The 86,845-nt window shown below is 70.3% G+C and carries 75 protein-coding genes, 2 tRNA genes and 1 pseudogene; 29 read left to right on the top strand and 49 right to left on the bottom strand.

Annotation, left to right across the window (positions count from 1 at the left end; genetic code table 11):
• The 3 genes from NJ376_RS02865 to NJ376_RS02855 form a co-directional block, all read right to left on the bottom strand.
• Nucleotides 1-568 (bottom strand): Bug family tripartite tricarboxylate transporter substrate binding protein (locus NJ376_RS02865; RefSeq protein WP_252951726.1); only part of this gene is annotated, 568 nt, incomplete at its 3' end.
• Nucleotides 569-758: 190 nt separating this feature from the next.
• Nucleotides 759-1,886 (bottom strand): MFS transporter, encoded by a 1,128-nt coding sequence (locus NJ376_RS02860; protein ID WP_252951725.1) that lies wholly within the window; start codon nt 1,884-1,886, stop codon nt 759-761.
• A gap of 82 nt (nt 1,887-1,968) precedes the next feature.
• Nucleotides 1,969-2,781 (bottom strand): aspartate dehydrogenase, encoded by an 813-nt coding sequence (locus NJ376_RS02855; protein ID WP_252951724.1) that lies wholly within the window; start codon nt 2,779-2,781, stop codon nt 1,969-1,971.
• Nucleotides 2,782-2,935: 154 nt separating this feature from the next.
• Here NJ376_RS02855 and NJ376_RS02850 point away from each other — a divergent pair, with 154 nt between their 5' ends.
• A complete protein-coding gene (locus NJ376_RS02850) occupies nt 2,936-3,292 on the top strand; it encodes a hypothetical protein (RefSeq protein WP_252951723.1) in 357 nt (118 codons plus the stop codon).
• Between the two features lie 146 nt (nt 3,293-3,438).
• On the opposite strand, the gene NJ376_RS02845 is transcribed toward NJ376_RS02850, so the two are convergent.
• From NJ376_RS02845 to NJ376_RS02835, 3 genes are all read right to left on the bottom strand, one after another.
• Entirely contained in the window at nt 3,439-4,224 is a 786-nt protein-coding gene (locus NJ376_RS02845; protein ID WP_252951722.1) for an SDR family NAD(P)-dependent oxidoreductase, read from the bottom strand.
• Between the two features lie 167 nt (nt 4,225-4,391).
• Nucleotides 4,392-4,467, bottom strand: a tRNA-His gene (locus NJ376_RS02840).
• 23 nt (nt 4,468-4,490) lie between these two features.
• Nucleotides 4,491-5,696 (bottom strand): aminotransferase, encoded by a 1,206-nt coding sequence (locus NJ376_RS02835; protein ID WP_252951721.1) that lies wholly within the window; start codon nt 5,694-5,696, stop codon nt 4,491-4,493.
• 383 nt (nt 5,697-6,079) lie between these two features.
• Here NJ376_RS02835 and NJ376_RS02830 point away from each other — a divergent pair, with 383 nt between their 5' ends.
• From NJ376_RS02830 to NJ376_RS02820, 3 genes are all read left to right on the top strand, one after another.
• On the top strand, nt 6,080-6,418 hold the full coding sequence (locus NJ376_RS02830; RefSeq protein ID WP_149541290.1) for a P-II family nitrogen regulator: 339 nt from the start codon (nt 6,080-6,082) through the stop codon (nt 6,416-6,418).
• Nucleotides 6,419-6,641: 223 nt separating this feature from the next.
• On the top strand, nt 6,642-8,063 hold the full coding sequence (gene glnA, locus NJ376_RS02825) for a type I glutamate--ammonia ligase (protein ID WP_252951720.1): 1,422 nt from the start codon (nt 6,642-6,644) through the stop codon (nt 8,061-8,063).
• Between the two features lie 209 nt (nt 8,064-8,272).
• The gene (locus NJ376_RS02820; RefSeq protein ID WP_252951719.1) at nt 8,273-8,593 is read left to right on the top strand and encodes a hypothetical protein; all 321 of its coding nucleotides are present in this window, start codon (nt 8,273-8,275) and stop codon (nt 8,591-8,593) included.
• Between the two features lie 115 nt (nt 8,594-8,708).
• On the opposite strand, the gene NJ376_RS02815 is transcribed toward NJ376_RS02820, so the two are convergent.
• Nucleotides 8,709-10,031, bottom strand: coding sequence for an LLM class flavin-dependent oxidoreductase (locus NJ376_RS02815; RefSeq protein WP_252951718.1), 1,323 nt, complete (start codon nt 10,029-10,031; stop codon nt 8,709-8,711).
• Nucleotides 10,032-10,164: 133 nt separating this feature from the next.
• Between NJ376_RS02815 and NJ376_RS02810 the strand changes: the two genes are divergently transcribed.
• The 4 genes from NJ376_RS02810 to NJ376_RS02795 all read left to right on the top strand — a co-directional run bounded on the left by NJ376_RS02810 (nt 10,165) and on the right by NJ376_RS02795 (nt 14,805).
• A complete protein-coding gene (locus tag NJ376_RS02810; protein WP_252951717.1) occupies nt 10,165-11,571 on the top strand; it encodes an amidase in 1,407 nt (468 codons plus the stop codon).
• Between the two features lie 57 nt (nt 11,572-11,628).
• A tRNA-Leu gene (locus NJ376_RS02805) sits at nt 11,629-11,714 on the top strand.
• A gap of 1,046 nt (nt 11,715-12,760) precedes the next feature.
• On the top strand, nt 12,761-14,095 hold the full coding sequence (locus NJ376_RS02800) for an MFS transporter (RefSeq protein ID WP_252951716.1): 1,335 nt from the start codon (nt 12,761-12,763) through the stop codon (nt 14,093-14,095).
• Nucleotides 14,096-14,229: 134 nt separating this feature from the next.
• Nucleotides 14,230-14,805, top strand: coding sequence for a tyrosine phosphatase family protein (locus NJ376_RS02795; protein ID WP_252951715.1), 576 nt, complete (start codon nt 14,230-14,232; stop codon nt 14,803-14,805).
• Nucleotides 14,806-14,978: 173 nt separating this feature from the next.
• Here the strand turns inward: NJ376_RS02795 and NJ376_RS02790 are convergent, their stop codons facing one another.
• The 3 genes from NJ376_RS02790 to NJ376_RS02780 all read right to left on the bottom strand — a co-directional run bounded on the left by NJ376_RS02790 (nt 14,979) and on the right by NJ376_RS02780 (nt 18,818).
• The gene (locus tag NJ376_RS02790) at nt 14,979-15,866 is read right to left on the bottom strand and encodes a Bug family tripartite tricarboxylate transporter substrate binding protein (RefSeq protein ID WP_252951714.1); all 888 of its coding nucleotides are present in this window, start codon (nt 15,864-15,866) and stop codon (nt 14,979-14,981) included.
• 528 nt (nt 15,867-16,394) lie between these two features.
• Nucleotides 16,395-17,774, bottom strand: coding sequence for an MmgE/PrpD family protein (locus tag NJ376_RS02785; protein ID WP_252951713.1), 1,380 nt, complete (start codon nt 17,772-17,774; stop codon nt 16,395-16,397).
• Between the two features lie 123 nt (nt 17,775-17,897).
• Nucleotides 17,898-18,818 (bottom strand): tripartite tricarboxylate transporter substrate binding protein, encoded by a 921-nt coding sequence (locus NJ376_RS02780; protein ID WP_252951712.1) that lies wholly within the window; start codon nt 18,816-18,818, stop codon nt 17,898-17,900.
• A 230-nt stretch (nt 18,819-19,048) separates the two neighbouring features.
• Here NJ376_RS02780 and NJ376_RS02775 point away from each other — a divergent pair, with 230 nt between their 5' ends.
• Together NJ376_RS02775 and NJ376_RS02770 are read left to right on the top strand one after the other, a co-directional pair.
• Nucleotides 19,049-20,206 (top strand): thiolase C-terminal domain-containing protein, encoded by a 1,158-nt coding sequence (locus NJ376_RS02775; protein ID WP_252951711.1) that lies wholly within the window; start codon nt 19,049-19,051, stop codon nt 20,204-20,206.
• A gap of 5 nt (nt 20,207-20,211) precedes the next feature.
• Nucleotides 20,212-20,631 carry a Zn-ribbon domain-containing OB-fold protein gene (locus tag NJ376_RS02770; RefSeq protein ID WP_252951710.1) on the top strand — a complete coding sequence of 140 codons (420 nt, stop codon included), beginning with the start codon at nt 20,212-20,214 and terminating at the stop codon, nt 20,629-20,631.
• Nucleotides 20,632-20,751: 120 nt separating this feature from the next.
• On the opposite strand, the gene NJ376_RS02765 is transcribed toward NJ376_RS02770, so the two are convergent.
• The 4 genes from NJ376_RS02765 to NJ376_RS02750 are packed head-to-tail and all read right to left on the bottom strand — an operon-like array spanning nt 20,752 to nt 25,422.
• Nucleotides 20,752-22,002 (bottom strand): adenylate/guanylate cyclase domain-containing protein, encoded by a 1,251-nt coding sequence (locus NJ376_RS02765; RefSeq protein ID WP_252951709.1) that lies wholly within the window; start codon nt 22,000-22,002, stop codon nt 20,752-20,754.
• On the bottom strand, nt 21,999-22,397 hold the full coding sequence (locus NJ376_RS02760) for a response regulator (RefSeq protein WP_252951708.1): 399 nt from the start codon (nt 22,395-22,397) through the stop codon (nt 21,999-22,001). Before NJ376_RS02760 ends, NJ376_RS02765 begins: the two co-directional genes overlap by 4 nt.
• Nucleotides 22,394-24,445 (bottom strand): sensor histidine kinase, encoded by a 2,052-nt coding sequence (locus NJ376_RS02755; RefSeq protein WP_252951707.1) that lies wholly within the window; start codon nt 24,443-24,445, stop codon nt 22,394-22,396. The genes NJ376_RS02760 and NJ376_RS02755 overlap by 4 nt, the downstream gene beginning before the upstream one ends.
• Nucleotides 24,442-25,422, bottom strand: coding sequence for an ABC transporter substrate-binding protein (locus tag NJ376_RS02750; RefSeq protein ID WP_252951706.1), 981 nt, complete (start codon nt 25,420-25,422; stop codon nt 24,442-24,444). The genes NJ376_RS02755 and NJ376_RS02750 overlap by 4 nt, the downstream gene beginning before the upstream one ends.
• A 672-nt stretch (nt 25,423-26,094) precedes the next feature.
• Here NJ376_RS02750 and NJ376_RS02745 point away from each other — a divergent pair.
• Both NJ376_RS02745 and NJ376_RS02740 read left to right on the top strand, forming a co-directional pair.
• A complete protein-coding gene (locus NJ376_RS02745) occupies nt 26,095-27,708 on the top strand; it encodes a catalase (RefSeq protein ID WP_252951705.1) in 1,614 nt (537 codons plus the stop codon).
• 20 nt (nt 27,709-27,728) lie between these two features.
• Entirely contained in the window at nt 27,729-28,271 is a 543-nt protein-coding gene (locus tag NJ376_RS02740; RefSeq protein ID WP_252951704.1) for an ankyrin repeat domain-containing protein, read from the top strand.
• A 193-nt stretch (nt 28,272-28,464) separates the two neighbouring features.
• Here the strand turns inward: NJ376_RS02740 and NJ376_RS02735 are convergent, their stop codons facing one another.
• The 7 genes from NJ376_RS02735 to NJ376_RS02705 all read right to left on the bottom strand — a co-directional run bounded on the left by NJ376_RS02735 (nt 28,465) and on the right by NJ376_RS02705 (nt 36,036).
• Nucleotides 28,465-29,565 carry an amidohydrolase family protein gene (locus tag NJ376_RS02735; protein WP_252951703.1) on the bottom strand — a complete coding sequence of 367 codons (1,101 nt, stop codon included), beginning with the start codon at nt 29,563-29,565 and terminating at the stop codon, nt 28,465-28,467.
• Nucleotides 29,562-30,665 carry an amidohydrolase family protein gene (locus NJ376_RS02730; RefSeq protein ID WP_252951702.1) on the bottom strand — a complete coding sequence of 368 codons (1,104 nt, stop codon included), beginning with the start codon at nt 30,663-30,665 and terminating at the stop codon, nt 29,562-29,564. Before NJ376_RS02730 ends, NJ376_RS02735 begins: the two co-directional genes overlap by 4 nt.
• A gap of 10 nt (nt 30,666-30,675) precedes the next feature.
• Nucleotides 30,676-31,977 carry an extracellular solute-binding protein gene (locus NJ376_RS02725; protein ID WP_252951701.1) on the bottom strand — a complete coding sequence of 434 codons (1,302 nt, stop codon included), beginning with the start codon at nt 31,975-31,977 and terminating at the stop codon, nt 30,676-30,678.
• 41 nt (nt 31,978-32,018) lie between these two features.
• Entirely contained in the window at nt 32,019-32,867 is an 849-nt protein-coding gene (locus tag NJ376_RS02720; protein WP_252951700.1) for a carbohydrate ABC transporter permease, read from the bottom strand.
• Complete coding sequence (locus NJ376_RS02715; RefSeq protein ID WP_252951699.1) at nt 32,867-33,805, bottom strand: carbohydrate ABC transporter permease; 939 nt, start codon at nt 33,803-33,805, stop codon at nt 32,867-32,869. Before NJ376_RS02715 ends, NJ376_RS02720 begins: the two co-directional genes overlap by 1 nt.
• 50 nt (nt 33,806-33,855) lie before the next feature.
• Entirely contained in the window at nt 33,856-34,269 is a 414-nt protein-coding gene (locus tag NJ376_RS02710) for a Rieske (2Fe-2S) protein (protein WP_252951698.1), read from the bottom strand.
• An 81-nt stretch (nt 34,270-34,350) separates the two neighbouring features.
• Entirely contained in the window at nt 34,351-36,036 is a 1,686-nt protein-coding gene (locus NJ376_RS02705; RefSeq protein ID WP_252951697.1) for an ABC transporter substrate-binding protein, read from the bottom strand.
• 146 nt (nt 36,037-36,182) lie between these two features.
• Here NJ376_RS02705 and NJ376_RS02700 point away from each other — a divergent pair, with 146 nt between their 5' ends.
• Complete coding sequence (locus tag NJ376_RS02700; protein ID WP_252951727.1) at nt 36,183-37,238, top strand: ABC transporter ATP-binding protein; 1,056 nt, start codon at nt 36,183-36,185, stop codon at nt 37,236-37,238.
• Nucleotides 37,235-38,245, top strand: a complete 1,011-nt coding sequence (locus NJ376_RS02695) for an ABC transporter ATP-binding protein (protein ID WP_252951696.1) — start codon at nt 37,235-37,237, stop codon at nt 38,243-38,245. The genes NJ376_RS02700 and NJ376_RS02695 overlap by 4 nt, the downstream gene beginning before the upstream one ends.
• Here the strand turns inward: NJ376_RS02695 and NJ376_RS02690 are convergent.
• Both NJ376_RS02690 and NJ376_RS02685 read right to left on the bottom strand, forming a co-directional pair.
• Nucleotides 38,242-39,147, bottom strand: coding sequence for an ABC transporter permease (locus NJ376_RS02690; RefSeq protein ID WP_252951695.1), 906 nt, complete (start codon nt 39,145-39,147; stop codon nt 38,242-38,244). The two genes, NJ376_RS02695 and NJ376_RS02690, sit on opposite strands and share 4 nt — an antisense overlap.
• On the bottom strand, nt 39,144-40,100 hold the full coding sequence (locus NJ376_RS02685; RefSeq protein WP_252951694.1) for an ABC transporter permease: 957 nt from the start codon (nt 40,098-40,100) through the stop codon (nt 39,144-39,146). Before NJ376_RS02685 ends, NJ376_RS02690 begins: the two co-directional genes overlap by 4 nt.
• 367 nt (nt 40,101-40,467) lie before the next feature.
• Here NJ376_RS02685 and NJ376_RS02680 point away from each other — a divergent pair, with 367 nt between their 5' ends.
• Together NJ376_RS02680 and NJ376_RS02675 are read left to right on the top strand one after the other, a co-directional pair.
• Nucleotides 40,468-41,043 carry a hypothetical protein gene (locus tag NJ376_RS02680; protein ID WP_252951693.1) on the top strand — a complete coding sequence of 192 codons (576 nt, stop codon included), beginning with the start codon at nt 40,468-40,470 and terminating at the stop codon, nt 41,041-41,043.
• A 76-nt stretch (nt 41,044-41,119) separates the two neighbouring features.
• Nucleotides 41,120-41,326 (top strand): hypothetical protein, encoded by a 207-nt coding sequence (locus NJ376_RS02675; RefSeq protein ID WP_252951692.1) that lies wholly within the window; start codon nt 41,120-41,122, stop codon nt 41,324-41,326.
• A gap of 212 nt (nt 41,327-41,538) precedes the next feature.
• On the opposite strand, the gene NJ376_RS02670 is transcribed toward NJ376_RS02675, so the two are convergent.
• From NJ376_RS02670 to NJ376_RS02660, 3 genes are all read right to left on the bottom strand, one after another.
• A complete protein-coding gene (locus NJ376_RS02670; RefSeq protein ID WP_252951691.1) occupies nt 41,539-42,501 on the bottom strand; it encodes an amidohydrolase family protein in 963 nt (320 codons plus the stop codon).
• Entirely contained in the window at nt 42,498-43,466 is a 969-nt protein-coding gene (locus NJ376_RS02665; RefSeq protein WP_252951690.1) for a Bug family tripartite tricarboxylate transporter substrate binding protein, read from the bottom strand. The genes NJ376_RS02670 and NJ376_RS02665 overlap by 4 nt, the downstream gene beginning before the upstream one ends.
• A 231-nt stretch (nt 43,467-43,697) precedes the next feature.
• Nucleotides 43,698-44,912, bottom strand: a complete 1,215-nt coding sequence (locus NJ376_RS02660; RefSeq protein ID WP_252951689.1) for a YbfB/YjiJ family MFS transporter — start codon at nt 44,910-44,912, stop codon at nt 43,698-43,700.
• 56 nt (nt 44,913-44,968) lie between these two features.
• On the opposite strand from NJ376_RS02660, the gene NJ376_RS02655 reads away from it, so the two are divergent.
• Complete coding sequence (locus NJ376_RS02655) at nt 44,969-45,856, top strand: LysR family transcriptional regulator (protein WP_252951688.1); 888 nt, start codon at nt 44,969-44,971, stop codon at nt 45,854-45,856.
• Between the two features lie 223 nt (nt 45,857-46,079).
• Here NJ376_RS02655 and NJ376_RS02650 read toward each other — a convergent pair whose 3' ends face one another.
• Nucleotides 46,080-47,063, bottom strand: coding sequence for a LacI family DNA-binding transcriptional regulator (locus NJ376_RS02650; RefSeq protein ID WP_256476101.1), 984 nt, complete (start codon nt 47,061-47,063; stop codon nt 46,080-46,082).
• Nucleotides 47,064-47,269: 206 nt separating this feature from the next.
• Nucleotides 47,270-48,079 (bottom strand): SDR family NAD(P)-dependent oxidoreductase, encoded by an 810-nt coding sequence (locus NJ376_RS02645; protein WP_252951686.1) that lies wholly within the window; start codon nt 48,077-48,079, stop codon nt 47,270-47,272.
• Nucleotides 48,080-48,319: 240 nt separating this feature from the next.
• On the opposite strand from NJ376_RS02645, the gene NJ376_RS02640 reads away from it, so the two are divergent.
• From NJ376_RS02640 to NJ376_RS02625, 4 genes are read left to right on the top strand one after another with little or no spacing between them, the layout of a single operon-like run.
• Nucleotides 48,320-49,285 (top strand): Bug family tripartite tricarboxylate transporter substrate binding protein, encoded by a 966-nt coding sequence (locus NJ376_RS02640; RefSeq protein ID WP_252951685.1) that lies wholly within the window; start codon nt 48,320-48,322, stop codon nt 49,283-49,285.
• A 33-nt stretch (nt 49,286-49,318) separates the two neighbouring features.
• Complete coding sequence (locus NJ376_RS02635) at nt 49,319-50,224, top strand: TauD/TfdA dioxygenase family protein (RefSeq protein ID WP_252951684.1); 906 nt, start codon at nt 49,319-49,321, stop codon at nt 50,222-50,224.
• Between the two features lie 4 nt (nt 50,225-50,228).
• On the top strand, nt 50,229-51,212 hold the full coding sequence (locus NJ376_RS02630; RefSeq protein ID WP_252951683.1) for a Bug family tripartite tricarboxylate transporter substrate binding protein: 984 nt from the start codon (nt 50,229-50,231) through the stop codon (nt 51,210-51,212).
• Complete coding sequence (locus NJ376_RS02625) at nt 51,209-52,819, top strand: thiamine pyrophosphate-binding protein (RefSeq protein ID WP_252951682.1); 1,611 nt, start codon at nt 51,209-51,211, stop codon at nt 52,817-52,819. The genes NJ376_RS02630 and NJ376_RS02625 overlap by 4 nt, the downstream gene beginning before the upstream one ends.
• A gap of 98 nt (nt 52,820-52,917) precedes the next feature.
• Here the strand turns inward: NJ376_RS02625 and NJ376_RS02620 are convergent, their stop codons facing one another.
• From NJ376_RS02620 to fdhD, 4 genes are all read right to left on the bottom strand, one after another.
• Complete coding sequence (locus NJ376_RS02620; protein WP_252951681.1) at nt 52,918-53,664, bottom strand: oxygen-binding di-iron domain-containing protein; 747 nt, start codon at nt 53,662-53,664, stop codon at nt 52,918-52,920.
• A gap of 51 nt (nt 53,665-53,715) precedes the next feature.
• On the bottom strand, nt 53,716-54,696 hold the full coding sequence (locus tag NJ376_RS02615) for a Bug family tripartite tricarboxylate transporter substrate binding protein (RefSeq protein WP_252951680.1): 981 nt from the start codon (nt 54,694-54,696) through the stop codon (nt 53,716-53,718).
• A gap of 28 nt (nt 54,697-54,724) precedes the next feature.
• A complete protein-coding gene (locus NJ376_RS02610) occupies nt 54,725-55,579 on the bottom strand; it encodes an amidohydrolase family protein (RefSeq protein WP_252951679.1) in 855 nt (284 codons plus the stop codon).
• A 171-nt stretch (nt 55,580-55,750) separates the two neighbouring features.
• Nucleotides 55,751-56,554, bottom strand: a complete 804-nt coding sequence (fdhD, locus tag NJ376_RS02605) for a formate dehydrogenase accessory sulfurtransferase FdhD (protein ID WP_252951678.1) — start codon at nt 56,552-56,554, stop codon at nt 55,751-55,753.
• 122 nt (nt 56,555-56,676) lie between these two features.
• Here fdhD and NJ376_RS02600 point away from each other — a divergent pair, with 122 nt between their 5' ends.
• Both NJ376_RS02600 and NJ376_RS02595 read left to right on the top strand, forming a co-directional pair.
• Entirely contained in the window at nt 56,677-58,962 is a 2,286-nt protein-coding gene (locus tag NJ376_RS02600; RefSeq protein ID WP_252951677.1) for an FdhF/YdeP family oxidoreductase, read from the top strand.
• On the top strand, nt 58,963-59,880 hold the full coding sequence (locus NJ376_RS02595; RefSeq protein WP_252951676.1) for a c-type cytochrome: 918 nt from the start codon (nt 58,963-58,965) through the stop codon (nt 59,878-59,880).
• Here the strand turns inward: NJ376_RS02595 and NJ376_RS02590 are convergent, their stop codons facing one another.
• The 16 genes from NJ376_RS02590 to NJ376_RS02515 form a co-directional block, all read right to left on the bottom strand.
• Nucleotides 59,881-60,279 (bottom strand): c-type cytochrome, encoded by a 399-nt coding sequence (locus tag NJ376_RS02590; protein WP_252951675.1) that lies wholly within the window; start codon nt 60,277-60,279, stop codon nt 59,881-59,883.
• Nucleotides 60,266-61,108 (bottom strand): cytochrome c oxidase assembly protein, encoded by an 843-nt coding sequence (locus NJ376_RS02585; protein ID WP_252951674.1) that lies wholly within the window; start codon nt 61,106-61,108, stop codon nt 60,266-60,268. The genes NJ376_RS02590 and NJ376_RS02585 overlap by 14 nt, the downstream gene beginning before the upstream one ends.
• Entirely contained in the window at nt 61,096-61,407 is a 312-nt protein-coding gene (locus tag NJ376_RS02580) for a hypothetical protein (RefSeq protein WP_252951673.1), read from the bottom strand. Before NJ376_RS02580 ends, NJ376_RS02585 begins: the two co-directional genes overlap by 13 nt.
• Nucleotides 61,404-62,003, bottom strand: coding sequence for a cytochrome c oxidase subunit 3 (locus NJ376_RS02575; protein WP_252951672.1), 600 nt, complete (start codon nt 62,001-62,003; stop codon nt 61,404-61,406). The genes NJ376_RS02580 and NJ376_RS02575 overlap by 4 nt, the downstream gene beginning before the upstream one ends.
• Nucleotides 62,000-63,898, bottom strand: a complete 1,899-nt coding sequence (gene ctaD / locus NJ376_RS02570; protein ID WP_252951671.1) for a cytochrome c oxidase subunit I — start codon at nt 63,896-63,898, stop codon at nt 62,000-62,002. The genes NJ376_RS02575 and ctaD overlap by 4 nt, the downstream gene beginning before the upstream one ends.
• Nucleotides 63,895-64,812, bottom strand: coding sequence for a cytochrome c oxidase subunit II (coxB, locus tag NJ376_RS02565; RefSeq protein WP_252951670.1), 918 nt, complete (start codon nt 64,810-64,812; stop codon nt 63,895-63,897). Before coxB ends, ctaD begins: the two co-directional genes overlap by 4 nt.
• Nucleotides 64,809-65,330 carry a c-type cytochrome gene (locus NJ376_RS02560; protein ID WP_252951669.1) on the bottom strand — a complete coding sequence of 174 codons (522 nt, stop codon included), beginning with the start codon at nt 65,328-65,330 and terminating at the stop codon, nt 64,809-64,811. Before NJ376_RS02560 ends, coxB begins: the two co-directional genes overlap by 4 nt.
• 354 nt (nt 65,331-65,684) lie before the next feature.
• The gene (gene soxA, locus NJ376_RS02555) at nt 65,685-66,434 is read right to left on the bottom strand and encodes a sulfur oxidation c-type cytochrome SoxA (RefSeq protein ID WP_252951668.1); all 750 of its coding nucleotides are present in this window, start codon (nt 66,432-66,434) and stop codon (nt 65,685-65,687) included.
• A gap of 5 nt (nt 66,435-66,439) precedes the next feature.
• Entirely contained in the window at nt 66,440-66,763 is a 324-nt protein-coding gene (gene soxZ, locus NJ376_RS02550) for a thiosulfate oxidation carrier complex protein SoxZ (RefSeq protein ID WP_252951667.1), read from the bottom strand.
• Between the two features lie 3 nt (nt 66,764-66,766).
• Entirely contained in the window at nt 66,767-67,204 is a 438-nt protein-coding gene (locus NJ376_RS02545; protein WP_252951666.1) for a SoxY-related AACIE arm protein, read from the bottom strand.
• Nucleotides 67,204-67,632, bottom strand: coding sequence for a sulfur oxidation c-type cytochrome SoxX (gene soxX / locus NJ376_RS02540; protein ID WP_252951665.1), 429 nt, complete (start codon nt 67,630-67,632; stop codon nt 67,204-67,206). The genes NJ376_RS02545 and soxX overlap by 1 nt, the downstream gene beginning before the upstream one ends.
• 83 nt (nt 67,633-67,715) lie before the next feature.
• Nucleotides 67,716-68,966 carry an NAD(P)/FAD-dependent oxidoreductase gene (locus NJ376_RS02535; RefSeq protein ID WP_252951664.1) on the bottom strand — a complete coding sequence of 417 codons (1,251 nt, stop codon included), beginning with the start codon at nt 68,964-68,966 and terminating at the stop codon, nt 67,716-67,718.
• Complete coding sequence (locus NJ376_RS02530) at nt 68,963-69,235, bottom strand: c-type cytochrome (protein WP_252951663.1); 273 nt, start codon at nt 69,233-69,235, stop codon at nt 68,963-68,965. The genes NJ376_RS02535 and NJ376_RS02530 overlap by 4 nt, the downstream gene beginning before the upstream one ends.
• Nucleotides 69,236-69,240: 5 nt before the next feature.
• Nucleotides 69,241-71,433 (bottom strand): xanthine dehydrogenase family protein molybdopterin-binding subunit, encoded by a 2,193-nt coding sequence (locus tag NJ376_RS02525; RefSeq protein ID WP_252951662.1) that lies wholly within the window; start codon nt 71,431-71,433, stop codon nt 69,241-69,243.
• A gap of 11 nt (nt 71,434-71,444) precedes the next feature.
• Nucleotides 71,445-71,906, bottom strand: a complete 462-nt coding sequence (locus tag NJ376_RS02520) for a (2Fe-2S)-binding protein (RefSeq protein ID WP_252951661.1) — start codon at nt 71,904-71,906, stop codon at nt 71,445-71,447.
• A gap of 299 nt (nt 71,907-72,205) precedes the next feature.
• Nucleotides 72,206-73,321: a THUMP domain-containing class I SAM-dependent RNA methyltransferase gene (locus tag NJ376_RS02515; protein ID WP_252951660.1), complete on the bottom strand. Its 1,116-nt coding sequence runs from the start codon at nt 73,319-73,321 to the stop codon at nt 72,206-72,208.
• 365 nt (nt 73,322-73,686) lie between these two features.
• Between NJ376_RS02515 and treZ the strand changes: the two genes are divergently transcribed.
• The 3 genes from treZ to treY are packed head-to-tail and all read left to right on the top strand — an operon-like array spanning nt 73,687 to nt 80,430.
• Nucleotides 73,687-75,507, top strand: coding sequence for a malto-oligosyltrehalose trehalohydrolase (gene treZ, locus NJ376_RS02510; RefSeq protein WP_252951659.1), 1,821 nt, complete (start codon nt 73,687-73,689; stop codon nt 75,505-75,507).
• A complete protein-coding gene (malQ, locus tag NJ376_RS02505) occupies nt 75,504-77,657 on the top strand; it encodes a 4-alpha-glucanotransferase (RefSeq protein WP_252951658.1) in 2,154 nt (717 codons plus the stop codon). Before treZ ends, malQ begins: the two co-directional genes overlap by 4 nt.
• Complete coding sequence (gene treY, locus NJ376_RS02500; RefSeq protein ID WP_252951657.1) at nt 77,650-80,430, top strand: malto-oligosyltrehalose synthase; 2,781 nt, start codon at nt 77,650-77,652, stop codon at nt 80,428-80,430. Before malQ ends, treY begins: the two co-directional genes overlap by 8 nt.
• A 612-nt stretch (nt 80,431-81,042) precedes the next feature.
• Here treY and NJ376_RS29105 read toward each other — a convergent pair.
• Nucleotides 81,043-81,300 (bottom strand): chemotaxis protein CheB, encoded by a 258-nt coding sequence (locus NJ376_RS29105; protein ID WP_370287792.1) that lies wholly within the window; start codon nt 81,298-81,300, stop codon nt 81,043-81,045.
• Nucleotides 81,301-81,900: 600 nt separating this feature from the next.
• On the opposite strand from NJ376_RS29105, the gene NJ376_RS02495 reads away from it, so the two are divergent.
• From NJ376_RS02495 to NJ376_RS02485, 3 genes and pseudogenes are all read left to right on the top strand, one after another.
• Nucleotides 81,901-83,478 (top strand): PAS domain-containing hybrid sensor histidine kinase/response regulator, encoded by a 1,578-nt coding sequence (locus NJ376_RS02495; RefSeq protein WP_252951656.1) that lies wholly within the window; start codon nt 81,901-81,903, stop codon nt 83,476-83,478.
• A 213-nt stretch (nt 83,479-83,691) separates the two neighbouring features.
• Nucleotides 83,692-86,553: a bifunctional diguanylate cyclase/phosphodiesterase gene (locus NJ376_RS02490; RefSeq protein WP_252951655.1), complete on the top strand. Its 2,862-nt coding sequence runs from the start codon at nt 83,692-83,694 to the stop codon at nt 86,551-86,553.
• Between the two features lie 180 nt (nt 86,554-86,733).
• A pseudogene (locus tag NJ376_RS02485) lies at nt 86,734-86,845 on the top strand (IS481 family transposase); the annotation flags it as partial.

The raw sequence follows: 86,845 nt of genomic DNA, 5'->3' as shown, positions 1-86,845 counted from the left end.
ACTGGCTGCTGCCGCGATAGGGCACATGCGTCAGGCGGATGCCGGCGGCGGCCATGAGTTGCTCGATGAGGAAATGCGTGGCGCTGCCCTGGCCGGAGGAGCCGATGGTGAGGTCCCCCGGCTTCGCCTTCGCCGCCGCCACCAGCTCGCCCAGGCTGCGGAAGGGGCTGTCCGCCTTCACCGCCACGGTCAGTGGGCTGCGGCTGACCAGGGCGATCGGCGCCAGCTCCTTCTCCACGTCATAGGGCAGGCGCGGCTGCAGCACCGGGTTGACGGTCAGCGGGCCGTTGGAGCCGAGCAACAGGGTATGGCCGTCCGGCCGCGCCTTGGCCACCAGCTCCGCCCCCACCGTGCCGCCGCCCCCGGCGCGGTTCTCCACCACCATGGGCTGGCCCAGCGTCTTCTCCATAAAGGAGGCGATGAGGCGGCCCTGGATGTCCGAGGAGGTGCCGGCCGCGAAGGGCACGATCATGCGCAGCGGCTTGTCCGGGAAGGGTTGGGCGCGGGCGGGGCGCGGCAGCGCGGGCAGGGCAAGCGCTGCGGCCAGCAGCGCGCGTCTCTGGGGCATGGGCGGTTCCTCCGCGCCTGATCCTGCGCGGAAGCGGCCCCGGCGCCAAGGGTGCGCAACGAAATGGGCGGGGCAAGGAAGTGGCTTGTCGCCTGCCAACCATCCCGTGCATGGCCCTTCAGGCATCGGGCGGGGGTGTTGGCATGCCTCCAACCTGCGACTGCCCGCCGGCCTCAGCAGGGCGGGCGCCTCATCCGACCTGGCCGCTGCCCAGGATGCGCCGCAGGGCGAAGGCCAGCGCCGCCGCCAGCCCCAGCAGCAGCCAGGGCACCGTCGCCAGCGGCGCCAGGCCGAGCAGTGCCGGCAGCACCCCGGCGCCGAAGGTGGCCGCCGCCACCTGGAACCCGACCGCATGCGCCGCCGCCGCGGCGCCGAGCCGCGCCGGGGTGCGCGCCATGAGCGTGGGGTAAAGCGGCGCCAGCGCCACCGCCAGCAGCGCCAGGGCAGGCCCCGCCAGCCCCAGCGCGAAGCCGGCCGAGCCCAGCAGCACCGGCAGCAGCATGGCGCGGAGCAGCCGATCCGCCCCCAGCCGGTCCACCACGAAGCCCAGGGCGACGCGCCCGAGCGCCAGGGAGGCCCAGAACAGCGCCGTCGCCGCGCCGCCCGCCTCGGGCGTCGCGTCCCAGCGCTCCACCAGCACCGTCGCGGCCCATTGGCCGGTACCGGCCTCCAGCCCGCAATAGAGGACGAAGGCGGCGATCTGCCATCGCGCCAGGGGCAGGCGCAGCACGGAGAGAGCGCTGAGCCGCGGACGGGTGGCGGCCATCGCCTCCCTCTCCCTTGCCTGCCAGCGCCCGCGCGTCGCCAGGAAGCCGAGGGCGAGCGCCGCCAGCACCAACCCCACCGCCCCCCAGGCGGCGCGCCAGGGAAAGCCGGCGGCCAGCAGCGCGGTGGCGATGGCCGGGCCGAGCGTGGCCCCCAGCCCCCAGCAGGCATGCATCCAGTTCAAATGGCGCGGCGCGAAGCGGGTGGCGGCGAAGGCGTTCAGCGCGGCATCCACCGCGCCGCCGCCGCAACCGCCGAAGAGCGCCAGCAGGACCAGCACCGGGAAGGGCGGCGCCAGGGCAAAGCCCAGCGCGGCCGCCGCCGTCACCGCCACGCTGCCTGCCAGCACCCCGCCGATGCCGAGCGCGGCGATCAGCTGCCCGGCCAGCAGGCTGGCCGTGAAGGTGCCGGTGGCGGTCGCCGCCAGCAGCAGGCCCAGCGCCGCCTGCGGCGCGCCGTAATCGGCCCGCAGCACCGGCCAGAGCGTGCCCGGCAGAGTATCCGGCAGGCCGAGGCCGATGAAAGCGAGATAGGCGAGGAGGAGGAGCGGCACGCGCCGCCCTTAGAGCAGGTGGCCGGTGCTGTCGCCCCATATTGCCCCTGCGTGAAGGTGCCGCCCCTGTGTGCGGGAGGGTTCAGCTCCCCACCTTCAGCGTGCTGGTCAGGCCGCGCAGGCAGGCGAGGATGGAAAGGGGGGTGATCTTCCCGGTGCGGGGATTTTCTTCACTCGGTACGTTCTCGATGGTCATGGTCAGCCGCGCCGCCGCCGCCTCCACCTTGATGGTGTGGGTGTTGCGGGTCACGCCCGGGTCGCCCCAGATCTCCACCATGGTCCGCTCCGGCCCGATGCCGGCCAGCGCGAGCGCCGCGGCGACGTTCACATTGGCCGGGAAGCCGCGCGCCGCGTCGAAGGCATTGCCCTTGAAGACCAGGGTGGGCGTGGCGATGCTCAGCACGTCGATCCCGTTCTCGACGAGGTAGGGCGCGCCCTCCAGCCCGCGCGGCGGCTTGCGCGTCTGGATGGTCACGCTCGCCACCTCACCCTCCGCCGCGGCGCGGACGGCATCCAGTCCAAGCAGCGCGCCGGTCGGCACCACGATGCGCGCGCCGCTTTCCCTCGCCCGCACCACCAGATGCATCCGCGGTAGCAGGGCGCCGACCGAGGAGGGGACGAAGATGCGGCCCCGGGCGATGGCGGCCTCGGCGATCTGCTCGAACACCGCGGCAGGGGCGGCTTCCACCACGATATCGGCGCGTTCCGCGAGTTCCGGCAGGCTGACCAGCGCCGGCATGGCGCGGAAGCCGGCGAGGGTGCGCTTCGCCTTCTCCTGGTCCCCGGCGGCAACGGCGACGAGACGCAGCCCCTCCACGCCCTGATCGAGGGCCCGCGCGAGATGCGCGCCGATCGCCCCGAGGCCGCCGATCGCCACCGTCAGCTCGCCCGCCATCGCACCCTCTTCGCCGCTGCCAGAGGGCCTGCCCGTAGCAGATCCGGCAGGCGCGGCGGAAGGGCCCGGGTGCAGGGCGGAACCTTCGGCGGGCTGCCGCTTTCACCACCCATCCCGCCGCAAGGTGGGACCGCAATGATGGAGGAGTGAAATCATGCCCGTTCCTGCCTTGATGCGCGGCCTGGCCGCCGCGGCGCTGCTGACGACCGGCCTCGCCGCCTGCGACAGCACCCGCGACGGCAGCTCGGGCAATCCGCCGAGCACTGCCATGCAGCGCGCCTATGACCGCGCCACCGGCAGCCCGCGCACCTCGCCCGATGGCACCGGCAACAACCCCACCGGCACGGCGGCGGAGCGTGCCCTGGACCGCGCCGCGGGCAGCAATGTCTCCGGCGCCTATCCCGGCCAGTCGGATGGCCGGCCGGGCAACCCGCCGGGGACGGCAGCGGAGCGGGCCTATGACCGCGCCACCGGCTCCAACAGCAGCGGCGCCTACCCGCAGAACCGCTGAGCCGCGGATTGGATGACATCGGGCGGCGCGTTGCCATCCGCGCCGCCCGTTGCCCGCCGCGGCTTTGCCGTGGCCCGCTGTGCGACAACCTCGGACCCTTAGGCGCCCCTGGGGGGCCACGGCGCCGCGCAGCGGTGTCGTGGGGATCACACAACGGGGCTTCGGGCGCCGTCCACGTTGATGGCGGTGCCGGAGATGTAACCGCCCGCCTCCGAGCAGAGGAACAGGGCGAGGGAGGCGAATTCCTCCGGCTTACCGTAGCGGCCGAGCGGCAGCGAGGCGCCGAGCTTGCCCAGCCACTCCTCGTAGGACTCGTTGCTGCCGCTCTTCTGCCAGCGGCGATAATGCTGGTCGCTGTCGATCAGCCCGACCAGCATGGCATTTACCAGGATGTTGTGCTTTGCGCCCTCATGCGACTGCACCTTGGTCAGCGCCATGCCCGCGGCGCGGGAGACGGCGGTGGGCGCCCCCTCGGCCGGCGGCGCCTTGGCGCCGGTGTTCAGCACATTAATGATCCGGCCCCATTTCCGCGCCGCCATGCCCGGCCAGACCAGCCGGCCGAGCCGGATGGCAGCGAAGAGCTTCAGATCCAGGTCGTTCTGCCACAGCGCGTCGCTCACCTCGAGAAAGGGGGCGCGCTGGCTGGTGCCGGCATTGTTGATGAGGATGTCCACTTGGCCGAAGGCCTTCTCCGCGGCGGCGAAGGCGGCGTTGCAGCCCTCCGCCGTGGCGATGTCGGCGCCGATGGCGGCGACCTTGGCCGAGGGGGCCAGGGTCTTGATCTCGGCCTCGGCGGCGGCAAGCGACTCGGCGCCGCGGGCGACGATGGCCACCTTCCCGCCGGCGGCGGCGAAGGCCTTGGCCATGGCCAGACCCAGCCCTTTGGAGCCGCCGGTAATGAGCACCGAACGGCCTTCGATCCTGATATCCATGATGGGGTTTCCTCACCCTGAGCTTGAGCCCGGCGCTCCGATGGCGCCATGGGAGCCATTCTGCCAGGGTGGGCGAGGGGCGCAATCTGGGGGGCCGCCCCGGCTGGCGCCGCCGTCGGCCGTCATGCCGGTGCGGCAGACTCAAGGCCCATAGGGGGAAGGAGGGGTGGGGCGACCAACGGGACTCGAACCCGTGACATCCAGGACCACAACCTGGCGCTCTACCAACTGAGCTATGGCCGCCACACAGGGCGGGGGGAATAGGGCTAGCCGGCGGCTGCCGTCAACTGCTCCCCGCGCCGCCGCGCCAACCAGGCCCGCATCCGGGCCAGCGCCTCGTCCAGCACCGCATCCCCCTTGCAGAAGGCGAAACGGGCGTAATGGCTCGGCGCGCCCTCGCTGGCGTAGAAGGCGGTGACCGGAATCGCCGTCACCTTCGCCTCCTCGGTCAGGGCGCGGCAGAAGGCCACGTCGTCGCCATTGAAGCCCAGCGGGCGGATATCCGTGGTGATGAAGTAGCTGCCCTGGGCCGGCAGCACGCCGAAGCCGAGCTCCGCCAGCCCCTTGGCCAGCCGGTCCCGCTTCGCCTGCAGGCTGGCGGAGAGGCCGGCGAAATAGGCATCCTCCTTCATCAGCCCCACCGCGACGCCGCGCTGCAGGTTGGGCGCGGTGGTGAAGGTGAGGTTCTGATGCGCCTTCGCCACGTTCGGCGCCAGCGACCGGTCGCAGGTGATGTAGCCCACCTTCCAGCCGGTCAGGCTGAAGGTCTTGCCGGCGCTGCCGACGCGCATGCAGCGCTCCCGCATCCCCGGCAGGGTCATCAGCGGGATGTGCTTCCAGCCATCGAAGGTCAGATGCTCATAGACCTCGTCGCAGATGGCGTAGGCGCCGTGCCGCTGCAGCAGCTCGGCGATGAAGGCCAGTTCGGCCGCGGTGAAGACCTTGCCGGTCGGGTTCATCGGCGTGTTGAACAGGATGGCCTTGGTCTTCGGCCCGAAGGCCGCCGCCAGCTCCGCCCGCGGCAGCGCCCAGTCCGGCGGGGAGAGCCGCACCAGCTTCGGCACGGCACCGAGCAGCTTCACCACCGGCAGGTAGGTGTCATAGAGCGGCTCTATCAGCACGCATTCGTCGCCGGGGTTCAGCACGGCCATGAGGCAGGCGGTGATCGCCTCGGTGGCGCCGGAGGTGACGACGACCTCCGCATTCGGATCGACCTCGAGCCCGTAGAACCGCCTGTTGTGGGTGGCGACGGCCTGGCGCAGCTCCGGCACCCCGGTCAGCGGCGGGTACTGGTTGCGGCCGTCCTTCAGCGCCGCCGCCGCGGCCTCGATGACATCCTCCGGCCCGTCGTAATCCGGGAAGCCCTGGCCGAGGTTGATCGCCCCATGCTGCATCGCAAGCGCGGACATCACCGTAAAGATGGTGGTCCCGATGCCCGAGAGCAGCGCGTTCTGGTCCTTCAGGGGCTGCATCCGCCCGACCCTTCCTGTGGAAAAGGGCGCGCGCGCCGCTGCCGCGGGTCTGCCGGCCCGCCGGGCCGCGCGGGCGCCAGGTTGCTGCGGGCATAATGGGGGCCGGGCCGCCCGGCCGCAACCCGGCTCTCAGACAGGATATGCCGAAAATTTAAGCAGAATGCCGCCGAGATTTGCGAATCACCCCGCGAAACCCGCCAATTCCGGCCCGTGGGCCGATTGAACGGGTGGCACGGGGCGTGCAAAAAGCGCGGGGGTCGGCGCTTCGGCACGGGGCGCCGGCCCGGACCCGGGTTGCCGAGGCGAGCCCGGAGCCAGTCACCACGCGACGCGCCGGAATTTCCGCCGGCGGGCCAACCACGCCGGAACGCAAAGCGGAGCCGATGAAGAAGATCGAGGCCATCATCAAGCCCTTCAAGCTGGACGAGGTGAAGGACGCCCTGCACGAGATCGGCCTGCAGGGCCTCACCGTGGTCGAGGCGAAGGGCTTCGGGCGCCAGAAGGGCCACACGGAACTCTACCGCGGGGCCGAATACGTGGTGGACTTCCTGCCGAAGGTGAAGATCGAGGTGGTCTGCTCGGACGACCTGGTGGAGCGGGCGGTGGAGGCGATCAGCCAGGCCGCGCGCACCGGGCGGATCGGCGACGGCAAGATCTTCATCTCCGAGATCCAGGAGGTGATCCGCATCCGCACCGGTGAACGGGGCGAGGACGCGGTGTAGGAACCAGGCCGGCGCCGCGGGCGCCGCCGGAACAGGAACCAGGGTTTCGCCGCCGCCGGGACAAGCCCACGGCAGGCGGCGCAAGGCCCTTGTGCAGCCCGCCTTTGGCGGCGGCGCGGCATGGGGGATGCGGTGCGTGCCAGGGGTGCGCTTCGCGCCAGCGGGCGAGGGGGGACCCCCGAAAGGGGGCCCGGTTGAGGCTCAAGGGACCAGGATAACCGACATGGCAGATAAGGCAGCCGCCGTCTCCAAGGTCATGGAAATGATCAAGGAGCACAGCGTCGAGTACGTCGACTTCCGCTTCACCGACCCGCGCGGCAAGTGGCAGCATACCGCCCAGCACGTCTCCACCGTTGAGGAGGATACCTTCAACGAAGGCATCATGTTCGACGGCTCCTCCATCGCCGGCTGGAAGGCGATCAACGAGTCCGACATGATCCTGATGCCGGATCCCGAGAATGCCTGCATGGATCCGTTCTCTGCCAAGCCGCAGTTGATCCTGTTCTGCGACATCATCGAGCCGTCCACCGGCCAGATGTATTCCCGCGACCCGCGCAGCACCGCGAAGCGTGCCGAGGCCTATCTGAGGTCCTCCGGCATCGGCGATACCGCCTATTTCGGCCCCGAGGCCGAGTTCTTCGTGTTCGACAGCGCCAAGTTCGGCACCGGCGGCAATTTCGCGCACTACTCCCTGGAGTCCATCGAGGGCCCGGGCGCGAACATGAAGGACTACCCGGAAGGCAATATGGGCCATCGCCCGGGCGTGAAGGGTGGCTACTTCCCGGTCCCGCCGGTGGATAGCGAGCAGGATCTGCGCGCCGAGATGCTCTCGACCATGATCGAGATGGGCGTCCCCGGCGAGAAGCATCACCACGAGGTGGCGCAGTCGCAGCACGAGCTGGGTACCAAGTTCGGCCCGCTGGTGCAGCAGGCCGACTTCATGCAGATCTACAAGTACTGCATCCACAACGTCGCCCATAGCTACGGCAAGACGGCGACCTTCATGCCGAAGCCGATCTATGGCGACAACGGCTCCGGCATGCATGTGCACCAGTCGATCTGGCGGGACGGCAAGCCGCTCTTCGCCGGCAACGGCTATGCCGACCTCTCGATGGAGGCGCTCTACTACATCGGCGGCATCATCAAGCACGCCAAGGCGCTGAACGCCTTCACCAACCCGACGACGAACAGCTACAAGCGGCTGATCCCGGGCTTCGAGGCGCCGGTGCTGCTGGCCTATTCCGCCCGCAACCGCTCCGCCTCCTGCCGCATCCCCTACGCGACCAGCCCGAAGGCGAAGCGCGTCGAGGTCCGCTTCCCGGATCCGGGCGCGAACCCCTACCTCGCCTTCTCGGCGATGCTGATGGCCGGCCTCGACGGCATCCGCAACAAGATCCATCCGGGCGACCCGATGGACAAGGACCTCTACGACCTGCCGCCGGAGGAGCTGAAGGGCATCCCGACGGTGTGCGGCTCGCTGCGGGAAGCGCTGACCTCGCTCGAGGCGGACCACGAGTTCCTGCTGGCCGGCGACGTCTTCACCAAGGACCAGATCGAGAGCTACGTCGAGCTGAAGTGGGCGGATGTGTACCGCTTCGAGCACACCCCGCACCCGGTCGAGTTCGAGATGTACTACTCTGTCTGATCCCCTCCGGGGTTCAGGCAAGCGGGCCGCATCCCTCGGGATGCGGCCCGTTTTTCATCCTGCCGCTCCGCGGCGGACCGCATCCTTCGGGATTCGGTCCGCTTTCCGTTCTGCCGCTCCGCGGCGGGCCGCATCCTCCGGGGGGCGCGGCCCGTTTGCGTTGTGGCGCCGGCCGCCGCATAGCTGATGGACAGAGCGAGGTCCGCCACATGGACAAGGACGCATTGACCGCCTGGGCGCTGGCCAATGGCTGGCAGATGATCGGCGGCAACCCGTCGCTGACCAAGCCCTCCGCGCCGAAGGAAGCGATCGTCCGCCTGGTCATGAAGGCGACGGTGGTGGCGCTGGAGGTGAAAAAGCCCGCCGGCAAATGGGAGAAGATGGCCAGCGCGGCCTACGGCAAGATCGAAGCCGACCCGGAGGGCGGACCGCCGCATGGCCTCGGCCTCGACACCATCACCGGCTTCACCATGCTGATGCGGGAGAACAAGGACCGCCAAGTCTTCGCCCGGATGACCGGCAAGGGCTGAGCGGCGGGAGCCCAGCGCCCTCGTAGCCGGCGGCAGTCAGCGGTCGCTCGTGCCGGTAGCCGCCGACCCGGGGCTGGGCGGCACGGCACCAACCCCAAGCCGATGCCGCTTTCGCCTATTCGAAGAAGCGGTTCTTCGGCCGCGGCAGGCCGAGATTCTCCCGCAGCGTCCGCCCCTCATACTCCCGGCGGAAGATCCCCCGTCGCTGCAGCTCCGGCACCACCTTCTCGACGAAATCCTCGAGCCCGCCCGGCAGGTAGGGGAACATGACGTTGAAGCCGTCCGAGCCCCTGTCCTCCAGCCAGGCCTGCATCTCGTCCGCGATCATCGCCGGCGTGCCGACCATCGCCAGCCCGCCATAGCCGCCCAGCCGCTGGGCAAGCTGCCGGACATTCAGCCCCTCCCGCTGCGCCAGCGCGATCACCCGCTCCCGCCCGCTCTTACTCGCATTGGTGTCCGGAATCTCCGGCAGCGGGCCCTCCGGGGCGAAGCGGGAGGCATCGGTGCCGAGGGCGATGGAAAGCGAGGCGATGGCGCTTTCGTAGTGCACCAGGCTGTCCAGCGTGGCGCGCTTCCGCTTCGCCTCCTCCAGCGTGTCGCCCACCACCACGAAGCAGCCGGGCAGGATCTTCAGATGCTCCGGATCCCGCCCCAGCTTCGCCATGCGGCCCTTCACATCGGCATAGAATTCTTGCGCGCTGGCCAGCGTGCCATGGGCGCCGAAGATCACTTCCGCCGTCTCCGCCGCAAGCTGCCGCCCGGCATCGGAGGCGCCGGCCTGCACGATCACCGGCCAGCCCTGCACCGGCCGCGCGATGTTCAGCGGTCCGCGCACCGAAAGGTAGTCGCCGCGGTGATCCAGCACATGCATCCGCGCGGGGTCGAAGAAGATGCCGCTCTCGGCGTCGCGGAGGAAGGCATCCTCCGCGAAGCTGTCCCAGAGGCCGGTGACGACGTCGTAGAATTCGCGGGCACGGCGGTAGCGCTCGCCATGCTCCATATGCTCCTCCAGTCCGAAATTCAGCGCCGCATCCGGGTTGGAGGTGGTGACGATGTTCCACCCCGCCCGCCCGCCGCTGAGATGATCCAGCGAGGCGAAGCGGCGGGCGATGTGGTAGGGCGCGTCGAAGGTGGTGGAGGCGGTGGCGATCAGCCCCAGCCGCTCCGTGCTGACCGCCAGCGCCGAGAGCAGGGTGAAGGGCTCGAAGCTCGTCACCGTGTGGCTGCGCTTCAGCGCCTCCACCGGCATGTTCAGCACGGCCAGGTGGTCGGCCATGAAGAAGGCGTCGAACTTCCCGCGCTCCAGCGTCTGGGCCAGGTAGCGCAGCCGGGGGAAGTTGAAATTGGTGTCCCGCCAGGCGCCGGGGTAGCGCCAGGCGCCGGTATGGATGGAAACCGGGCGCATGAAGGCGCCGAGCCGCAATTGCCGCTTTGCCATCGGGAAATTCTCCGCTTTCCGCAAAGATGCCCCCGCTGCGCCGTGGTTCAAGCCATCCCGCCGGCGCGGTGGCCGGTTGCCGCTCCCGGCCGTTTCGCTTCATTCTGCGCCATCCCTATCGAAAGACGCGCGGATGACCGAAGCCTGGACCCTGGACGCCACCGAGACCGCCCGCCTCATCCGGATCGGCCAGCTTTCGGCGAAGGAGGCGGTGCAATCCGCCCTCGCCCGGGTCGAGGCGGTGAATCCGAAGCTGAACGCGGTGGTGCAGGTGCTGGGCGAGGAGGCGCTGGACGCCGCCGCGGCGGCGGATGCGGCCCGGGCGCGGGGTGAGGCGCTGGGCCCGCTGCATGGCGTGCCGGTGACCACCAAGGTCAATGTGGACCAGAAGGGCGTGCCGACCACCAACGGCGTCGTCGCCCTGAAGGACGCAATCGCGCGGGAGGACGGGCCGGTCGTGGCCAATCTCCGCAAGGCGGGCGCCATCATCATCGGCCGGACGAACACTCCGGCCTTCTCCATGCGGCTCTTCACCGCGAACGATCTGCATGGCCCCACCTACAATCCCTGGGACAAGAGGCGGACGCCGGGCGGCTCCTCCGGCGGGGCGGGTTCCGCCGCGGCGGCCGGGATGGGCGGCATCGCCATGGGCAATGACATCGCTGGCTCCATCCGCTGGCCGGCCTTCTGCAACGGTGTGGTGGGGCTGCGGCCGAGCCTCGGCCGGGTGCCGGCGATGAACCCTTCGGCCCCCATCGCCCGCAGCTTCGCCTCCCAGATGATGGCGATGAACGGCCCGCTGACCCGCAGCGTGCGGGATGCGCGCCTCGCCCTCGGCCCGCTCTCGGCGCCGGATTACCGGGACAACCGCTATGTCCCGGCGCCGCTGGAGGGACCGCCCCCGCCGCGCCCGATCAAGGTCGCCCTGGTGCCTGCCCCGGACGGCGCGCCGACCGCGCCCGAGCTGCAGGACGCCGTACGCCGCGCCGGGCGCCTGCTGGAAGCGGCCGGCTATGCGGTGGAGGAGCCGCAGCACCCGGGCTTCGCCGCCCTCACCCGCCTCTGGCACGCCATCGGCGTGCGGGACGTGTTCGGCGGGCTGGCGGAGAGCATTGCCGAGAAGGGCGATGCCGGCATCCGCCATTCGGTGGAGAGCTGGCTGACGCTGCACCCCATGGCGAGCTACGACGAGTACCGTGCCGCCATCGCTGAGCGCGACGCCATGCTGCACCGCTGGACCATGTTCCTGCAGGAGTATCCCATCGTGGTGCTGCCGGGCGGCGGGGAGCAGGCCCTCCCGGTGGATCTCGACATGCAGGGGGCGGAGGGGATGCGGCGCGTCCTCGCCGCCGCCCATACTCAGGTCGGCCTGCCGGTGCTCGGCCTGCCGGTCCTGGCCGTGCCGCTGGGGGAGGCGCATGGGTTGCCGCTCGGCGTGCAGGTTATGGGGGCGCGGTTCCGGGAGGATCTGATCCTCGCGGCCGGCGAGGTGATCGAGGGCGAGGAGGGTCCGCGCCCGCCGATCGACCCGCGCTGGTGACGGCCGCGGCGCTTCGCATCCTGCCTCTGCCGTGCTAGCTGGGGTGCGCTACGCCGTGCGGGTGTGGCGGAATGGTAGACGCGACGGACTCAAAATCCGTTTCTGGCGACAGAGTGTCGGTTCGAGTCCGACCACCCGCACCATCCCCTTTTCCATCATTTTTGAGTCTCATAAGGGACTGAGTGCATGGAGATTTGGGCGGTTCGATAACCCCCTCCTGCACTTAGAGCGGCTCAAAGCCGGCCATCTTCAGGTCTAAACTGTGGATTTGGCTAAGCTCGAAGGATTCTGTTTTTTGCCCTTACTGCAGATGGTCCCCTGACGACAGATTCAGTGCCGCATGGCGGTCCTCGATCCGGTCAGAAAGCCATGATCTGTAAGGCTTTGCGAGAAAGCCGAACGTACTTCGATAAGTTTCCTAAGCTCTTCAGCGGCTTGCCGCAATTCGCCGGGCGCTCGCGCATGAATGCCTTCTGGATTTCCAGCTCTCGATACGGCGCTCATAGGTTGAGACGACGGATGCGTTGCTCGCTTCAGTCGCTAGGCGCGACCTCCTGGCAGATCAGCTTGCCCCATCGACCACCGTTCATCTCTTCGGCTGGTCGGCGCTGCTGCCTTCCCGCATGAGGCTGACAGCCGCAGGACCGGATCTGGCCGTGCATCACAGCTCCAAGCCGTGCCTCTTTCTCCTGCCTGCAGTCGCAGCGGAACCGTGCCAGCCTCCCTTCATTCGGGCGACGCCCCTGATCTCCAGCCTGGCTGAGCGAGCCCGAGGCGGTCGTCGCCGTCCTGCGTCGAGCCTCCTTCCGTGCCACGGCGATGTCAGCGACTGCGCTCAGCGCCGCTGTCGGAAAGTTCGAGGCGAGCCCTGGTGTTCGCCTGTTCAGTCTTCGCCACCGCAGCGCGGAGATCCACTCACCGCTGCCACCTGCGTCCAAGCAGATCCGTGCGCAGAGCTCACACGCAAGCAACGCCCCTCGGATGTCGGCGCGGCCCGCGCAGACGGCCTGCAGCGCGTCTCACATCAGCCGCGGCTCCTTTTGCGGTGCGGCCGGATAGACCGATACTATCAGATCGTCGGCGGCGTCCGAACTCCTCAAACCTCCTGCCCCTGCTCAACACGGCCTGCAGGAACCGTCTCGATCCTTCCACGCTTTTCCGGGGCGCCGCCGCAGGAGGGCACGCCGTCATGGAAGGAACCGAGACCACAACAATCCGGAAGGTGATGTGGAGGCTGATGCCCTTCCTCTTCGTCTGCTACTTCGTCGCCTATCTGGACCGGGTGAATGTCGGCTTCGCAAAGCTGCAGATGAATTCGGCCCTCGGCCTCTCGGAGGCAGCCTATGGTCTTGGTGCCGGCCTGTTCTTCATTTCCTACTTCTTGTTGGAAGTGCCCTCCAACCTTGCGCTCGACCGGTTCGGCGCGCGGCTGTGGATTGCCCGCATCATGCTCAGCTGGGGGCTGATTTCCGGCCTCTTCGCCTTCATCCAGCCACTCTCATCCGCGACCGGACTCTCGACCGAGTGGATGTTCTACATCCTGCGCTTCCTGCTCGGCGCGGCGGAGGCGGGCTTCTTTCCCGGCATCATCTTCTACCTCACGCTATGGTTTCCTTCGGTCTACCGGGCGCGCGTCGTGGCGCTGTTCATGCTGGCGATTCCGTTTTCTTCGATCCTCGGCGGGCCGGTCTCCGGCGCATTGCTGAACCTCTCCGGCGGAGGGCTTGAAGGCTGGCAATGGTTGTTTATCTTGGAAGCATTGCCGTCGATCCTGATGGCGTTCGGGGTCATCTTCTACCTGACGGATCGGCCGGCGCAGGCCACTTGGCTGACCGAGCAGGAGCGGACCTGGCTGCAGGCGCGCCTTGACGTCGAGCACGAGCACAAGCAGGCCGCCGAGCACATCAGCATCGGCCGGTCGTTGAGCGATTCGCGGGTTCTGGCCTGCGCTTTCGTCTATTTCTGTCTCAATGCGGCGAGCTACGGCGTTGCCTTCTTCCTGCCCACCATCGTCAAGGGCTTTGGGGTCAGCAACTTCCAGACCGGGCTACTGGCCGCGCTCCCCTTCGTCTTTGGCGCCATCGGCATGGTTCTGCTCGGCCGCAACTCCGACCGGACGCTGAAGCGCAGGGAGCATGTCTGCTTCGCCATGATCCTGGCGGCGGTGGGAGTCGCCGGGGCTGGGCTGGTGTCCTCCCCGGTCCTGGTACTGGGGCTGCTGTGCCTCAGCCAGATCGGCGTTTCGGCGACACCGCCCCTGCTCTGGCCCATTCCCAGCGCCTTCCTCACCGGCACTTCGGCCGCGGCCGGCATTGCCGTGATCAATTCCATCGGCAACCTGTCAGGCTTCGCCGGTCCCTATCTGATGGGCTATCTGCGGGACGCAACCGGCGACTTCACGGCGGGGCTGCTCGTTCTTGGCGGCTGTGCCCTGGTCGGCGGCATTGTTGCCATGATGCTGAAAGTCAGCACCCACCTCGAGACCGCCGCATCGCGTGCACCTGCGCAAGCACGCCGAGCGTAGCCCTTTGGGCAGAGCCGGGCAGGGACGCGGCGGCGGCTCCTGCGGAGCGAGCTGTCCTGCCAGCGGCGTTCTGTGCCGCGGCTGGCCTTTGGCGTTAGGATCAGGCGGAGTCACGGCCGCAGGGGAAGCACTTCATGAACAGCATCGCGGCGTTCAGGATCAGTGTCTGTGGTATCGAGGAACTGGGCGGGCATTGCGCAACCGGCGTCAGCCACGTCCTGTCGATCCTCGATCCGGACTGGCCGGTGCCGGAGGCATTCGGCGCCTTTGGCGAGCATCGGAAACTCGAACTGCGATTTCACGACGTCATCGAGGACCGGCCCGGGACCGTCGCGCCGCGGCAGGAACACGTCATGGAACTGCTGGCCTTTGGCCGCGACCTGCTCGCGGAGCCGCCGGACGGCGCGCATCTGCTGGTGCATTGTCACGCCGGCATCTCGCGGTCCACGGCATCGCTTGCGTTGATCCTGGCACAAGCCTTGCCCGATAGCTCCGCCGAGCAGATCCTCGGCGAGATCCTGCGCATCCGTGAAAAGGCCTGGCCCAATCTGCGCATCCTGGAGATGGGGGATGCGCTGCTGAACCGCCGTGGCGAGCTGGTTGCCGCTGCGTCCAGCATCTATCGGACGCAGCTCGCGCGGCGGCCACATCTTGCAGATATTATGCGGTCGGACGGCCGGGGCCGCGAAGTCGCAGCCGCGGAAGCTTGACCACCCCCCCTCGCGACAGGAGCCGGATCGGCGACCCATGATCGCGCGAGAGCCGCAGGGCCAGAACGTGATCGGTTAAGTCGACCGAACCCGTAAATCGCATGGCCAAATAATGAGCTGGAGCGGGATGGGTGAGCGAAGCTCAACCCATCCCGCTTCAGGGGCGGATAGGTTCAGTCCAGGGTTGCCCCGGAAATCTCCACCAGCCTCTGCCAGACCTTCTCCTGCTCGGCCATGTAGGCGCCATAGGCCGCCGGCGAATCGTCCGCGACGGGCGTGAAGCCGATCGGCTCCATGCGCTGCCGGAACGCATCCGACCGGACGACCTCGGTGATTGCCCGGTGCAGGATGGCGATGCGGCTGTCCGGCGTGCGCGCCGGTGCGTTGATGGCGTACCAGCTCTGAATGTCGATGCCGGAATCCGGCAGCAGCTCCTTCATCCCGGGCACGTCGCGCAGCTCCGGAACATAGGTGACGCGCTCGGCGCTGCCGACCGCCAGCGGGCGGAACTTCCCCTCGCGGACATTCGGCATCGCCGCCGGAATCACGTCGAACATCATGTCGATATTGCCGGCGTAGAGATCCTGGAAGGCCGGGCCGCCGCCACGATAGGGCACATGGGTGATGTCCACCCCCGCGGCACGCTTCAGCGACTCGATGGCCAGGTGGCTGGCCGTCCCGGTGCCGGAGGAGCCCATGGTGAGCTTGCCCGGGTCCTTTTTGGCCGCCGCAATCAGCTCCGCGAAGCTCTTCCAGGGTCGGCTCGAATTCACGATCAGCAGGACCGTCCCGGTGGTGACGCGGGTGATGGGCGCCAGGTCCCGCATCGGATCCAGCGGCATCGAGTGGCGGTAGAGGAATTTGTTGGCGCAGAGGATGGAGGCCGAGCCGAGCAGCAAGGTGTACCCGTCATTCTCGGCCTTGGCGACGACATCGGCGCCGAGATTGCCGCCGGCTCCGCCGCGGTTGTCGATCAGCATGTTCTGACCGAGGAGGGCTTGCAGCCGCTCGGCGAGGAAGCGGCCGGTGAGGTCAACGGCGCCGCCGGGCGCGTAAGGCACGACGATCCGGATCGGACGTGTGGGAAAATCAGGGGCTTGGCCGCGGGCGGACAGGGCGGGAATGGCGAGGGCAGCACCCCCTACCAAGCTTCGACGGCTGATCATCCTGCACCTCCAATGGCATCATGCGTTGGTAACGGGTCTGGCATGGCTCATGCGATTGCGCCACCCTCAGGCCGGACTCCCGGCCGCTCCCCTTCCCGACGATGATCGGCCCGTGTGGCGTGAAGGGCATTACGCTTGCGGCTGCCCTGCGTTCTCGAAGCATTTCGGTATTCGCATGAGAGGCATGGAATCGCCGGATGGCGCATGCGCATTTGAGCGCCTCCCGGTGCGTCTGGTGGACGACCCTGCGCGCCTGCGCCCCATCCGTGGTCCGTGCCAGCGCCGAGCGGCTCCGCGCGCTGCCGGCATCCTTGGTGTCCAGGCCAAGCCGTACCAGGCTGCGTGCCTGATCGGGAATTGTCAGGTCCGTCCGCCCTCGCCCGCTACGGATTCTCCGCTGCCATGAAAGAACGCAAGCGCGTATCAGTTCGCCCCGGATGCCGCACCGGCTTCGACGACCGCGGCGACATCCTGCAGCTTCGGCATGGCCAGGCAGAGGCCCAGCAGGTGCTCGACCCGGTCGGCCCCCAGGCTGCGCCGTGCCAGGCCGCGGAATTTAGCCTCCAATTGCGCGTCGGTCATTGGCTTGGTGACGCTGCCGATGGCGTTTTCGGTGAAGCGCTCGACCACGCGGCCGTCCTGCAGCCTTAGGGTCACAACAGCCTGGTTGTCGCGCAGTGCGGCATCGGGCCTCGCCTCGGCGCGCTCCTGCAGGCTGCGCACTGCCGGATCGGCGACGCAGGCCTGCTCGCCCTCCGCGACGCCGGCCGCACCGCGCAGCAGGGCGGCGGCAACCCAGTGGTAGAGGCTCACCTGCGCCTCCAGCTCGGTCTCGGGAAGCTTCCGCCAGCAGAGATTCAGCGCATCGGGGTGGACGCGCAACTCGATCCGCTCGATCGCCTCGGCGCTGACTTTGTCCTCCTGCACAAGCGCCAGGCAGGCGTCGATGGCCGGATGGATGACGATGCCGCAGGGGTAGGGCTTGTAGGTGTTGTTCAGGACCTCGAAATCCTGCCTGAGCTTGTCGAGAACCGGCGCGGCGTCATGCGCGCCGGTGAGCACCTGGAGCAGGCCGTTCCTTCCATCGATGGCGCCCGGACCGCAGCTGAAATCGGCCTGCGCCATATGCGCGGCGACCAGCCCGTCGCGTGCCGCGACGCCGGGCACGAAGGTGATGGCCATGCTGCCATGGACGGAGCGCGTCCCGCAGGCCTGCGCCGCCGCCAGCCCGATGGCATGGGCGAGTTGCGCCGGCCGCAGATGGAGCAGGCGGCCGACCGCAGCGGCGGCACCGATGCCGCCGGACAGGCCGGTCATGTACCAGCCCTGGTTGGCCTTGCCCGCCGCGATGGCGCAGCTGATGCGGCATTCCAGTTCCATCCCCACCATCAGGGCGGTGAGCAATTCGGGGCCGGAGACGGGCCGGCCCTTGGCCGCCAGCGCGTGCGCCGTCGCGGCAAGGGCGGCGGCCACGGGACCCGTGGGGTGTGTGATGGTGGCGAGATGCGTGTCGTCGAAGGTGTGGGCCGAGGTGCTCATGCTGTTCAGCAGCGCGGCATCGGCCAGGCTGACGCGCTCCGGCCGGCCGAACACCGGCACCGGGCCTTGCGGCGCCATGGCCAGTACGCCGCGCATGGCGGCATGCATGATCGCGGTGGACGCACCCCCGGTGGCGCAGGCGACGAAATTCAGCCAGGCCCGCACGGATTCCCGCTGGACGGCCTCGGGCAGCGTCTCCCATCTGGCGCCGGCGGCGAACTCGGCCATCGATGGAAGGGCGGGACCGGGTTGGGGTTGGGTCATCGGCGGCTCCTGCCAGCCATCGGTGCGCGGCAGCAGCGCCGGCACCGTAAGGCCCTGATACGGATCATCCTGCGTGCCTGAACGCCGTGGTCCTGCCAAGCGGTCCGGTCATCGGTTCTGGCGTCAGTCCAGGGAGGCGCCAGAGGCGCGGACGATGGGGGCCCATTTCGCGGCTTCGGCACGGATGAAGCCACCCGTCTCCGCCGGCGAGAAGGCGCGCTCCATCTCCACGCCAAGCTCGGCGAGCCTGGAGCGGATGTCGGGCAGGCCCAGGACGGCGCCGAGCTCGCGGTTGAGGCGCTCCACCACCTCCGGTGGCGTCCCCCGCGGCGCCATGATCACGGCCCAGGTATACGCCTCGAAGCCCGCCAGCCCCGCCTCGGCGAAGGTCGGTACCTCCGGCAGGATAGCGGCCCGCCGCGCCGAAGCCACCGCCAGGGCGCGCAGCGCGCCGGCACGCACCAGCGGCGCGGCCGCGGTGACCGGGTCGATGGCAAAGGTGATATGCCCGGCCACCAGGTCGTTCAGCGCCGGCGCTTCGCCGCGATAGGGAACATGCCGCACCTTGGTGCCGGTCATCTGCGCCAGCAATTCCGGCGCGAGATGCATCGGGCTGCCAGCCCCGGCCGAGCCATAGGCATGGCGCTCGGGCTCGGCCCGCAGCAGGGCGACGAAGCTCGCCAGGTCGCGGGCTCGCAAGCCCGGATTCACCACCAGCACGCAAGGCGTCAGGCCGATCATCCCAACGGGCGTAAAGTCACCTTCCGAATCATAGGGCAGCGACTTGAAGAGAGCGGGATTGGTCGCATGCGCCAGGGTGGTGACCAGCAGGCTGTAGCCGTCCGGCACGGAGCGGGCGACGAAGCCCGTGCCCACCGTCACGCCGGCGCCGGGCCGGTTGTCGATCACGATCGGCTGGCCGAGGCGGGCGGACATGGCCTCGGCGGCGATGCGGGCCATCACATCCGTCGTGCCGCCGGCCGGGTAGGGCACCGTCAGTCGGATGGGACGCACCGGATAGGCCGCCGGCTGGGCACGGGCCACGAAGGGTGCCGCGAGGAGGGAGGCGCAGACACTTCGCCGCAAAAGGCACGTCTCTCCGGCTGTCATGCGGAGGCTCCTCCCGATCGTTCTTCGGCCGGACGTCCTGGCCCGTGCCGTCCTAATTACGGAACGGGTTGTACGCGTGCAACCAGCCTCGGTCACGCCTTGAACCTCCCGGCAGATCGGCGAAGATGCCCTGCCGGCTCGTCCGGCCAATCCGGGAGGGAAGCATGCAGCTTGCGAATGCGGCCGCGGTCACCGGCGTCGGCGACACGGACTATACGCGCGATGCCGGCGGGCGCAGCGTGCTCTCGCTGCAGCTCGAGGCCGCGCTCAAGGCCATTTCGGATGCCGGCATCCAGCCCCGGGATATCGACGGCATCGTTATGCCCTCGCCCAGCAGCCCCGTCGTCGCCGAGGAGCTGGTCACCAACCTGGGCATTCCAGACCTTCGCTTCTCCACCGGCACGCCGCTCGGCGGCGCGGGGCCGGTGGCCGCGCTGCAATGCGCCGCCGCGGCGATCGCCGCGGGCATCTGCTCGCATGTGTTGCTGACGCTCGGCCGTACCGGCCGGACCGGGCAGCGGATCGGCGCCCGCATCCAGCAGATGCCGCAATTCCGCCTCGTGGGCGAGTTCGAGGCGCCGAGCGGCGCGCTGGCGCCGGCGCAATACTACGCACCGATGGCCCGGCGCCACATGGAGATGTTCGGCACCACGAGCCGGCAGCTCGCGGAGATCGCCGTCACCACGCGGCAGCATGCGATCCTCAACGGCAATGCCCGGATGACGACGCCGCTGAGCATCGAGGACCATCAGGCCTCGCGCATGATCGCCGACCCGTTGCGGCTGTATGATTGCAGCCTCGAGAGCGACGGCGCGGCCGCGGTCGTCGTCAGCGCGGCCGACCGGGCGCGCGATCTCCGCCGGCCGCGGGTCCTGCTCGCGGGCATGGCCGAAGGGCACCCGGATTCGCCAAGCGCCATCACCCAGCGCGGCGACATGACGCGTCTTGGCCTCGCCAAGGCGGCGCCGCGCGCCTTCGCCATGGCGGGCGTGACGCCGGCCGATATCGACGTCGCCGAGATCTATGACTGCTTCACCTACATCGTCCTCTGCCAGATCGAGGATCTCGGCTTCTGCGGCAAGGGCGAAGGCGGCGCCTTCGTCGAGGGCGGCGCGCTCGGGCTGCAGGGACGGCTGCCGGTGAACACGCATGGCGGGCTGCTCTCCCAGGCGCATATCGCGGGGATGAACCATGTGGTGGAGCTGGTGCGGCAGCTGCGCGGGGAGGCCGGCCGGGCGCAGGTGCCGGATGCCGAAGTGGGCCTCGTCACCGGCTATGGCGACCTTGGCGACGGTACGCTCGCCATCATGACACGGGGTTGAATGCGATGAGCCAGACGATGCCCGGCAAGCCCATGCCCGACCCGAGCCCGGAGACCCGGCCCTATTGGGATGGGCTGGCCGAAGGCCGGCTGATGCTGCAGCGCTGCGCCGAGTGCGGCCGCATTCGCCACTATCCACAGCCCATGTGCCCTTCCTGCCATTCCATGGCCGCGGACTGGGTCGAGGCTTCGGGCGAGGCGACGGTGCATAGCTGGACCGTCGCCCATCACCCGTTCCATGCCGCGTTCCGGGCGGAGCTGCCCTATGTGCTGGTCACGGCAGACCTGCCGGAAGGGGTACGCCTGCTGGCACAGTTGCGGGATGCCACGGCGGAGGCGCTGCGCCCCGGCCGCAAATTGCGGATCGGCTTCGAGGCCAATGAGGCAGGGCTGACCCTGCCGGTGCTGCGCCTGGCCGGAGCGTGAGCGTTCCGCGCCCCGGCGGCGGCTCCACTTCAATCATTTTGACCTACCCGGCTTGGTGGGGGCGCCAATAGGTGACATTTGCGCCGCTCTTGGCGAGTGACGCCTCTGCTACGAAGCCTTTCAGGGTACGTCCAGCCTTGCGCCCGTCTCTCCGTTGAGCAGGCGCCGCAGATGGAAATTCGCCAGCGGATCCGCGGGATTGGCGCCGACCAAAGCGGCGAAGGCCGGCAGGGCACCGGCCTCGCCTGCGGCGAGCATCTCGAATGCGATGAGGTAGGCCTGCGTATCGGGCATCTCCAGCCGCTCGCAGGGTAGCAGCTCATAGGCGCGCAGAGGCTCGCTGCGGCCACGTAGCATCATGTCGCCAACCGGTCTGCCGGCGAATCTGGGGGCACGCGCAGCCACGGCAGCACTGGCGCAGATATGTGTCCCCAACACCTTGTTCGCCGCCTCGAGCCGCGCCGCGGTATTGATGGTGTCGCCATGGGCCGCGTAGTCGAAATAGCGCCCTCCGCCGAAATCGCCCACCAGCGCCGGGCCTGAATGCAAGCCGATGCGGGTGACGCCGAGCGCGATGCCTTCCAACCGTTGCTTGGCCCGGAATGCCTCGCAGAAGGCGTCAAGGGCGAGCGCACAGGCGACGGCGCGCTCGGCGTGGTCCGGTTGGTCGCCCGGTGCGCCGAAGAGCAGGTGCAGCCCGTCGCCGGTTCCCCGCATCACCGTCCCGCCGTGTTCGAAGACGATATCCGTCGTACCCGTGAAGTATCCGTTCAGCAGTTCGAGCAGGACCGGGGGATCCACGGTCTCGACCAGGGCGGTGAAGCCTGCAATGTCCGTGAAGAGGGAGGTCACGTCGCGACGCTGGCCGGCCAGGTCCTGCATGCGCCCCTCGGCAGCCAGTTCTGCGGCAAGGTTGGGCGAGAAGTACCGGGCGAGCGCCGCATGTGCCCGCTCCGCCGCCGCGCGCCGGATCCGGGCCTCGCGGGCAGCGGCGACGTGGCGCAGCGTCTTCGCGACGGTCGCCTCGAGATCGGCAAAGTCGATCGGCTTCGTCAGGAAGTCGAAGGCGCCGCTGTTCATGGAGGCACGGATGTTCGTCATGTCGCCATAGGCCGAGACGATCACGGTGGCAACCGGGTTCTCGTCGTCCTGCAGGCGTTGCAGCAAGGTCAGGCCGTCCATCCGCGGCATGTTGATGTCGGCGAGCACCACGCCGATATCGGGATGGCCGGCCACGGCCTGGAGCGCCTCGACGCCATCATGCGCGAAGTGGAAGATGAGGCTGCCATCGCGGACTTGGCGCCGAAATCTCTGCAGGATGAGCGCCTGCAGGTCGGGTTCGTCATCGACCACGAGAACGGCCATCTTCATGGGCATTCCTCGCGGCGCTCGAGCCGCCGTGCCACATCGGCGCGGAGCGCGCAGAAGTCGATCGGCTTCGGCAGAAGCCCATCGGCGCCGCTTGCCAGCGAGCGCCGTTGCGTCTCCGCGTCGCCGTAGGCGGTGATGATGATCACCGGCAGGTCGGGGCGGGCAGCCTTGGTGCTCGAGAGCAGTTCCAGCCCGCTCATGCCCGGCATGTTGATGTCGGAGAGCAGCAGGATGATGTCGTTGCCGGCCGGTGCTGAGAGGATCTCGAGGGCCCGCGATCCGGAGCTGGCGAATGCCAGCTCGAAGCGGCCTGCCCTGAGCTCGCGCCGGAATTGCTGGCGGAAGAGCGCCTCCATGTCGGTCTCGTCGTCGACGACCAGGATCTGCGGGCTCATGCGGCACTCCCGGTTGGCGGAGCGGTTCTGGGCAGGGTAATGACCAGTTCGGTGAAGCGGCCAGGTTCCGTCGTCACCTGGATCGCTCCGCCATGCTGCTTCACGATGATGTCGTGGGAGAGGGAGAGGCCCAACCCAGTCCCTTCGCCAGCGGGCTTGGTGGTGAAGAAGGGCTCGAACATCCGCGCCCGCACCGCGTCCGGTATCCCTGTCCCGTTGTCGTAGACCCGGATCTCGACCCGATTCGGCAGGGCGCGGGTGGCAAGGCGAAGCGTCGGCTGGTAGTCCTCGGACGGGTCCTGGAGCCGCTTCTTGTGGACCGCATAGAAGCCGTTCCCGATCAGGTTCAGCAGCACGCGAGTGAATTCCTGCGGGTAGAGCTCGACGCGGCCGACCGCCGGGTCGAAATCGCGCTCTAGGACGATGTTGAACCCCGGCCTTTCGGCACGCGCGCCGTGGTAGGCCAGGTTCAGGGCCTCGTCGGCCATGGCGTTCAGGTCCACATCGCGCAACTCGCCGCTGCTCTCGCGCGAATGCGCCAGCATGTTTCTGACGATGCTGTCGGCCCGCCTGCCGTGCTGTACGACCTTGGTCAGGTTTCCCCGGATCATGGCGCTCAGCTCGGCGATATCCTCGCGCAGCCTCGGGTCCAGCTCCGTCTCGCCGGCCGCCAAGGCATCCGTCAACTCCTGCGTCAGCTCCATCGTGAGGTCGGCGAAGTTATTGACGAAGTTCAGCGGGTTCTTGATCTCATGGGCAATGCCCGCGGTGAGCTGCCCGAGCGAGGCCAGTTTCTCCGTCTGGACCAGCCGATCCTGGGTGGCCCGTAGCTCGTCCAGCGAGCGGGCGAGATCGAAGGTCCGATCCGCGACCTTGGCCTCCAGCGTTTCCTGCGCTTCCTGGATACGGGCCGCCATCTGGTTGAAGCGCTGTGCCAAGGCACCGATCTCGTCCTTCGAGGTGACGGCGATGCGTAGTCCCAGATCGCCTTCCCCGAGCCGCTGGGCGCCGGCTTGCAATTGCCTGATGGGCACCACCATTCGTCGCGCGAGCCAGGCGCCGAGCAGGAGCGCGAGCAGGATGCTGAGCGCCAGCAGGACCAGCGTCTGGTACAGGGTGCCGACCACCGAAGCGACGACCTCGCGCTGGGGCAGTTCGACGAAGACGAACCAGTTGAGCTTGGGGACATGAGAATAGGCGGAGAGCACCGTGCGGCCGTCCGGGCCGGCGACAAGCTGCCCGGAAATCCCCGATGAATTCGCCCCCGCCTGAAGCGCCTGCGCCACCTGCGGCAGGCGGGACAGATCGGTTCCGCGAAGGACGAGGCTCATATCCGGATGGGCTATCAATTGGCCTGTGGCGTCGGTCACGTAGGCATAGCCGCTCCGGCCGGCCCGAATGGCGGCGACGACGTCCCAGATGAGCTTGAGGTTCACGTTCGCCGAGGTAACCCCGGGCTTGCGTCCGGCATGCGCCATCGAAAGGACCATGTAGGGCTCGGACCCACGCCGGAAATAGATCGGCCCGTACCATATGCGGTCCCTCACGGCCTCGACGAATTGGGGCATTGACGACAGGTCGGCGCCGCTGCCGATCACGTCGGGCTTCAGGCGCGACAACCGGAGCTGCTCGCGCCCTTGGCCATCGATGAACTGTACTTCGTTGATGGCCGGAGCCTGGCGAAGCAAGCGAACGAAATCGTAGCGGCGCTCGTCCGGGCGGTTCAGCGCCCATTCCGCCCGGGTGGTCCACCCCATTTGACTCTCGATCTCGCCGATGAACTGGGCAACGCGGCCTGCCGCGACGAGAGCCTTGTCGAGTTGGGCATCGAGGGCCGAGTTTGTCGCCCGCGTATAGGCGAGCCAGGTATCCGCGGCCCCGGTCGCAACCAACGCAATGGTGACGAGGCCGACCAGTGCGCGGGCGAAGCGTCGTGCGATACCGCTCGGAAGGTAGCGAAACAGCGCGAACCGCGTGCATTGTGCCAGTCCGGACCAAGATCTCGGATGCGGCAACGCCGTTGCGGCGCGCGCTGCTGGGGCCGTCATTCGATCACCTCATCGGCCCTGCCGAGCAGCGATCGCGGGAGCGAGATACCGAACCTCGCGGCCGTTTGCAGGTTGACCAGCAATTCCAGCCGGGTGATCTGCTGCACGGGCAGATCGGAAGGCTTCTGGCCCTTCAGTACGCGTCCGGTGTAGACGCCGGTATGGTGGTGTGACTGTACGAAGTCGCCGCCATAGCTCATGAGGCCGCCGGCTGTTGCGAAGTCCCGGGTCTGCGTAATCGCAGGAACGCCATGGCGGAGCGCGAGCGCAGCCAGGAGCTCGCTGCGGAAGGCGAAGAATGGGTCGGAGGTGAAGACCAGCCCACCGATATTCAATTGGGGCAGGGCAGCGAAAATGGCCTCGAATTGTTCTTCGGCCCTGACCTCCAGCACATGCAACTGCAAGCCGAGGCTGCCGGCGGTGACCCGCAGGGTGCCGAGCTGCGATTCGGCGGTGGGGCTTGTCGGGTTGACGGCGATGCCGATGTCGGCAGCAGCCGGGATTGCCTCGTGGAGGAGTTCCAGTCGCTTGGAACTCGCCTCCACGCTCAGGCTCGACACGCCCGTGAGGTTGCCCTCCGGCCGGTTCAGGCTGCTGACGACGCCGAGGGCGACGGGATCGCCCCCCATCTCGAACACGATGGGAATCGTCCTGGTCGCCGATTTCGCCGCGAGCGCGACGGGAGCGCCGCCGGGCGCTACGATCACGTCGACTCCGCGTTGGACGAGCTCCGCCGCGAACCTAGGCAACCGCTCGTATCGGCCCTCTGCCCAACGAAATTCCATGACGACATTTCTGCCCTCGACATACCCCATTTCCGCGAGGCCAGCGCGGAAGGCGCGCAGACGCGTCATCATGGGCTTGGCCGACTCGTTGCCGAGATAGCCGATGACCGGCAGCGCCGTCCCCTGGGCGCGTCCCGAAGCTGGCCGCAGAGCCGCTGCGCCGAGCAGGGCGAGGTATGCCCGCCGCCTCATGGGACGCTCTCCTCTCGCCATTGCTGTCCGGCGCTAGCCTAGCATTACCTGAGCGGTCTAGTACTCGCGGCGATTGGAGCCCGGCGCCGCTCCATGCGCGACCAACTCACCCATGACGCTTGGCAGTCCGGCGGCGGCCGGCCGAGGCGGCGCTGCTGATGCCGTGCTCTGTCTTTCGGTTGCTTGTTCGCCCGTGAACTCAACCCTGGGGCTGCGACGCGATGCAGGCTGCCTCTGCATGGCGCTGGAGATCGACGCTGAGGCGCCCATCTGTGCAGGCCAAGTGAGTCGTCGGACTTCGGCCGCTGCTCCAGTCGACTCGCCCAAGATCGCGTACGATGGCGGCGTTGCGCCAGCATGCGAGCAAAGGCCGGGACTGGTGCCCTAGGTGTACAGTCCTGGGGTGTCGGTTGTCGCGGCCAAGCCATGGCCGCTCAGCGGCGTCATTCGGAACGGGCGGTAGCGGCAGCGGCCCGCCAACGCCGCTCGGAGATCGCACACGAAAACGCAAAAAACGGGGCCATGACCGCCGCGTTCGCGCCATAGGCCAGTTGTGGACGCCGTCGATGCCTACCCGGCGCGATCCCGCCGGCCGATGAGCGGCTGCGATGCCGGACTGCGCAGCGCCCCATGGGGCAGTGATGGCCTGGCGACATCGAAAAGGGACAGCACATGAGCGGTCAAGCCAACGGTCCTTTCCTGACGACCAGGCAGGGCCATCCCGTCCTCGACAACCAGAGCCTGCGCAGCGTCGGCGAGCGCGGCCCTGCGACGCTGGAGAATTACCAGTTCATCGAGAAGATCACGCATTTTGACCGGGAGCGGATACCGGAGCGGGTGGTGCATGCCCGCGGCACCGGCGCCTACGGCTATTTCGAGGCGAGCGGAAAGATCGGCGACGAGCCGGCAGCGAAATACACCCGCGCCAAGGTGCTGACCAAGGCCGGGCACCGCACCGAGCTCTTCGTGCGCTTCTCCACCGTGATCGGCAGCAAGGACAGCCCGGAGACGGCGCGCGACCCGCGCGGCTTCGCCGTGAAATTCTACACGGAGGACGGCAATTGGGACCTCGTCGGGAATAACCTCCGGATCTTCTTCATCCGCGACGCCATCAAATTCCCGGACATGATCCACGCCTTCAAGCCGGACCCGGTGACCAACCGACAGGAAGCTTGGCGCTTCTACGACTTCGTGCAGCACCATCCGGAAGCGCTGCACATGGTAACCTGGGTGAAGAGTCCCTGGGGCATTCCCGCGAGCTACCGTGAGATGGAAGGATCCTCGGTCAACACCTACAAGCTGGTGAATGCGGAAGGCGTCGCGCATCTCGCCAAATTCTCCTGGGTGCCGAAGCAGGGCGTGCGCAACCTCACCTCCGCCCAGGCGGCCGAGATCCAGGCGAAGGAGGTCGGCCATGCGACCAAGGACCTCTATGAGGCGATCGAGAGCGGGAATTTCCCGGAATGGGATTTCTGCGTTCAGCTCATGGAGGATGGCGAGCATCCCGAGCTCGACTTCGACCCGCTGGACGACACCAAGCGCTGGCCGGAGGATAAATTTCCCCTGCGGAAGATCGGCCGGATGGTGCTGAACCGGAACCCGGACAACGTCCATGCGGAGACCGAGCAATCCGCCTTCGGCACCGGCGTGCTGGTGGATGGCATCGACTTCTCGGACGACAAGATGCTGCAGGGGCGGACCCTGTCCTACTCGGATACCCAGCGCTACCGCGTCGGGGCGAATTACCTGCAGCTTCCGGTGAACTCGGCCAAGGGCGCCCAGGTGCGCACCAACCAGCAGGGCGGGCCGATGGCCTATTACGTGGACCAGGCTGGCGCAAACAAGCACGTCAATTACGAGCCCAGCTCCCAGGGCGGGCTGCAGGAAGCGCCGCGAACCGCGCGGGAATACCATCAATGGGTCGAGGGCCATCTCGGCCGCTACCAGACCACCCGCACGCAGGACGACTACCGCCAGGCGGGCGAGCGCTACCGCAGCTTCGAGGAATGGGAACGCGACGACCTGATTGCCAACCTCGGCCAGGATATGCGGGCCTGCCCGGAGGAGATTGCCCTCCGCATGATCTGGCATTTCTGGCATTGCGACCCTGACTACGGCACGCGGGTGGCGCAGGCGGCGGGCATGGACCTGGAGCGCGCGAAGGCGCTGCCGCCTCTGCCAGGCAAGCCCGCGCCGGGCGAGCGGCGCCAGGGACCGACCTATACGAGCGGCCGGGCGGAGGATCCGCCGGGCACGCAGCCCGGCCAGCCTCGGGCCGCGGAGTAGCAGGCAGGACGGGACGCCAGATGGCCGACGAGACCGCAGCCAGGCCGCAGGAGCTGGACGCCGCGACGCTTGCCTTCGCGGCGCGCGTCTTCGGCTATGCCCGCGGCGGACGGGCACAGGAGCTGGAGGAGCTGCTGGCCATGGGCCTGCCGCCCAACCTACGCAACGAGAAGGGCGACAGTCTCCTGATGCTGGCCAGCTATCATGGTCAGGCGGAAGCCGTGCGGGTGCTGCTTGCCCGGGGCGCGGACCCGGGGCTGGCGAATGACCGAGGCCAGACCCCCTTGGCCGGCGCGGCGTTCAAGGGCGATGCGGAGGTCGTGCAGCTGCTGCTGGAGGGCGGCGCCGCCGTGGACGGCCGGGCCGATGGCGGGCGGACACCGCTGATTCTGGCCGCGATGTTCAACCGCGTCGCCATCGTCGAATTGCTCCTGGCCCGGGGCGCCGACGCGGAATTGCGCGATGCCACTGGCCTGAGCGCCATGGCGGCCGCCAAGGCGATGGGAGCTTCCGACGTGGCCGAATTGCTGACACGCCGGTCCATCGCACGGCGTGACGGATAAGCGGCCAGGGTCAATTGATGCGCGGGCCGAGGCGCCGGATCATCGCCCCGGCCTTCGCGAACTGCCGCCGCGCGGCGGTGGCGTTCAGTGCGACAAAGTTGCACCGATGGGGCCGCGCTCACTTCGGCATCGCGGCCCAGCGTCGTTATGCGGAGATGCGATTCCCGGATCCGCCAGCGCCCTCCGACGGCCCTCAGTCGAACCGATAGACCGCTTCCGCATTGCCGCGGAAGATGGCTCGTCGTTCCGTTTCGCTGAGGCGGCAGGGGAAGGCATAGCGCGGGTCGTCGAAATCCCAGTGCGGATAATCGGTGGCGAACAGCACGCGGTCCCAGCCGATCCGCGACAGCACCCGCCGCAAATCCTCGGGATCCTCCGGCTCCTCCATCGGTTGGGTGGAGACCCACAGATTGCGACGGATATAGGCCGAGGGCGGCTGCTTCAGATGGGGTACCTCCCCGCGCATCTTCTCCCAGTGCCGGTCGAGCCGCCAGGCCAGCACCGGCAGCCAGGCGAAGCCGCCCTCGATCAGGATGATCTTGAGCGTGGGAAAACGCTCGAACACCCCCTCCAGCACCATGCTGGTCACCTGGCACTGCATGGTATGGGTAAGGCCGTGATGGTCCTCGATGTAGAAGGAAGGCCAGCCGGCAGCGGTCGGGGCGTACCCCGCCTCGCCGCCGACATGCAGGCCGATCGGCAGCCCGTGATGCGCCGCCGCCTCGAAGATCGGCCAGTAGCGCGGGCGGCCCAGCGGCTCGGTGCTGCGGGAGGTGAGCTGGACCTGCGCAAAGTCACGGTTGGCGACGCGCCTGTCGATCTCGGCGACGGCAGCCCTCGCATCCTCGAAGGGGATTTGGATGGAGGCGCGCAGCCGCTTCTCCTGCGAGGTGAAGGCCGCCACTTGCCAGTCATTGATGGCGCTGCACAGCGCAGCGCTGAGCTCCAGGTTGCGGACCAGGTTGCTCGGCATCAACGGCTCGAGGATGCCGTATTCGATGTCGTAGAGGTCGAGCAATTGCGCCCGCATGAAGGCGAGGTCGGAGCCGGGCGGGCCGCCATTGGGCGGGAAGCTGTCCCGCCGCGACAGGAAGGGCTGGAAGCGGGGATAGGTGTTGCGCGCCGCGTAGGGGCCACGGCCGAGCTTGCCGTATTCCGCGACATGCTGCCGCCAGCGGGCCGAGAGAAAGGGGTTGAGGTCTGCCTCCGAACGCAGCGAGGGGTGGATGTCGCTGTCGATGATGCGCAGCTTCGTCGCCTGCGCCACGGGGCGCGCTTCGAGGATCTCGCTCATGCGATGCTCTCCTGCAGCCGGGGGTAGGTGGCCAGCGGGTTGTCCAGCATGATCCGCCGCAAGGTCTCGGGCGGAATTCCAGGTGGCAGGACGTGGTCGCCCTCGAACTGCCAATGCGGGTAATCCGTGGCGAAGAGCAGCATGTCATCGGCGCCGATCTGGCGGAGGATGTCAGCCACGGCGGTGGCGTCATCGGCCGGCACGTCGAAGGGCTGCACGGTCAGGCGGACATGCGCGCGGATGATCTCGGCCGGCGATTGCTTCACCCAGGGCACTTCGGAGCGCACGCCGCGCCAGGTCTTCACGCCGCGCCAGAGAAAGCCCGGCAGCCAGCTCACGCCCGATTCCAGCAGCACGATGCGCAGCGTCGGGTAGCGGGCGAAGACGCCTTCCGAGACAAGGCTCAGCAGCTGGTCCTCGAAGATCTGGGACTGGCTGACATAGTCGTGCAGGTAGTGGGAGGGCCAGCCATTCGAGGTCGGGGCATAGCGGAACATGGAGCCCGCATGCAGCCCCACCGGCAGCCCGTGCTTCTCCGCTGCCGCCCAGATCGGCCAGTAATAGCTCTTGCCGTAGAGCAGCTCGGCCGCTGCCGGCAGCAGGATCTGGACGAAACGATGGTCGCCGGCGAGCCTCTCGATCTCCTCCACCGCCAGATGCGGCGCCTGGGCCGGCACCACGATGGAAGCGCGCAGCCGCGGATCCGCCGCCAACCATTCCGCCGCGATCCAGTCATTGATGGCGCTGCAGATCGCGGCACCCATGGTCTCGCTGACCGCCACCTGGCCGCCATAGAGCGTATTGCAGATGGCGAAGCGGGTGCCGAAGCCATCCAGCGCCTGGGCGCGGAGCTGAGCCAGGTCGGTGCCGGGCTTGCCGCTGGCCGGCCGCCAATCCGGGCGGCAGGTGATCGGCGCCCCGGGCGGGTAGCTGGCCAAGTCGAAGCCATCCATGCCGCGGCGGACGAAGGAGTCCTGCCAGAACGCGTTCATGTAGGGCAGCAGCGTGGCGATGCCGGGCACGCCAGGATGCAGGTCGCAATCGATGGCGCCGCGCGTGACGGGGTTGGTGGTGGTCTGATTCGGCAGGATAACGTTCATGCCTCGCTCCTCACCCGCGCCGGATGCCGGCACGACGCAGGCTGCGCTGCCAATCCGCCGCCACCGCATCCAGCGCCTGCTTCGCCGACTTCTGGCCCTGCAGCGTCTCGGAGATGCCGCTGCGCAGCGCCAGTTCCAGTGTATCCCAGGCCGGGTGGGCAGGTGTCGGGAATCCGGTCTCGATTGCCGCCGCGGCCACCGGCGGCCAGCCCAGCTTCGCCACCATGTCGCTGTCGCGCAGCACCGAGCCGCGCGGCGGCGCATTGCCACGCTCCATGGAGCGCAGATGCCACTGCTGGCTGGTGGCCATGCGGATGAACTCGATTGCCCAGTCGGCATTCCGGGTGTAGCGCGGCACCGCCAGGAAATGCCCGTCGATCCAGGTGCGGCTTTGGTCCTTCGCGGTGTGGCCCGGGACGGTGTCCCAGGCCCAGCGGCCGGCGGTGCGCGAATTGGCTGGGTCGTTGATCAAGGTGCCGTAGGGCGCGAAGGTCTGGGTCATCACATAGCGGTCGCGCTGACCGCCGGCGATGATCTCGTCGTATTCCCAAGTGGTGACCTCGGGCGGCACGACCTTATGCTTCACCATCAGGTCGGCGTAGAATTGCAGCGCCTCCACCGCCTTCGGCTGGTTGATGAAGACCTCGCCGGTCTTGAAATCGACAAGCTGTGCGCCGGCGGAATAGAGCCAGGAGGCGAGGCTGGTATAACTGCCCGATCCCTGCTTGCCCATGATGCCGAAGGCGTAGCGCTCGGGTGGCGCATTCACCGCCAGCGCAACGCGTTCGAACTCCGCGAAGGTTTGCGGCGCCTGGGCGAAGCCGGCCTGGGCCAGCAGCGCCTTCTGGTAGTGCAGGATGCCGGTGGTGATGCGGTAAGGGATGCCGACCAGCTTGCCGTCATAGGTCGCCGCGCGCTTGCTGCCGGCGAGGAAATCGTCCCAGGCGAAGTCGCGGTCGCGCTGCGCGATCTTCGCCACCACCTGCTCATGGTCCAGCAGATGCGGTGCCATCCAGCCGGCCATGCCGACTGACCATTGCGCAATGTCGATGCCGGTGGAGCCGGCGCCGAGCTCGGCCTTCAGCCGGGCCCGCCAGGCGTCCACCGGCAGCATGGTGAACTCCACCCGGATGCCGGTCTCGTGCTCGAAGGCTGGGGCGACCTCTTCCATCAGGGTGCGCTTCCAGCCGCCCTGGTTCTCGCCGATATAGACCAGCTTCTCCGGCCGCGGCTGCGCCCGGGCGGGGGCAGCGAGCAGGGCCGTGGCGCCCAGCGAGGCCTGCAAGGCGCGGCGGCGACTCATCCCGTCCATGGTCGTTCTCCCGTTGGTTGCGCTTGCCGCATCGGCGCCGCTCATCCCTTCACCGAACCCGAAGAGAGGCCGGCGACGAGGTGGCGCTGCGCCATGAAGGAGAAGACGATCACCGGCAGGATCACCAGCATGCCGGACGCTGTCATGGCACCCCAATCCACGCCGGAATCGCCGCCGGAGAAGCCGGCCATCAGCACCGGCAAGGTCTGCGTCGCATTGTTGGTGAGCACCGCGGCGAAGAGGAAGTCGTTCCACGCCAATTGCAGGCAGAGGATGCTGGAAGCGACCATGCCCGGCCGCGCCAGCGGCAGCACCACGCGCCAGAAGGCGGCGGTGCGGGTGGCGCCATCGATCCAGGCGCTTTCTTCCAGCTCCTTCGGCAGATCCTCGAAGAAGCCGCGCATGATCCAGACCACCAGCGGCAGGCTAAAGGTGGTGTAGGCCAGCACCACGCTGAGCCGCGTCGTCGCCAGGCCGAGCCTGGTGAACAGCACGTACATCGGTACCAGCACTGCGATCGGCGGCAGCATGCGCATGACCAGCAGGCCGAAGAACAGGAAGGCGCTGCCACGGAAGGGAAACCGCGCAAAGGCATAGGCCGCCGGCACGCCGACGCCGAGCGAGAGCAGCACGGCAGAGGCGGAGACGATCAGCGTATTGAGAAAGGCCCTGAGGAAATCCGCTCGCGACAGCACGTCCAGATAATGCTCGAGCGTCGGCCACCACAGGTAGAGCGGCGGATTGCTGAAGATCTGCGGGCGGGTCTTCAGCGAGAGCCCCAGAACCCAGAGCAGCGGGAACAGGAACGCCGCCGCCAGCAGCGCCAGCGCCAGGTAGACCAGTGCCGCCTCCAGTTTGCGGGTGCGGCGGGAGCCGGTGACGATGGCCATCAGTTGGCATCCCGGCGGCGGATCACCGTGATGAAGACCAGGCACATCAGCATCGACATCACCAGCATCATCCAGGAGGCCGCGGCGCCGAGGCTGAAATCGAAGCGCACGAAGGAGACGAGATAGGTGAACATCGACAGCACCATGGTGCTGTTGGCCGGGCCGCCGCCGGTCATGGCGTAGATGTTGTCGAAGGCGCGGAACTCGAAGATGGTCCGCAGCAGCAGCGCCACCAGCAGGTAGGGCCGCAGCAGCGGCAGGGTCACGTGGCGGAACATCTGCAGCCGGCTGGCGCCGTCGATCGCCGCCGCCTCGCCGGGCTCGCTGGGCAGGGAGCGCAGCCCGGCCAGCAGAATCAGCGCGACGTAGGGCGTGCTGTGCCAGACATTCACCAGCCACACCGCCGCCAGCGCGGTGCCCGGCATGCCGAGCCAGACGATGCGCTCGCCGATCCAGTGATTGAACACGCCATGGCTGGGATCTAGGAGCAGCTTCCAGCACAGCGCGCCAACGATCGGCGTGATCATCATCGGCACGATCAGCGCGGTGCGGAAGGCACGCATATGCGGCAGGTCCATGTTCAGCAGTAGCGCGATGCCAAGACCCAGCCCGAGCTGTGCCGCGACTGCTGCCGCCGTGAAGCCGAAGGTGATGCCGAGGCTGCCGAGGAAGACCGGGTCCTCCAACAGATCCTGGTAGTTTGCCCAGCCGACGAATTCGCCGCCCAGCAGGTCCTGGCTGAGCGACCAGCCGGTGAAGCTGAGATAGAGCGAGAAGAGCAGCGGCAGGCCGAACACCAGCAGCATCACCACGAAGGTCGGCAGCACCGCCAGGGGCGTGAACCAGCGGTCATGCGAGCGGCGCGCCGCACGGCCGGCGATGCGCGCCGGGGCTGGGATTGCCAAGCCATGCGGGGCAGCCCTGCTGCTCTCGCCCATGCGACCTTCCTCCGCGTTCCGGCTGGCGCCGGTTATCGTTCAGGCAGGCGTCAGACCTCGACGATGAGGTAGTCCTCCTCCACCGCTATGGCGACCGTTTCCGCCACGTAGGGGCCCTTCACCAGCGCCTCGCCGGCGGCGACCTCCACCGGAACCTGCTTCGTTTTGATCCGCGACGGCTCGCACCAGGACTGCCCGGTGCGCACGTCGAATTCCCAGCCATGCCAGGGGCAGCGGATGATCTCGCCCTGGCGGGACACCTGGTAGTCGCCGGGGGTATCGGCGGTCATCAACCCGGTGAGGTCGCCGGCGCAGAGCGGCGCGCCCTGGTGCGGGCAGCGATTCATCAGGCCGAAGAACTCGCCGCCCAGGTTGAAGACCGCGATGGGCCGGCCCTTCACCGTTACCAGCTTCCGTTCGCCGGGCGGCAACTCGGCCACCCGGGCGACGATGTGCTTGCTCATGCCCGGCATTCTCCAGGGTTCATGATGCCGGAAGCCTAGCGAGCGGCATCGCCGCGCGGCAATCCAAATCTCCGGCCGGGTTCACTTGTCCAGCCACATCGTGTCCATCCTCACCACGTCGTAGATGCCGAAATATTCGTAGGGCACGTGCCCCTTCACGTAATTGTACCAGCCATCCATGATCTTCTCCCACGCCACCGGCAGCAGCGGCGGGTTCTGTTCCATGATCGCTTCCGCCTGGCGGATCAGGCCCAGCCGCTTCTCGCTGTCCACCTCGCTGTCGATCTGCGGCAGCAGCGGCTCCAGCTTCGGGTCGGACCAGTTGGAATAGTTCTGGGAGCCGCCTTCCTTGTACCAGGCATTGAAGTAGTCCGAAGGATCGAGCAGGGTGGAGACGACGGCGCCGATCGCCAGATCATAATTGCCGGACCGTACGTCGTCGAACCACACGGACTCGACCACGGAGCGCAGCCGGCATTCGACGCTCAGCGCCTGCTGCAGCATGGCCTGGATGGCCTGCGCCCAAAGCTTGAAGCTGGCGACGTCGCGCACGATGAGGTCCAGCCCACGGATGCCGCGGCCCTGGCCCGCTGCGGCCATCAGCGCCTTGGCCTCGCGCACCGCCGCCGTGGTGTCGGTCTGGTAGCCGATGCGCTTCACCAGCTCGGCGCGCGGCGTGGCGAAATCCGAGAAGGGATAGATGAAGCCGCCAACCATCATCGGCGCGACATCCTTCACCACCTCCACCAGCACGTTCTTGTCTAGCACCAGGTGCAGTGCGCGACGCACCCGGGGATCGTCCAGGGGCTTTTTCTTGGCATTGACCCAGGTGGCCTGGATCACGCTCTGGTAGAAATCCGCCCCGGACATGCCGGGCGTCGCCCGCGCCCGGCGGTTGGAGACGGGGTCCATGATGCGGGCGTAATCGACGCGGCCGGAGAGCAGGGCCGAGCCGAGCTCCGGCGAGAAGGGCAGCGCGTGGTAGAATTCGAGGCCGTCCAGGTAGGGCAGGCCCTTGTTCCAGTAATTGGCGTTGCGCTCCATCACCCACACCTCGTTTTCCACCCGCCGGACGGAGCGGAACGGGCCGGTGCCGGGGATGTTGACGACGCGGCGCAAATTGTAGCCGTTATCCTCCAGCGTCTTCTTGCGGAAGATGACGTTCCAGCCGCTGGCGAAGGCGCTCATGATGAAGTTGGGCGGGCGCGCCTCGGCCAGCTTGAACTCGATGGTCCGTTTATCCCTCGCATTGATCTCGCTGACTGCGGCGAACAGCGTGCTGCGCGGGATGCTGACGCCGGCGGGCGGCCTGACGATGCGATCATAGGTCGCCTTCACATCCTCCGCCGTCAGCTCCGCGCCGTCGTGGAACTGTACGCCCTCGCGCAGGTGGAAGGTGTAGGTCTTGCCGTCCGGCGCGATCTGCCAGCTATGGGCGAGGTCGGGGATGATGGTCTTGCCGCTGTCGCGCGGGTCGCGGCGGATCAGGTTGTCGAACATGCAGCCCTGGGCACCGAGGCTGTTGATCGTGCCGGATTGATGTACGTCGAAATGCGGTGGGCGGCTGGTGATGGCGTAGCGCAGCACGCCGCCGCGCTTCGGGTTCGGCTCCGGCGCGGCGAGCTGGAACCGCGACCCATCGAATTCCAGCGGCAACTCGGCCGATCCGGCCTGGCCCGGCAACAGGCCAAGCGTGCCGAGGGCGGCAGCGGCTTCCAGGAATTGGCGACGGCCGAACGCCGTGCCCGGCGAACCATGGCGCTTCATTCTGTCCTCCCTGCAGCCGGCGTGCGCGTTATGTGCATCTGCCGACGACGGCCTGCCGATCGCCGTTGAGATCGGGCAAGCGACAATGATACCGTCGCGGCAACAGGCTATACGCCGGCCCCGGGAGGAGTCACGCTGTGAATCGAATCGTGCCGCGCGATGTCGCGAGCGATGGCGGGATCGTGCCGGCGTCCTCCGAGATCGTGCTCGAGATCGACCGGCTGCAGACCGAATTCCGTACGCCTGCCGGAATCATCCGGGCGGTGGATGGCGTCTCCTGCAATGTCCGGCGTGGTGAGACGCTCTGCGTCGTCGGCGAATCCGGTTGCGGCAAGAGCGTCACCGCCCTCTCCGTGCTGCGGCTCATTCCCAGCCCGCCCGGGCGCATTGCCGGCGGGCAGATCCGCTTCGAGGGAAGCGACCTGCTGGCGATGAGCGAGGTGGAGATGGAGCGCATTCGCGGCAACGAGATCTCCATGGTCTTCCAGGAGCCGATGACCTCGCTCAACCCGCTCTACACCATCGGCCGTCAGGTCGGCGAGGCGATCGCGCTGCACCAGGGCCTCTCGCGGCGGGAGGCGATGGACCGCGCCGTGGCGATGCTGCAGCGCGTCGCCATCCCCGACGCAGCCAGCCGCGCCGCCTGCTATCCGCACCAGCTCTCCGGCGGCATGCGACAGCGGGTGCTGATCGCCACGGCGCTGTCCTGCCACCCGAAGGTGCTGATCGCCGACGAGCCGACCACGGCGCGCGACGTGACCATCCAGGCGCAGATCCTCGACCTCATCCGCGAGCAGCGGGAGACGCTGGGCACCGCCGTCGTGCTCATCACCCATGACATGGGCGTGGTCGCGGAAACCGCCGACCGCGTGGTGGTGATGTATGCCGGCCGCAAGGTCGAGGAAGCCAATGTCGCCGACCTGTTCGACCGGCCGGCGCATCCCTATACGCGCGGCCTGCTCGGCTCCATCCCGGATATCGAGGGCGCGGCGCGCAGCCCGGGCCGCCGGCCACGGCTGACCGAGATCAAGGGCATGGTGCCCTCCCTCGCACGGCTGCCGCCCGGCTGCAGCTTTGCGCCGCGCTGCGGCCTCGCCACAGCCGCGTGCCGCGAGGCGGCGCCACCGCTCCTCGAGCATCGCCCCGATCACTGGGCCGCCTGCTGGCACGCGGAGCGGGTGCTTGAGGGAGTCGTGGCATGAGTGCGACGGCGCCGCTGGTCGAGGTGCGCGACCTGCGGAAGCACTTTCCCGTCCGGCGCGGCTTGTTCGGCACCGGCAGCGGCCAGGTGCATGCGGTGGATGGCATCTCCTTCGCGGTCGCCCCGGGCGAGACGCTGGGCCTGGTGGGCGAGAGCGGCTGCGGCAAATCCACCGCAGGACGCGCATTGCTGCGGCTGGTGCAGCCGAGCGAGGGCGAGATCCGCTTCCGCGGGCACGACATCACCCGGCTCAATGAGCCTGCCATGCTGCCCTATCGCCGCAGTATGCAGATGATCCAGCAGGACCCGTACGCCTCGCTCAACCCGCGCATGACCGCCGGCGAGATCGTCGAGGAACCGCTGGTGATCCACCGCATGGGCAGCCGTGTGGAACGGCAGGAGCGGGTGGTCCAGCTCTTCGAGCGCGTCGGTCTACGTCCGGAACAGCGCCATGCCTATCCGCATGAATTCTCCGGCGGCCAGCGCCAGCGCATCGGCATCGCCCGGGCCCTGGCGCTGAGCCCGGCGCTGATCGTCTGCGACGAGCCGGTCTCGGCGCTCGACGTCTCGATCCAGGCGCAGATCATCAACCTGCTGACCGATCTGCAGGAGGAGCTCGGCCTTTCCTACCTGTTCGTCGCGCATGACCTGGCGGTGATCGAGCATATCAGCCACCGCGTGGCGGTGATGTATCTCGGCCGCATCGTCGAGCTGACCGACCGCACCAGCCTGTTCGAGACGCCGCTTCATCCCTACACCGAGGCGCTGCTATCGGCCGTGCCGATCGCCAGGGTTTCGGCACGCGGCCGCAAGCGGGTGGTCCTCTCTGGCGACGTGCCCAGCCCGGTGAACCGGCCGAGCGGCTGCCATTTCCACACCCGCTGCCCCTATGCGCATGCGCGCTGCCGCCTTGAGGAGCCGGCGCTGCGGGCGGTGCGCGACGGCCATCTGGTCGCCTGCCATCTCCACGATGCCGGGCCGGCCCTACCGCTGGCGCGGCCGCATTAGACGGAGCCGCGCAGCCTCGGATCCAGCAGGTCGCGGATGCCATCGCCTAGCAGGTTGAAGGCGAGCACCGTCAGGGTGATCGCCAGCCCGGGGAACAGCACCAGCCACCATGGTGGCACCAGCCCGGCATTCAGGCTGTCGGCCAACATGTTGCCCCAGGTCGGCGTCGGCGGCGGGATGCCGACGCCGAGGAAGCCGAGCGAGGCCTCGATGATGATGGCAACGCCGAGATGCGCGGTCGCCAGGATCAGATAGGGCGCCACGCATTGCGGCAGGATGTGCCGGAACATTAGCCGGCGGTTCGAGGCGCCCAGGCCGCGCGCCGCCTCGACGAAGGGCATCTCCTTCACCGACAGCACCACCGAGCGGATGACGCGCCCGCCGAACGGGATGCGGGTGATGGCAATGGCGACGATCACCGTGCCAGTGCCGGCACCGAGCGCCATCGCGATGGCCATCGCCAGGATCAGGTCCGGGAAGGACTGCATGAACTCCATGGCGCGCTGGCTGTAATTGTCGAAGCGCCCGCCGAAGAAGCCGCAGGCCAGGCCCCACAAGGCGCCGGAGGTGGTGCCGAGCAGCACGGCGGCCGCCGCCACGGCCAGCGAAGTCTGGCTGCCGTGGATCACCCGGCTGAACACGTCGCGGCCCACCTGGTCGGTGCCGAACAGCCCGGCCTCGCCGGGCGGCTTTCCCATCTGGCGAAAATTCGCCATTAGCGGGTCCTGCGGCGCGATCAGCGGGGCGAACACCGCAACCAGCACGATGGCGGCGGCGACGACGCCCCAGAAGGCGGAGAGCGGCGAGCGGCGGGCGAACCGCGTCAGGGTGCTGCCGATGCGGCGCAGCAGCCCCGGCTCGGGCGGTGCGGCGATGGTGGCGGCCGGCTGGGTGGCGCTCATCGGAAGCGGATCCTCGGGTCGAGCCAGGCGATCAGGATGTCGATCACGATGTTCAGCGCGACGAAGACGATGGCGTAGAGAAAGACCAGGTTCTGCATGACGAAGATGTCGCGCTCGCTGACCGCGGCGAACATGGCGGAGCCCAGCCCCGGCGTGCCGAAGGCGCGCTCCACCGGGATGGAGCCGGCAAGCACGAAGCCGAGCAGCACGCCGGACAGGGTGATGACCGGCAGCAGCGCGTTCGGCAGCGCATGCAGGCTGATGACGGCGCGGCCGTTCAGCCCCTTGGCCCTGGCGGTGCGCACATAGTCCTCGCGGATCACCTCCAGCAGGCTGGAGCGTGCCATGCGGCTGATATAGGCGGCCTGGCCGAGCCCGAGCACCACGGCCGGGCCGATGATCATCTGCAGGGTGGTCCAGGGATCGCTCAGCAGCGAGGCGCCGGTCAGCGGCGCGCGATAGCCGAAGGCGAAGAGCAGGCCGAGCACCACCAGCATGCCCAGCCAGAAGCCCGGCACGGCAAGGAACAGGATGCTGAGGAAGCGGGCGATGTTGTCGCCCAGGCTGTTGGGCCGCAGCGCGCTGATGATGGCGACCGGGATGCCGACCACCCAGGACAGCACAACCGAAAGAAAGGCGATCTGCGCGGTCAGCGGGCCGCGCCGCAGGATCATCTCGGCCACGCTCTCGGAACGGAAGAAGGAATGGCCGAGATCGCCGCGCAGGATGTCCATGACCCAGCGCAGGTATTGCACCGGCAGCGGGTCGCTGAGCCCGAGCTCGGACATGAAATGGGCGCGCTGCTCCTCACTCAGCCGCGTATAGCCATCGGCGCCGAAGATGGCGATCAGCGGATCGCCGGGCAGGATGCGCATGATGACGAACACGACGATGGACACGCCGAGGACGGTCAGCGCGCCGAACAGCAGCCGCCGGAGGATGTAGGAGGCCATCAGCCTGTTCCGGACAGGGCTGGGCCGAGCTCGTCCTGCGCCATTCGGCGTCGTCCTCCCAGGTCGCGGTGATGCTATGTCCCGCGATCGTCCTTGGGGCGGACGCTAGTCGTCGTGCGCTCGGCCGGTCAATGCAAAGTTTTACCGGCGATTTTGCGGCGAAGAGCGAGGTGTAGCCGGAATGTCCCGGCCGCGTCGGGCCGCGCGAAGGGCCGGGCCTTGCCGGCCGATGTGTGGCGAAAGCCGGTCTGTAGCCGGGCGCCATCGGTCGTGCTCCTGGGCTGCGGCAATCCGGCGTGTGCCGCGTTACGCGCAGCGCATGGAGACTTCGGCCCGTATCGGCGGGCCCAAGGCGGAAGGCGGGGCGATGAGGCTGTTCCTCGATCTCGACGGCGTGCTGAGCGATTTCGACCGCGGCGTGCGGGAGGTGACCGGCAAGCGGCCGGAGGAACTGCCGCTGAAGGTCATGTGGGCTGCTCTCGCCCGCGCTCCGCGCTTCTTCGAGACCCTGGCCTTCATGGAAGATGCCGAGGCGCTCTGGCGCTTCTGCCAGCCCCACCATCCCACCATCCTCACCGGCCTGCCGCACGGCGCCTGGGCACCCGGGCAGAAGCGGCGCTGGGTCGCCCGCATGCTGGGCGCGCATGTGCCGGTGGTCACCTGCATGACGCGGGAGAAGCCGAAATGGTCAGGCGCCGGCCATGTACTGGTGGATGATCGCTTGGCCACGCGCGAGGGCTGGGAGCGCAAGGGCGGCATCTTCATCCATCACCTTTCGGCCGAGCGGTCGATCGCCGCCCTGTGCCGCCTCGGTTTCACCGGTCAGGAGCCGGACGCCTCACCGTTTCAGCCGCAGCACGGCGCCTCGCCCGGCGCCGGGCCTGCCGCGGCCCGACCCTCGCCGAGTGCGCAGGCGACGTTCCCGCCACGCCGGGGAATGTGACCGGGCGCCGGTGCCGCCGGACGCATACGCGCGCTCTCCCGCGCCGTTCGGCAGCCAGAGGGAAGCGGAGCGTCGCATGAGCAAGGACAAGGGCCAGAGCCAGCAGGGCAAGATGGGTCGTGGCCAGACCAGCCCCGGGCAGCCCGCCGGGGGGCGGCGGATGAGCGACGAGGCGGGCCGCTCCGGCGGCGCGCATATGCCGGAGACAAGCGGCAGAAGCCATCAGGGCGAGCAGCAGCGGGCAAAACCCGGCGAGAACAAGGGCAAGGACCGCGGGGCCTAGAGCAGATCGCCGTAGGGCGGCATCGCCCGAAGGCGTGAATCTGCTCTGCAAACAAAGGCGTAGAGCGTTGTCGGTGAACGCCTGTAAACCGAAAACGCTCTAGGCCGGCACCGTTCCGGACGGGGCGTGGCCGCACGTCTGCCAGCTGCCAGGACGGCAGGCCGCCGGGCGGCCTGCGCTGCCCGTCACGACCACGCCGATCAGGCGCGCCGCTATCCTGGCCCGGCAGCCTGAGCCGGCACGAGGCAGGCGCGGTCCAGGCGATAGAGCCGCACCGCATTGTCGTGGAACAGCGCCGCAAGCTGCGCCCAGGGCAGGTGGGCGACCGCCGTGGCGAAGCCGGCATAGATTGTGCGGAAGTCGCCGCAGAGCCCGTCCACCGGGAAATTCGACGCGAACAGGCAGCGCTGCCAGCCGAAGATCTCGATCGTCTCGCGGATGATCCCGGCATTGTCCTCCGCCCGCCAGGGCTGCCCGCGCAGGCCGAGGCCGGAGATCTTCACGCTGACCTGTGGCGCCGCCGCCAGGCGCTGCATGGCGGCGCGCCAGCCGGCGAGGCCCACCGGGCTGCGGTCGGACGGCAGGCCGGTATGGTTCAGCACCAGCTTCGTCTCGGGGTAAGCGGCGACGAGGTCCAGCGCCTCCTCCAGATGCCACCATGGTGTCTGCAGCTCGAAATGCAGCCCATGCTCCGCCAGCCGGGCATAACCCGCCCGCCAGCGTCGGTCGCCCATGGAGCCGGGGGCGCCGCGCTCCGCCTCCGCCGGGCTGGCGGCGGCGCGGGGCTTGTGCCGCACCCCCTTCACCAGCGGCAGTCGCGCCAGCCCCCGCAGCACCTCACCCAGATCCTCGCGGTCCAGCCAGGCCTGCGCCACATGCGCCGCCGGCCTGCCGGTGCGGGCGGCGAGTTCCGTCATCCAGCGCGCCTCGCCGAGCGGGTCGGCGGGGTCCCATTCGCCTTCCATGGTCACGGTCGCCACCACCGGCACACCTGCCGCCGCCGCGTCGTAATCCTCCGGCAGGAAGTTGCGGCCGCGCAGCGCCGAGTAGTCGCCATAGCGGAAGGGGATCATCGGCAGGTCGCGCAGCCAGGGATGCGGGTTGCGGCCGAGATCCCAGAAATGGTGATGGGCGTCGATGACCGGCAGGTCGGCCGCCACCGCCGCGCCGCTCACGCCCGCGCCAGGCCCAGCTCGCGCAACAGCGCCGTCGAGGTCTCGCCGAAGCCCGCGACGAAGCCGGCGAAGGCCTCCGGCCCGTCCCAGACCGGGACGATGCCGCGGGCCCGCATCTGCTCCTGCACCTCGGCCCGGGCATGGGCGCGGGCGGCGGCGGCCAGCAGCGCCGTGCGCACCGGCGCCGGGATGCCGCGCGGTGCGACGAGGGAGAACCAGTTGGCGTAGCTCCAGGCGAGGCCCGCCTCGCGCATCGTCGGCACCTCCGGCATGGTCGAGAGCCGCGCCTCCCCCATGATGGCCAGCACCCGCACCCGCCCGGCCGCGGCCAGGGATTGCGCCTCGATCGGCGAGCCGGTGAAGACGCCGATGCCGCCCGCGACCAGGTCCTGCAACGCGGGGGCGCCGCCATTGCTCGGGATCCAGCGGATGCGGTCGGCCTCCAGGCCGAGCGCACGGCACATGCCGGCGGCGGCCAGGTGCCAGGAGCCGCCGGTGCCGACGCCGGAGCCGGTGATCTGCCCGCGCCGGGCCTCCCGCAACGCCGCGGCGAAGCCCGCGAAATCGCGCCACGGCCCCTGCGCCTGCACCGTGACGCCGGCCGGGATGGTGGCCAGACGCGACAGCAGGTCCAGAGTCTCGGGTCCGAAATCGGCGAGGCCGAGGGTCCGGAAATTGACGAATTCCGATGTGCCGGTGCCGATGGTGTAGCCATCCGCCGCCGCATGGGCGATGGCGGCATGGCCGGTGATGCCGTTTCCGCCGGTGCGGTTCACGATGTTCACCGGCTGGCCCAGCTCCCGCTCCAGCCCCTGGGCGAAGATGCGGGTCACCGTGTCGGCCCCGCCGCCCGCCGCCCAGGGGACGAGCAGCGTCACCGGCCGCGTGGGCCAGACCTGCGCCCATGCCACGGCCGGCGCCGCAAGAAGGCCAGCCGCGCCCAGCAGGTGGCGACGCTGCATCATGGTCCGTTTCCTCCGCCGGGTCGCCCGCCCGCGCCACGGGGGCGCGGCTGGCCGGTGCCGTTCTTCCTTGTGCCGCCGAGTATGCGCCGAAGGTCATCCTAGGGACAATCCGGGCCAGGCGCCGCACCTTCCCGGCGATGCCGGCCGGTCCTCGCCTACCGGTGGCCTTCGACCGGTGCGGGGCCGCGGAGTGACCCGCCCGGCGGCCGAGGGGCAGCCGGTCGCGACCGATCAACGGCCCTTGGCATGACCAGGGACCTCGCCCCCTCGCCACAGCCAGGCCGCCGTCAGCATCAGCAGCAGCGTGGCCAGGGCATTCGCCCAGGCCAGGGCGTCTAGGCCGGCCCAGCCGGCGCTGCCGATGGCGCGCACCAGCACCGGGCCCGCGATCTGCCCCGCCGCGAAGGCGACGGTCATCCGCGCCAGCAGCGGCGTCGGGTTGGCCGGAAACTGCTCGCGCGCCAATTGCAGGCCGGCCATGGTCGCGACCATGAAGGTCCCGCCGACCAGCACGGCGGCGGCGGCCAGGGCCCAGAGGCTCTGCGACACCAGCGTGATCGCCGTGCCGAGCGCCATGGCGCCATGCGCCAGCGCCCAGACGCGCCGGCGCGGCCAGGCCGGAAGCCAGCGTGCCGCGGCGCCGACCGAAACGGCCGCCGCCAGCCCGAAGAGCGGCCAGGTGAGGCCGAAAACGAGCGGGTCCGGCACCTGCTGCCGGGCCATGGCGGGCAGGAAGGTGGCCGGCACGATGTAGCCGAAGCCGAAGATGCCGTAGCTCAGCACGAACATCGGCGAATGGCGGCGCGGGCCGGCCGCAGGGGCGGAAAGGGGGCGCGGCACCGGGGCCGCCGCGCCCCGCGGCGCGGCCAGCCCCACCAGCACCGCGCCGAAAGCGGCGGCCAGCCCCAGCTCCAGCCACAGCCACCGGGCAGGCTGCTGCCCGCCCAGCCAGGCCAGCCCGCCGGCCAGTGCAATGCCCAGGCCGACCCCGGTATAGACCCAGGCGCCGAGCCGGGCGGCCTGGTGCCGGGCGAGCTCCGCCAGGCACCAGGCGCTGGCGCAGACCAGCGCCCAGGCGCTGCAGACGCCCGCCGCCGCGCGCAGTGCCGCGCCGAGCGGCGCCGCCATGGGGCCGTCGAGCCCAGCGACGGCCAGCGTCGTCAGGGCCACCCCGGCCAGGGCCAGGCGCAGGCCGCGCCGCGGGTCGCCGCCGAACCACGGCGCGGTCAGGGCGCCGAGGAGGTAGCCGGTGTAGTTCGTGGCTGCCCATTCGGCGCCGGTCGCGGCGTCCAGGGTGCCGTCGCGCAGCATCAGCGGCAGCAGCGGGGTGAAGGCGAAGCGGCCGACGCCCATGGCGACGGCAAGGGCAAGGATGCCGCTGCCGATGAGGCGCGCGGTCGTCAGGCGATAGGCGGAAGGATGGTGGGTATCCATGGCGGGCGACATGGGACACCCGCGCGGTCTTGTTGAATACTGAATTATTGGAACATATAATTCTCTGAATGAGAATGATGGATCTGGACGACCTCCACATCTTCCGCTGCGTCGTCCGGGAAGGCGGGGTGACGCGCGCCGCCCAGCGGCTGCACCGCGTGCCCTCCAACGTCACCACACGGCTCAAGCAATTCGAGGAGCGGCTGGGAGTCGGCCTGTTCCGCCGGCAGGGCCGCGGCCTGGTGCTCACCGAGGCCGGGCGCGTCCTGCTCGGCCATGCGGAGCGGCTGCTGCAGATGGCTGATCTGGCGGAGCAGGAGCTGCGCAGCGGCGCCGTGCGCGGCGCCTTGCGGCTTGGCGCCCTGGAAAGCGCCGCGGGCGCCAGGCTGCCGCCGATCCTCTCGGCGTTCCACGCCCGCTACCCGGAGGTGGCGATCGAGCTGCAGACCGGCACGACCGGCACGCTGCTGCGCCAGCTCGAGCGGTTCGAGGTCGAGGCGGCCTTCGTCTCGGAGCCCTTCGAGAAGGGCAGCCTGTCCTCGGTGCCCGCCTTTGTTGAGGAACTGGTCCTGATCTCCGCCAAGGGCAGCCCCGCCTTCCGCCGCGCGGCCGAGCTGGGGGACCGGACGGTGGTCGCCTTCCCGCATGGCTGCTCCTATCGCCGGCGCCTGGTCGATTGGCTGGCGGCGGGAGGGGCGTCGCCGCGGCGGATCCTGGAGCTCGGCTCCTACCACGCCATCGTCGCCTGCGTCGCGGCCGGTACCGGCATCGCCGTCGTGCCGGCTTCGGTGCTGGACCAGGCTGCGCTGGGCGCGACGGTGCGCCGCCATCCGCTGCCGGCCCGGCTGCGCGTCAACCGGACGCACTTGGTCTGGCCGGGCGAGGCCAGCCCGCCCTTGCGCGCCCTCATGGACATGCTGCCGCAGGCGCCCGGCCGCGATGGCCGCGCCGCCTGAGGGCGGCGTGGGCGCAGGGCTGGCTGGTGCGCCGGGCCGCCGAAGCCTGCGATGGCGTCCGTCGCCGGCGCATGCGGCGGCCGGATCGCCATGCGGGAGGCGGATGCCGCGGTCGCCGCGTCTTTTCTGCATCGCTCCCTTGCCTGCTGGGGCGTGGCCGCCCGCCCGGGCCCGCCGCCCCGCCGCATGACCCCGTCGCTTGCGCCGCGGCTCCGCCCGCCGGTCAGGTGCTTGCCCGGTGGATGATCTCGAAGCGCAGGTCGATGGCCAGCGGGCCAGTCGCGCGGCCCTGGATGCGGTCCAGCAGCACCTCGGCGCTGCGGCGGCCGATCTCCTGCCGCGGCAGGCGCAGCGTGGTCACCGGCGGCACGAGGTGGCCCAGCAGGTCGATGTTATCGAAGGCCGCGATCGCCACCTTCTCCGGCACCTTCCAGCCGCGCCGCGTGCATTCCAACGCGGCGCCGATGGCCAGCACGTCGCCGGCGAAGAAGATGGCATCCGGCTCACCGCCGCCCTCCAGCAGCCGGTACAGCGCCTCCACCCCGGCGGCGAGGCCTGGCGGCACTTCCAGCACCAGACGCGGGTCATAGGGCAGCCCAGCCTCCTCCAGCGCCGCCTCATAGCCGCGGCGGCGGTCCCGGCTGCGCTCATTTGCCGCTAGCGGCAAGGTGACGAAGCCGATGCGGCGATAGCCCAGCCGCAGCAGGTGCTGCGTCATCGCCTTCGCCGCATCGTGGTTGGAATAGCTCACCACCATGTCCAGCGGCTGGCGGGTGAGGGTGCCGTTCTCCACCACCGGGATGCCGGCGCGGCGGATCATCGCCACCGCCTCTGGCGTGTGTGTCGTGTCGTGCAGGATGAGGCCGGCAACGCGCTGGCCGAGAAAGGCACGGATCGCTGCCTCCTCCGCCGCCGCGCCATAGCCGGAGGAGGCGATCATCAGCTCATGCCCATGCCGCCGCAGCACGTCCGAAATGCCCTGGATGGTACTGGCGAAGAGGGAATTCTCGATGCTCGGCACCACGAGGCCGATGACGCTGGAGCGGGAGGAGGACAGGCTGCCGGCGAGGCGGTTGGGCACGTAGCCCACGGCGCGGACCGCTTCCTCGACCCGGGCGCGCACCTCGGGCGAGACGCGCTCTGGCGTCTTCAGGGCGCGGGAGACGGTCATGGTGGAAACCTGAGCGACGCGGGCGACGTCGCGCATCAGGGCGGGAAGTTGGGGCTCCCCCCCCGAATTCCCGGTGGAAGGCACTGCCCGCTGCATCCCCACCGCCGGCTGTGCCACCCCCCGGACCCCGGTGTGAGTCGGCTGGGTCAACCTGTCGGGTGCAAGGCTCAGACCGGGGTCCGGGGACCGGTCCGATGCCCGGCGGGGGTTCGGGGGCAGCGCCCCCGATCTTCCCCCCCGCCTCACGCCGCGGACCAGCCGCCATCCAGCGGCAGCACCGCGCCGGTGATGTCGCGCCCGGCCTCGCTGCACAGGAAGGCGGCCATGGCACCGATGGCCTCCGCCTGCACGAAGCGGCCGGTGGGCTGCTTGCCCGCCAGGAACTGCGCCTCCGCCGCCCCCCGGTCCAGCCCGCCGGCCGCCATGGCGGCGCGGAGCCGCGCCTCGATGTTCGGGGTCAGGGTGGAGCCGGGGCAGAGCGCGTTGCAGGTGATGCCGCTGGTCGCCGTCTCCAGCGCCACGGCACGGGTCAGCCCGATCAGCGCCGTCTTGGTGGTGACGTAGCCGACGCGGTTGGCGGCGCCGATCAGCCCGTAGATCGAGGACATGTTGAGCACCCGCCCCCAGCCGCGCCGCCGCATCACCGGCAGGCTGAGCCGGACCAGGTGGAAGGCCGCCGAGAGGTTGACGGCGATGTCCTCGTCCCAGGCCTCGGGCGTGGTCTCCTCCACCGGGCCGAAATGCCGGGCGGCGGCGTTGTTCACCAGGATGTCGGGCGGCCCCGCCTCGGCGATGAGGGCGGCGATGGCGGTCGGGTCCGCCAGCTCCGCACGGTGGTATGAGGCGCGAATGCCGAGCGCCTCCAGCTCCGCCAGCGCCGGCGCCGCCTCCGCCGCCGAGGCCAGGCCGTGCAGCCGGATGTCGCAGCCCGCCCTGGCCAGGGCGCGGGCCACGGCGAGGCCGATGCCCCCGGTGGAGCCGGTGACGAGGGCGATGCGCCCGCGCAGCCCCGGTTCCGCCCGCGGCCCTGGATTGTCTGTTAGCGATAACATATGCGCAGACTAGGACGGCTTCGGTTCTGAGCGCAATCGAAGCTTCATGGTCTTTACAGCTCCGGCGGCGAGGATTACCGATATCACGAATGGCGGCCCTTGGCCGCGCCGCGTCCAGGAACCCACCATGCCGGCCCATGCATGCCGAGCCCTGGCCGTTCCGCCGCCAGGGGCCGCCCCTGGGGGCGCCGGCCTGCCTCGCCCGCCGAAGCCGCAAACGACCACGGAGGACCGAGGCCCATGACCATCTCCCGCCGCCTCCTGCTCGGCGCCGCGGCCACCCTGCCGCTCGCCGCGCCGGCCCTGGCCGCCTTTCCGGAACAGCCGGTGCGCGTCGTCGTGCCGTGGAATCCAGGTGGCCTCGCCGACATCCTGATGCGGGCCCTCGGCCCCGGCATGGGGCGCCTGCTCGGCCAGCCCGTGGTCATCGAGAACCGGGCCGGCGCCAATGGCGCGGTCGGCACCCAGGTCGTCGCCCGCTCCCCGGCAGACGGCCATACGCTCATCCTTGGCAATGCCGAGACGCATGTCATCAACCCGCTGATCTATCCGAAGCTGACCTACAATCCGGCCACCGAATTCACCCCGGTGACGACCTTCGCCAGCGGGCCCTTCGTCCTCATCACCCGGCCGGGGCTGGGGGCGGAGACGCTGGAGGCCTTCCTCGCCATGGTCCGCCGCCAGCCCGGCAAGATCACCTTCGCCTCCTGGGGCATCGGCAGCACCTCGCACCTGGCCATGGAGGCGCTGATCAAGCAGGCGAAGCTGGAGATGCTGCACGTGCCCTTCACCGGCGCGGCGCCGGCGGCCACGGCGCTGATCGCCGGGCAGGTGGATTGCATGTTCCTCAATGCCGGGCCGGCCGAGGCCGCGGCGAAGGACGGCAAGTCGAAGATCCTCGGCGTCGGCTCCCGCACCCGCATCCCGCAGCTCCCCAACACGCCGACCATGGTCGAGCTCGGCCTGCCGGTGGATGCGGCGAATTGGTTCGGCCTGCTCGGCCCCGCCGGCCTGCCCGCCCCGGTGGCGGCCCGCATCGCCGCGGTGGTGGGAGACGCGCTGAAGGCCGACCAGGTGCAGGAGGTCTTCCGCGCCCAGGCGGCGCTGCCGGTGACGCAGACCCCCGCCGAGATGCAAAGCTTCCTGGCCGTGGACCGGGAGCGCTGGGGAGGCGTGGTCAAGGATCTCGATATCCGGCTGGAATAGGGCCGGCGATCCGGGACAGGGAAGGAGGAAGCGATGTCGGAAAATGTCTTCACCCAGGGCGGGCTGCGCCTCACGCCCCTGACCCCGGTCTTCGCCGCGCGGGCGGAGGGGCTGGATCTGCGGAAGCCCCTGACGCCGGCGCAGCAGGCGGCCGTCTCCGCCGCCATGGACCGCTACGCCGTGCTGGTCTTCCCTGGCCAGCCCTTCGTGGATGACGAGCAGCTCGCCTTCGGTCGCCAGTTCGGCGAGGTGGAGGAGACGCCGAGCCTGGTGGACCAGTCGCGCCGCCGCCTCGCCGACAACCAGGTGAACGACATCTCCAACCTCGGCGTGGACGGCAGGATCCTGCCTGCCGATGACCGCCGGCGGATGTTCAACCTCGGCAACCTGCTCTGGCACTCGGACAGCAGCTTCAAGCCGACGCCGGCGCACTGGTCCATGCTGAATGCCCGCGTCATCCCGCCGGAGGGCGGCGAGACGGAATTCGCCGATATGCGCGCCGCCTGGGATGCGCTGCCGGAGAAGATGAAGGCACAGGTGCGCGACCTCGTCACCGAGCACTCGCTGATCTACTCCCGCGCCCAGCTCGGCTTCGAGGCCTTCTCCCCGGAGGAGGTGGAGCGCTGCAAGCCGGTGCCGCAGCGCCTGGTGCGGCGCCATCCCGGCTCCGGCCGGCTCAGCCTGTATCTCTCCGCCCATATCGGTGCCATCCAGGGCTGGCCGCGGCCGGAGGCGATGGCGCTGATCCGCGAGCTGACCGAGTTCGCGACCCAGCCGCGCTTCGTCTACAGCCATCGCTGGACGGTGGGCGACCTGGTGGTGTGGGACAACCGCTGCACCATGCATCGCGGCCGGCGCTACGAGGACAAGGTCTATCCGCGCGACATGCGGCGGGTGACGCTAAAGGATTCCGCCCCGACCCTCGAACAGGCGGCCTGAGCCGATGCGCCGCCTGCTGCTGGCCCTGCTGCTGCTGGTCCCGGCGGCGGCGGGCGCCCAGGGCCAGGGCCAGGGCCAGGGCCAGTCCTATCCGGACCGGCCGATCCGCCTGATCGTCGCCACGGCGGCCGGCGGCGCCTCCGACATCCTGGCCCGGCAGGTCGGCGCCAAGCTGGCCGAGGTGCTGGGCCAGCCGGTGGTGGTGGACCCGCGGCCCGGCGCCAATGGCAACATCGCCGCCGTCGCCGCCGCCCGCGCGGCGCCGGATGGCTACACGCTGATGATGGGCACCATCGGCGCCATGGCGGTGAACGCCGCCATCTACCGCGACCCCGGCTACGACCCGGCGCGGGATTTCGAGGCGGTGGCGCGGCTCGTCCGCTTCGCCAACATCCTGGTCGTCCATCCTTCCAACCCTGCCCGCACCATGGCGGAGTTCATCGCCTGGGCGCGCACCCGGCCGGCCGGGGCGAACACCTATGGTTCGCCGGGCAATGGCGGCTCGCCGCACCTCGCCATGGTGGTCTTCGCCCGCATGGCCGGGCTGCAGATGGAGCACGTGCCCTATCGCGGTGCGGCGCCGGCGCTGAACGACCTCGTCGCCGGCAACCTCACTGCTGCTTTCAGTGATCCGCTGCTGACCCTGCCGCAGGTCCAGGACGGCAGGGTGCGGGCGCTGGCGGTCAGCGGCCCGCGCCGGCTGGCGGCGGCGCCGGAGATCCCGACCGTCGCCGAGGCCGGGCTGCCCGGCTACGAGGTGACGGGCTGGCTCGGCATCGTCGCGCCGCGCGGCACGCCGGGGCCGATCGTCACCCGGCTGAATGCCGAGCTGAACCGGATCGTGCAGGAGCCGGAGATGACCGCGCGGCTGGCCGCCCAGGGCGCCGAGGTCACCACCGGCACGCCGGCCGAGTTCCAGGCGTATATCCACAGCGAGATCCGCCGCTGGGCCGAGGTCACGCGCGAGGCAGGAATCCAGGCCGAATGAGCGAGACCATCATCGAGGCGCTGGCCGCGCGGCTGGCCGCGCATGGCGTCTGCCGCTTCTTCGGCGTGCCGGGCGGCGATTGCAGCCTGGATCTGATCGAGGCGGCCGCCCGCCACGGCATCGAGTTCGTGGTGACGCGGACGGAGACGGCCGGCGCCATCATGGCCGCCGCCACCGCCCAGCTCACCGGCGCGCCGGGCGTGCTGATGACGACGCGCGGGCCCGGCCTCGCCAACGCCGTGAACGGCATCGCCGCGGCGAAGCTGGACCGGGCGCCGCTGCTGGTGCTGGCCGATGGGCATGAGCCGCACCAGGCCCATGCCAGCCACCAGCGCTTCGACCAGGCGGCGGTGGTGCGCCCGCTGGTGAAGGCGGAAAGCTGGCTGGCGGAGGCCGACCCGGCTGCCGAGATCGAGCAGCTCATCGCCATCGCCCGCACGCCGCCGCAGGGGCCCGTCTATGTCGAGCTGGTGGGCCAGCGCATCCGCGCGCCGCTGCCAGCCGGCGCCACCGCCACGCCGCCGCCGCCCGCCGCGCCTGCCCCGGCGCCGGCTGCGGTGGCCGCGGCGGAGGCAGTGCTGCGCGCCAGCCGGCGCCCCGTCATCATCGCCGGGCTGCAGGCGGCGGAACCCGGCGCGGCCGCCGCGCTGCGGCGCCTCGCAAGGGCCTGGGGCGCGCCGGTGCTCGCCACCTACATGGCCAAGGGCGCCTTCCCGGATACCGACCCCCTGGCGGTCGGCCCCTTCATCGCCGGCGCGGCGGAGGATGCCCTGCTGCGCAGCGCCGATGCCATCCTGCTGTTCGGCGCCGATCCCATCGAGTTCCTCCCCACGCCCTGGCGCTACAAGGCGCCCACGGTGATGCTGACCACCCACGCCTTCGACCGCGAATTCCACCCCTGGGTGGCGGAAGTCGTCGGCAGCCTGACCGACAGCGCCGGCCTGCTGGAGGCCACGGTGAAGCCAGGCGGCTGGAGTGCCGGCGAGATCGCGGCGCAGCGCGCTGCCATGCAGGCAGCGGCGCGGACCGGCACGGCAGCGCGCGGCGTCTCGCCGCATGCGCTGGTGGATGCGGTGGTCGCCGCCGCGCCCGACGGGGCGCGCATCGCGGTGGATGCCGGGGCGCATATGCTGCCGGTCATGGCGCTCTGGCCCTCAGAGCTGCCGCACGGGGCGCTGATCTCCCGCGGCCTCGCCACCATGGGCGGGGCGCTGCCTTCGGCCATCGCCGCCAGCCTGGCGGAGCCGGAACGGCCGGTGGTGGCCTTCACCGGCGATGGCGGTTTGATGATGTGCCTGGCGGAGCTGGCGACGGCGGTGCAGGCCGGCTGCCGCAAGCTGGTGGTGGTGGTGTTCAACGACGCAGCCATGGCGATGATCGAGGTGAAGCAGCGCCGGCGCCAATTCCCGGCCCGCGGCATGGACTACGACACTGCGGATTTCGCCGCCGCCGCCGCCGCTTTCGGCTGGCGCGGCTTCAGCGTGGCGGCGCCGGAGCAGCTGGCCGGGGCGCTGCAGCAGGCCTTCGCGGCCGACCGCCCCGCGCTGGTGGACGTGACCGTGGACCGCGAGGCCTATCACAGCCTGCTGCCCGCGCTGCGCGGCTGAGGTGGCTCGGGGCGGCTCTGGTGCTGCCCCCGACCGGCTGCGCCCTTGCCCGGCAGCCGGCCGGGCAGGGGCAGCGCGCCGCTCCGACCGGTGGCGGGTTACGGTGCCCTGGCCGCTGGCATACGGGCAAGAAGGCGGCGGTCGTAGTCGTCCGCCAGGGCGTGCAGCGCCGCGGCGCCGTCCCCGCGGTAGGAGGGGCCGTGCATCAGCGCCAGGGTGCGTGGCGTATATCGCGCCAGCCGGCGGATCGTCGCGCCCATCTCCGGGTTCAGGCTGGAATATCCGAACATGTCCTCGCCCGCGATGGCGGGGCCGAGGATATCGCCTTCGGTGAGCGCGGGACCGTCGCCGGCCTGGGTGAAGAGGTCGCCGCAGAGCAGCGTCCCGGTCGTCTCATCGAGGAGGATGCCGGCATCCCAGCCATGCGGGGTGTGCGGCGTGTCGATGTAGCGGAGCCGCTTGCCGCGCCCGAGCTCGATCACCTGCCCGTCCTGCAGGATGCGCGGCGCGCGGTCCGCCATGTCGTTCAGCGAGACCATGCAGCCGGTCTGGCCATGCGCCACCTCGGCGTGTGGCGCCACGGCCAGCCACTCGTTCATCGCGCCGCACTCATCGGCCTCGTAATGGCCGAAGCTGATCCAGCGCAGCCGCTCGGGCGGCATGAGGCGGGCGAGGGCGGCATGGAGCAGCGGGAACATCCGGCGCAGGCCGGTATGGAACAGCAGCGGCTCCTCCCCGAGCAGGAGGAAGTGGTTGAAGGTGAAGCCGGCGGGCGGCGCGATCTGCGGCACATGAACCGAGAGCCGGAAGATGCCGTCCGCGATTTCGTCGATCCTGGCGTCCATGAGCCCCTCCTTGCCCCCGGGCCGGCCGGGGATCGGCGCCTCCGCAGCCTCTTATTCCAGGGTGATCCGCGCATCGGCGATGACCGGGCGCCAGATGGCCACCTCCGCCTGCATCCGGCGCGCCAGCGCCTCCGGCGTGCCGCCGAGGAGGCGCGAGCCGACCGCATCCAGCATGGTGCGCGTCTCCGGCTTCTGCAGGAAGCGGTTGGCGGCCTCGTTCACCTTCTGCACGATGCCGGCGGGCAGACCGGGCGGGCCGAGGATCGCGGTCCAGCCGATCGCCTCGAAGCCCGGCAGGCCCTGGGAGGCGATGGGCTCGGCACCCGGCAGCGCGGCCAGGGGCTCGGTCGCGGCGACGCCGAGGGCGCGGACCGTCCCCGCCTGGATATGCGTCTGGTAGGCGGGGACCAGGTCGATCGCCATCTCCACCGTGCCGCTGAGCAGCCCGGTGGCCGCCGTCGCGCCGCCGCGGAAGGGCACGATGGTCAGGTCGATCCCGGCGCGGCGTCGCAGCAATTCGGCGGCGAGATGGCCGAGCGCCCCGGTCGCCGGCACGCCGCAATTGATCTTCCCCGGATTGGCCTTGGCATAGGCCAGCATGTCCCGCAGCGAGGCATAGGGCGCGTCCCGCCGGGCGACGAGGATCACCGGCAGATCCGACAGCAGCGCGATCGGCGTCAGGTTGGTCAGCGGGTTGTAGGGCATCCGCCGGAACAGCAGCGTGTTCGTGGAGATCGGGCCGTTGGTGGTGACCAGCAGCACCTGCCCGTCGGGCTCGGCGCGGGTCACGGCATGGGTGCCGACATTGCCGTTGGCGCCGCCGCGGTTGTCCACCACGAAGCTCTGGCCGAAGGTCGTGGAGAGGTGCTGCGCCAGGGGGCGGCCGATGACATCGGCGGAGCCGCCGGGCACGAAGGGGACGACCAGGGCCACCGCCCGGCTCGGCCAGGCCTGCGCCGCGGCCGGCCCGGCAGTGGCGAGGCCGAATCCGGCGCCGAGGGCGCCAAGGCGGCGGCGCGTGATGCTCCCCATGGCGATCTCCCCCCTGTCCGATCCGGGCCTACTCGGCGAAGTAGAGGCGCATCGGCGTGTCGCCGGTGATCTGCCGGCGCAGCGCCGCATCGGGCACCCAGTCATGCAGGGCGGCGATGGTGTCGGCATAGCTCACCTGCCCCTCGAAGGAGGCGAAGGGCCAGTCGCTGCCCCAGACCAGCCGCTCCCCGCCCGCGACGGCGAGCAGCGCCCGGGCATGCGCCCGCGCCGCCTCCGGCGACTTCGCCCGGAAGCCGCCCGAGAGCTTCACCCAGGTCCGCCCCCGCTCGATGGCCGCCAGCATGGCCCGGAAGCCGGGGCAGTTCACGCCCTGCTCCGGGTCGGGGTGTCCCATATGGTCGATGACGAGCCTCACCCCGGCCTGCTCCATCGCCGCGATGACCTCCGGCAGCATCGGGCTGGCGACGAGCGTGTGCACATGCCAGCCGAGGTCGCGCACCCGGCGCAGCAGCAGCCGGTACTCGGCGGAGCGCAGATCGGGCGGGTTGGGCACGCGGCGGAAGAACAGGCGGATGCCGACGATGCCGTCCGCCTTCATCCGCTCCATGGTATAGAGATCCGTCTCCGGCCGCAGGAAGACGGTGCCGCGCAGCCGCGGATGCCGGCGCAGGGAGCGGATGGTGTAGTCGTGGTAATCGCCATAGAGGCTCGCCGCCGCGACCACGCCGAAGCCGACGCCATGCGCATCCATGACCGAGAGGAACTGCTCCGCCGTCGCATCCTCCGGCGGCTGGTGCCAGGCCCAATCCGTGATGGGCATGTCGCGCGTGTAGAGATGGAAATGGGTATCGACGAGCGGGGTGTCGCGGTCCGGGGCCGCCGCGGCTGGCTTGGCGTCAGCCCCTGAGGGTGCCTGCGGCATGCGTTTCCTCCTGCGCCCGCCGTGGCGCGGGGCTTTGCGCCAAGCTTAGGGCAGGCCCGGCGCGTCGCTCCAGAGGGCAATTGCCAGCTGGCAACTGGCACAGGGCCATCGGACGGGCGGCCGGCGCCAATCTGGCCTTCGCCCCGGCACCAGCGCCGGGGGGAGCCTGGTTCAGGCCGCGCCTTCCGTCTGGGTGAACACTTCCCAGCGCGCGCCGCGCACGCAGGCGATGAGGGTCATGCCGCAGGCCTCGGCGGTGCGGATGGCCAGCGTCGTCGGCGCCGAGACCGCGACCAGCACCGGCACGCCGAGCGTCGCCGCCTTCTGCACCAGTTCCACCGAGACGCGGCTGGTCAGCACCACCGCGCCCCGGCCGCGATCCTCCCCCGCGCGCGCCAGGGCACCGGCCAGCTTGTCCAGCGCGTTGTGCCGGCCGACATCCTCCCGCGCCGCGACCAAGCCGCGTCCAGGCACCCAGAAGCCGGCGGCATGCACGCCATGGGTCAGCCGGTGCAGCGCCTGGGCCTCGCCCAGGGCGGCGACGGCCTGCGGCACCTCCTCCGGCGCCAGGCGCAGCGCGGTGCGGAGGCGCGGCAAGGGGCGCAGCGCCGCCTCCAGGCTCTCCACCCCGCACAGCCCGCAGCCCAGCGCGCCGGCCATGCGCCGCCGCCGGGCGCGGAAGGCCGCAAGCTGCGCCTCTTCCAGCTCCAGCCGCAGCTCGATCCCGCGCGGCCGCTGCAGGATCGTGAGGCCGAGCAATTCCTCGGGCCGCGCGACGATGCCCTCGGTCAGGCAGAAGCCGAGGGCAAAATCCTCGAGCGCCGCCGGCGTCGCCATCATCACCGCATGGGTCGCGCCGCCGCAGGTGAGGGCGACCGCCACCTCCTCCGCCACCAGCCTTGCGCCGGGCCCGTCCGGCGTCTCGGTCGCAACGGCCTGGACCGGCGTGGGCAGGGGGGGCGTGGGCAGGTCCATGGCGGCCTCCGACTGGCCTCGGGATAGCGCCCGAGGCCCCGGCCCGGTTGCCAGGCCGGAACCAGAAGCCGCCCCCATCGCTTCCATCGCCACAGCCCCGTGCAGCGGGGCGAGGAGGTGCTATGCCTGAGCAGGAGCAGGATCTGCGCATCACCGACCCCAGCACGGCCTCTGGCGGCTGGGGTTCGCTGGAAGGGGTTGCCGGCATATTGGGGAAGGAGGGGCATGCGCTCTCCACCGCCGCCCTGCTGCGCAAGCAGAACAAGCATGACGGCTTCATGTGCGTCTCCTGCGCCTGGGCGAAGCCGGAGCCGCCGCATCTGCTGGAATTCTGCGAGAACGGCGCCAAGGCGACCGCCTGGGACCTGACCAGCCACCGGATCGACCCGGAACTCTTCGCTCGCCATACGGTGTTGGAGCTGGAGGGCTGGACCGACCACGCCCTGGAACAGGCCGGCCGCCTGACCGAGCCGATGCGCTGGGACGCCGCCTCGGACCGCTACGTGCCGGCGAGCTGGGAGGAGGCCTTCGCCGGCATCGGCGCGGCGCTGAAGGGCTTCGACCCGAAGGAGGTGGTCTTCTACGCCTCCGGCCGCGCCAGCAACGAGGCCTCCTTCCTCTGGCAGCTCTTCGTCCGGGCCTATGGCAGCAACAACCTGCCGGACAGTTCCAATATGTGCCACGAGAGCACCTCGGTGGCGCTGCCGAAGGCGATCGGCGTGCCGGTCGGCACCACGACGCTGGAGGATTTCACCCACACCGGCTGCATCCTGATCTTCGGCCAGAACACCGCGGTGAACAGCCCGCGCATGCTGCATCAGCTGGAGGACGCGACGAAGCGCGGCGTGCCCATCATCATCTTCAACCCGCTGCGCGAGCATGGCGTCGAGCGCTTCACCAACCCGCAGAGCCCGCCCCGGATGCTGACGGCGAAGTCGCGGCTGCTGGCGGCACAATTCCACCAGCCCCTGCCGGGCGGCGACCTCGCCGCCCTCACCGGGTTGTGCAAGCTGCTGCTGGAATGGGATGCGGCGGGGGAGGCGGTGCTGGACCACGGCTTCATCGCCGAGCACACCCATGGCTTCGATGCCTTCAAGGCCTCGATGCAGCGCTTCGGCTGGGAGGAGATCGAGGCCCGCAGCGGCCTCTCCCGCGCCGCGCTGGAGGAGGCGGCGCGGACCTATGTGACGGCGGACTCCGCCATGGGCATCTATGGCATGGGCCTCACCCAGCACCGCCTCGGCGTCGAGATGGTGCGGATGCTGGTGAACCTGCTGCTGCTGCGCGGCAATATCGGCAAGCCGGGCGGCGGCATCTGCCCGGTGCGCGGTCATTCCAACGTGCAGGGCCAGCGTGCCGTCTGGATCACCGAGAAGCCGGAGCTCGCGCCGCTCGACCGCTTCGCCGAGCTGTTCGGCTTCGACCCGCCCCGGGACAAGGGCATGGACGTGGTGGAGACTGCGCAGGGCGTCATCGAGGGCAAGGTGAAGGCGGTGCTGCAACTCGGCGGCAACCTCACCCGCTCCCTGCCGGAGCGCGGCCTGCTGGAGCCCGCCTGGCGCCGCCTGCCCCTGACGGCGATGATCACCACCAAGCTGAACCGCAGCCATCTGGTGCATGGGCGAAGCGCTTGGCTGCTGCCCTGCCTCAGCCGCATCGAGATCGACCGCCAGGCGAGCGGGCCGCAGATCGTCTCCATGGAGGACAGCACCTCCGGCATCCATCCCTCGCATGGGCAGCGGGAGCCGGCGAGCCCGCATCTGCTTTCGGAACCCGCGATCATCGCGGGCCTGGCCAAGGCCACGCTCCCGCCCAACCCGAAGCTGGACTGGGATGGTTGGGTCGGTGACTACACGCTCATCCGCCGCACCATCGCCGAATGCCATCCCGAATGGTTCTCCGATTACGATGCGCGCATGCGCCGGCCAGGCGGCTTCCTCCGCGCCAACCCGGCGCGGAAGCGGGAATGGCGGACGGAGACGAAGAAGGCGAATTTCCTGGCGCTGGAGAGCCTGGAGGCTGACCCGGACATGCCCCTCGCTCAGGGGGCCGGCCACTTCCAGCTGATGACGGTGCGCAGCAACGACCAGTTCAACACCACCATCTACGGTTACGAGGACCGCTTCCGCGGCGTCTCCGGCAGCCGCGAGGTGGTCTTCCTCAACCCGGAGGACATCGCTGCCCTTGGCCTCGCCGCGGGCCAGCGCGTGACGCTGGAGACGGTGGCGAAGGATGGGGTGGAGCGGCGCGTCCGCGGATTGCAGGTGGTGCCCTTCGACCTGCCGCGCGGCAGCGCCGCCGCCTACTACCCAGAGTGCAACCCGCTGCTGCCGCTCTGGCACCATGCCCGCGCCAGCCATGTGCCGGCCGCGAAATCCATCCCGGTCCGGCTGCACGCCGAGATCTGAATGCGCCGGCGCTGGCACTGGCTCTGGCTGCTGCCGGCGGCGGGGGCGCTTGCCGCTGCCGCGCTGTGGTGGCTCAGCGCCCCGCGGCCACGCTTCGGGCCCGAGGCGGCAGCGATGTTCGAGCAGGGCGATGCGGCGCGCGGCCGCCTCATCTTCGCCGCCGGCGACTGCGCCTCCTGCCACGCCTCGCCCGGCCAGCCGGATCGGCTGCGGCTTGGCGGCGGCATGGCGCTCGCCTCGATGCTCGGCACCTTCCGGCCGCCGAACATCTCGCCGGATCCGGAGGACGGGATCGGCCGGTGGAGCGGCGTGGAGTTCGCCAATGCGCTGATGGCCGGCGTCTCGCCGGACGGTCGGCACTATTACCCGGCGCTGCCCTATATCGGCTATGCGCAGATGCGGCCGGAGGATGTGGCGGATCTGTGGGCCTATCTCCGTACCCTGCCGCCGGTCCCGGGCCGGGCGCCGCCGCATGACCTGGCCTTCCCGCTGACCATCCGCCGGCCGATCGGGCTGTGGAAGCTGGTCTATCTGGAGGAACGGCCGCTGGCGCCCGATCCGGCGCAGGACGCTGCCTGGAACCGCGGCCGCTACCTGGTGGAGGCGGTGGCGCATTGCGCCGAATGCCATGCCTCGCGCGGGCCGTTGCTCGCGGTCAAGGAATCGACGCGGCTGGCGGGCGGGCCAGACCAAGAGGGGACGGGCTTCGTCCCCAACATCACTCCGGCGCGGCTGGGCCATTGGAGCGAGGCGGATTTCGCCACGCTGCTGAGGACCGGCCGCAGCCCGGAAGGGCGGCTGGCGCGCTCCTCCATGGCGGATGTGGTGCTGAACACGGCGGAGCTGCCGGAGGAGGACCGGCTGGCCATCGCCCACTTCCTGAAAAGCCAGCCGCCGCGGCCGACGCCGCAGCCCTGATCAGCGGGAATAGAGGAAGGCGGCGATGTCGCGGGCCTCGGCCTCGGCCAGCCCCGTCGCCGGCATGGCGGTGCGCGGCGAGACGGCGCGCGGGTCGAGCAGCCAGGCGATAAGGTTCCCGGCGCTGTTCGGCAGCACCCCGGCGATATAGACCCGGGCGCCGATCCCGCCGAGCGGCGGCCCCACCTGGCCGTCGGCGCCGGGCACGCCGGGGATGCTGTGGCAGCCGGCACAGCCATAATGGCGCAGCAGCGCGGGCGCGCGGGCCGGATCGCCGCCGGTGATGGCGCGGGCGACCAGCTCGGCCTCGCTGGGCTGTTGCTGCCACCACCAGCCGCCGGCGGCGGCCGCCAGCGCCGCAAGGACCCCAAGGGCGAGGACTGACCTAGGCCAGCGCATGGCGGCGCCCCCCGCGTTGCAGCGCCTGGCCCAGCAAGGCCAGCGCCGCCCCGGCATAGATCACGCCGCCCGGCACCCACATCACCAGCCCGGCCAGTTGCTGGTCCTCCAGCGGCGTCAGGCCGAAGCGCGCCGCCTCCGCCGTCTGCACCCCGTAGAGAACGCGCGGCGCCAGCACCAGCAAGGTACCGAGCAGGCCGGTGTGCAGCATGGTCAGGAAGAGATCCGCCACCGCCACCAGCGGCCGCGCCCGGCGCAGCATGGCCCACCAGAAGAGCAGCGCGCTGAGCAGGAAGGAGAGGTGCTGCGCCCGGTGCAGCATGGGGTGGCCCAGCACCGCGTCGAACACCGGCGGCACATGCCACGCCCAGATGGCCGCGCCATGCAGGAAGGTGGCGATGGCAGGGTGCGTCAGAAAATGCCAGGGCCGGCGCAGGCCCCGGGCGCCGCGCCCGATCCGCCGCCGTGCCGCGGGTGGGAAGGCCCAGAGGGCAACGGCCATGGGCCGGCCCAGCACCAGCAGCGGCGCGGCAACGGCCATGACCAGTTCGTGTTCCACCATATGCGCGGTGAACATCAGCTCACCCAGCACGTGCAGCGGCGAGAGTAGGGCGCCGGCCAGCAGCAGCCAACCGGTGAGCCAGGCAGCGGCTGGGGCGGCCAGGCGCCTGGCGCGCCCGCCCAGCCGCAGCAACCCGCCGAGATAGAGCGCCAGGAAGGCCAGGAGCGGCAGCAGCACCAGCGGGTCGAACTGCCAACCCGGCGTGTCCCCGCCATGCGCCAGCGCGGCGCCGGGCCAGAGCAGGAGAAGGGCGATCAGGCCTCGCATCCGCCCAGCACCAGCGTGGCCAGTAATTGCAGGCCGAGCGGCAGGGCCAGCAGCAGCGCCAGCAGCGCCCCGAGCGCGGCGGCGAAGCGCGTGGGGCCGTGTGCCCCGGCCCGGCCGCGCCAGGACAGCGCCGCACCGGCCAGGGCGATGGCGAGGCAGAGCGCCACCAGCGGCACGCCGGGGCGCACGCCGTCCCGGCAGAACAGCCAGGGCGTCATCTGCCCAATCTGGGTGCTGGCCCCGAGGGCGAGCGACCCCAGCACCCAGCCGGTCGGCACCAGCCATGCCCGCGCGCTCATAGCCGCGGCACCCAGTAGAGGCAGGCATAGACCGGCATCCAGGTGGCGACGATGAAGTACCAATAGGCCACCTCATCCTCCACATCGCCGTAGCGGCGCGGATTGTCGGCATGGCGGGTGAACATCAGCACCGCCAGCACCATGGTCTCCACCAGATCGGCCAGCAGATGCGTGGTGTGCAGGCCAAGCAGCACCCAGACGATGGAGCCATAGGCGCTCTCGTCCCACCGCACGTGGAAGGCCCCGAATTCCAGCACCCGCAGGGCCAGCGGCAGGACATTGACCCCGATCATCACCAGCAGCCCCAGCCGGACGCGCCGCAGATCCTGCGCCTTTGCCCAGCGGGAGAGCAGAAAGTTCGGAATGAGGCTGAGCAGCAGCACCAGCGCCACGCCGCTGCCCGCCGCGAGCTCCGGCGGCGGCGCCGGCGGCCAGGTGGCGACGACGGTGGCGAGGTAGAGATAGACGGCGACGGCCAGGGCGAAGCCCGTGCCCTCGATCAGCATGAAAGCGAGGTTGCCCCACCAGGTCGGGCTGGAGCCACGCGGGCCGCTGATCGGCAGCTCTGAGAGGTCAGCGACGATGCGCGCCTTCATGACTCATCCTCCGGCGTGCCACGCGGCCAGAACCAGAGGATCAGCGCCGCGACGACGGGGATGCTGCCCCAGACCACGGCCCAGGGGCTGAAGATGGACCAGATGAGCATCACCGAGGTGACGATGGCGGCAAGGAAGGGCCAGATGGAATCCTGCGGCGAGGAATCCCGCGCCTCCGGCTCCGCCGCCATCACGCTGGTCAGTACCAATTCCCGCCGGTCCAGCCGCAGCCCGGTGGCGACCTTCAGCTCACCCGGCGCGTCCCAGAGCGGGCTGACGCTCTCCACCACCGGGATGCGGCTGAAATTCCAGGGCGGGGGCGGGGAGGCGGTGGCCCATTCCAGCGTCGGCGCGCCCCAGGGGTCCGGGCCCGCCATCTCACCCTTCCGGGCGCTGCGCCAGGCATTCCAGAAGAACAGCAAGAAGCCTAGCGCCAGCAGCGCCGCGCTGAGGGAGGAGAACAGGTTCAGCCCGGCCCAGGGCAGCTCCGGCTGGTAGGTATAGACCCGCCGCGGCATGCCCCAGAGGCCGAGGATGTGCATCGGGAAGAAGACCAGGTTGAAGCCGCCGAAGACGAGGCCCCAGGCCCAGCGTCCCAGCCGCTCGCTCATCATGCGGCCGCTCAGCTTGGGGAACCAGTAATGGATGGCGCCGAGCAGCGGGAAGACCGCGCCGCCTATCAGTACGTAATGGAAATGCGCGACGACGAAGTAGCTGTCGTGCAACTGGGTGTCGAGCGGGACGGAGGCCACCATCACCCCCGTCATGCCACCGAGCACGAAGGTGAAGAGGAAGGCGAGGACATAGAGCATCGGCACGGCCATGCGCGGCCGTGCACCCCAGAGCGTCGCCAGCCAGCAGAAGATCTGCAGCCCGCTCGGCACCGCGATGGCCATGGAGGAGGCGGTGAAGAAGCTCTCCCCCAGCCGCGGCAGGCCGGTGGTGAACATGTGGTGGACCCAGAGGCCGAAGGCGAGCAGCCCGATGCTGACCAGCGCCAGCACCATGGCGGTGTAGCCGAAGATGGGACGGCGGCAGAAGGTGGAGAGGATGGTGGAGACCATGCCGACCGCCGGGATGAAGATGATGTACACCTCCGGATGGCCGAAGAACCAGAAGAGGTGCTGCCACAGCAGCACATCCCCGCCCGCTGCCGGGTTGAAGAATTGCGTGCCCACCAGCCGGTCGAGGATCAGCGCCGTGCTGGCCAGCACCACGGCGGGCATGGCCAGGATGACGACGAAGGAGGTGACGAGCATCGCCCAGACGAAGAGCGGCATGCGATCCAGCGACATGCCGGGCGCCCGCTGTTTGAAGACGGTGACGACGATCTCCACCGCAACGGCCAGGGCCGCGATCTCGGTGAAGGTGATCATCTGCGCCCAGATATCGGCCCGCTTGCCGGGGGCGTATTGCGGGCCGGAGAGCGGGACATAGGCGAACCAGCCGACATCCGGCCCCATGTCCAGCAGGAAGGCGATCCAGAGCAGCGCCCCGCCGAAGAGATAGACCCAGTAGGAGAAGGCGTTGAGCCTGGGGAAGGCGATGTTGCGCGTGCCCACCATCAGCGGCACGAGATAGACGCCGACCGCCTCCATCACCGGCACGGCGAAGAGAAACATCATCGTCGCGCCGTGCATGGTGAAGATCTGGTTGAAGCGGTCCGGCCCCAGCAGCCGCCCTTCCGGCTGCGCGAGTTGCCAGCGCATCAGCAGCGCCAGCACCCCGCCCAGCGCCAGGAAGAGGAAGGCGGTGGCGATGTAGCGACGGCCGATCGCCTTGTGGTCCACCGTGGTGAACCAGCCGAGCAGGCCCGGCCGGGCCGACCAGACGGAGGCGAGGGCGGCGTCCAGCGCCGCGCCATCCAGGCCGGTATCGCGTGGCTGCGCACTCACTGGAGCAGCGCCATGAAATCGGTCAGTGCCTGCAGCTCATCGGATGAGAGCGGGACCAGGGGCATGTTGTTACCAGGCTTCAGGGTCTGCGGGTCGGCGACCCAGGCGGCCAGCGCGCCGCGCGTCATCGGCAGCAGCCCGGCGCCGATGCTGCCGCGCGAGGCGAGATGCGTCAGGTCCGGGCCCGTGCTGCCCTTGGCCGTGCTGCCGCGCACCGTGTGGCAGGCGCTGCATTGCCGGGCCTCGAAGACCCGGCGGCCCTCGGCGGCCAGGGCCGGCTCGGCCGCCGGCGCGGCCTGGGCGGCGCGCCAGCGGGCGAACTCCTCCGCCGGCTGCACCATCACCAGCAGTGCCATGCGGGCATGCTGCAGGCCGCAGAACTCGGCGCATTGCGCGCGATAAATGCCCGCCTCGCGCGGGGTCAGCAGCAGGGCGTTGTCACGGCCCGGGATCAGGTCCTGCTTGCCGGCCAGGTTCGGCACCCAGAAGCTGTGGATCACGTCCCCCGCCGCCAGTTCCAGCCGCACCTGGCGGCCGAGTGGCAGACGCAGCTCATTGGCCGTGGTGAAGCCGGGGGCGTCGCCCTCCGCCGGATAGGCGACCTGCCACCACCATTGCCGGCCTTGGATCTGCACCACCAGCGGTGCCTCCGCCGCGGCGGAGAGCGGGCGGGTGGCAAGGTAGCTGGCGAAGGTGAGGCCAATGATGACCAGCACCGTCCCCGCCGTCGCCACGCCCACTGGCCAGCCGGGTCGCCGCGGCTGCCCGGGCCGGCGCCACAGCCCGAGGGCTGCCACGAGCAGCACCGCCAGCCAGATCGCGCCCAGCAACGCCACCACGGGCCAGAACAGGGCGAGAAGGGTGGCCGCCTCCGCCCCGCCCGGCGCCAGCGCCGATTGGGCTGCCTCCTTCATGGCTCGAGCGGCGCGAAGCGCGCCGGGGCGCGGTTCTCCGCCGGCCGGGTCGGCGGCGCGTCATCGCGGCTGGGCGCCGCCGCGCCGCCGCTATAGGCGCCGAGCTGCTGCACATAGCCGGCAAGCTGCCAGAGCTGGTCATTGGTCAGCCGGCTGCGAAAGGCCGGCATGCCGCCCGGCCTGCCATCGCGCACGGAAAGATAGATGGTCTCGAGCCCCGGCCCGTAATTCCACCAGCCATCCAGCAGCGCCGGGCCACGCGCGGTGCCCTCGCCCTGCCCATGGCATTGCGGGCAGCCGAACCAGGCATAGAGCCGCTTGCCCTCGGAGAGCTGGTAGGCATTGGTGCGATAGGGCTTGCCCAGGGCGAAATACACCTCCGGCGGGCGGCCGCCGATGCCGATGGGCAGGATCGCCACGCCGTCGAGCGCTGCCGCGACCGGGGGATCCGGCCGCAGATCGCGGGTCTCGCGCTTGCAGCCCTGGAGCAGCGGCACGGCCAGGGCCAGGAGCAGCATCCGCCTCATGCGCCGGGAGAGCCCCCCGGGCGGCTGGCTGGCATCGCACTCCCCCCTCCTTGCTCGAGGCCGCGGCGTCCATCGCGCCGGGCATCTTTACGCAACGCGCGGTGCCGGTATCCGATCACATGCGCGCGCGCGAAAACTTCGCCGCCATCCGTGGCGCATGGGATGCGGCGGGCCGGATGCGACCGCGCCGGTAGCGTGCCGCAGGCGCATGTCGTGCCGCGGGGGGTGGCGCGCCTTGCCGCATGCGCCACTGCGCGCCGATTGACCGATGCCGGTCGCTATGGTGCCGATGCCACGCGATCGCGCACGGGGAGAGATTTCGACGACCTGCTGCCGCACCCGAGGTCAGGGCCGCACGGCAGGTGCTTCCAGCGTCATCCCTGCCGCGCGCTGCGCGAGGTAGAGCTCGATCGCCACATATTCCAGCGCGCCATAGGCATAGGGTTCGGCTCGCACGCCTGTCATGCAGCCGCGCAATCGGCGCTGCAGGGAGCCAAGCGACTGCCATTCGAGCCGGTAGAGCGGATAGCCCGTCGGGTGTGCCTGCGGAATGGCGCTGCCGGCGAGGCGACGGCCGGCATTCTCGTCGTGGCATTGCGCGCAGGAGAGGTCGAGCTGCCCGCGCCGCTCGGTATAGAGCGCGCGGCCCTCCGCCCGTGCGGGGTCCAGGCGCGGATCCTCGGGCGGGGTGATCGGCAGGCCGCGCGACTGGCGCGCCACATAGGCGGTCAGGGCCAGCAGCTCCTCGCTCTCCCGTGGCAGGGGGGGCGCCCCCTGCCGCGCGGCGCGGCATTGCTGGATGCGGCCGGCGAGGTCGATCGGTGCGGCGTCCGCTTCGTCCCAGGCCGGGTAGCGCGCCGCGACGCCGCGCATGGCGCTCTCGGCGCTGCCATGGCAGCCGGCGCAGGGCTGGCCCGCAGGGCCCGCCGGCGCGTTCCACAGCGTTTCGCCCTCCAGCACCCAGAGCATGCCGGGATTGGCCGTGTCGTCCTGCTGCATCGCTTGGGTTTCCGGCGCCATGTCCTGGAAGCCGGAGCGGCGCTCCTCCGCGGCGGCCGAGAGGCAGAGCGGCAGCAGCAGGAGGATGCAGGCCAACCGAGTCACCCCGTCACCATGATCTCGCGGGTCTCGGTCTGGTCGAAGCCCTTGTCGCCCTGCCAGCGCAGCACCAGCGTGCCGGTCGTGCTGGCGACCATGGTGAAGGAGAGGAAGGGGTTGGCGGCGATGGCGGGGGAGAGGTCGGCGGCGAAGACCTCCTCGCCCTCGAAGCTGGCGGTGAAGCGGCGGATGATGTCGCGCGGCAGCACCTCGCCATCGGCGCCGGGGCGGTAGCCGGTTTCCATCACGTGCTGGATCAGGGTGCGGATGGCGATGACCTCGCCCTTGCGGGCGGTGCGGGGGATGTTCAGCAGCACGCGCGCCATGGCTCAGCCCTCCACGCAGGCGGCCAGCGTCACCACCACCTGGGCGCGGTCCGACCAGAAGCTGCCATCCGAGAACTGCGCCACCGCCAGCAGGGTCTGCGAGGTGGCGAGGCGGATATGCGTCGCCAGCATCGCCCGCCCGGCGCGGGGGTTGAGGTGCACGGTGATGACATGCGGCTGCGGGTTGCGCTCGTTGAAGACGGCGATGGCGCGGACATGCTCCGCCTCGGTCATCGGGCTTTCCACGCTGACCGAGAGCGGCACGGTGTTGCCGTTCTCCACCAGGGGCGAGATCTCGAGCGTCACTCGGCCGGGCCGGATCTCCGCCCCGCCGGTGAAGCCGCGCACCGCCTCCGCCATGGCCTCCGGCGAGGCGCGGCTGCCGCGCGGCAGCAGCAGCAGGGCAGGGGCGGCGAGCAGCAGGCGGCGCGGCGCCATCATCACGGCCTCTCCTCCTTCAGGGTGAGCAGATAGGCGACCACATCCTCGATCTCCTGGGCGCTCAGCACGGTGCGGCCGGCGAAGGCGGGGGCGACGCGGTGCAGCCCCTCCGTCCGGTAGTAGGAAGGCATCAGGCTGTCCGGGTTCAAGCGGCGGCTGTCCACCAGGCGCAGGCGAAGCTGCGCTTCCGTCCAGCGGCTGCCGGCGCCGGCCAGGTCCGGGGCGAGGTTGCCCTGGAAGCGCTCCTCCGGGATCGGTGCGGTGTGGCAGAGCAGGCAGAGGCCGCGCTGCCGGTCCGCGACGATGGCGCGGCCGCGCACGGCATCGCCGGGCGTGGCGGTGAGGGGCTCGGGCAGCCCCTCCTCCCGGGCAGCGGCGGCGAGCGGGGCGAGCAGCAACAGGGCCAGGCTAGCGCGTTTGCGGTTCACATGCGTGCATCGCAAACGCCCGATGCCCCGGTTTGCCGCGCCGCTTCGCGCCTTCGGGCGATGCCGCCCTGCGGCGATCTGCTCTAGCCGAAGGCATCGGCGGTGATGGTCTCGAACCAATCCTCCGCATAGGCCGCCTCCGCCGCGCGGGTGGCGGGCGGGGCCTCCAGCGGGCTGATGCCGCCGGCGCCGGGGATGTCCGCCAGCACGCCGCCGGCCGGGCGATAGACCCCGGCGACGGAGATCCCGTAGTCCGGCGCCACCAGGCTGTAGCAGGTGTTGAGCAGCCGCGGCTCCGGCACCGGCGCGCCGCGCAGCAGCAGGGCGATGGCATCGGCGCAGACCCGCGCCTGGGCATTGGCAGAGAAAGCGGATTTCGGCATGGCACCAGCGATGCAGGCATCGCCGATGACATGCACCCCCGGCAGCAGCCGGGATTCGAAGCTGGTGGGGTCGGTCGGGCACCAGCCGCTGCGATCCGCCGCCCCCGCCATCTGGGCGATGGCGCCGGCCCGTTGCGGCGGGATGACATTCACCACCGCGCCGGCTTGGCTGCCGAATTCGGTCACCACCGCCCGTCCTGCGACATCCACGCCGGTGGCGCGGCCGCCGCCCGAGAGGGGCACATATTCCAGCAGCCCGGGATAGAGCGCGGCCCAGCCTGCCTCGAACAGCCGCTGCTTGGAGAAGCTGTCCTTCGCATCCAGCACCAGCAGCTTGGAGCGGGGCTTCTTCGTCTTCAGGTACCAGGCGATCAGGCTCGCCCGCTCATAGGGGCCGGGCGGGCAGCGATAGGGGTTGGCGGGCACTGCCATCACCACCGTGCCGCCATCCTCCATCGCCTCGAGCTGGCGGTGCAGCAACTCCGTCTGCGGGCCGGCCTGCCATGCATGGGGCAGGGTCGCGGCGGCGGCCTCGTCATAGCCCTCCAGCGCGTCGAAGCGCAGCGCGATGCCGGGGGAGAGGACCAGCCGGTCATAGGCAAGCCGGCTGCCATCGCCGAGCGTCACCTGCCGGGCGGCGGCATCGATGCCGGTCGCTGCCTGATGGACCACGGTGATGCCCTGGGCCCGTGCCCCGTCATAGCCGAAGCGTTGCTGCTCCATCGACCGCAACCCGGCGATGACGGCATTGCTGAAGGGGCAGGCGGTGTAGGTGGCGTTCGGCTCCACCAGCGTCACCACCAGCCCGTGCCGGCGCAGCGCCTGGGCGCAGCTCGCCCCGCCGAAGCCGCCGCCGATGACCACCACCGCGGGCGCCGCCTGGGCGCGCGCCACCCGGGCCAGCACCGGCGCCGCCACCAGCCCGGCCAGGGCGCGGCGGGCGATCTTCATCGCACCACCCAGGCGGCGATGGTGCGGCTCTCCGCCGCATCGAAGCCGCGGGCGAGGCGGTCCATGACGGTCGCGGGCGCCTTGCCCTCGCGGAAGGCCTGCAGCATGGCGGCAATCTCCACCGGGTCACGCCCCCGCAGCGAGGGAATGGCCGCGTTCTGCCGTACCGGCGAGTGGCAGCCGAGACAGGCGGAGGCGCCGGGCGGCGCCGCCTCCTCCGCCAGCGCTGGCCCGGCCAGCGCCAGCAGCAGGGCCAGGCGCGGCGCCATCATCCCTAACCGCGCCGCAGGCTGGTGTTCTTCAGCGGCAGCTCCCGCACCCGCTTGCCGGTCGCGGCGAAGATGGCGTTCAGCACCGCCGGCGCCGCCACCGCGATGGTGGGTTCCCCGACGCCGCCCCAGAAGCCGCCGCTGGGGGCCAGGATGGTCTCCACCTTCGGCATCTCGTCCATCCGCAGCACCTGGTAGTTGTCGAAGTTGGTCTGCTCGATGCGGCCATCCTTCACCGTGCACTCGCCATGGAGCGCGGCGGAGAGGCCATAGACGAAGGAGCCCTCGACCTGTGCAGCGATCTGCTGCGGGTTCACCGCATGGCCGGGATCGGTGGCGGCGACGATGCGGTGGATCTTCAGCTCTCCGCCATCGCTGACCGAGACCTCGGCGCAGGCCGCGACATAGCTGCCGAAGCCATGGGTCTGGGCGAGGCCGCGGAAGACCGGCTGGCCATCCACCGGCGCCGGAGGCGTGCCCCAGCCGACACGCTCTGCCACCGCGTTCAGCACGGCGAGGTGCTTCGGGTGGTTCGCCATGAGCCCGCGGCGGAATTCCAGCGGGTCCTTGCCCACCAGATGCGCCAGCTCATCCATGAAGCATTCGAGGTAGATGGTGTTCTGGTTCAGGTTCACCCCGCGCCAGAAGCCCGGCGGCACATGCGGGTTGCGCATGGCATGGTCGATCAGCAGGTTGGGGATGCCGTAGCCGATCTCGGCCTCCCCGCCGCCGGCGTTCAGCCCCTGGAACACCACCGGGTCCCGCCCGTCGCGGATGTTCTGCGGGAAGATGCCGGCGACGATGGATTGCCCGGCGATGCGCATATGCAGGCCGGTGAGGTTGCCCTGCGCGTCCAGCCCCGCGGAGAGCTTGCACATGGTGACCGGGTGGTACCGGCCCTGCAGCATGTCCTCCTCGCGCGACCAGATCAGCTTGATGGGCGTGCCCGGCATCTGCCTGGCGATCAGCACCACCTGGCGCACCCAGTCATGCACCGCGCCGCGCCGGCCGAAGCCGCCGCCGAGATGGATCTTGTAGATCTCACAGCGCGCGGGCGGCAGGCCGGCGGCTTCGGCGGCGGCGGCATGCGCCGCCTCGCCGTTCTGGGTGGGCGTCCAGACCTCGCAGCGCTCCGGCGTCCAGACCGCCGTCGCGTTCATTACCTCCATGCAGGCATGGTTCTGGTGGGGGTAGTAATAGACCGCCTCGAATTTGCGCGGCGCCGCGGCGATGGCTGCCGCCGCATCGCCGGCGCGGTTGCCCACCGCCGCCTGCGACGCGTCCAGCGCGGCCTTCAGCACCTCCTTGAAGGCGGCGGAGGAGGCGGCGGCGTTCTCGCCGGCATCCCACTCGATCTTCACCGCCTCCAGCGCGGTCTTGGCCCGCCACCAGGTATCGGCCACCACGGCCACCGCGTCGTCGCCCACGCGCAGCACGCGCTTCACGCCCGGCATCGCCTCGGCCGCCGCGGAGTCCACGTTGCGCAGCTTGCCGCCGAAGACCGGGCAGGCCTGGATGGCGGCGTTCAGCATGCCGGGCAGCTTCAAGTCTATGCCATAGACCTGGCTGCCATTCAGCTTCGCCGCCGTGTCCAGCCGCGGCACCGGGCGGCCGGCGATCTTCCAGTCCTTGGGGTCTTTCAGCGCCACATCCGTCGGCACCGGCAGCTTGCCCGCGGCCTCGGCCACGGCGCCGTAGGTGGTGGTGCGGCCGCTCGGCGCATGGGTGATGACGCCTGCCGCCACGCGGCATTCGCCGGCCGGCACGCCCCACTGGTTCGCCGCGGCCTGCACCAGCATCATCCGCGCCGCGGCGCCGCCCTTGCGGACATATTCATTGCTCTCGCGGACACCGCGGCTGCCGCCGGTGGACATGTTGCCCCAGATGCGGCCGCGCGCCAGGTTCTGGCCCGGCGTCGGGTACTCCGTAGTGACCTTGGCCCAGTCGCAATCCAGCTCCTCCGCGACGAGCTGGGCGAGGCCGGTGAGCGTGCCCTGACCCATCTCGGACCGGGCGATGCGGATGATGACGGTCTCATCCGGCTTCACCACCACCCAGGCATTCACCTCGGGCGTGGCGGGAGCGGATTGCGCGGCAGCCTCGCCGGCCAGCGGGATGCGGAAGCCGAGGGTGAAGGCACCGAGCGCGGCGGAGGCGCCGGCGAGAAATTGCCGGCGCCGCGGTGTGATGGCGTTCATCGCTGCCTCCCTCAACCCGCGGTGGACACGCCAGCGGCGCGCTGGATGCCGGCGATGACGCGGTTATAGGTGCCGCAGCGGCAGATATTCGTCACCTCCTCGCGGATCTGCGCCTCGGTCGGGCGCGGCGTGGCGGCCAGCAGCGCGGCGGCGGCCATGATCATGCCGGATTGGCAGAAGCCGCATTGCGGCACGTCCAGCGCCAGCCAGGCCTGCTGGATCGGGTGGCTGCTGTCGGGCGACAGCCCTTCGATCGTGACGATCTTCTGCGTCTCGTCGAAGGCCGAGACCGGCATGGAGCAGGACCGCACCGCGGCGCCGTCCACATGCACGGTGCAGGCGCCGCATTGCGCGACGCCGCAGCCATATTTGGTGCCGGTCAGGCCGAGTTGCTCGCGGAGCGCCCAGAGCAGCGGGGTGTCGTCCTCGACCTCGAACTCGATGACGCGGCCATTCACGTTGAGCTTCGCCATCCCGTCTCTCCCGCAGGGCGCATCCCGGCCACGCCGGGTCCGCCTTCATACTGGGTGTTCCCGCGAGACTAACAAGGCAGGAGCGGTGCGAACAATCGAAACAGCGAAGACGATATGCGCTGGCCGGCGGCTTTCATGCCAATCGCTATTTATGGTCGATAATAGCGCGTGGTCAGCGCAAACTGGGCGCCCCGTCGTCGCGCACGCCTCCACTGGCGGTGTACCATGGCCGACTGGCACGGCGACAATGTTTGTCTCGCCGGATGCGCAGCCCGCATGGCCGCTGCGCCCATGGCTTGTCAGGGCAGGGGACCGGTCCGGTAGAGCGTGACCCGCAACCCGCCATGTGGCACCGGGGCGCCGGGTGGCAGGAAGGGCAGCCCTGTCGCATGGGCCAGACGGTGCTCGCTGGCGATGAGCCCGACGCGCCAGCCAGCGAAACGCTGCAGCAGAACCTGCCCGAGGGCACGGTACAGCGGCGAGAGCTCCGCTCGCTCCCCGATCCGCGTGCCGTAGGGAGGGTTGACGATGACGAGGCCGGGCAGTCCTGGCGGCGGGCGGATATCGCTGACCGGCGCCTGCCGGAATTCGGTGTAGTTGGCGACGCCGGCGCGTTCGGCATTGGCGCGGCTCATCGCGATCGCACCGGCATCCCGGTCGCTGCCGTGGAAGCGGGCCAGCGGCACGCGCTCGCTCTTCACCGCGCGCATGCGCTGCCAGGCGGCGGCATCGAAGGTGGCAAGCTGCTCGAAGGCGAAATGCCGGGCGCGGCCGGGGTTGAGACGGGCCGCGATCTCCGCCGCCTCGATGACGAAGGTGCCGGAGCCGCACATCGGGTCGAGCACGGGCTCGCTGCCCTCATAGCCGCATTGCCGCAGGAAGAGCGACGCCATCGTCTCCCGCATCGGCGCACGGTTGACGGCTTCCTTGTAGCCGCGCTTGTGCAGCAGCTCGCCCGAGGTATCGACGCTGAGGGTGCAGACATCCCGCTCGATCCGCACCCTGACAAGGATCCCGGCCTCCGGCGAGGTGGGCGCGCCGAGGGTTTTCCGGATCGCCGTCTCCACCCGCTCCGCCGCAGCGCCGCTGTGATAGATGCGCGAGCCCGTGCAGCTTGCCTCCACGCGGAAGGGCAGGTCCGGGCGCAGCACCTCGCCCCAGGGCACGCGGCGCGCCCGAGCCTCGAGCTGCGCCAGATGCGGGGCGGGAAAGGCGGCGATCCGCGCCAGCACGCGCCCGGCGCCGCGGACCCAGAGATTGGCGCGCCATACCTCCGGCCAGCCGCCCTCGATGACGACGCCGCCCGGCACCGGCCGCGGCCGCCGGAAGCCCTTGCTGCGGACCTCCTCGCAGAGCGCGGCTTCCAGGCCCGGTACGGTCGTCAGGAAGATCTCGAAAGCCTCGTCGGTCCTCATCTTCGCCGCATGCCGGTGGCCCGATGCCGAACGCCTCGGCCTTCGCTTCCAGGCCGCCGGCCCTTGCCTCCCATGGCCTGCCCGCCGGCCCCCTTCGCCGGCAACCCGGCAAGCTCCGCGGGCAGAACACTAGGCAGCGCCGCGCGACGCGGCAAATCCGGGGGGCGCCAGCCTCTGGCCGTCAGCGGCAGAACGGGGCGGGGAGCGCCGCCCGCAGGCGCCGGGCCACGCCCCCCCTGCGCCATCCACCGCCTGGAGAACCGGACCGGCAGGCAGGGCCAGCCTTCCGTCCCGGCTTTATTCCCTGCCGCGCGGAACGGAAGGCAGGCTGCGCGGTTTGGCGCGTCATTGGAGCACCCTCCCACATGTCGCACCCGAACCCTGTAGGCCAGCCCTTTCGCCGCCGGCACGCCATGCCCTTTGGCGCCGAGTTGCAGAGGGAGGGCGTACGCTTCCGGCTATGGGCCCCCTCGCACGAGGCCGTCCGGCTGGAGCTGGATGGCGCGCCGGCGCCACTGCCGATGCAGCGTGGCGAGGGCGGGTGGCACGAGCTGGTCAGGGCCGAGGCCAGGGCGGGCAGCCGCTACCGTTTCGTGTTGCCCGACGGGCAGCGCGTGCCCGACCCGGCCTCCCGCTACCAGCCCGAGGATGTCCACGGCCCGAGCGAAGTGGTGGACCCGGCCGCCTATGCCTGGGGAGATGCCGGCTGGGCCGGGCGCCCCTGGGAGGAGGCGGTGCTCTATGAGCTGCATGTCGGCGCCTTCACGCCCGAGGGCAGCTTCCGGGCCGCGATCGGCAGGCTGGACCACCTGGTCGCGCTCGGCGTCACCGCCATCGAGATCATGCCTGTCGCGGAATTCCCCGGGGGGCGGAACTGGGGCTATGACGGCGTCCTGCCCTTCGCGCCCGATGCCAGCTACGGCCGGCCGGAGGATCTGAAGGCGCTGGTCGATGCCGCGCATGCGCGCGGGCTGATGGTGCTGCTGGACGTCGTCTACAACCATTTCGGGCCGGAGGGGAATTACCTCTGGGCCGTGGCGGGCGAGACCTTCACCGACCGCCACAAGACGCCCTGGGGCGCGGCGATCAATTTCGACGGTCCGGGCAGCGAGGAGGTGCGCGCCTTCTTCCTGCACAACGCCCTCTATTGGATCGAGGAATTCCATCTGGATGGGCTGCGGCTGGATGCGGTGCACGCCATCCTCGACGACAGCAAGCGCCATATCCTGGCGGAGCTGGCTGAGCGGCTGCGCGCGGCGGCGCCGGGGCGCCATATCCATCTGGTGCTGGAGAACGAGCACAACGAGGCGAGCCGCCTGCGGCGCGACGATGCCGGCCGGCCGCTGCAGCACACGGCGCAGTGGAACGACGATGTGCATCATGTGCTGCACGTGGCGGCCACCGGCGAATCCAGCGGCTACTACGCAGAATACCACGGCGATGCGCGGAAGCTGGGCCGCGCCCTGGCGGAGGGCTTCGCCTTCCAGGGCGAGCACATGCCCTATCGCGGTCATCCCCGCGGCGAGCCGAGCGCCGGGCTGCCACCCACCGCCTTCGTCGCCTTCATCCAGAACCATGACCAGGTGGGCAACCGTGCCTTCGGCGACCGGCTGAGTGCCAGCGCGGCGCCCGAGGCGCTGCGCGCCATCGCCGCCTGCTACCTGCTGCTGCCGCAGGTGCCGATGCTGTTCATGGGCGAGGAATGGGCCGCTGCCCAGCCCTTTCCCTTCTTTTGCGATTTCGGCCCTGATCTGGCGGATGCGGTGCGGGAGGGACGTCGCAACGAGTTCGCGCGCTTCCCGGAATTCGCGGACCCCGAGAGCCGGGCGCGCATCCCCGACCCGATGGCGGAGGCGACCTTTGCCAGCGCCAAGCTGCGCTGGGAGGATACGGCGCGGCCGCCACATGCCGGCTGGCTGGACTGGTATCGCCGCATCCTGGCTGTGCGCCATGCGGAGATCATTCCCCGGCTGTCCGGGATCCGGCGAGGCGGCGCGTTCGAGATCCTCGGCGAATCCGCGGTCGCGGTGCAATGGGCGTTCCCACACGGCATCCTCCACCTGCGCGCCAACCTCGCCCCGCGGCCGCTGCCTGTCTCCGCGCCGCCCGGGCGCCTGCTCTGGCAGGAGGGCAAGCCGGGTGGCGCCTGGTTCCTGGGCTGGTCCATCGAGGAGACCGCGGCGTGACCGAGGCAACGCCGGCGCTCGATGCCCTCGCCCTGCATATGGGGATCGAGCCGCAATACCATTCCGCGCAGGGTGATCTCATTCACACCAGCGCAGCGACCAAGCGCCTGATGCTGGCGGCCATGGGCCGCCCCGTCGAGGATGAGACCGAGGCGGAAGCGGTGCTGGCGCGGGAAGTGCTGGCCGAATGGCAGGCGCCGCTGCCGCCCGTGGCGGTGGTGGCCACGGGAGGCGAAGCCCGCATCGGCCTGCGCCTGCCCGCCGGGGCTGGCACCACCGCCTGGCGCATCACGCTGGAGGAAGGAGGGGAGCGGCGCGGCGAGGCGGAATTCCACGCCCTGGACTTCGCCGGCTTCGCCGAGATCGGCGGCACGCGCATCGAGCACCGTCTCCTGCCGCTGCCGGCGGACCTGCCCGCCGGCTACCACCGCCTGTCGCTGGAGCCCGGCAGCGCCAACATGTCCCTGGTCGTGACGCCCGGCCGGTGCTGGCTGCCGGAGGCGCCGGACCGCGACGGCCGGCTCTGGGGCATCGCCGTCCAGCTCTACCTGCTGCGCTCGGCGCAGGGCTGGGGGATCGGGGATTTCAGCGACCTGCGCCGCCTGGTGGAGGTTGCGGCGCCGCGCGGGGCCGCGGTGATCGGGCTCAATCCGCTGCACGCCCTGTTTCCCGACGATCCCGAGGCCGCCAGCCCCTATTCCCCGGCCAGCCGCCTGCTGCTGAACCCGCTGAACATCGATGTCGCCGCCCTGCCGGAGCTGCAGGACTGCCCGGCGGCGCAGGCGCTGGTCGCCTCGGCGGAATTCCGGCAGAGGCTGGACGCGGCGCGCAAGGTGCCGCTGGTGGACTACACATCCGTCGCCGCGCTGAAGCTGCAGGTGCTCCGGCTGCTCCACGCGCAGTTCCGCCAGCACGCTCCGGCGGAGCGCCGCGCCGCCTTCGCCGCCTTCCAGGCGGAGCGCGGTGAGGCCTGGGCACGGAGCTGCCTGTTCCTTGCCCTCCGCACGCATTTCGCCGCCCAGGCGCCGGAACTCGCCTGGTGGCGGCGCTGGCCGGAGGGCTACCGCGATCCCGCCTCTCCGGAGGTGCGCCGGTTCACCGAGGACCATGCGGCGGAGGTCGAGTTCCAGGCCTGGCTGCAATGGGTGGCGGATACCCAGCTCGGCACCGCCGCGGCGGCGGCGCAGGGCATGGCGATCGGGCTCTACCGCGACCTGGCGGTCGGCGCGGACAATGGCGGGGCGGAGACCTGGGCGAACCAGGCGGCCGTGATCTCCGGCCTGCAGGTCGGCGCGCCGCCCGATTACTTCAACCCGGCCGGCCAGGATTGGGGCCTGCCGCCCTTCCACCCCCGCGCGCTGCGGGCGGAGGCCTATCGCAGCTTCATCGAATTGATCCGCGCCAATATGCGCCATGCTGGCGGGCTGCGCATCGACCATGTGATGGCGCTGCTGCACCTGTTCTGCATCCCGGCCGGCCACAAGCCGGCGGAGGGCGCCTATATCGCCTACCCCATCGAGGATCTCATCGGCATCCTGGCGCTGGAGAGCCACCGCCACCGCTGCCTGGTGGTGGGCGAGGATCTCGGCACCGTGCCGGCAGGGTTCCGCGAGCGGATGGCGGCGGCGAACATCCTCTCCTACCGCATCCTCGCCTTCGAGCAGGATGCGTCGGGCCGGTTCCATCCGCCGGAAGCCTATCCCCGCCTGGCCCTGGCGGTGCTCGGCAGCCACGACCTGCCGACGCTGCGTGGCTGGTGGGAGGGGCACGACATCGCCTTGAAGCGGCGCCACGGCCGGCTGACGGAGGAGCAGACCGCCGGGCAGGAGGAGACGCGCGCGCGCGACAAGGCGAACCTGCTGCAGCTTCTCCGCGAGCGGGGGCTGCTGGGCGCGGGCCCTCCGGACATCCCGGCGCTGTCACGCGCGCTGCATGGCTTCCTGGGCCGCAGCAACGCCCTGCTGGCGATCGCCAACCTGGATGACATGCTGGACGAGCCCGACCAGGTGAACCTGCCATCCACCGATCGCGAGCACCCGAATTGGCGCCGCAAACTCTCCGTGCCGGTGGAGGCGCTGCCCGGCCATCCGGGATTCGAGGCCGCCGTCGCGGCACTGCGGGCGGAACGCGGAGGCGCCGATCATGGCTGAGATCCCGGTGCCGCGGGCGACCTACCGCCTGCAATTCCATGCCGGCTTCCGCTTCCGGGACGCGGCGGCGCTGGCGCCCTATCTGGCGCGGCTCGGCATCAGCCATGTCTATGCCTCGCCCTGGCTGAAGGCCCGGCCCGGCAGCAGCCATGGCTACGACATCGTGGACCATGCCGCGCTCAACCCGGAACTCGGCGACGAGGCCGAGTTCCATGCCATGTGCGAGGCCTTCCGGCAGCATGGGCTCGGCCAGATCCTGGATTTCGTGCCGAACCACATGGGCGTCGGCGGCGCCGACAATCCCTGGTGGCTGGACGTGCTCGAATGGGGCTCGGACTCCGCCTATGCCGGCTGGTTCGACATCGATTGGGACCCCGACCGCCGCTACCTTGCCGGCAAGCTGCTGATCCCCTTCCTCGGGGACCAGTATGGCGTGGTGCTGGAGGCCGGGCAGCTCCGCCTCCGTTTCGATGCCGAGGAGGGCAGCTTCGCCGTCTGGGCCTATGACACGCACAAGCTGCCCATCTGCCCGCACCACTACGCCCGCGTGCTGGGCGACGCGCACCCGGTGCTGGAACGCCTCGGCGATGCCTTCGCCGGCCTGTCCGACTGGCGCCCGCAGATTGCCGCCCGGGCGCGCGAGCTGAAGGCCGAGCTGGCCGCCGCGGCACGCGAGGACGCGACCGTGCAGGAGGCGGTGCAGCAGGCGGTGGACCGGCTGAACGGCCGGGAAGGCGAGCTGGAGAGCTGGCGCGCCCTGGACGCGCTGATCCAGGACCAGCACTGGCGCGTGGCGCATTTCCGCGTGGCAGCGGACGACATCAACTACCGCCGCTTCTTCAACATCAACGAGCTCGCCGGCATCCGCATGGAGCTGCCGGAGCTGTTCGACCACGCCCATGCCCGCGTCTTCGCCCTGCTGGCGGATGGCACGCTGGATGGGCTGCGCATCGACCATGTCGATGGGCTGCTGGACCCGAAGGGCTACCTCGCCCGGCTGCGGGAGCGGGCGCCGCGCCCCTTCTACCTGGTGGTGGAGAAGATCCTGGCGCGGCATGAGGCGCTGCGCGAGGACTGGCCGGTGGAGGGCACCACCGGCTATGAATTCGCCAACCTCGTGCTGGGCCTGCTGGTGGATTCCACTGGCGAGGAAGGGCTGACCCGCGCCTATGCCGATTTCGTCGGCGAGGTACCGCCCTTCGAGGAGGTGGTGCGCGACTGCAAGCTCCGCATCATGGCGAATGAGATGGCCAGCGAGCTGAACGTGCTGGCCCGCGATGCCGGGCGCATCGCCAGGCAGAACCCGAAGACCGCGGATTTCACCCGCAACATCCTCGGCCGCGCCCTGCGTGCCATCGTCGCCGCCTTCCCGGTCTACCGCACCTATGTGGATGCCAGCGGCACGCCGGGGGAGGCGGACCGGCGCGACCTGGACTGGGCGGTGGCCTGGGCGCGGCGCTTCGAACCCGACCTCGACCCGAGCGTCTTCGACTTCCTGCAGCGGCTGCTCTCGACCGACCTGGTGGCAGCGCCGCGCAGCGGCTTCAGCCGCCATACCGTCATGCGCTTCGCCATGCGGGTGCAGCAGTACAGCGGCCCGGTGATGGCGAAGGGGCTGGAGGACACCGCCTTCTACCGCTGGAACCGGCTGGTGGCGCTGAACGAGGTGGGCGGCCACCCGGATGTGCTCGGCCTGCCGCTCGCCGCCTTCCACAAGGCGAATGCGGCGAGGGCGAAGCGCTGGCCGCATGCCATGCTCTCCACCTCCACCCACGACACCAAGCGGGGCGAGGACACCCGGGCCCGGCTGGCGGTGCTGGCGGAGATGCCGGAGGAATGGTCCCGCCAGATCCGGAGCTGGAGCCGCATCCTGCGCGCTCGGCGCGGCGATGTGGAAGGCACCGCGCCGCCCGACCGCAACGACGAATACCTGTTCTACCAGCTCCTGCTCGGCGCCTGGCCGGCGGAGATGACCGATGCGCCGCTCGATGCGGACGCCCTTTCGGCCTTTGCCGAGCGGCTGGAGGGCGCGATGCGCAAATCGGTGCGGGAGGCGAAGCTGCACTCCTCCTGGGCCGCGCCGGACATGGCCTATGAGGACGCGCTGCTGGGCTTTGTGCGGGATGCGCTGGCGCCCGGCGCCTCCTCCGCCTTCCTCGACGCCTTCCTGCCCTTCCAGTCGCAGGTGGCGCGGCTCGGCCTGGAGAACAGCTTGGTGCAGGCGGCGCTGAAGCTGAGCGTGCCGGGCATGCCGGACATCTACCAGGGCGCGGAGCTCTGGGATCTCAGCCTGGTGGATCCCGACAACCGCCGCCCGGTGGATTTCGCCGCCCGCCAGCGCCTGCTGGCGGAGATGGAGGAGGCCCTGGCGCAGGACCGCCCCGGGGCGCTGCGCGGGATGCGGGAATCCTGGAGCGACGGCCGCCTCAAGCTGGCGCTGACCGCGACGCTGCTGGCGCATCGCCGGACCCAGCCGGCGCTTTATGCGGAGGGCGACTACCAGCCGCTGACGGCCGAGGGCGACATGGCCGAGCGCATCTGCGCCTTCCTGCGCTGCCGGGGGGGGGAGGCGCTGCTGGTCGCCGCCCGCCGCTTCCCGGCCCGGGGCGAGGCTGCGGGTGGGATCCGCCTGGCCCTGCCGCTGGCGGTGACGCAGTGGCGCGACCTGTGGAGCGGCGCCGGGCTGCGGGCCGAGGACGGGGTCCTCGACCTCTCCGGCCTGCTGGCCGAGTGGCCGGTAGCGGCGCTGGTGCCGGAGGCGGCGGCGCCATGATGCGGCATGGCCGCCGGTAGCCTCCCCCTGGGCGGCCGGCAGGCATCGGCAGGAGGGAAGGACGGCATGGGATTGATCGAGAGGGCACCGGACCGCCTTCTGGCTCTCCAGCGACGGCATGTGCTCGTCAGGGAGGACCGCGACCTGATCGCCGGCAGCTGGCCCGTCTCCCCCGGGACGCCGGCTGCCTGGTGGAGGGGCCTGCGCAACCCTTGAGGACAGGCTGCGGCTGGCGCGCCGTGCCGAGTGCCGTATCGACGCCGCGACGCTTCACATCGACCTGCACGGGACGCCGGTCTATCCGCTGGCCGAGCTGCTGCGGGGGCGGTGGATGCCCTTCCTGTTCCTGACCGGCCGTGGCCCCCTGGTCATCCCCGACGCCTGGATGGATACGCCGCGCCTCGAGAAGCCTTTCGATGCCGGTAGCTTGCCGCGGGCGCTCGCCACGCTGGCCTCAACGCCACCAGCCCGGCAGTGCCGTCATCAGCAGCCCGTTGAGGATAACGGCGAGGACGCGCGGCAATGGCGGCCGAGCGGAACAGCACGTCGATCGCGGGCCGCACCCGGTTCTCCTGCGGTCCCGGCGTAACAGCATCCGGCGACAATCCTCACTCACGAGAGGATGAACATCCGGCGGCGCCACGAAGACATGTCCCGGCGGAGCTCCGCGCCCCGCTGCGCGGGCCGGCGGCTTCCCGGCGCGTTCCGGGATGGCAGGCCGCAGGCTGCGCGCCGTGGACGCCAAGTGCTGCACACCAACACGGTAGCGGGCAGGTCGTGCGGCAGGCCCTGGCACAGCTTCGCCAGGGCATCGACGCCCCCGGTGGAGGCGCCGAGGAGGACGGGCTTGTAGTGTACCTGGCCTCCCATGCCGCGCCCGCTGATTCGGACCATAGCCTGTCCAGCGAGGAGGTGGTCGCTCCGTGCCCGTATAGGGCGGAACGCCGGGCGGCGCTGGCCGTTCGGGGATTCATGCCGCAACTGGGTGTTCCCTGCGCATCAGCCCGCCCATCGGAGGCCGAGGGCCCATGAGCGACGCAGAGCGCCTGCGTCAGCTCGAAGGCGAGGTCGAGCGTTGGCGCGTGGCGGCGGAGGATGCGCAGGCAAAGGCCGGAAAGCTGGCGCAGGAGCGCAACGCCCTGCAGGCGGAGGTGAACCGGCAGGCGCAGTTGCTGCGGGAGGCGGAGGCGCGGCTGCGCAAGACGGAGGCCGGCCACCTCGCCTACCCCGGTCCGGCGGAGGCGGCGGCACTGCGCCTGCCGATGTCGCGGCAGGCGGCGACCGAGGAAGAGCTCCGCCTCGCCATGGAGGAGCTGCAGGCCGTCGCCGAGGAGCTGGAGGAAACCAACCAGGCCCTGATCCGCGGCAACGAGGAGCTGGAGCAGCGCGTCCACGAACGGACGCGCGCCCTGGCCCGGGCCAATGCGCAATTGCAGGACAGCGAGGAAAGGCTGCGCATGGCGCAGCGCTATGCCGGCGCAGGCACCTGGGACTGGGATCTGCACCGGCCGGATCGACTGGCCCGAGGAGTATTTCGACCTCTGCGGCCTGGATCCGGCGGTGGTGACGCCGAGCCGCGAGGCGTGGCTCGCCTCCATCCTGCCCCTGGACCGGGACGGCGCGGCGGCGGCGCTGGAGGATTGCCTGCGCCGGCGGAACCCCGACATCCGCATGGAATACCGCATCCATCATCCACGTCGCGGCGAGCGCTGGCTCTCCGTCCGCGGCCGGCTGATCTGCGACGGGGTAGGCAATGCCGTCCGCCTCATCGGCCTCAACATCGACGTCACCGACCGCAAGCGCGCCGAACTGGCCGTGACCGAGGCCAATGAAGGGCTGCGACGGGAGGTGGAAGCGGAGACGAAGGCGCGGGAGGCGGCGCAGGCCCGGCTATTCCAGACCATGAAGCTGGAGGCGCTCGGCCAGCTTACCGGCGGCGTCGCGCACGACTTCAACAACCTGCTTTCCGTCATCGTGAGCGGCACCGCCCTGCTGCGGCGCGACCAGGACGGCGCCAGGCGCGAGCGGCTGATGGACGCGATCGAGCAGGCGGCGCGGCGCGGCGCCGAGCTGACGCGACGCCTGCTGACCTTCGCCCGCCGCCAGGCCCTGCGGCCGGCGCCGCTCGACCTGCGCGCCTGGCTGGAGGAGATCCGGGAGCTGTTGGCGCGCTCGCTGCGCGGCGACATCACGGTGGAGATCGTCGCGGAGGCGGGGCTCTGGCCGGTGCTGGCCGATGCCGGGGAGCTGGAGCTGGCGGTGCTGAACCTTGCCGTGAACGCCAGGGATGCCATGCCGCGCGGCGGCAGGCTGCGGCTGCTGGCGGCGAACCGGGAACTGCAGGCGCGCAGCGACCCGGATGGGCTGGAGGGCGCCTTCGTCGCGCTGTCCATCGAGGATACCGGCATCGGCATGCCGCCCGAGGTGCTGGCGCGGGTCTTCGAGCCCTTCTTCTCCACCAAGGAGGTCGGGCGGGGAACGGGGCTCGGCCTCGCCCAGGTCTATGGCTTTGCCCGGCAGAGCGGTGGGGCGGCCCGCATCGCCAGCATCCCCGGCCAGGGCACGACGGTGACGCTGCTGCTGCCGCGCAGCGCCGTCTCGCCGGAGGTGGAGCGGGGGGCGGAGGAGGCGGGGCGCCTGACGCCGGAGGCCAGGCTGCGGCTGAAGGTGCTGCTGGTCGAGGATGATGACGACGTCGCGGCGCTCACGGCGGACATGCTGCGCTATCTCGGCCATATCGTGTCCCGGGTGGAAAGCGGCGTCGCCGCCCTCCGGGCGCTGGAGGCGGGGGGGGATGCGGACCTCGTCCTGACGGATGTGGTGATGCCGGGCGGGCAGGATGGCCTCGATCTCGCCCATGCTATCCGCTCCGGCCCGCGCGCCGTGCCGGTGCTGCTGTACAGCGGCTATGGCGGGGCGCCGGCGCGGGTGGCGGCGGCCGGCATGCCATTGCTGCGGAAGCCCTTCTCCCTGGCCGAATTGGATCGCGCCCTGGCTCTGGCCTGTCGCCGGGCGCCGGTGGGGGGGCGGCGGCAGCAGGCGGTCTGAGCGCCGGTTCTGCCAGGGTCGCGGCAAGGAGCCCCGGCGGGTAGCGGCCAGAACCCGCCGGCCCGGCATGGCGGCCTGTCCTGCCTGCCAGGCGCGGGCGGGTGCATCGGCCCGGCTGTCATTCCTTGACCAGTTCGTGTCCGATGCCATACATCCCCGCGTCACCTTGAATCGCCTGACCGATCGCCACCCTGCCAGGAGGCAGGAAGCTCCATGCCTTTGCGGCGGTTCACCGATCTGCGGTCCTGCCTGAAGCGGCTGCTGGGTCCCGGTGCCGTCCTGGGCCGCGGGCCCGGGCGGGCGGCACCGGCGGGGCCGAAGCGTCCCGGCACGGTGCTGTTCTGGGCCGGCGGCATCGCCCTGGCCGCCCTGCTGCCGCTGGGGGCCGCCACCTACCTGATGCAGCAGCGCGAGGCGGCGCTGCGCGAGACCGAACGCCAGGTCGGCAACCTGGTCATGGTGCTCGCCTCGGCGGTGGAGGCCAGCTTCAGCTCCGTGGATCTGCTGCAGAGCGCGGTCCAGGAATGGATCCGCTCCACGGAGACGGACCGGCCGGAAAGCTTCGCGGCGAAGGCGGGCAGCCGCGAGACCCACCTGGCCCTGCGGGCACGGGCCGCTGCCCTGCCGCAGCTCCGCAGCGTCTTCCTGACCGATGCCAGCGGCCAGGTCCTCAGCAGCACCTTGAGCTGGCCGCCACCGCAGCGCAGCGTGGCGGAACGGGACTATTTCCGCCGCTTGCAGGCGGGCCCGGTGTTCGACCGCACCGTCAGCGCGCCGCTGCGCAACGGCATCACGGGCGATTGGAACCTTGTCCTCGCCCGGCGGCTGGTGGCGGCGGATGGCAGCTTCCTCGGTCTCATCGGCGTCTCGGTCAGGCTCGATTACTTCGAGGATTTCTTCCGCCGGCTGGCGCTGGGGCCGGGGAACTCCATTTCGCTCTTCCGCCGCGACGGCACCCTGCTCGCCCGCTATCCGCGGCTGGAAGACAAGATCGGCCTCAAGGTCGCCCGTGGCCCTGCCTTCCGGCAACTCGAGGCCGGCATGCCGGCGCCGGTCCTGCGGACGCGCAGCACGGTGGACGACCGCGACCGCATCGTGAGCGCCCGGGCCACCGAGTCTCCATCCTTCATCCTGCTGGCCTCGCGGCTGGAGGAGGAGGCCTTGCAGTCCTGGCGGGGGGAGGCTCAGCGTGTCGCCACCGCGGTGGCGCTGCTGGACGGGCTGATCCTCCTCGCGCTGGTGCTGCTGCGCCGCCAGGGCCGGCAGCGCGCCGCGCTGGGGGAGATGCAGGCCGCCCGGCGGGAGGCCGAGGACAAGCTGCTCCGCGCCGCGGAGCGGGAGGCGGCGGCCCGGCTGCTGGCGGAGCGGGAGGCGAAGCTGCGCGCCAGCGAGGCGATGCTGCGCCTGGCCATGGAGGTCGGCCGGGTCGGCGGCTTCCGTCACGACCTGGTGCGGGACATCGTCGAATGCGGCCCGGAGACCCGGGCGCTGCAGGGGCACGCGCCAGGGGAGGGACCGATGCCCGCCGCCGAATGGTTCCGCCCGGTGCTGGCGGAGGACTGGCCGGAACTGCAGGCAAGCTTCCGACGCAGCCACGAAGCGCAGGTGCCGGAGACGGTTGCGGATTACCGGGTCCGCATGCCGGACGGCCAAGTGCGGCACCTCGAGGCCCGGGTGCGGGTGCAATTCGAGGCCGGCGGCACGCCGCACAGCGCCCTCGGCACCATCATCGACATCACCGAGCGGCGGGAGGCGGAGGCGCGCATCGCGCATCTCGCGCACCACGACACGCTGACGGGGCTGGCCAACCGCGCCCTGTTCCGGCGCCGGCTGGACGAGGCCCTGGCCCGCGCCCGCCAGGGCGGTGCCTTCGCCGTGCTTTGCCTCGACCTCGACCGCTTCAAGGAGGTGAACGACACGCTCGGCCATCCGGTGGGGGATGCGCTGCTGCGCCAGGCGGCGGAGCGGCTGCAGGCCTTGCTGCGCGAGGCGGACAGCCTGGCGCGGCTCGGCGGCGACGAATTCGCCGTCATCCAGGTGGCGATGGAGCGATCCGCCGATGCTGCCGCCCTGGCCCGCCGGCTGGTCGCGACGCTCGCCGCCCCCTTCGAGCTGGAGGGCCATCAGGTGATGATCGGCACCAGCATCGGCATCGCTGTGGCGCCGCGGGACGGGATGGATGGCGACGCCCTGCTGAAGGCGGCGGACATGGCGCTCTATCGCGCCAAGGCGGATGGCCGCGGCCGCTGGCGCTTCTTCGAGCCGGAGATGGATGCGCGCATGCAGCTCCGCCGGGCGCTGGAGACCGACCTGCGACGGGCCCTCAGCCGCGGCGAATTCGAGTTATTCTACCAGCCGATCGTCACCCTCGCCTCCCGCCAGGTGGCGGGGTTCGAGGTGCTGCTGCGCTGGCGGCATCCGGAGCGCGGCCTGGTGCCGCCGGATGCCTTCATCCCCTTGGCCGAGGAGATCGGCCTGATCGGCCCGATCGGCGAATGGGTGCTGCGGCAGGCCTGCCGCGAGGCGGCGCGCTGGCCGGCGCCGCTGCGGGTCGCGGTCAACCTCTCCCCCGCCCAATTCGCCGGCCGCGTCCTGGTCGATGCCGTGACCGCGGTGCTGCGGGAGACCGGCCTCGATGCCGCGCGGCTGGAGGTTGAGATCACCGAGGCGGTGATGCTGCAGGACACCAGGACGACCCTGGTCACCCTCCACCGGCTGAAGGCGCTCGGCGTCCGTATCGCCATGGATGATTTCGGCACGGGCTATTCCTCGCTCGGCTATCTCCAGCGCTTCCCCTTCGACAAGGTGAAGATCGACCGTTCCTTCACCCGGGAGCTGGAGCGGTCCCGGAAGAGCAACGCCATCATCCGCGCCGTCGTCGGTCTCTGCGCCGGGCTGGACATGGGCGTGACGGCGGAAGGGGTGGAGACGGCGGCGCAGCTCGAGACGCTGAGCCGCTGCGGCTGCGACGAGGCGCAGGGCTTCCTGTTCGGCCAGCCCCGCCCGGCGGCGGAGCTGCCCGAAATGCTCCGGCAGCTCGAGCAGGCGCGCCGCGCCGCCTCGGCGGCGGCCTGATCTCGGCAGCCGGTTCCTAGAGCGTTTTCGTTTTACATGCGTTCACCGAAAACGCTCTACGCCTTTGGTTGCAGAGCCGGTTCACACCTTCGGGCGATGCCGCCCTACGGCGATCTGCTCTAGCTGTTTGATCCCAGGGTTTGATGGTGCAGTCTTCTCCCCGGCATGGAGGGATGCGCTATGGGCCAGGTTCTTCATGGCTGCGCCCGCACGACAGAGGCAGTCCGTCGGGCGATCCAACATAGTCAAGAGAGCCTAAGAGCCCTGGCCCGGCGCCATGGGATCAACCCGA

The sequence above is a fragment of the Siccirubricoccus soli genome (genome assembly GCF_024178315.1).
GTDB lineage: Bacteria > Pseudomonadota > Alphaproteobacteria > Acetobacterales > Acetobacteraceae > Siccirubricoccus > Siccirubricoccus soli.
The sequence above is the reverse complement of the archived record's forward strand: the minus strand, read 5'-3'. Positions and strand labels throughout refer to the sequence as shown.

Excerpts from the sequence above, each read along its gene's own strand:
- treZ (WP_252951659.1), top strand. The coding sequence starts at position 73,687 with ATGTCGCACCCGAACCCTGTAGGCCAGCCCTTTCGCCGCCGGCACGCC.
- NJ376_RS02675 (WP_252951692.1), top strand. The coding sequence starts at position 41,120 with ATGAGCAAGGACAAGGGCCAGAGCCAGCAGGGCAAGATGGGTCGTGGC.
- NJ376_RS02695 (WP_252951696.1), top strand. The coding sequence starts at position 37,235 with ATGAGTGCGACGGCGCCGCTGGTCGAGGTGCGCGACCTGCGGAAGCAC.
- NJ376_RS02645 (WP_252951686.1), bottom strand. The coding sequence starts at position 48,079 with ATGTTATCGCTAACAGACAATCCAGGGCCGCGGGCGGAACCGGGGCTG.
- NJ376_RS02665 (WP_252951690.1), bottom strand. The coding sequence starts at position 43,466 with ATGATGCAGCGTCGCCACCTGCTGGGCGCGGCTGGCCTTCTTGCGGCG.
- NJ376_RS02725 (WP_252951701.1), bottom strand. The coding sequence starts at position 31,977 with ATGGACGGGATGAGTCGCCGCCGCGCCTTGCAGGCCTCGCTGGGCGCC.
- NJ376_RS02660 (WP_252951689.1), bottom strand. The coding sequence starts at position 44,912 with ATGTCGCCCGCCATGGATACCCACCATCCTTCCGCCTATCGCCTGACG.
- NJ376_RS02650 (WP_256476101.1), bottom strand. The coding sequence starts at position 47,063 with ATGCGCGACGTCGCCCGCGTCGCTCAGGTTTCCACCATGACCGTCTCC.
- NJ376_RS02630 (WP_252951683.1), top strand. The coding sequence starts at position 50,229 with ATGCGCCGCCTGCTGCTGGCCCTGCTGCTGCTGGTCCCGGCGGCGGCG.
- NJ376_RS02770 (WP_252951710.1), top strand. The coding sequence starts at position 20,212 with ATGAGCCAGACGATGCCCGGCAAGCCCATGCCCGACCCGAGCCCGGAG.
- NJ376_RS02830 (WP_149541290.1), top strand. The coding sequence starts at position 6,080 with ATGAAGAAGATCGAGGCCATCATCAAGCCCTTCAAGCTGGACGAGGTG.
- NJ376_RS02705 (WP_252951697.1), bottom strand. The coding sequence starts at position 36,036 with ATGAAGCGCCATGGTTCGCCGGGCACGGCGTTCGGCCGTCGCCAATTC.
- NJ376_RS02615 (WP_252951680.1), bottom strand. The coding sequence starts at position 54,696 with ATGGGGAGCATCACGCGCCGCCGCCTTGGCGCCCTCGGCGCCGGATTC.
- NJ376_RS02760 (WP_252951708.1), bottom strand. The coding sequence starts at position 22,397 with ATGAGCCCGCAGATCCTGGTCGTCGACGACGAGACCGACATGGAGGCG.
- NJ376_RS02850 (WP_252951723.1), top strand. The coding sequence starts at position 2,936 with ATGCCCGTTCCTGCCTTGATGCGCGGCCTGGCCGCCGCGGCGCTGCTG.
- NJ376_RS02820 (WP_252951719.1), top strand. The coding sequence starts at position 8,273 with ATGGACAAGGACGCATTGACCGCCTGGGCGCTGGCCAATGGCTGGCAG.
- NJ376_RS02620 (WP_252951681.1), bottom strand. The coding sequence starts at position 53,664 with ATGGACGCCAGGATCGACGAAATCGCGGACGGCATCTTCCGGCTCTCG.
- fdhD (WP_252951678.1), bottom strand. The coding sequence starts at position 56,554 with ATGGACCTGCCCACGCCCCCCCTGCCCACGCCGGTCCAGGCCGTTGCG.
- NJ376_RS02610 (WP_252951679.1), bottom strand. The coding sequence starts at position 55,579 with ATGCCGCAGGCACCCTCAGGGGCTGACGCCAAGCCAGCCGCGGCGGCC.
- NJ376_RS02535 (WP_252951664.1), bottom strand. The coding sequence starts at position 68,966 with ATGAAGATCGCCCGCCGCGCCCTGGCCGGGCTGGTGGCGGCGCCGGTG.
- NJ376_RS02560 (WP_252951669.1), bottom strand. The coding sequence starts at position 65,330 with ATGCTGCTCCTGGCCCTGGCCGTGCCGCTGCTCCAGGGCTGCAAGCGC.
- NJ376_RS02625 (WP_252951682.1), top strand. The coding sequence starts at position 51,209 with ATGAGCGAGACCATCATCGAGGCGCTGGCCGCGCGGCTGGCCGCGCAT.
- NJ376_RS02835 (WP_252951721.1), bottom strand. The coding sequence starts at position 5,696 with ATGCAGCCCCTGAAGGACCAGAACGCGCTGCTCTCGGGCATCGGGACC.
- NJ376_RS29105 (WP_370287792.1), bottom strand. The coding sequence starts at position 81,300 with ATGGGAGGCCAGGTACACTACAAGCCCGTCCTCCTCGGCGCCTCCACC.
- NJ376_RS02715 (WP_252951699.1), bottom strand. The coding sequence starts at position 33,805 with ATGGGCGAGAGCAGCAGGGCTGCCCCGCATGGCTTGGCAATCCCAGCC.
- NJ376_RS02845 (WP_252951722.1), bottom strand. The coding sequence starts at position 4,224 with ATGGATATCAGGATCGAAGGCCGTTCGGTGCTCATTACCGGCGGCTCC.
- NJ376_RS02735 (WP_252951703.1), bottom strand. The coding sequence starts at position 29,565 with ATGAGCGAGATCCTCGAAGCGCGCCCCGTGGCGCAGGCGACGAAGCTG.
- NJ376_RS02585 (WP_252951674.1), bottom strand. The coding sequence starts at position 61,108 with ATGCGAGGCCTGATCGCCCTTCTCCTGCTCTGGCCCGGCGCCGCGCTG.
- NJ376_RS02720 (WP_252951700.1), bottom strand. The coding sequence starts at position 32,867 with ATGGCCATCGTCACCGGCTCCCGCCGCACCCGCAAACTGGAGGCGGCA.
- NJ376_RS02810 (WP_252951717.1), top strand. The coding sequence starts at position 10,165 with ATGACCGAAGCCTGGACCCTGGACGCCACCGAGACCGCCCGCCTCATC.
- NJ376_RS02685 (WP_252951694.1), bottom strand. The coding sequence starts at position 40,100 with ATGGCCTCCTACATCCTCCGGCGGCTGCTGTTCGGCGCGCTGACCGTC.
- NJ376_RS02600 (WP_252951677.1), top strand. The coding sequence starts at position 56,677 with ATGCCTGAGCAGGAGCAGGATCTGCGCATCACCGACCCCAGCACGGCC.
- NJ376_RS02655 (WP_252951688.1), top strand. The coding sequence starts at position 44,969 with ATGAGAATGATGGATCTGGACGACCTCCACATCTTCCGCTGCGTCGTC.
- NJ376_RS02640 (WP_252951685.1), top strand. The coding sequence starts at position 48,320 with ATGACCATCTCCCGCCGCCTCCTGCTCGGCGCCGCGGCCACCCTGCCG.
- NJ376_RS02515 (WP_252951660.1), bottom strand. The coding sequence starts at position 73,321 with ATGAGGACCGACGAGGCTTTCGAGATCTTCCTGACGACCGTACCGGGC.
- NJ376_RS02855 (WP_252951724.1), bottom strand. The coding sequence starts at position 2,781 with ATGGCGGGCGAGCTGACGGTGGCGATCGGCGGCCTCGGGGCGATCGGC.
- NJ376_RS02740 (WP_252951704.1), top strand. The coding sequence starts at position 27,729 with ATGGCCGACGAGACCGCAGCCAGGCCGCAGGAGCTGGACGCCGCGACG.
- NJ376_RS02680 (WP_252951693.1), top strand. The coding sequence starts at position 40,468 with ATGAGGCTGTTCCTCGATCTCGACGGCGTGCTGAGCGATTTCGACCGC.
- treY (WP_252951657.1), top strand. The coding sequence starts at position 77,650 with ATGGCTGAGATCCCGGTGCCGCGGGCGACCTACCGCCTGCAATTCCAT.
- NJ376_RS02795 (WP_252951715.1), top strand. The coding sequence starts at position 14,230 with ATGAACAGCATCGCGGCGTTCAGGATCAGTGTCTGTGGTATCGAGGAA.
- NJ376_RS02690 (WP_252951695.1), bottom strand. The coding sequence starts at position 39,147 with ATGAGCGCCACCCAGCCGGCCGCCACCATCGCCGCACCGCCCGAGCCG.
- NJ376_RS02815 (WP_252951718.1), bottom strand. The coding sequence starts at position 10,031 with ATGGCAAAGCGGCAATTGCGGCTCGGCGCCTTCATGCGCCCGGTTTCC.
- NJ376_RS02775 (WP_252951711.1), top strand. The coding sequence starts at position 19,049 with ATGCAGCTTGCGAATGCGGCCGCGGTCACCGGCGTCGGCGACACGGAC.
- NJ376_RS02530 (WP_252951663.1), bottom strand. The coding sequence starts at position 69,235 with ATGGCGCCGCGCCTGGCCCTGCTGCTGGCGCTGGCCGGGCCAGCGCTG.
- NJ376_RS02755 (WP_252951707.1), bottom strand. The coding sequence starts at position 24,445 with ATGACGGCCCCAGCAGCGCGCGCCGCAACGGCGTTGCCGCATCCGAGA.
- NJ376_RS02545 (WP_252951666.1), bottom strand. The coding sequence starts at position 67,204 with ATGATGGCGCCGCGCCGCCTGCTGCTCGCCGCCCCTGCCCTGCTGCTG.
- NJ376_RS02490 (WP_252951655.1), top strand. The coding sequence starts at position 83,692 with ATGCCTTTGCGGCGGTTCACCGATCTGCGGTCCTGCCTGAAGCGGCTG.
- NJ376_RS02750 (WP_252951706.1), bottom strand. The coding sequence starts at position 25,422 with ATGAGGCGGCGGGCATACCTCGCCCTGCTCGGCGCAGCGGCTCTGCGG.
- NJ376_RS02800 (WP_252951716.1), top strand. The coding sequence starts at position 12,761 with ATGGAAGGAACCGAGACCACAACAATCCGGAAGGTGATGTGGAGGCTG.
- NJ376_RS02495 (WP_252951656.1), top strand. The coding sequence starts at position 81,901 with ATGCCGGCGCAGGCACCTGGGACTGGGATCTGCACCGGCCGGATCGAC.
- NJ376_RS02765 (WP_252951709.1), bottom strand. The coding sequence starts at position 22,002 with ATGAAGATGGCCGTTCTCGTGGTCGATGACGAACCCGACCTGCAGGCG.
- soxZ (WP_252951667.1), bottom strand. The coding sequence starts at position 66,763 with ATGGCGCGCGTGCTGCTGAACATCCCCCGCACCGCCCGCAAGGGCGAG.
- coxB (WP_252951670.1), bottom strand. The coding sequence starts at position 64,812 with ATGAAGGAGGCAGCCCAATCGGCGCTGGCGCCGGGCGGGGCGGAGGCG.
- NJ376_RS02580 (WP_252951673.1), bottom strand. The coding sequence starts at position 61,407 with ATGAGCGCGCGGGCATGGCTGGTGCCGACCGGCTGGGTGCTGGGGTCG.
- NJ376_RS02710 (WP_252951698.1), bottom strand. The coding sequence starts at position 34,269 with ATGAGCAAGCACATCGTCGCCCGGGTGGCCGAGTTGCCGCCCGGCGAA.
- NJ376_RS02745 (WP_252951705.1), top strand. The coding sequence starts at position 26,095 with ATGAGCGGTCAAGCCAACGGTCCTTTCCTGACGACCAGGCAGGGCCAT.
- NJ376_RS02575 (WP_252951672.1), bottom strand. The coding sequence starts at position 62,003 with ATGAAGGCGCGCATCGTCGCTGACCTCTCAGAGCTGCCGATCAGCGGC.
- NJ376_RS02590 (WP_252951675.1), bottom strand. The coding sequence starts at position 60,279 with ATGCGCTGGCCTAGGTCAGTCCTCGCCCTTGGGGTCCTTGCGGCGCTG.
- glnA (WP_252951720.1), top strand. The coding sequence starts at position 6,642 with ATGGCAGATAAGGCAGCCGCCGTCTCCAAGGTCATGGAAATGATCAAG.
- NJ376_RS02785 (WP_252951713.1), bottom strand. The coding sequence starts at position 17,774 with ATGACCCAACCCCAACCCGGTCCCGCCCTTCCATCGATGGCCGAGTTC.
- NJ376_RS02520 (WP_252951661.1), bottom strand. The coding sequence starts at position 71,906 with ATGGCGAAGCTCAACGTGAATGGCCGCGTCATCGAGTTCGAGGTCGAG.
- NJ376_RS02595 (WP_252951676.1), top strand. The coding sequence starts at position 58,963 with ATGCGCCGGCGCTGGCACTGGCTCTGGCTGCTGCCGGCGGCGGGGGCG.
- NJ376_RS02730 (WP_252951702.1), bottom strand. The coding sequence starts at position 30,665 with ATGAACGTTATCCTGCCGAATCAGACCACCACCAACCCCGTCACGCGC.
- NJ376_RS02525 (WP_252951662.1), bottom strand. The coding sequence starts at position 71,433 with ATGAACGCCATCACACCGCGGCGCCGGCAATTTCTCGCCGGCGCCTCC.
- NJ376_RS02635 (WP_252951684.1), top strand. The coding sequence starts at position 49,319 with ATGTCGGAAAATGTCTTCACCCAGGGCGGGCTGCGCCTCACGCCCCTG.